Origin of the sequence: Amycolatopsis sp. WAC 01375 (genome assembly GCF_003947325.1) — a bacterium.
Classification (GTDB): domain Bacteria; phylum Actinomycetota; class Actinomycetes; order Mycobacteriales; family Pseudonocardiaceae; genus Amycolatopsis.
Window position 1 is genome coordinate 1 of sequence record NZ_QHHW01000019.1, and the last position, 85654, is coordinate 85654.

At 68.2% G+C, this 85654-nt stretch carries 72 protein-coding genes and 1 pseudogene; 46 read left to right on the forward strand and 27 right to left on the reverse strand.

The window, feature by feature from the left end:
- Positions 1 to 179: 179 nt before the first annotated feature.
- Both uvrA and DL991_RS09575 read right to left on the reverse strand, forming a co-directional pair.
- A complete protein-coding gene (gene uvrA / locus DL991_RS09570; protein ID WP_125783130.1) occupies positions 180 to 3035 on the reverse strand; it encodes an excinuclease ABC subunit UvrA in 2856 nt (951 codons plus the stop codon).
- 77 nt (positions 3036 to 3112) lie between these two features.
- Positions 3113 to 4336: an acyltransferase gene (locus DL991_RS09575; RefSeq protein WP_125783132.1), complete on the reverse strand. Its 1224-nt coding sequence runs from the start codon at positions 4334 to 4336 to the stop codon at positions 3113 to 3115.
- A 107-nt stretch (positions 4337 to 4443) separates the two neighbouring features.
- Between DL991_RS09575 and DL991_RS09580 the strand changes: the two genes are divergently transcribed.
- Positions 4444 to 5121 (forward strand): MBL fold metallo-hydrolase, encoded by a 678-nt coding sequence (locus DL991_RS09580; protein WP_125783134.1) that lies wholly within the window; start codon positions 4444 to 4446, stop codon positions 5119 to 5121.
- A gap of 3 nt (positions 5122 to 5124) precedes the next feature.
- Here DL991_RS09580 and DL991_RS09585 read toward each other — a convergent pair whose 3' ends face one another.
- A complete protein-coding gene (locus DL991_RS09585) occupies positions 5125 to 6282 on the reverse strand; it encodes a hypothetical protein (protein WP_125783136.1) in 1158 nt (385 codons plus the stop codon).
- A 260-nt stretch (positions 6283 to 6542) separates the two neighbouring features.
- On the opposite strand from DL991_RS09585, the gene DL991_RS09590 reads away from it, so the two are divergent.
- The 6 genes from DL991_RS09590 to DL991_RS09615 all read left to right on the forward strand — a co-directional run bounded on the left by DL991_RS09590 (position 6543) and on the right by DL991_RS09615 (position 13572).
- Positions 6543 to 7028 (forward strand): hypothetical protein, encoded by a 486-nt coding sequence (locus tag DL991_RS09590; RefSeq protein WP_125783138.1) that lies wholly within the window; start codon positions 6543 to 6545, stop codon positions 7026 to 7028.
- Between the two features lie 189 nt (positions 7029 to 7217).
- Positions 7218 to 7943: a HEAT repeat domain-containing protein gene (locus tag DL991_RS09595; RefSeq protein WP_125783140.1), complete on the forward strand. Its 726-nt coding sequence runs from the start codon at positions 7218 to 7220 to the stop codon at positions 7941 to 7943.
- A gap of 36 nt (positions 7944 to 7979) precedes the next feature.
- Complete coding sequence (locus DL991_RS09600) at positions 7980 to 8666, forward strand: hypothetical protein (RefSeq protein ID WP_125783142.1); 687 nt, start codon at positions 7980 to 7982, stop codon at positions 8664 to 8666.
- A gap of 157 nt (positions 8667 to 8823) precedes the next feature.
- Positions 8824 to 11730, forward strand: coding sequence for an alpha-L-fucosidase (locus DL991_RS09605; RefSeq protein ID WP_125783144.1), 2907 nt, complete (start codon positions 8824 to 8826; stop codon positions 11728 to 11730).
- A gap of 46 nt (positions 11731 to 11776) precedes the next feature.
- Positions 11777 to 12580 carry a MerR family transcriptional regulator gene (locus DL991_RS09610; RefSeq protein ID WP_125783146.1) on the forward strand — a complete coding sequence of 268 codons (804 nt, stop codon included), beginning with the start codon at positions 11777 to 11779 and terminating at the stop codon, positions 12578 to 12580.
- Complete coding sequence (locus tag DL991_RS09615) at positions 12577 to 13572, forward strand: BtrH N-terminal domain-containing protein (RefSeq protein ID WP_125783149.1); 996 nt, start codon at positions 12577 to 12579, stop codon at positions 13570 to 13572. Before DL991_RS09610 ends, DL991_RS09615 begins: the two co-directional genes overlap by 4 nt.
- Here the strand turns inward: DL991_RS09615 and DL991_RS09620 are convergent.
- Positions 13554 to 14351, reverse strand: a complete 798-nt coding sequence (locus DL991_RS09620) for a DUF1684 domain-containing protein (RefSeq protein ID WP_199753890.1) — start codon at positions 14349 to 14351, stop codon at positions 13554 to 13556. The two genes, DL991_RS09615 and DL991_RS09620, sit on opposite strands and share 19 nt — an antisense overlap.
- A gap of 245 nt (positions 14352 to 14596) precedes the next feature.
- The gene (locus tag DL991_RS09625) at positions 14597 to 14893 is read right to left on the reverse strand and encodes an antibiotic biosynthesis monooxygenase (RefSeq protein WP_125783151.1); all 297 of its coding nucleotides are present in this window, start codon (positions 14891 to 14893) and stop codon (positions 14597 to 14599) included.
- A 176-nt stretch (positions 14894 to 15069) separates the two neighbouring features.
- Here DL991_RS09625 and DL991_RS09630 point away from each other — a divergent pair, with 176 nt between their 5' ends.
- From DL991_RS09630 to DL991_RS09675, 10 genes are all read left to right on the forward strand, one after another.
- On the forward strand, positions 15070 to 16323 hold the full coding sequence (locus DL991_RS09630) for an HNH endonuclease signature motif containing protein (RefSeq protein ID WP_125783252.1): 1254 nt from the start codon (positions 15070 to 15072) through the stop codon (positions 16321 to 16323).
- 556 nt (positions 16324 to 16879) lie between these two features.
- Entirely contained in the window at positions 16880 to 17509 is a 630-nt protein-coding gene (locus DL991_RS09635) for a hypothetical protein (protein WP_233598756.1), read from the forward strand.
- A gap of 28 nt (positions 17510 to 17537) precedes the next feature.
- Positions 17538 to 17741: a helix-hairpin-helix domain-containing protein gene (locus DL991_RS09640; protein ID WP_125783153.1), complete on the forward strand. Its 204-nt coding sequence runs from the start codon at positions 17538 to 17540 to the stop codon at positions 17739 to 17741.
- A gap of 73 nt (positions 17742 to 17814) precedes the next feature.
- Positions 17815 to 18192 (forward strand): DUF1801 domain-containing protein, encoded by a 378-nt coding sequence (locus DL991_RS09645; protein ID WP_125783155.1) that lies wholly within the window; start codon positions 17815 to 17817, stop codon positions 18190 to 18192.
- A 19-nt stretch (positions 18193 to 18211) separates the two neighbouring features.
- On the forward strand, positions 18212 to 18598 hold the full coding sequence (locus DL991_RS09650; protein ID WP_125783256.1) for a YchJ family protein: 387 nt from the start codon (positions 18212 to 18214) through the stop codon (positions 18596 to 18598).
- A gap of 136 nt (positions 18599 to 18734) precedes the next feature.
- On the forward strand, positions 18735 to 21833 hold the full coding sequence (locus DL991_RS09655) for a CBM35 domain-containing protein (RefSeq protein WP_125783157.1): 3099 nt from the start codon (positions 18735 to 18737) through the stop codon (positions 21831 to 21833).
- A gap of 117 nt (positions 21834 to 21950) precedes the next feature.
- Positions 21951 to 22355 (forward strand): helix-turn-helix transcriptional regulator, encoded by a 405-nt coding sequence (locus DL991_RS09660; RefSeq protein ID WP_198941864.1) that lies wholly within the window; start codon positions 21951 to 21953, stop codon positions 22353 to 22355.
- A 5-nt stretch (positions 22356 to 22360) separates the two neighbouring features.
- Positions 22361 to 22756, forward strand: coding sequence for a VOC family protein (locus tag DL991_RS09665; protein ID WP_125783159.1), 396 nt, complete (start codon positions 22361 to 22363; stop codon positions 22754 to 22756).
- Between the two features lie 40 nt (positions 22757 to 22796).
- Positions 22797 to 24665: a Na+/H+ antiporter gene (locus DL991_RS09670; protein ID WP_199753894.1), complete on the forward strand. Its 1869-nt coding sequence runs from the start codon at positions 22797 to 22799 to the stop codon at positions 24663 to 24665.
- A gap of 19 nt (positions 24666 to 24684) precedes the next feature.
- Positions 24685 to 25371 (forward strand): histidine phosphatase family protein, encoded by a 687-nt coding sequence (locus tag DL991_RS09675; protein WP_125783161.1) that lies wholly within the window; start codon positions 24685 to 24687, stop codon positions 25369 to 25371.
- Here DL991_RS09675 and DL991_RS09680 read toward each other — a convergent pair.
- The 3 genes from DL991_RS09680 to DL991_RS09690 all read right to left on the reverse strand — a co-directional run bounded on the left by DL991_RS09680 (position 25334) and on the right by DL991_RS09690 (position 27222).
- Positions 25334 to 26101, reverse strand: coding sequence for an ABC transporter permease (locus DL991_RS09680; protein WP_125783163.1), 768 nt, complete (start codon positions 26099 to 26101; stop codon positions 25334 to 25336). The genes DL991_RS09675 and DL991_RS09680 overlap by 38 nt on opposite strands.
- 26 nt (positions 26102 to 26127) lie before the next feature.
- Positions 26128 to 26616, reverse strand: a complete 489-nt coding sequence (locus DL991_RS09685) for an MmpS family transport accessory protein (protein WP_125783165.1) — start codon at positions 26614 to 26616, stop codon at positions 26128 to 26130.
- Positions 26617 to 26817: 201 nt separating this feature from the next.
- The gene (locus DL991_RS09690) at positions 26818 to 27222 is read right to left on the reverse strand and encodes an NUDIX domain-containing protein (RefSeq protein ID WP_125783167.1); all 405 of its coding nucleotides are present in this window, start codon (positions 27220 to 27222) and stop codon (positions 26818 to 26820) included.
- 30 nt (positions 27223 to 27252) lie between these two features.
- Between DL991_RS09690 and DL991_RS09695 the strand changes: the two genes are divergently transcribed.
- A complete protein-coding gene (locus DL991_RS09695; RefSeq protein WP_233598757.1) occupies positions 27253 to 27945 on the forward strand; it encodes a helix-turn-helix domain-containing protein in 693 nt (230 codons plus the stop codon).
- Here the strand turns inward: DL991_RS09695 and DL991_RS09700 are convergent.
- Positions 27876 to 29399 carry an FGGY-family carbohydrate kinase gene (locus DL991_RS09700; RefSeq protein WP_125783169.1) on the reverse strand — a complete coding sequence of 508 codons (1524 nt, stop codon included), beginning with the start codon at positions 29397 to 29399 and terminating at the stop codon, positions 27876 to 27878. The genes DL991_RS09695 and DL991_RS09700 overlap by 70 nt on opposite strands.
- Positions 29400 to 29513: 114 nt before the next feature.
- Between DL991_RS09700 and DL991_RS09705 the strand changes: the two genes are divergently transcribed.
- The 3 genes from DL991_RS09705 to DL991_RS09715 all read left to right on the forward strand — a co-directional run bounded on the left by DL991_RS09705 (position 29514) and on the right by DL991_RS09715 (position 32260).
- Positions 29514 to 30494 carry a LacI family DNA-binding transcriptional regulator gene (locus DL991_RS09705; protein WP_125783171.1) on the forward strand — a complete coding sequence of 327 codons (981 nt, stop codon included), beginning with the start codon at positions 29514 to 29516 and terminating at the stop codon, positions 30492 to 30494.
- Between the two features lie 333 nt (positions 30495 to 30827).
- Positions 30828 to 31409 carry a DNA-binding protein gene (locus DL991_RS09710; protein ID WP_125783173.1) on the forward strand — a complete coding sequence of 194 codons (582 nt, stop codon included), beginning with the start codon at positions 30828 to 30830 and terminating at the stop codon, positions 31407 to 31409.
- A 194-nt stretch (positions 31410 to 31603) separates the two neighbouring features.
- Entirely contained in the window at positions 31604 to 32260 is a 657-nt protein-coding gene (locus DL991_RS09715; RefSeq protein ID WP_007028108.1) for an RES family NAD+ phosphorylase, read from the forward strand.
- Between the two features lie 79 nt (positions 32261 to 32339).
- Here the strand turns inward: DL991_RS09715 and DL991_RS09720 are convergent, their stop codons facing one another.
- The gene (locus DL991_RS09720; protein WP_125783175.1) at positions 32340 to 34301 is read right to left on the reverse strand and encodes a S9 family peptidase; all 1962 of its coding nucleotides are present in this window, start codon (positions 34299 to 34301) and stop codon (positions 32340 to 32342) included.
- 30 nt (positions 34302 to 34331) lie between these two features.
- Positions 34332 to 35306, reverse strand: coding sequence for a TerC family protein (locus DL991_RS09725; RefSeq protein ID WP_125783177.1), 975 nt, complete (start codon positions 35304 to 35306; stop codon positions 34332 to 34334).
- A 318-nt stretch (positions 35307 to 35624) separates the two neighbouring features.
- Here DL991_RS09725 and DL991_RS09730 point away from each other — a divergent pair, with 318 nt between their 5' ends.
- The 5 genes from DL991_RS09730 to DL991_RS09750 all read left to right on the forward strand — a co-directional run bounded on the left by DL991_RS09730 (position 35625) and on the right by DL991_RS09750 (position 42474).
- Complete coding sequence (locus DL991_RS09730) at positions 35625 to 38525, forward strand: alpha/beta fold hydrolase (protein ID WP_199753892.1); 2901 nt, start codon at positions 35625 to 35627, stop codon at positions 38523 to 38525.
- Positions 38518 to 39477: an ABC transporter permease gene (locus DL991_RS09735; RefSeq protein WP_199746595.1), complete on the forward strand. Its 960-nt coding sequence runs from the start codon at positions 38518 to 38520 to the stop codon at positions 39475 to 39477. The genes DL991_RS09730 and DL991_RS09735 overlap by 8 nt, the downstream gene beginning before the upstream one ends.
- Positions 39478 to 39734: 257 nt before the next feature.
- Positions 39735 to 40157 carry a hypothetical protein gene (locus DL991_RS09740; protein ID WP_125783180.1) on the forward strand — a complete coding sequence of 141 codons (423 nt, stop codon included), beginning with the start codon at positions 39735 to 39737 and terminating at the stop codon, positions 40155 to 40157.
- A 46-nt stretch (positions 40158 to 40203) separates the two neighbouring features.
- Complete coding sequence (locus DL991_RS09745; protein ID WP_125783182.1) at positions 40204 to 40974, forward strand: enoyl-CoA hydratase/isomerase family protein; 771 nt, start codon at positions 40204 to 40206, stop codon at positions 40972 to 40974.
- Between the two features lie 90 nt (positions 40975 to 41064).
- Positions 41065 to 42474, forward strand: a complete 1410-nt coding sequence (locus DL991_RS09750) for a S28 family serine protease (RefSeq protein ID WP_125783184.1) — start codon at positions 41065 to 41067, stop codon at positions 42472 to 42474.
- A gap of 261 nt (positions 42475 to 42735) precedes the next feature.
- Here the strand turns inward: DL991_RS09750 and uvrB are convergent, their stop codons facing one another.
- Both uvrB and DL991_RS09760 read right to left on the reverse strand, forming a co-directional pair.
- On the reverse strand, positions 42736 to 44892 hold the full coding sequence (gene uvrB / locus DL991_RS09755) for an excinuclease ABC subunit UvrB (RefSeq protein ID WP_125783186.1): 2157 nt from the start codon (positions 44890 to 44892) through the stop codon (positions 42736 to 42738).
- Positions 44893 to 44943: 51 nt separating this feature from the next.
- Complete coding sequence (locus DL991_RS09760; RefSeq protein WP_125783188.1) at positions 44944 to 46227, reverse strand: DUF5685 family protein; 1284 nt, start codon at positions 46225 to 46227, stop codon at positions 44944 to 44946.
- A 142-nt stretch (positions 46228 to 46369) separates the two neighbouring features.
- Here DL991_RS09760 and DL991_RS09765 point away from each other — a divergent pair, with 142 nt between their 5' ends.
- From DL991_RS09765 to DL991_RS09775, 3 genes are all read left to right on the forward strand, one after another.
- Positions 46370 to 46885, forward strand: a complete 516-nt coding sequence (locus DL991_RS09765) for a DUF402 domain-containing protein (RefSeq protein WP_125783191.1) — start codon at positions 46370 to 46372, stop codon at positions 46883 to 46885.
- A gap of 139 nt (positions 46886 to 47024) precedes the next feature.
- Entirely contained in the window at positions 47025 to 48557 is a 1533-nt protein-coding gene (locus DL991_RS09770) for a glycosyltransferase family 39 protein (protein ID WP_125783193.1), read from the forward strand.
- 89 nt (positions 48558 to 48646) lie between these two features.
- Entirely contained in the window at positions 48647 to 50167 is a 1521-nt protein-coding gene (locus DL991_RS09775; RefSeq protein ID WP_125783195.1) for a glycosyltransferase family 39 protein, read from the forward strand.
- Positions 50168 to 50174: 7 nt separating this feature from the next.
- Here the strand turns inward: DL991_RS09775 and coaE are convergent, their stop codons facing one another.
- On the reverse strand, positions 50175 to 51359 hold the full coding sequence (gene coaE / locus DL991_RS09780; protein WP_125783197.1) for a dephospho-CoA kinase: 1185 nt from the start codon (positions 51357 to 51359) through the stop codon (positions 50175 to 50177).
- A gap of 197 nt (positions 51360 to 51556) precedes the next feature.
- Here coaE and DL991_RS09785 point away from each other — a divergent pair, with 197 nt between their 5' ends.
- Entirely contained in the window at positions 51557 to 51781 is a 225-nt protein-coding gene (locus DL991_RS09785; protein ID WP_125783199.1) for a hypothetical protein, read from the forward strand.
- Between the two features lie 174 nt (positions 51782 to 51955).
- Here DL991_RS09785 and rpsA read toward each other — a convergent pair whose 3' ends face one another.
- Positions 51956 to 53464: a 30S ribosomal protein S1 gene (rpsA, locus tag DL991_RS09790; RefSeq protein ID WP_125783201.1), complete on the reverse strand. Its 1509-nt coding sequence runs from the start codon at positions 53462 to 53464 to the stop codon at positions 51956 to 51958.
- Positions 53465 to 53767: 303 nt separating this feature from the next.
- On the opposite strand from rpsA, the gene DL991_RS09795 reads away from it, so the two are divergent.
- From DL991_RS09795 to DL991_RS09820, 6 genes are all read left to right on the forward strand, one after another.
- Positions 53768 to 54619, forward strand: coding sequence for a class I SAM-dependent methyltransferase (locus tag DL991_RS09795; RefSeq protein WP_125783203.1), 852 nt, complete (start codon positions 53768 to 53770; stop codon positions 54617 to 54619).
- A complete protein-coding gene (locus DL991_RS09800; protein WP_125783205.1) occupies positions 54616 to 55518 on the forward strand; it encodes a GNAT family N-acetyltransferase in 903 nt (300 codons plus the stop codon). The genes DL991_RS09795 and DL991_RS09800 overlap by 4 nt, the downstream gene beginning before the upstream one ends.
- 32 nt (positions 55519 to 55550) lie before the next feature.
- Complete coding sequence (locus DL991_RS09805; protein ID WP_125783264.1) at positions 55551 to 56480, forward strand: GNAT family N-acetyltransferase; 930 nt, start codon at positions 55551 to 55553, stop codon at positions 56478 to 56480.
- 171 nt (positions 56481 to 56651) lie between these two features.
- Positions 56652 to 57347, forward strand: coding sequence for an ABC transporter ATP-binding protein (locus DL991_RS09810; protein WP_125783207.1), 696 nt, complete (start codon positions 56652 to 56654; stop codon positions 57345 to 57347).
- Positions 57344 to 59239: a YhgE/Pip domain-containing protein gene (locus DL991_RS09815; RefSeq protein ID WP_125783209.1), complete on the forward strand. Its 1896-nt coding sequence runs from the start codon at positions 57344 to 57346 to the stop codon at positions 59237 to 59239. The genes DL991_RS09810 and DL991_RS09815 overlap by 4 nt, the downstream gene beginning before the upstream one ends.
- Complete coding sequence (locus DL991_RS09820) at positions 59236 to 59814, forward strand: TetR/AcrR family transcriptional regulator (RefSeq protein ID WP_125783211.1); 579 nt, start codon at positions 59236 to 59238, stop codon at positions 59812 to 59814. The genes DL991_RS09815 and DL991_RS09820 overlap by 4 nt, the downstream gene beginning before the upstream one ends.
- A gap of 373 nt (positions 59815 to 60187) precedes the next feature.
- Here DL991_RS09820 and DL991_RS09825 read toward each other — a convergent pair whose 3' ends face one another.
- The 7 genes from DL991_RS09825 to polA all read right to left on the reverse strand — a co-directional run bounded on the left by DL991_RS09825 (position 60188) and on the right by polA (position 71014).
- Entirely contained in the window at positions 60188 to 60511 is a 324-nt protein-coding gene (locus DL991_RS09825; RefSeq protein WP_125783214.1) for a CU044_2847 family protein, read from the reverse strand.
- A gap of 10 nt (positions 60512 to 60521) precedes the next feature.
- Positions 60522 to 61811, reverse strand: a complete 1290-nt coding sequence (locus DL991_RS09830) for an ABC transporter substrate-binding protein (RefSeq protein ID WP_125783216.1) — start codon at positions 61809 to 61811, stop codon at positions 60522 to 60524.
- Positions 61808 to 62896: a hypothetical protein gene (locus tag DL991_RS09835; RefSeq protein ID WP_125783218.1), complete on the reverse strand. Its 1089-nt coding sequence runs from the start codon at positions 62894 to 62896 to the stop codon at positions 61808 to 61810. The genes DL991_RS09830 and DL991_RS09835 overlap by 4 nt, the downstream gene beginning before the upstream one ends.
- Positions 62893 to 64308, reverse strand: coding sequence for a VWA domain-containing protein (locus DL991_RS09840; protein ID WP_125783220.1), 1416 nt, complete (start codon positions 64306 to 64308; stop codon positions 62893 to 62895). The genes DL991_RS09835 and DL991_RS09840 overlap by 4 nt, the downstream gene beginning before the upstream one ends.
- 55 nt (positions 64309 to 64363) lie before the next feature.
- On the reverse strand, positions 64364 to 66607 hold the full coding sequence (locus tag DL991_RS09845) for a serine/threonine-protein kinase (RefSeq protein ID WP_125783222.1): 2244 nt from the start codon (positions 66605 to 66607) through the stop codon (positions 64364 to 64366).
- Positions 66604 to 68208, reverse strand: coding sequence for a serine protease (locus tag DL991_RS09850; protein ID WP_233598758.1), 1605 nt, complete (start codon positions 68206 to 68208; stop codon positions 66604 to 66606). Before DL991_RS09850 ends, DL991_RS09845 begins: the two co-directional genes overlap by 4 nt.
- A 64-nt stretch (positions 68209 to 68272) precedes the next feature.
- A complete protein-coding gene (gene polA, locus DL991_RS09855; protein ID WP_125783224.1) occupies positions 68273 to 71014 on the reverse strand; it encodes a DNA polymerase I in 2742 nt (913 codons plus the stop codon).
- Positions 71015 to 71198: 184 nt separating this feature from the next.
- Between polA and DL991_RS09860 the strand changes: the two genes are divergently transcribed.
- Both DL991_RS09860 and DL991_RS09865 read left to right on the forward strand, forming a co-directional pair.
- Complete coding sequence (locus DL991_RS09860; RefSeq protein WP_125795325.1) at positions 71199 to 71627, forward strand: PaaI family thioesterase; 429 nt, start codon at positions 71199 to 71201, stop codon at positions 71625 to 71627.
- A 156-nt stretch (positions 71628 to 71783) separates the two neighbouring features.
- Positions 71784 to 72752: a LysR family transcriptional regulator gene (locus DL991_RS09865; RefSeq protein ID WP_125783228.1), complete on the forward strand. Its 969-nt coding sequence runs from the start codon at positions 71784 to 71786 to the stop codon at positions 72750 to 72752.
- Here the strand turns inward: DL991_RS09865 and DL991_RS09870 are convergent.
- Complete coding sequence (locus tag DL991_RS09870) at positions 72718 to 73530, reverse strand: S9 family peptidase (RefSeq protein WP_125783230.1); 813 nt, start codon at positions 73528 to 73530, stop codon at positions 72718 to 72720. The genes DL991_RS09865 and DL991_RS09870 overlap by 35 nt on opposite strands.
- A gap of 464 nt (positions 73531 to 73994) precedes the next feature.
- Between DL991_RS09870 and DL991_RS09875 the strand changes: the two genes are divergently transcribed.
- The 5 genes from DL991_RS09875 (at position 73995) to DL991_RS09895 (ending at position 78844) form a co-directional block, all read left to right on the forward strand.
- Positions 73995 to 75149, forward strand: coding sequence for a branched-chain amino acid ABC transporter substrate-binding protein (locus tag DL991_RS09875; RefSeq protein ID WP_125783232.1), 1155 nt, complete (start codon positions 73995 to 73997; stop codon positions 75147 to 75149).
- Between the two features lie 114 nt (positions 75150 to 75263).
- Positions 75264 to 76235, forward strand: coding sequence for a branched-chain amino acid ABC transporter permease (locus tag DL991_RS09880; protein ID WP_125783234.1), 972 nt, complete (start codon positions 75264 to 75266; stop codon positions 76233 to 76235).
- The gene (locus tag DL991_RS09885) at positions 76232 to 77371 is read left to right on the forward strand and encodes a branched-chain amino acid ABC transporter permease (RefSeq protein ID WP_199746594.1); all 1140 of its coding nucleotides are present in this window, start codon (positions 76232 to 76234) and stop codon (positions 77369 to 77371) included. Before DL991_RS09880 ends, DL991_RS09885 begins: the two co-directional genes overlap by 4 nt.
- On the forward strand, positions 77368 to 78141 hold the full coding sequence (locus DL991_RS09890; protein WP_125783238.1) for an ABC transporter ATP-binding protein: 774 nt from the start codon (positions 77368 to 77370) through the stop codon (positions 78139 to 78141). The genes DL991_RS09885 and DL991_RS09890 overlap by 4 nt, the downstream gene beginning before the upstream one ends.
- Positions 78131 to 78844 carry an ABC transporter ATP-binding protein gene (locus DL991_RS09895; protein WP_125783240.1) on the forward strand — a complete coding sequence of 238 codons (714 nt, stop codon included), beginning with the start codon at positions 78131 to 78133 and terminating at the stop codon, positions 78842 to 78844. Before DL991_RS09890 ends, DL991_RS09895 begins: the two co-directional genes overlap by 11 nt.
- A gap of 166 nt (positions 78845 to 79010) precedes the next feature.
- Here DL991_RS09895 and DL991_RS09900 read toward each other — a convergent pair whose 3' ends face one another.
- On the reverse strand, positions 79011 to 79547 hold the full coding sequence (locus DL991_RS09900) for a DUF4352 domain-containing protein (RefSeq protein WP_233598759.1): 537 nt from the start codon (positions 79545 to 79547) through the stop codon (positions 79011 to 79013).
- A 38-nt stretch (positions 79548 to 79585) separates the two neighbouring features.
- On the opposite strand from DL991_RS09900, the gene DL991_RS09905 reads away from it, so the two are divergent.
- A complete protein-coding gene (locus DL991_RS09905) occupies positions 79586 to 80407 on the forward strand; it encodes a LysR family transcriptional regulator (RefSeq protein ID WP_125783242.1) in 822 nt (273 codons plus the stop codon).
- Positions 80408 to 80548: 141 nt separating this feature from the next.
- A complete protein-coding gene (locus DL991_RS09910; protein WP_125783244.1) occupies positions 80549 to 80851 on the forward strand; it encodes a DUF6506 family protein in 303 nt (100 codons plus the stop codon).
- On the opposite strand, the gene DL991_RS09915 is transcribed toward DL991_RS09910, so the two are convergent.
- Positions 80848 to 81327: a MarR family winged helix-turn-helix transcriptional regulator gene (locus tag DL991_RS09915; RefSeq protein ID WP_125783246.1), complete on the reverse strand. Its 480-nt coding sequence runs from the start codon at positions 81325 to 81327 to the stop codon at positions 80848 to 80850. The genes DL991_RS09910 and DL991_RS09915 overlap by 4 nt on opposite strands.
- A gap of 82 nt (positions 81328 to 81409) precedes the next feature.
- On the opposite strand from DL991_RS09915, the gene DL991_RS09920 reads away from it, so the two are divergent.
- A complete protein-coding gene (locus DL991_RS09920; protein ID WP_125783248.1) occupies positions 81410 to 82051 on the forward strand; it encodes an FMN-dependent NADH-azoreductase in 642 nt (213 codons plus the stop codon).
- Between the two features lie 182 nt (positions 82052 to 82233).
- Here DL991_RS09920 and DL991_RS09925 read toward each other — a convergent pair whose 3' ends face one another.
- Complete coding sequence (locus tag DL991_RS09925; RefSeq protein ID WP_233598760.1) at positions 82234 to 85368, reverse strand: TIM-barrel domain-containing protein; 3135 nt, start codon at positions 85366 to 85368, stop codon at positions 82234 to 82236.
- Between the two features lie 161 nt (positions 85369 to 85529).
- Positions 85530 to 85654: pseudogene (locus DL991_RS09930) on the reverse strand (IS481 family transposase); the annotation flags it as partial.

Here is an 85654-nt window from a genome sequence, read left to right on the forward strand (position 1 = left end):
TCACCCAAACCCACTGCGACGCCATCGCCCTACGCCTCAACACCCGACCACGCCCTACCCTCGACCTCCTCACACCAGCACAAGCACTCGACAAAGCACTACTTGCAACAACCAGTTGAAACCGCCGGTCCTTTCCTTGCAAATTTTGCAAGGAAAGGACCTTTCATAGCATTGGTGACTCAGGCGAGAACGGTCTTCAAGAACTGCCCGGTGTAGCTCTCCTCGACCGAAGCGACGTACTCCGGCGTGCCCTCCGCGATCACGGTGCCACCGCCGGAACCACCCTCGGGACCCATGTCGATGATCCAGTCCGAGGTCTTGATGACGTCGAGGTTGTGCTCGATGACGATCACCGTGTTGCCCTTGTCCACCAGGCCGTTGATCACGCCGATCAGCTTGCTGATGTCCTCGAAGTGCAGACCGGTGGTCGGCTCGTCGAGGATGTACACCGTCTTGCCGGTGGACCGCTTCTGCAGTTCGCTGGCGAGCTTGACGCGCTGCGCTTCACCGCCCGACAGCGTCGGCGCGGGCTGCCCGAGCCGGACGTAGCCGAGACCGACGTCGACGAGCGTGGCGAGGTGCCGGTGGATCGCCTTGATCGGCTCGAAGAACTCGGCCGCCTCCTCGATCGGCATGTTCAGCACGTCCGCGACGGTCTTGCCCTTGTAGTGCACCTCGAGGGTTTCGCGGTTGTACCGGTCGCCCTTGCAGACCTCGCACGGGACGTAGACGTCCGGCAGGAAGTTCATCTCGATCTTGATCGTGCCGTCACCGGCGCAGGCCTCGCACCGGCCGCCCTTGACGTTGAAGGAGAACCGGCCCTGCTGGTAACCGCGCACCTTCGCCTCGGTGGTCGCGGCGAACAGCTTGCGCACGTGGTCCCAGACGCCGGTGTACGTCGCCGGGTTGGACCGCGGGGTACGGCCGATCGGCGACTGGTCGACGCGGACCAGCTTGTCGACGCCCGCCAGCCCGTTCACCCGGGTGTGACGGCCCGGGACCTGACGCGCGCCGTTGAGCTTGTTCGCCAGCACGGTCGCGAGGATGTCGTTGACCAGCGTGGACTTCCCGGAACCCGAGACACCGGTGACCGACACGAGGCAGCCGAGCGGGAACGACACGTCGAGGCCGCGCAGGTTGTGCTCGCGCGCGCCGACGACGGTCAGCTGACGCTTCTTGTCGATCGGGCGCCGGATCGCCGGGACCTCGATCTTGCTGCGGCCCGAAAGGTACGCGCCGGTGATCGAGTCCTTGTTCCGCAGGAGCTTCTTGTACGGTCCACTGTGGACGATGTGACCGCCGTGCTCGCCGGCGCCGGGGCCGATGTCGACCACCCAGTCGCTGGAGCGGATGGTGTCCTCGTCGTGCTCGACGACGATCAGCGTGTTGCCGAGGTCACGCAGCCGGACCAGCGTCTCGATCAACCGGTGGTTGTCCCGCTGGTGCAGCCCGATCGACGGCTCGTCCAGCACGTACAGCACGCCGACCAGACCGGAACCGATCTGCGTGGCAAGCCGGATGCGCTGCGCCTCGCCGCCGGACAGTGTCCCGGAAGCGCGGTCGAGTGAGAGGTAGTTGAGCCCGACGTCGAGGAGGAAGCGCAGCCGCGCCTGGATCTCCTTCAGCACCGCGCCGGCGATCACCGTCTCGCGTTTGCCGAGCTCCAGCTCGTCGAGGAACTGCGACGCCTCCGCGATCGAGAGCGCGCAGACCTCGGCGATCGACCGGTCGCCCTGCGTCTTGTGCTCCAGGGTGACGGCGAGGATCTCCGGCTTGAGCCGCGTGCCCTGACAGGCCGGGCATGGCACCTCGCGCATGTAGCCCTCGTACCGCTCACGCATGTACTCGGACTCTGTCTGCTCCTGACGCCGCTCGAGGAACGGGATGACACCCTCGAAGGCCGCGTAGTACGAACGCTGGCGGCCGTAGCGGTTCTTGTAGCGGACGTGGACCTGCTCGTCGACGCCGTGCAGAACGGCTTTCTGCACCTTCGCCGGCAGCTTGCGCCACGGGGTGTCCATCCGGAAGCCGATGGTCTCCGAAAGCGATTCGAGCAGGCGGATGAAGTAGTCCGCGCTCTGACCGCCCGCCCACGGCGCGATGGCGCCCTCACCGAGGGACATCTCGTCGTCCGGGACCACGAGTTCCGGGTCGACCTCCTTGCGGACGCCGATACCGCTGCACTCGGGGCAGGCGCCGTAGGGCGCGTTGAAGGAGAACGACCGCGGCTCGAGGTCCTCGATCGCCAGCGGATGGCCGTTGGGGCAGGCCAGGTTCTCGGAGAACCCGCGCACGCGATGCGGGTCGTTCTCCGGCAGGTCGACGAAGTCGAGCTCGATCAGGCCGTCGGCCAGCCGCAGCGCCGTCTCGACCGAGTCGGTGAGCCGCTGCCGCGAGCTGGTCTTCACCGAGAGCCTGTCGATGATGACGGCGATCTGGTGCTTTTCCTGCTTCTTCAGCTTCGGCGGGTCGGTGAGCGGGTGGATCGTCCCGTCGACCACCACGCGTGCGTAGCCCTGCTGCTGCAGGTTCTCGAAGAGGTCGAGGTACTCCCCCTTGCGCCCGCGCACGACCGGTGCGAGCACCTGGAAGCGAGTCCCCTCCTCCATCGCGAGCACCTGGTCGACGATCTGCTGCGGGGTCTGCTTGCTGATCGCCTCGCCGCACTGCGGGCAATGCGCCTTGCCGGCACGGGCGTAGAGCAGACGCAGGTAGTCGTAGACCTCGGTGATGGTGCCGACGGTCGAACGCGGGTTACGCGAGGTGGACTTCTGGTCGATCGACACCGCGGGCGACAGGCCCTCGATGAAGTCGACGTCCGGCTTGTCCATCTGGCCGAGGAACTGGCGCGCGTACGCCGACAGCGACTCGACGTACCGGCGCTGCCCTTCGGCGAAAATGGTGTCGAAGGCGAGGCTCGACTTCCCGGACCCGGACAGACCGGTGAACACGATCAGGCTGTCGCGGGGCAGGTCGAGATCCACACCGCGGAGGTTGTGCTCGCGGGCGCCGCGAACAACGAGGCGATCAGCCACGCCAGGGTCCCTTCAGGTTTCATTCTCAGCTGCGGTCGCCGTCCCGGTCGATAGCTGCACGGGCGGCCGCCTCCATGCTACGAGGCACCACCGACAGAAACTGGTTCCGAGTCTTTGACCTGCGGTTTTCCAGGCTTATCGCGTCGATCCCGGCGAGCGGTGAGCCACCGGTGAACCGGTCGTTCCACGCCCGCGGTGATCGCCCAGCCCCCGAATACGGCGGCGGCCAGCACGATGGGGAGACGCAGCCAGCCGGGGACGCCGACGTTCAGCAGGGCACGGGCCAGGATGTAACCGAGTTCCTGGTGCACCAGATAAAGACCATACGAGATGCCCGCGAGCCAGGTGACAGCCGGGGCGATCCGGGACAGACCGGGGAACCGCCAGTCCGGCCCGCGCGCGGCCAGGCACACCAGCAGCAGCATGATCGCGAACCCGACGGCCGACGGCCAGCGCTCGGGATCGTTCGGCAGGGCCTGGTGGAACGGGAAGACCTGCAGATCCTGAGCCGCGCAGGCGGCGAGCACGAACAGCGCGAGATGCCAGTGCGCCAGCCGTCGTTTCGCCCACAGCCAGATCGCGATCCCGATCGCGAAGACATGCACACGATGCAGGCCGAGCCCGTAATAGAAGGTCTCGACGAGCTTCGGCGTGGAAACCGGGTCGAAAACGACGAACCGGAGGAACAACGGGACCAGGATCAGCGCCCACAGCAGCCCGACGGTGAGCCGGTGGGTGCGCCACCGGCGCGGCCACAGCAGCGCCGCGGCAGTGAACGCGACGAGCTGGACCGGCAGCGTCCAATAGGCGCCGTCGAGGTAGTAGAAGAGTTCGTACCGCCAGCCCCATTCCTGGACCATGCCCAGGTTGGCGAGCAGATCGGCGCCGGTGGGGACATACCAGGGCGACGGATCGGACGGCGGACCGTGCGGAACGCCGAACAGGAATCCGGTGAGGCCCGGCGGGAACGGCAGGCCGCTGAACCGGATCGTCGCGTACCGGGCGACGACGTAGGTGACGAGCACCGCCACCAGGTACGCGGGCACCAGCCGTGCGACCCGGTTCCACAGCCACCGCCCCGGGCGCCCCTTGCGGAGGCTCGCGCAGACGAAGAACGCGGAAATCACCAAAAGGATGGCCGCACCGAACTGAGCGGTTACCCGAAAGGGGTACCCCACCAGTTCCGGATGCAGAAGTGCCCCCTGATGGGTGACGTGCCCGAGCATGACCGCGAAGACTGCGACAACGCGCAGGACGTCCCAGCTGATCTTGCGCGGGGCGCGCGGCGAGGCGTCGGGCACGAGCGTCCTGTGGTTCGGCTGGCGGGGCGACGCGAGCCTACGTCCTGACCCTGTGCGCCACCTGTGCGGGTGGAACCGATTGCAGGCGAACGACTACCGTGTGCGGTGTGAACATCGTCGAGACCTACACCGGGCATGTCGACCCCGGCGGCGACGCCGCCCGCCGCACCCTGGACGCGCTCACCATCACGAAGCTGTCGGTCGGTCCGATGGACAACAACGCGTATCTGCTCGTCTGCCGCGCCGAGAACGAGGCGCTGCTGATCGACGCCGCGAACGACCCGGAACGGATCTCCGACCTCATCGGCCACGGCCCCGACCGGCCCGCGCTGAAGACCGTCGTGACCACCCACCAGCACCAGGACCACTGGCAGGCCCTCGGCGCCGTCGCCGGCGCGAACGGCGCGAACACCGCCGCCCACCCGCTGGACGCCGGGCCGCTGCCGATCCCGCCGGACTTCCTCGTCGAACACGGCGACACGGTCAAGGTCGGACAGGTCGCCCTCGAGGTGATCCACCTGCGCGGCCACACGCCGGGCTCCATCGCGCTGCTGTACCGCGACCCGGCCGGGCACCCGCACCTGTTCACCGGCGACTCGCTGTTCCCAGGCGGGGTGGGAAAGACGGGTTCGCCTTCGGATTTCACGTCGCTGCTGGACGACGTGGAGTCGCGGATCTTCGGTGAACTGCCGGACGAGACCTGGGTTTATCCCGGACATGGGGACGATACGACGGTGGGCGCTGAGCGGCCGAAGCTCACGGAGTGGCGCGAACGCGGCTGGTGAGCTTCAAGCTCGTGGCCAGTGAAACGCGATCCCGTACTCCCCTCGCGGACGACAGGGCTCCACGAAGGTGTGCTCGACGACGCCTCGTCTGATCTCCAGCAGATGCCGATCACCGGCGCGCGGCCGGACCACGCGCTCGCAGTCGGTCTGTTCCGCGTACCACCAGCAGGCCTCGGGGACGCAGTCGTCGAAGATGACACTGATGCTCAGGCCTCCGGTCACCTTGCCTTCGCCGTCGACCACGCGCGGCGCGATTCCGTGATGGTCGACTTCGACGTTGACCCACTGCCGCTCGGCGTCGAGGTCGTCATCGCAGGCGAGGGAAATGAACTCGTGACGATCGCCCTCGCGTAGCGGTTTCGGGAAGCGCAGGTCTACAGCGTCCGGCTCCCCCGGCCAAGTCTCGACACGGCAACCGAAGATCGCTTTGACGGGAATGGACGTCAGATCGCCGTCCCATCCGGTCAGGGCCCGCGCCGTGTAACCGTCGACGCCGTTCTCGCAGGCGACGATGTTCCTCACGGTCAGCCGGCGATGCGCGGTTCGGCGCCGCATTTCCACGGCTATCAGCTGACGTTCCACGAAAACGGGCTGTGCGCCGTTCGAGGGCGTCCGGCCGCCGGATGCCCGAGGCTCCGAGAACGAGGCCCTTGCGATTTCCACATAGGGCCGCCAGGCTTCGCCATCACCCGCGAGTGCCGCCAGCTTTCCCGACAGGACAGGGGAAAGCTTGTCACTCACCACACGCCGCCAGGTTCTGTGCATCGGCGTCGTCGTGGTCGGCGGCGGTACTTCGAACCCGCCCGGCAGGTTCCTCAACTGCCTGAACCGATCGTCGAGGGTCGACCGCCACTCCACCCCGCCGAGCCGGAACGCGGCGCTCAAAGTGTCACACCGGATGGCCGCTCCGATCCGGCCGATCTCGTCCAGGATCAATCCCCAGACCGCGAGGGCTCGCGTCTCCGGGGTCGCCCTCGTCATCGACGCGGTCGGCCGGATCAGGCAACCGAGCACGGTGCCCGATTCACCCCCAGGGTCTTCGATCGCGTGGTGCAGGAACCTCAGCGGACCGCCGTCCTTGCGGACCGCGAGCCAGCGCAACGCGGCTTCGACAGCCGCGGCGGAACAGGAAACGCGCTCACCAACCGACTGGATCGTCACGACGCCCTCCACGAGCAGTGGCGACACCCGGAGAGCCCCGCCCTACGGTGTACTAGTACACCACTCGGACGAGTTCGACAATGGTCAAGACGTTTCTGACAAAGAGTCGCGGGCGTGGGGCATGTGAAAAACCACTTTCCGAACGACTTCGAAATCGACCGACATGGATTCGACGATCAGTAACGATAACGCGAAGAATACAACCTCCTCCACGACCGGACGTCTTCAAGGAATCAACTCTCCGTCAGGAGGTCATCGCCATGACCATCACCCTACGACGCGCGATCGCCGCCACCGCACTGATGTTGACCGGCGCCCTCGCCGCGGTCGCACCCGTTTCGGCTGCGGCGCAACAGATCCCCACGATGACGAACATCCGCACCGGCCAGAACCCCGGGTTCGACCGGATCGTGCTCGACCTGACCGCGGGTCCGGCTCCCGCCGTCCGGTACGACCTCGTCGACGAGTTGGTCGCCGACGGATCGGGCGAAATCGTCTGGCTGACCGGGGAATACTTCATCGCGGTCACCGCGACTCCGGCGGCCGCGCACGACGACGCCGGGAATCCGACCTATCCCGGGCCGCAGAAGTTCCGGACCCGCGCCCTGCGCAATGTCATGGCGGTCGCGGTCACCGGCGACTACGAAGGCACCTTGTCGATCGGTCTCGGCGTCCGGTCGAGGACACCGGTCACGGTGTTCACCCTGACGTCGCCGAACCGGGTCGTCATCGACGTCCGCCATTGATCACGGGCGGGAATCCGTGAATGCTTTTCGCCGGGCGCATGCTTTCCGGTGATCAAAGTCCTTTTCGGATTCCCGCGGTGAAAAACCCGACCGCCCCAACGGGCGATTTTTCGGAAAATCAGGTATCTGGCGTCCGGTATCGCGTTCCTTCCTTCCGTCAGCATCAACGCCGCTGCGAAGGAGAACCTCATGCCGACCCCACGCAATCCCGATACCCCGTCCTTGGGTTCGGGTGGCGACAATCTCGAAGCGGGCCCGGGCAGTTCGGGCCTGGGAAGCTTCTCGAACAGCGAAATCGGCGAACTGGTCACCCAGGCCGCCGAAACCATGGCCGCGTCCGGTGAGGACGCCGAACGCAATTACCAGCGCAGCCTCGACAGGCTTCGCGAGCGGGCGGACGACGTCGTCCCCGCGCTCGGCGCGCAGTACGACGCCCTGTCCGAGGAGCAGTACCTGGAGCGCTGGGGCCTGGTCCAGTTGCTCACCGATCTGCGGCACACGGCCGCCGTGCCTGCCCTCGAAAACGTGCTGCGGCAGCCGATCCCGCCGGAGCGTTCCGACGACCCGGCACACGGGATCAGCACCGTCGGCGAAGAGGTGATCATCCGCACCACCGCCGTGGAAGCGTTGGCACGGCTGGCATCCGCCGGGGACGGCGCGGCCAAGGAGCTGCTGCTGCGGCAGGTCCGGCACGAGGTGTTCACGGTACGGCGCGCGGCGGTCCAAGCCATCGCCGAGACCGGTGACACCGACCTCACCGCCCGGGTGCGCGAGGCGCTCAGCGGCACCGAGGACGAGCGGTTGCTGAACATCCGGCGGGTCGACGTCCGCGGTGTCCCGCAGGCCGTCGGCGGACGGTACGTGAAGGACTCGCGGACCGACGACGTGCCACCGCCGGAGCCCCCGCGCTCCTGAATCGAACGAATTCCTTCTACGGACAGGTGATCTCCGATGGCCACTTGCAGTTACACCGTGCCAGACAAGAACGTGACCGGGGACAATTTCTACGGTGCCTCGATCTGCAATCAGACCTACATCGACTATTTCTGGAACACCTACGGCTTCGCGGGCAACAAGGACTACTGGGACGACGGCTTCGGCTGGGAAGACGCGTGCAACACCGACAAGCCGCTGGCCCGGACGTTCAACGCGTGCTACCTGCTGACCTATTCGGCACAGGACTACGCGAACGACGCCTATTCCGGGGCGATGCTGAACTGGGCGCGCCGCTACGTCCGCGACAACTGCGACGACCTCCGTTCGCTGTGCGGCGACGGCAGTGCCATCGCGCGCTCGTTCAGCGGGGCGTTCGTCGACGACCGGATCGAGGTGTACCTGGGTTTCTGGTACTCCAAGGACGTTCCCGGCCGGGCCGAGACGCTGATCCACGAATCGCGGCACCAGGGCGGGAAGCCGCACAACGCGAACTTCCCGGCCGGTTCGGTGTTCGGCGCCGGCAAGAGCGGCGCCGACTCCACCTGGGGTTACGAGGGCGCTTGGATGTACGGCGCGCTCTACCTGTGGTGGTTCTACGCCCAGGGCGCCCGCACGACGTCGGCACTGCGTGAACGGGCCCGCCAGCGCGGGAATCTCGTGATCGACAACGCCTTCGCGACCCACCCCGGCTTCAACATCTGAAGCATGACCGGCAGGCCCTCTCGTACTGCAGACGAGAGGGCCTGGTCGCACGATACCTCCGATGACTTGGACAGTGTCCCACTCAACGGGGCTTGACCACCGGCATATCTGACGCAATCATCGGATCTCTCGGTTACCACGCCCTGGATGAGAGCGGATGGTCATGAGAGTTCGAGCGCACCGCACCGCCTGGCTCGCCGTTGTCCTCACCCTGGTGGCGGGCCTGCTCACCACGACGGCCGCGAGCGCGGAGGTGCACCATCCCCGCCAGCAGTGGCTGCGCGAGGCCACCGCGGGACTCTTCCTCCACTGGGGCATGTTCACCGCGCCACGCCAGACCGACTGCGCCGCTTGGGAACGCGCCGTCACCGACGGCGGCTGGAGCGCGGACTACTGGGTGGACGAGGCCCGCAAGCTCGGCGCCTCCTACATCGTGCTCGCCACTTTCCACAGCAGGCTGGGCTACGCGCGGCCGTGGCCGTCGGCGATCCCCGGCAGCTGCGCCACGCGGCGCGACCTCCTCGGGGAGCTCGTCGAAGCCGGCAACGCCAAGGGTGTCCGGACGATCCTCTACATGACCGACGATCCGCAGTGGCACAAGGAAACCGGTGTCGAGTCGCTGGATTCCGCCGCGTACTCCGCCTACAAGGGCAAGCAGGTCGACCTGACCACCCGTCCCGGCTTCGGCGAATACAGCTACGACCTCTTCCACGAGGTCATGGACCGTTACGCGGACCTCTCCGGGTTCTGGATCGACAACGACAACGACTACTGGGAGAAGAACAAGCTCTACGAACAGATCCGGGAGAAACGGCCGTCCTGGTTGCTGAGCAACAACAACGAGGACACCCCGATCATGGACACGGTCAGCAACGAGCAGAAGACCGGCATCCCCCCGCCGTACGACTACCCGCAGGCGGCGTTCACCCCGATGCCACGGCTCACCGAAGCCGACTACAAACTGCCGACCAACGGCGCCTGGTGGTACGACGGCACCGATCAGGCCGTCGACTTCCGGCTGTCCACCGGACGCTACATCGCCAACGCGGGTTCGTCGATGAAGTCCTTGATGGCCGAAACCCCGATGGTGAACGGGAAGTTCCCGCCGCGGCAGGAGGCGTACAACAACTTCATGGCGAGCTGGGTGCCGCCGATCAAGTCGTCCCTGCAGGGTAAAGAGGGCGGCGGGTACATGTACGGCGGCATGCGGCCCGGGTTCTGGAACGACGGCGCGCACGGCGTCATCACCGTCGAGCCCGGCGCCCGCACGCAGTACCTCCACGTGATCACCCGGCCGAGCACCGACCTTCTCCGCTTGCGCGACAACGGCTACAAGGTGACCGGGGTGTCCGATGTACGCACGGGAAAACCTCTGCGCTTCAGCCAATCCGGCGGCTATCTGACCATTGTGGACATCAAGGACTGGGACACCTACGACACCGTGTTCAAGGTGGAAACGGCCGGGCAGCGGTACTTCCACGACTCCGGCACGATCAAGGCGACCGCTTCGTCTTCACGCGCCGGACATCCGGCGTCGAATCTCGTCGACGGGAACTTCGAAAACTATTGGGACGCCGACGGCAAGCAGCCGGTCTCGCTGACCTTGGACCTCGGCAGGCGGCGGTCGGCGACCTACCTCGCGGTGAATCAGCGTGAGATGTCGCCGACGCACGCTCGCGAATCGTTCGGCAGGCCGGAGGATTCGTCCCGGATCAAGGACTATCGCGTCTACGTCAGCGACGACGGGCGGAACTGGGGCGAGCCGGTCCGCACCGGCGCGATGCCGAGCGCCCGCGGCGTGCAGTTCATCGACTTCGGCGAACGGCAGACCCGGTTCATCAAACTCGAGGTGCTGAACACCTGGTCCGGGCCGCAGGCGAAACCCTTCTACCGGCAATTGGCGATCGACGAGATCAAGGTGGCCTACGGCTACCCGAATTCGGTCTTGGGCGCGCAGGTTCCGCTGGAGGCCGAGTCCTTCCGCAACGACCACGACGGCCGCGCCCGCCTCGGCCGGTGTTCGTCCTGCTCCGGATCGTTCCAGGTCACCGGACTCGGTGGCGGCGCGCGCGACTCGGTCACCTATCCGGGCGTGATGGTCGCGGAAGCCGGCGACTACCGGCTCCAGCTCGACACCACGGGCGGTCCCGCCACTTCGGCGGCGGTGAGCGTCAACGGCGGTGCTCCCGTCGAGACCGCGATCGATGCCGGCACACCGGGAGTCGTGACCTCGGCGGCGATCCCCGTCGCGCTGAAGGCCGGCGCCAACACCGTCAAGGTGTTCAGCAACGCCCCCTCGGGTCCGGGCCTCGACCGGATCGCGATCGCTCCCCTGCCTCCGCCGTCCTACACGCCGAAGACGACCCTGACCGTCGAACCCGGTGGTGTCCAATGGCTTGCACCGGGACGGCAGTCCCTGCGGGTGACCGCGAAATTGCGGCTGGACGCCGACGACACGATCGGGAAGGTCACCATGGCGCCGGTCGTCCCGGCGGGTTGGACCCTTCAAGGTGCTCCGGCCGCGGCGGCGTCCATGCGGGTCGGGGACGAGCTCGAAGCCTCGTGGACGCTGGTCTCTCCCGAAGGCGTCACCGCGGCCGACATCCCGGTCACCGCGTCGTTCGACCTGCTCGGGCGGGCGAAAACGGTGAGCAAGCCGGTGCGGGTGAGCCCACGGCCCGCGGACCGGGTCTTCATGCGGGAGGCCGAAGACTCGGCGAACGACGTCGGTGACGCGGGCGTCACGAACTGCGGGGTGTGCTCGGGCGGGCAGAAGGTCCGCAACATCGGCGGCGATCCGGACTCGTCCGTGCGGTTCGACGACGTCACCGTGCCCGAGACCAGGCGCTACACCCTGTACATCGACTTCACCGTCAACGGGCCGCGCTCGTACTTCGTCACGGTCAACGGCGGCACGCCGATCGAAGTGAAGGTCGACGGCGCGGGCAACAACACCCGGCTCACGACGTCGGTGCCGGTCGAACTGCGAGCGGGGGCGAACACGATCAAGCTGCACAACGACCACGCGTCCGCCCCGGATCTCGATCGGCTGTCACTGGGGTGAGGTACCGGCTTGACCCTCTCCCCGGGAGAGGGTTCAGGCTGGTCCCATGACGACCTTGATGCCGATCGGCGTGTTCGCGCACGCCACGAGGCTGTCGGTCCGCGCGCTGCGGAACTACGACCGGATCGGGCTGCTGGTGCCCGCGGAGATCGACCCCGGCACCGGGTACCGCCGGTATTCGCTCGGCCAATTCGCCCGCGCGGGCCTGATCCGGCGGCTGCGGGAGCTGGAGGTGCCGCTGGCCGAGATCGCCGAGATCCTCGACGCGGATACGCCGGACGAGGTGAAGGCCTCGATCAAACGGCATCACGACCGGGTGGCGGCGCGGGCCGCGGAGCTCGCGGCGATCAGCGGCAAGCTCGACTCCGTGCTCGCCGAACCGACACGGTGGCTGCATGTCTACGAACGCGTGCGCACGCCGCAGCCGATCGCCCGCCTGTCGATCCGGACGCCGCTGAGCGGCCTGGCCGAACTGATCGGCCCCGCGTACGGGCGGCTGTTCGCGGTGCTCGCCGCGCAAGGAGTCATGCCGTCCAGCCCGCCAGGGACCCGTTACCTCACAGATGATCCCGATGAGCTGACCGTCGAACTGTTCGTCCCGGTGGACGGGCCGGTGCGGGATGACGGCGAGATCGGCGCGGACGAGCTTCCCGGGGGCCTGCTCGTCGCGACGATCCACGAGGGTGACTACGACGACGTCGAGACCGCGTACCGATCGCTCGGCCGCTGGATCGCCGAACGCGACCTCGTCCCGGCCGGGCCCGCCGAGGAGCTGTACCTCGTGGCGCCCGGGCCGTCGGTCGCGCCCGAGTCCTACCGCACCGAGATCGCCTGGCCGGTGACCTCGTGATCCTCGACGGCGTCGACACCGCGGGCGGAGAGCACTGCGAGACCAGCACGCTCCACGTCCTCCTGCGGCACGCCGGGATCGAACTGTCCGAACCGATGCTGTTCGGACTCGGCGAAGGCCTCGGCTTCATCTACTGGGACGGGAAGAACCTGCCGTTCCCTTTCCTCGGAGGGCGCAGCAAACCCTTCGAGATCACCCGGAAGCTGACCGACCGTCTCGGCTTGACCTTGCGGGTCAAGGAAACGACGTCGGCGCGCACGGCGTGGCGGAACGTGGCCGAGGAGATCGACGCCGGTGCGCCGGTCGGCCTGCAACTCGACTCGTACCACCTGGAGTACTTCACGTCGAAAGTCCACTTCGGAGGGCACTTCGCCGCTCTATACGGCTACGACCAGGAAACCGCCTTCCTTGTCGACACGGCGCAGCAGGGTGGCTCCGTATCGACCTCACTGGAGAGCCTGGAACGCGCCCGCGGGGAGAAGGGCCCCATGACGGCGAAGAACCGCTCGTTCACTCTTCGCGCCGATGAGCCGCTTAAGCCGCTTTCGGACGTCCTCCGGGATGCTGTGCGGGCCAACGCGGCGGAGTTCCTCGCCCCGCCCATCGCGAACCTCGGGTACCGCGGGATCGGCAAAGCCGCCGTCCAGGTGCGGAAGTGGCTGGACCGCGGCAGCGATCCGGCACGCGACCTGCCGCAGGCCGCCGTCCTGATGGAACGGGCGGGGACCGGCGGCGCGCTCTTCCGCCGGATCTACCGCGACTTCCTCGAAGAATGCACTGCCTTCGTCGATGACGCCGGTCTCCGAACCGCGTATGAGAAGTACCGCGAGATCGCTCCACTGTGGACCGAAGTAGCGCACTTGTTCACCCGGGCAGGGGAAACCGGCGACGCCCGGCACCTGGCCGACGCGTCCGCCGTCCTGTCCGAGCTGGCTCAGCGCGAACGGGAGGCGATGACGGCGCTCGCGACGGTTCAGTGTGGGCGCTCGTAAGGCAGCTTCTCCCCCGCTTCCACCGCGAACGGCAGATCGTTGCCCGCCGGCGGCAACGGGCAGGTGGCGAAGTCGGTGAACGCGCACGGCAGATTCGTCGCGCGGGTGAAGTCGAGGACGACGGATCCATCCTCGGCGGGCGACGGCACCGCGAGCGACCGGTTCGCCGCGTAAGTGGTGACGCCGCTCGTGGCGTCGGTGAACAGGATGAGCAGGCCGTCCTTCTTGCCGTTGAACGCGGTGAGCGTGTGCTCCACGCCGTCGTGCTCGAAACGCACGACGCCCGGAGAGACATAGACGTGGCTGAGCCCTTCGACGACCGCGCCGACCGTGGTCGGCCGCGGCTCGTCGAAGGGCTCGAAGGTCCCGGACAGCACCCAGGCCGGGTCGGGCTCGTACGCCGGGACACCGCGGAAAGCGTTCAGCACCGGCGCCTTCGGGTCATGCGTCCGGATCAGGTACCCGCCGCGACGCGCCACCTCGATCTCGATGTCACCCGCGACGACCCGGGTGGTCGCACCACTGTTGACCAGCTCGAAGCGACGAACTCCGGCGACCCGTTCACCATCGTGCGAGAGATCCGCGCCCTGCGGATCGAGGTACGCCGCGTCGGCGTCCTGCCACCACACGCCGGGCAGCCCCTCGTACACGCGCGGCTTGTCCTCGAGCCAGTCGAGCGAGACCAGAGCGAGCCAGCCGAGCGGATCGGCGAGATCGCGCTCGCGCTCGGTCTTCCAGCCCTGCCAGTCCCGCGTGAACGTGTCCAGGCTTGTGCTCATCGCCGATCCCTTCCGTAACCTTGCTCGTTCTCCCAGGTCAACGGCTCGACGACGACGATATTTCCCGTCCCGGCATGTGGGCTAGGCCGTATCCTGTAAGTCATGTTCGCGGTCTTCGCGCCCAGGCGGTCCCTGACGGCACGGACGGACGCGGCCGAGTACGACCCGGTACGAGGCCGATCCGCCCGCACCGCCAGAAACCACCTGGATCACGAAGCCCATCGAACAGACTTACCGGACACGGCCTAGGCGTGATAGTCCCCGGTAGTGCCCTCCTCGGCGGAGACCAACTCGGCGATCGGCGCGAAGAAGGCTTTGATCCCCGGCAGATTCGCCCCCTTCTCCCGCGACACGGCGAAGTCCCCGGAGGAACGCCACCACACGACGTCGAGCCACGTCTCGTCGTCGACCCGGATCAGCTGAGCGTCGAGGAACCCCTCCCGGTCGGCCCGGAAGTCGGCGAGCATCGCGGGGCGGACCTGGAGCAGTTCGTCCGCGCGGTCGGCCGGGACCTTGAAGCGGGTCAGTTCCACTGTCGTCATGAGGCCGATGCTAGGTGACCGCCTTTGTCGGCTACTCGGGACGTCGGCGGGTTCGATTCGGTGACGCAGACGTGGGCTCATTATCGGCGCCGTCACTCTTCAGTGTTGTTCGTTCGATTTCGTTGTCGCCTAAAATTACGAACGCCTGTTCGATTGTTTTGCGGTATTCTTGTGGGGTGTCCGAGACCTTCCTTCCTGAATTGCCGCAGGAACTGTGGCGTGCCGGCAAGCTGGAGCTTGCCCATGGTGTGCAGCAGTCGTTGCAGGTGATCAGGATGGCCGCCGCCGGACTGGGGCGGTATTTGGCGGAGATCGAATCTCGTGGCGTCAAAGACTTGTACGGCTATGGCCGCACGGCCAACTGGTTCGCTGATGTGGCGGGGTTGTCGGTGGGTGAGGCGCGTGCGGTGGTGAATCGGGCGATCGCGTTGAACCCGACCCGCGCTTTGGACGGGACCGAAGTGCCCGCTGTCGCGCCCGACACCGCTGCTGTCGCCGCCGAGGGTTTGGTCGGGGATGAGCGGATCGATCAGATCCTGGAGATCTTGAAGAGGCTCCCGGCCGAGACTTCTGTTGAGGATCGGGTGAGTGCGGAGAAGATCCTCGCCACCCTCGCCCGCGACGCCGGACCTCGCCAGCTCGCCGACGCCGAAGCGAACCTGCTTGCGCTGCTGGACCCGGACGGCAATGAACCGAAGGATCCGGAACCCGCTCCGCCGCGCCGGGAAATCACTTTGGAGCGCCGCAAGGACGGGTTCTGGAAGCTGACTGGTCTCCTTGATGATGAGACGGGTGCTCGCACGGCGGCGGCTTTGGAGGCGTATGCGGCGCCGCGGCCGGTGGACGAGTTCGGTCAAGCGGATCTGCGGATGAAATGCGAGCGCATGGGCGACGCGTGGGTCGACATCCTGGATCTGGCGATCGCGTGCCCGGATCAGCCCGGGACCAGCGGCTACCGCACCCTGCTGCACGTCACGATCGGGCTCGACGAACTGAAGTCCGGTCTCGGGACCGCGTGCCTGGACTTCGTCGGGACCATGACCGCCCGCGAAGCACGCCTCGCCGCCTGCGACTGCCTCATGCTGCCGATCGTGATGAGTGCCGCTGGCGAGCCGCTGGATGTGGGGCGGCTGCGACGGTTCGTCACTCCCGGCCAGCGCCGCGCGTTGAACATCCGGGATGGCGGCTGCGCGTTCCCCGGCTGTCATCGGCGGCCCAAGAACTGCCACGCCCACCACATTCATCACTGGGCAGACGGAGGCCCCACCAACCTCCGGAACCTCGTGCTGCTCTGCGGATTCCACCACCGGCTGATCCACCACGGCGACTGGCAAGTCCGGATGGCGGGCGATGGGCTACCGGAGTTCATCCCACCCCAATACCGAGATCCGCTCCGAAAACCCCGACGCAACACCCTCCACCACGTCTGACCCCGAGGAGCCCGCCAGCCAGCCACACCGGCGACGGGCCCCTCGCCATGCCCACCGGACTTGAAGTACAGGAAGGACCCCTTCCTTGCGCCTAGGTACAGGAAGGGGTCCTTCATGTACCCGGGAGCGCGCGAAGGACCCCTTCACACGCTCAAATTGCGACTGCCGATGCCGCTGAGCCTCGCGGGGGTGGTCCCGTTCCGTGAAGGACTCCTTGAGAGACCCAGAGTCCCTCAAGGAGTCCTTCACGGAACGACAACCAGGAGCCAGCAGAAGGCCCCGACCGGACCGATCACGCACAACTGTGTGGATTTCGGGTCACCCAACGCACCAAAATCCACACAGCCGCCACTCACCACCCTTCGTTCGTTCAGGCAACGAGCCCACGGCAGCTGAGCCGAGAGCGAGAGACCCTCCCCTGAAAACTGTTCAGTACCGGCGGAATCCCGAAGATCTGCTACTCCGTTCGGGCGTATTGGCGAAAGAGTCCTCGATTCCTCGGCAAAACCCGGAGCAGGATCGGCCGTTCCGGACTTGGGAGGGGACGGAGTGCGTCATGGTGAATCAACCACGTGGCCCGGACGGTCGTTGGATCAAATACAAGTACGGTGCGGGCGCGCTGGCCACCGCGGGAGTGGTCGTGGCCGCCACCAGTGGAATAGGCGGAGGCACAGCGGCCTCCCTGGATTCCGCCGCGAGCCAGGCCCTCAAAGGCAAGAGCTCCAGCAAGAAGTCCGCACAAAAAGGCCGTCACTCCGAAGCATGGCAGCGCCTGGGCTGGCGCCAGCTCAAGAGAACCGCGAAACGGGAACTGAAATGCGGTCCGCATTCCTTCGGTGAGGTCCAGCGTTTCTTCCTGCGCCACCCTTGCGTCGACCTCGATCGCATGGCGATCACCGTCGATGACGGCGCCGGGAACACCATCATCGTGTCCGTCGCGTGGGTGAAGATGCCGGTGGCGAGCGAGGCGAGCGACCTGAAAAGGCTCGTCGACAGGGACGACACCGGCAACGTCGCGCTTTTCGGCGAGGTGCGGCACGGTAGCCGCTTCACCGGCGAGAACTACGACTCTCGTCTGGCCAAGAAGCTGGTCGTGATCGCCGAGTCCGCTCCCGAGGCCGGTCGGCCGGGCGAGGCGACGCTGGAGACCGCTGTCGAAGTGGCCGTCCAGTTTCCCGCACCTTGACCCCGCACCAGCGACCACAATGGATCCCATGGACGACCAGAGCGACCTGCCGCCCGGCATCGGCAAACCGGCGACACGGGCCTTCACCGGCGCAGGTTACACGCGCCTGGAGGACTTCACCCGCGCCACCGAGGCCGAACTCGCGAGCCTGCACGGCGTCGGTCCCAAAGCGCTCCGCATCATCCGCGAAGCCCTGGAAGCGCGAGGTCAGACATACAAACCCACCGACTAATTTTTTTGTCTTGACAACTTGAACCTTCGGACGGTTAGCTCAACGCAGCACACCGACCGAGGGAGATCCAGTCATGGCCAAGTTCGCGAATGTCGACGACTACATCGCCGTTCTGCCCGAGAACCTGCGGGAAGTCGCCACCACGCTGCGCCCGATCGTCAACGCCGCCCTGCCGGGTTCCGCGGAGGCGATGTACCACGCCTCCCCGACCTGGAGCGTGGGCGAAGCCGCCGGGAAGAACCTTGTCTGCCTGATGAAGGCGTACTCGTCGTACGTCACCTTCGCCCTCTGGAAGGGGCAGCTCGTCGACGACGAGTCCGGCAGGCTGGAGGCGAGCGCGCGGGAGATGGCGCACGTCAAGCTGCGCTCCGTCGAGGATATCGACGCCGACCTGTTCACCGGCTGGCTCAAGCAGGCGCGAGACCTCGAAGTCATCGCGACGGCGCGATGACACAATCGGCGGCGTGCCTGTGATCACCGACGAATCCCGCTGCCCGTGCGGCCTTGGCGAGCCGTATGGCGTTTGCTGCGGCCGCTTCCACCGGGGAGCCGCGACCGCGCCGACCGCCGAACTCCTGATGCGGTCGCGGTTCAGCGCGTTCGCCGTCGGCGACACCGCGTATCTCACGAAGACCTGGCACCCGAAGACCCTGCCTGAGGACCTCGAGCTCGATCCGGGACAGCGCTGGACGTTCCTGGAGATCCTCGGCAAGACCGGCGGCGGACTTCTGGAGAACGAGGGCACCGTGGAGTTCCGGGCCCATTACCGCCAGGATCGCCGGCCCGGCAGCATGCACGAGAACAGCCGCTTCGTCCGCGTCGACGGACAGTGGATCTACGTGGCGCCCGTCAGCTGAGCAAGCGCTGACGAACCCGGTGCAAGGGTCTGTTCCCGGCGCGGAGTGGAGGCTACTATCTCCCCCAACATTGTTAGGGAACTTTCTTAACGATTTCCGCCCAGGTCCGCCGCCGTGTGCCCAAGGAGGCGCGCTCGTGAGTTTTCGGCAGAAGAGAACACGGATCCCGTTACTGGCCTTGACCGTCACCGCGCTGGCCGCCGCGGTCTGCGGGGTGACCACCGCTCCCGCCGCCACCGGCGCGGAGGTGGCCGTGCCGCTGTCCGTCGGCGCCGCCGCGGGCAACGCCACCCCGATCCCCGGCTACGTGATCCAGTCCTCGGCACAGGTCAGCGACGACTCGGCGGTCTCGAAGCCGGGCTTCCCCACCACCGGCTGGTACCCGGTGTCGTCGCGCTCGACGGTCTACGCCGGATTGCTGCAGAACGGCAAGTACGCCGACCCGTTCTACTCGACGAACATGAAGAACGTCCCGACCGCGCAGTTCGCCGTGCCGTGGTGGTATCGCACGGACCTGAACGTCGAGGACACGTCGTCGCGCACCTACCTCGACTTCAGCGGTGTGCTCTCCAAGGCCGACGTCTGGGTCAACGGCACCAAGATCGCGACGAAGGACCAGGTCAACGGCGCCTACACCCGCCACGACCTGGACATCACCGCGCACGTGCGCCAGGGCGTCAACAGCGTCGCGTTCAAGGTCTACCCCAACGATCCCAACAACGACCTCTCGATGGGCTGGATCGACTGGGCGCAGACCCCGCCGGACCAGAACATGGGCATCGTGCGCGACGTCCTCGTCCGCCGCAGCGGGCCGGTCGCGCTGCGCAGCGCCCACGTGGTCCAGAAGCTGAACTCCTCGCTCGACCACGCCGACCTCACGGTGAAGGCCGACGTCCGCAACGACTCGGCGAACGCGGTGCAGGCCACCGTCGCCGGCACGGTCGCGGGCAAGCCGATCACCCAGACGGTCTCGCTGGCCGCCAAAGAACGCAAGACGGTCACCTTCGGCCTGGTCGGCCTCGACAAGCCGAATCTCTGGTGGCCCGCCGGGATGGGCGGCCAGCACCGGTACGAACTCGACCTGACCGCGAGTGTCGGCGGCACGCCGTCGGACACCTCGAAGTCGAAGTTCGGCGTCCGTGACGTCAAGGCGCCGCTGAACTCCAGTGGCGGACGGCAGTACAGCGTCAACGGCAAACCGTTGCTGATCCGCGGCGGCGGTTACACCCCGGACCTCTTCCTGCGCTGGAGCGAGACCGCGGCGGCCGACAAGCTCAAGTACGTCTTGAACCTCGGACTCAACACGGTCCGGTTGGAAGGCCACATCGAGCCGGACGAGTTCTTCGACATCGCCGACGACCTCGGCGTGCTGACCATGCCGGGCTGGGAATGCTGCGACAAATGGGAAGGGCACGTCAACGGCGAGGAGAAGGGCGAGCCATGGGTCGAGTCGGACTACCCGATCGCCAAGGCTTCGATGTTCTCGGAGGCCGAACGTCTGCGTGACCACCCGAGCGTCATCTCGTTCCACATCGGCAGCGACTTCGCGCCGGACAGGCGGATCGAGCAGGGTTACCTCGACGCGATGAAGGCCGCCGACTTCCAGCTCCCCGTGATCCCGTCGGCGTCGAAGAGGCCGTCCCCGATCACGGGCGCTTCCGGCATGAAGATGAACGGCCCGTACGACTACGTCCCGCCGGTCTACTGGTACGACAAGTCGCAGAAGGATCGCGGCGGCGCGTGGAACTTCAACTCGGAGACCAGCGCCGGCGTCGACATCCCGACGATGGACACGTTGAAGCGGATGATGTCGGCGAGCGAACTGGAAACGATGTGGAAGAACCCATCGGCACCCCAGTACCACCGCTCTTCGTCGACGACGTTCGCGGATCTGAAGCTGTTCGGCAACGCGCTCACCAAGCGCTACGGCGCGCCGGCCGACCTGAACGACTTCGTGCGGAAGGCGCAGCTCGCCCAGTACGAGAACGTCCGCGCGGAGTTCGAATCGCACTCACGCAACTACACCGACTCCACCAACCCGTCGACCGGGTTGATCTACTGGATGCTCAACAGCCCGTGGACTTCGCTGCACTGGCAGCTGTTCGACGCCTACATGGACCAGAACGGCGCCTACTACGGGGCGAAGAAGGCCAATGAGCCGCTGCACATCCAGTATTCGCACGACAATCGCTCGGTCGTGGTGATCAACCAGACGTCGAACGCGGCGAGCGGGCTGACGGCGACCACGAAGCTGTACAACCTCGACGGCACCGAGAAGTACAGCAACACCAAGACCGGCCTGTCGGTCGGCGCGCTGGGCGCCAAGGCCACCGCGGTCACCGTCCCGGCGGTGAGCGGGCTTTCGACGACCTACCTGGCGAAGCTGGTGCTCACCGACTCCTCCGGCAAGGAGGTCAGCCGGAACGTGTACTGGCTCTCCACCAAGGCCGACACGCTGAACTGGGCCGGCAGCGACTGGTACTACACGCCCCAGTCGGGCTACGCCGATCTGTCCGGGCTGAAGAACCTCGGGCAGTCCGCGGTCAGCGCGACGGCGAAGTCGGTCGCCGGTGGCGACGGCACCACCACGACCACCGTGACGCTGAAGAACACCTCGGGCGGCAAGCTCCCGGCGTTCTACGTCGACTCGAAGGTCGTGGACGCCGCGGGCAAGCCGGTGCTCCCGGTGGAGTGGAACGACAACGCGGTGAGCCTGTGGCCGGGTGAAACGACCACACTGACCGCGAAGTACCGCACCGCCGACCTCAAGGGCTCCAAGCCTTCGGTGCGGGTCTCGGGCTGGAACACCGGCACGCAGACCGTTCCGGCCGACGGGTCGGGCCCCGGTCCTGGCAACCCGGTCGACTACCAGGCGGAGGACGCCGCGATCGACCAGGGCGCGGTCGAGTCGAACCACGCCGGGTTCACCGGCACCGGGTTCGTCAACTACGACAACGTCGCGGGCAGCTCGGTCGAGTGGACGGTGAACGTGCCGGCCGCGGGCACCTACGACGTGGTCGTCCGCTACGCCAACGGGACGACGGCGAACCGGCCGCTCGACTTCTCGGTCAACGGCACGATCAGCGCGTCCGGTGTCGGCTTCGGCGGCACCGGGGCTTGGCCGAACTGGACGACCAGAACCGTCAAGGTGACACTGGCGGCGGGAGTGAACAAGATCAGGGCGGTCGCCACCACGGCGAACGGCGGCCCCAATATCGACAAGATCACCCTCTAGACCGGGAGTCGCCTGAGGCCCCCTTCGCCGCCTGGCGAAGGGGGCCTTTCCCGTACTCGCGTGGGTTACGCTTTCCGGGTGACCGGCAAACCCGACCCGCGCCTGCGGGACCTCGCGATGCTGCGCCGTGTCCGCGACCGGATCGATCGCGACTACGCGCAGCCCTTGGACGTCGAGGCGCTGGCCCGCGGCGTGCACGTCTCCGCTGGGCACCTGAGCCGCGAATTCCGGGCCGCGTACGGCGAATCGCCCTACAGCTACCTGATGACCCGCCGGATCGAGCGGGCCATGATGCTGCTGCGCCGCGGGGACATGTCAGTCACCGAAGTGTGCTTCGACGTCGGTTTCTCGTCGCTGGGCACCTTCAGCACGCGGTTCTCCGAACTGGTCGGCATCTCGCCGAGCGCGTACCGCAAACAGGCGGCGGAGGACGGCCGCGGCATGCCCGGCTGCGTCGTCAAACAGGTCATGCGACCGATCAGGAATCGAGAAGCGACCCCGCCGCGCGCCGACCTACCTTGAGTCGCATGACCCTCTCGATTCGAGCGTCCTACCTCCCCGCGGACGATCTCGAAGCTTCACTTTCCTTCTATCGCGACATCCTGGGCTTCGAAGTGCGTGCCGAAAGCCCGCTCCAGGCCACGGTCGGCCCGCCAGGGCAGCCGGAGACGTCGCTCGTGCTCCATCCCCCGGCCGACGGCCCGGAGATCACCGGCGAGGAACGCGCCGCGATCGCCGAACTGATGGCCAAGGGCGTCCACGGGATCGTCGTGCTGTCCACCCCGGATCTGATCGGGACCTTCGACCGGGTCCAGGCGGCGGGTGCGGACGTCGTCCAAGAACCGATGAAGCAGTCCTACGGCGCCTTCGACTGCTCTTTCCGTGACCCGGCGGGCAATCTGGTGCGGTTCGAGGAGCGGTAACCCGGGCTCGGTGCGCGCGCACCGAGGCTTCCGGGTGATGATGAGCGGCGTGGAGATCGCGGTAGAACTCGTGGCATTGGTCGTGGCCGTCCTCCTGGTCACCGCCGCGGCGCGGAAACTCGACTGGTCGGCGCCCCTGTGCCTGATCGCGGTCGGGGTCGTCGCCTCGTACGTGCCGGGCGTCCCGGAGTACGAACTGGATCCGGAGGTCGTGCTGCTGGGGCTGCTGCCCCCGCTGCTGTACGCCACCGCGATCCGCACCTCGCTGATCGACTTCCGCCGCAACCGCGGGCCGATCCTGCTGCTCTCGGTGGGGCTCGTCATCTTCACCACGGCCGCGGTCGGTGTCGTGGCGTGGCTGGTGATCCCCGGCCTGCCGCTGGCCGCCGGGCTCGCGATCGGCGCGGTGGTCGCGCCGCCCGACGCGGTCGCCGCCAGCGCCGTCGCCCGCAAGGTCGGGATGCCGCGCAAGCTGACCCGGCTCCTGGAGGGCGAGAGCCTGTTCAACGACGCGGCCGCGCTGGTCGCGTTGCGGACCGCCATCGCGGCCATCGCCGGTTCGGTGAGCCTGCTGCAGGTCGGCGGGGACTTCCTGCTCGCCGCCGGTGGCGGGCTGGTGATCGGGTTCGCCGTCGGCGCGCTCGCCGCGCTGATCCGCACCCGGCTCGAAGATCCGGTCACCGACACCGCGCTGTCGTTGGTGGTTCCGTTCGTCGCCTATCTGGCCGCCGAGGCGATCCACGGTTCCGGCGTGATCGCCGTGGTCGTCGCGGGGCTGATCCTCGGGCACAAGGCGCCGAGCATGCTATCGGGCCGCTCCCGGCTGGCCAGCAGGCTGAACTGGCAGACCATCCAGTTCCTGCTGGAGAACATCGTCTTCCTGCTGATCGGGCTCCAGGTCCGCCGGATCATGTCCGAGGTCGGCGACAGCGGGCTGACCGCGCTGGAACTGGTCCTGATCTGTGCCGCCACCCTCGCCGCGACCATCGTCACCCGGATCATCTGGATGGCGGGCATCGGCCTGGCACGGCGGCTGTTCGGCCGTCACGCCTGGCCGTGGCGGTACTCGGCGGTGATCGCGTGGGCGGGGATGCGCGGGGTCGTCACGCTCGCGGCGGCGTTCGTGCTGCCCGCGGACACCCCGCAGCGTGCCGTACTGGTGCTGGTCGCGTTCGTCGTCGTGGCGGGAACGCTGCTGCTGCACGGGACGACGCTGCCGGTGCTGGTCCGCCGCCTGAAACTGCCGCCGCCCGATCCGGCCGTGGACGCGCTGCAGGAGGCGGCCGTCCTCCACGACATGACCAGGGCCGCGCTCGAAGAGCTTGAGAAGATCCGGACTCCCGAAGACCCGGAAGACATCGTCGAACGCCTGCGCAGCCGTCTCCAGCACCGCTCGGACTCGGCTTGGGAGGAGCTCGGCAGGCAGAGCACGCTGACCGAAACCCCGAGCGACGCCTATCGGCGGCTGCGGTTGCGGCTGCTCGAGGTCGAACGGGAGAAGTTCCTGGAGGCGCGTGACTCCGGGATGGCCGATGATGATGTCCTGCGCCGGATCCTCGAACGCCTCGACATCGAGGAATCCATGCTGGACAGGGAGGAGGAGACCGTGCCGGACTCCGATCGGGAACTGCGCACCCCCGCCGCGACTGCGGGATCCTGCAAACATCTGACCAAGAGTTGGCCAGAAGTCCAGCCCAATGCGCCCGACGAATGCGCCGTCTGCGTCGAGAAGGGGATGACCTGGGTGCATCTGCGGGAATGCGTCAAATGCGGGAACGTCGCCTGCTGCGACTCCTCACCGGGCAAGCACGCGACCGAGCACTTCCACGACAGCCTGCACCCGGTGATGCGCAGCCACGAACCCGGCGAGACCTGGCGCTGGTGCTTCGTGGACAAACAGCTGGGGTGAATCGGTATCGTCGGCGGACATGAGCACCCCTGAGCAGGAAGTCGAATACCGCCAGCACCGGTTCTCACCCCCGCCCGGCGCGACCGAGATCTTCCTTGTCCGCCACGGAGAATCGGCCCCCGCGAAGGGCAGCACGCCGTTCGACCTCGTCGACGGGCAGGCCGATCCGGACCTCGCGCCGGAGGGCAGGGACCACGCCGAGCGGGTGGGCCGCCGTCTGGCGGACGAGCGGATCTCCGCGTTGTACGTGACGACACTGCGCCGGACGCCGCAGACCGCGGCACCGTTGGCGGCGAAGCTCGGGCTCACGCCGGAGGTCGAGCCGGACCTGAGGGAGATCCACCTCGGCGACTGGGAGAACGGGCTTTTCCGGCGCTACACCCACGAAGGCCACCCGATCGTCGAGCAGCTGTGGCGCGAGCAGCGCTGGGACGTCATCCCGGGCGCGGAGACGATGGAGTCGTTCGGCGGCCGGATCAGGGGCGCCATCGGCAGGCTCGCGGCGGCCAATCCGGACCGGAGGATCGCCGTGTTCACCCACGGCGGCGTCATCGGCGAGGTCTTCGCGCAGGCCAGCGCCGCGAAGGACCGATTCGCGTTCCTCGGCGCGGACAACGGCTCGATCTCCCATCTGGTGGTGTCGGGCGACGACTGGATGGTGCGCCGGTTCAACGACACGTCGCATCTTCAGTCGCCTTTCGGCTGATCCGGCCGGCCGCGACCAGGTGCACGACGACCAGCACCGCCACGGCCTCCGCGGCCAGTAGCCCGATGAGCACCAGCACCTGGGTCACCCCGGCCTGCACCGGCCCGGCGCCACCGAGGAGGACACCGACGTAGGCGCCGGGCAAGGTCACCAGGCCGACCGTCCGGGTCTGGTCGAGAGCGGGGATCAGCGCCTGCCCCGCCGAGGGGCGGCAGATCTCCAGCGCGGCCGGGCGGCGCAGGAATCCCAGCGCCAGCGCGGCTTCGTACTCGCCGTGCCGGGACACGAGTTCGTCCAGGGCACGCCGGGCCGCCTGGGAGGTCGCGGACATCGCGCCGCCGATGACGATGCCGGCGATCGGCACGACCGCGATGGGCCGCCACGGGACCACCCCGGTCGCGAGTACGAGCGTCAGCACCGGCACCACACCGGACGCGATGGCGAGCGCGACCCACGCCAGGTCCTTCGCCACCCCGATCCGGCGTGCGGAGGTGACCGCCGCGATCGCGAACATCAGCAGCACGAAACCGCCGGTCAACCAGCCCGATTCGAGGATCCCGACGATCACCAGCGACACGGCGGCGAGCTGCACGACGGCGCGCGCGGCCGCGAACAGCACCGCCTTGCCCTGTCCCAGCCGCCCGAACTGCACCACGGCCGCGCCGAAGATCGCCAGCACGGCCAGGACCACGGCGAGCACCGGGCCGAACGCGATCGCACCATCCGTCATGCGGATGATCCTGCCGCAGGGCCGGGTCAGGCCGTGCAGGTCACCGAAGCGCCCGCGGCGGGGGCGGTGCGGTCGCTGACGACCTCACCGTCGACGAGGATCCGGCATCGCAGCGCACCGCTGCCCGACCCCTGCGCGGAGACGCTGTAGAACTCGTCGCGGCCTTCTTGGCTCTCGCGCTCGAAGGTGGTGCTCCACGGCGCCGTCACCTCGGTCTTCTGCATGAGTTCCGAGCCCTGCGCGACGTAGGTGACGTTCTGGGCGCCCTTCGCGCCGGAAAGTTCGTAGACGACCGAGTGGAGCACGGTGCGCACGGCGGCCGCGGCCTGTTCGACCTGCGGCACGGGCGGGCTCTGCACCGGCCGCGACGAGGCCTTCGGCAGCACGTAACCGGTCAGCGTGACGGCGACGGCCATCACCCCCAGCACGACCACGACCGTCCCCAGCGGCTTCAGCCTGCCGGGGGCACCCTGCCCCGGCGCCGATGCCGGAGGGGTCACGGTGGGAACACCCATGGAGAGGTCTTCTCTCGTCCGAGCGCACTCCCGTCGAGTGCGTCGACTACTTCTCGTTCGAAGGTGACTCCGCGTTAGCCGTTATCGGGAAGAAACCCGATATTCACCCTATTGGGTGTCCTAGTGAGTGGACAGTGCCTGGTCATGGGGCGATCAGCGTAAACGCAGTGAGCCGAACAGCTCACTTTGAGTGATCCGGACTCAGTCGACGAGACCCGCGTCGGCGAGCAGACCGAGCACCCGCCTGCCCGCCGGCGGGCAGCGGTGCGCGTCGGCCGAGGACAGCCAGGCGGACTCCGCGATCTCGCGGCCGGGCGCGGGCTCCCCGCGATGGTCGGCGGTGTAACAGGTCATGCGGACGCGGCGGCCGTCCGCGTAGCCGTCGGCCTGCTCGTTCAGCACCGCGAAGAAGCGGAAGCTCCGCGGGTCGAGCTCGACGCCGAGTTCTTCCCTGATCTCCCGGCACAGCCCGGCGACGTCGCCCTCTCCCGGCTCACGTTTGCCTCCCGGCAGGTAGAACTTGGCCTTTCCCTCGGTCCGCACCGACAGCAGGCGGCGGTCGCGGACGTGGATCCAGGCCAGTGAATCGATCTCTCCCTCGGGCATGTCCTGATTCTGTCGTAGCCCGGGTGCATCATGGCAACCGTGTATCGGGAGACGACGGCACCCGGCGAGCTGGGCGGCGTTTTGCGCTGCCTGTGGGAAGACGCGGGCGAGGCGCCGAAGCGGATCGTGCCCGACGGCTGCGTGGACCTCGTGGAATGCGGCGGCGAGGTCTTCGTCGCCGGGCCGGACACCACGGCCTGGACCTGGGAGACGCCGCTAGGCGCCAAGGCTCGCGGCGTGCGGTTCGCGCCCGGCAGGGCGGGCGACGTCCTGGGGCTGGGCGCCGACGAACTGCGCGATCAGCGTGTTCCTCTCGGTGACCTGTGGGGCGGGGAAGGCGAACTGCTGGCCGAGCGAGTGCTCTCCGGCGCCGCTTCGCTGACCGACGTCGTCGGGGAACGCCGGGCGGGACGAGCCGACCGGGAGATCGCGGCGTTGATCGCCAGGCTGGACAGCGGCGTTCCCCGCGTTTCGGCCGCGCTGGAGCGCTTCACCACCGGGGAACGGCAGTTGCGGCGGCGGTTCACTCTCGCGGTCGGCTACGGCCCGGCGACGTACCTGCGCGTCAGCCGGTTCCAACGCGCCATCGGCCTCGCGGAAACGGCGCCGGATCTCGCCTCGCTGGCGTACTCGGCGGGCTACGCCGATCAAGCTCATTTGAGCCGGGATTGCCGGGAGTTCTCCGGAGTGAAGGCGAGCGAATTCTTCCGAGCCAGGAAGTGAGCGATGTCCACTGTGGACTGGTACAGGGCTCGGTAGTGCGGGTAGAACTCGTCGTAGACATCGGCGTCCGCGCTCGGGCGGACGATCTCGGCGACGGGGTTCCAGGCTTCGATATCCGGTTCGCGCCCGATGGCGAAGGACGCGAGGACGGCGTCACCGAACGCGGCGCCGATGGTCTCCGCGGGGATCTCCTGCTCGATCCGCGCGACGTCGCTGACGATCCGCGTCCACACGCCGCCCCGCGTCCCACCGCCGACGGCGACGAACCGGCGAGTCCCGCCACCGGCTTCCCGCATGGCTTCGAGGTTGTGCCGCACCCCGTACGCCGTGCCTTCCAGCGCCGCGCGATACAGATCGGCACGACCATGGGAAGTCGTGAGCCCGGCGATGATGCCCCTCGCGTCCGGATCCGGCACGGGTGTCCGTTCTCCCGCGAAATACGGCAGCAACAGCAAACCGCGGCTGCCCGCCGGGACCTCGCCCGCCGCCGCGGCCAGTTCCCCGAAGTCGCCGACGACGAGGTCCCGCAGCCAGTCGGTGATCGCGCCGGACGTGGCCATCCCCGCCGCGAGCGAATAGGTGCCGGGGAAAGCACCGCGGGTCGCCCACAACCCCGGCGCGGGACGGGGATCGGCGAGCGTCTGGATGAGGAACATCGTGGTGCCGTACATGAGCATCGTGTCCCCGGGCGCGGTGACACCGACGCTGGTCGCTTCGGCCCAGGCGTCCACCGTGCCCGCCGTCACCGGGATTCCTTGCGGCAGGCCGGTTTCCGCGGCCGCTTCGGCGGTGACCGAGCCGACCACCTCGGTCGGCCACGCGAGCCTTGGCAACTCGACGCCGGGGGCGATCGCGGCGACCCGGTCCGGCGCCCAGCGGGCCTCGCGCAGGTCGTACATCGGGTCGCATTGGCTCGCGGAATGATGGTCGAGGACGTATTCACCGGTCAGCCTCAGCACGAGGAACGAACTCGCCATCAGGAAGAGTTCCGCCCGTTCGAACACCTCCGGCTCGTTCTTGGCGAGCCAGCGCCATTTCGGCCCGACGGCCTGTGAGCCGAGTGCGCTCCCGCCGCGTTCCACAATGGATTCTTCGCCGAATTCCCGGTTCAGTTCGCGGATTTCGTCGAATGCGCGGGTGTCGACGCCGTAAAGGATCGCCGGGCGCAACGGTTTCCCGGAAGCGTCGGCAGGCAACAGCACCGGCCCGATCCCGCTGACCGACACTCCGATGATGGGATGATCCCCGGCGCCCGCGGAAAGTTCTCTTGTCAGCGCCAGGAAATCCTGCCACCACACGGTTTCGGCGTCGTGTTCGTACCAGCCTGGCCGGGGCCGGGAAGTGTCGTGTGATTTGGAAGCCCGCACCACCACGGTGCCCCGGGAATCGACGAGGACGCCTTTGGAACTCGAAGTGCCGATGTCGATGCCGAGCACCAGGCCCGGGTCCCCCACGGCACGTCCTCACTTTCGAGCGCGAGTAGCGCGATCAGCGGATGGTAACGATTGTCGGCCAAGCTATTCTTCCCGTGCGAAGGTGTCAAGACACCTGCAGAAGGGGAGGTCACGGTGGCCACCATCAACGACGTGGCGGCGAAGGCCGGGGTTTCGACGGCGACCGTGTCGAGAACACTCAACGGGAAGTCCACTGTGGACCCGGTACTCGCGGCACGGGTGCAGGCGGCCGCCGCGGAACTGGGCTATCACCCGAACGGGCTCGCGAGGAATCTGCGCCGTCAGGAGACCGCGGTGCTCGCGCTCATCATCTCCGACGTGGAGAACCCGTTCTTCACCGCGATCGCCCGCGGCGTGGAGGACATCGCGCAGACCGCGGGCTATTCGGTGGTGCTGTGCAACGCCGACGACAACGAGGAGAAGGAACGGCGCTACATCGACGTCGCCCTCCAAGAGCGGGTCGCCGGCGTGGTGCTCTCCCCCACCGGCCGGGCCACCAACGTCGACCGGCTGACCGAGCGCGGCACGCCCGTGGTCGCCGTCGACCGGCCGCTGCTGAAGTACACCGGCGACCAAGTGCTGGTCGACACCCGGCTCGCCGCCCGCGACGCCACGCGGCACCTGATCGACGGCGGGTACCGGCGCGTCGCCTGTGTCAGTGGGCCCGCCGGGGTGCGCACGGCCGAAGACCGGCTGGCGGGCTACACCGACGCCGTCGGCGAGGAGAACGCCCTCACCCGGCGGGCCGAATTCCGCGCCGAGGGCGGCAGGCTCGCCGCGCTCAGCCTGCTCGACGAATCCGAGCCGCCGGACGCGCTGCTGGTCGGCAACAGCACGATGGCGATCGGTGTTCTCGAGGCGTTGGCCGCACGCGGCCTGCGCTCGGGGCAGGACGTGGGGATCGTGTCGTTCGACGACGCGCCGTGGACGACACTGATCGACCCGCCACTGACGGTGGTCGCCCAGCCCGCGAACGAGGTGGGCAGGGTCGCCGCCGAACTGCTGCTCGCCCGGATCGGCGACAGCACGCGCAAAGCCACCACGACGACGCTGCAGGCGAAGCTGATCGTGCGCCGGAGTTCACGGCGCGACTGAAACCGGAGATCCCGGTGCACGACGTGCCTGGGCGACCGGTTCGCACCGGCCGCCCAGGAACGCCCCACCCCCTTGTTCCCCCAAGCCGGCCCCACGCCAGCCGGGTTCTCCGAAGCGGTGGGAAGAAATCGTTTACCTTCCGGACGGTAAATTCCTACTTACGACCTGTCAAGCCGAAGCCCTGGACAAGCTCGCCCGACCCCGGCAGACTATGGCGACATTGCCTACTGCGCGTGTTTGATTCCGTGCACTCTGTGTTCATCTCTGGTGAATTCACCCACGAAACCGAGATGAGACCGCACGAACCCGCACAGACGCGTTACCCTAGGCGCTATGTCGATAGCGCTCGAGAACGTTCTCGCCAAGGCGGGCCTCAAGGTCGACGCCAACGAGTTCCTGACCCTCGTCGAGGACGCGGCGCGGAGGCTGACCCCACCGAACCCCGATCCGTCGCATTATTTCTCGGCGGACCAGCGCGCCGCGCTCACCGACGTCGGCCTGGATCTCTCCCCGCGCGACGAGGACGAGCCGGACTTCCGTGCCCGCACGGTCGCCGCGCACGCCGTGCTCGCCGATTCGGCGCTGAGCGTGCTGGAAGCGGCGAAAGCACTGGGCGTGGACGACAGCCGCATCAGACACCGTCTGAAGGAGGGCAGGCTCACCGGCTGGAAGGACCAGGGCTGGCGCTTGCCCGCCTGGCAGTTCGCGGGCTCCGGGGTGCTGCCCGGCCTGGAGGTCGTGCTGCGCGCCGTCCCCGAGGACCAGCCCGCGCTCGTCGTCGCCGCGTTCATGAGCACCCCGCAGGCCGATCTGGTGATCAACGACCATCCCGCCACCCCGCGCCAATGGCTCCTCTCCGGTGGCGATCCCGAGCACGTCGCCAAGCTGGTGGCCATGCTCGGGTCCCCGTTCTGACGGCTTGTCAGCGCCATCGAGCGCGAGCGTGAGTGGTTTGACCAGGTAGCAGCCTGTCGACGCGATCGCGGACGCGGGTTCACCCCCAGACGCTAAGGTGTTCTGCCCGACGACGGAAAATTTCAGTCGGGGGTAGGCCGTAGGCTGACCCCACCGAGCAAGATCACCCGACAAGGACGGACGACTCCCGAGGTATGGCCCGGCTCCCCCTGCCGCCCGCACGCTCTGTCCTGGTCAAGGAGCTGCACCGCACCAACGACGTGGTGACGGTGCACCCCGGCACCAGGCTGGTCAGGATCTTCACCGCGCACGGCAACCACCCCCAGCAGTGGAACTCGTTCCGCTACAGCGGCCCGCTCCCGCACGGCCGCTTCGACCCGCAGACCCCCGGTCGCGGCGGTCGCCCGGTCACCGACCCCGGGAACGGCGTCCTGTACTTCGGCCTCACCGTGCGCACGAGCATCGCGGAGGTCTTCCAGACCACGTCGACGGTCGACCGCAAATCCCGCGGCCCGCGCCTGGTCGTCGTGCGACCGACGCGCACGCTGCGGCTGCTCGACCTCGCCGGCCTGTGGCCGACCCGCGTCGGCGCCTCGCAGGAGATCTCCAGCGGCCCGAAGAAGATCACCCAAGCTTGGGCACGCGCCATCCGCGCCGCCTTCGGCGACCTCGACGGTGTCTGGTACCGGTCGTCCATGGACTCCGGCGGCCCCGCGCTCGCGCTGTGGGACCCGCCTGCCGGGAACTCGTTGCCGGTCGCGCCGGACGTCCTGCTCCCGCTGGACCATCCGGGGCTCGACGTCCCGCTGGGCCGGGTGTGCGAAGAGCTGAACTACACGCTTCTCAGCTGACCTCTCGCGCAATGAAGGGGCCTTTGATAGCAAATTTTGCTATGAAAGGCCCCTTCATTGCGGCCCAGGGACCGAAAGATCAGAGGTGCCGCCCCCACCACTCCAGTACTGCGTCGAACCGCTGCACCCGGTGCCGCGGCAGCCCCGAACGCGTGAGTTCGTGCCCCTCGCCGGGGAACAGCAGGAACTCGGCCGGGACGCCGTTCTGCCGCAGTGCCACGTACATCCGCTGCGCCTGCTCCAGCGGGCATCGCCAGTCCTGTTCGGAGTGCGCGACCATGAACGGGATGTCGATCTTCCCCGCGTAGGTCAGCGGGCTGCGCTTGCGCTGCTCGTCGAGGTCGTCGCCGACGTAACCCCCGGCGAAGAACCAGCCGATGTCGGAACTGCCGACGAACGAGTCCCAGGCGTTGACCGCGCGCTCGCTCCAGGCGGCGCGGAACCGGCCGCCGTGGTGCGCGGCGAGCCAGCTGGTCATGAAACCGCCGTACGAGCCGCCCATGACGCCGACGCGATCACTGTCCAAATTGGACATCTTCAGCGCTTCGTCCAGCAGTGCCAGCAGATCGTCCGCGTCCACCGTGCCGAAGCCGTGGACGATGCTCCGGCCGTGACTTTCGCCGTAGCCCGCGGAACCGCGCGGGTTCCCCAGGATGACGGCGTAGCCCGCTTCCGCGAGCACCTGGGCCTCGTCGAAGACCTTCCATTCGTACGGCGCGAACGGTCCACCGTGGATCATCAAGACCACGGGATGCGGCCCATCGCCCTCGGGCCGGACGATCCAGCCGTGGACCGGGTAGCCGTCGGGCGCGGTCGTGTCCAGTTCCTCCAGCGGCAGGATCCCGTTGTCCCGCAACGTCTTCGAGTAGTCGGTGAGCACGTGGGGACTCTCGTCCGACAGCAGCACGACGTCACCGGAGCTCTCGGGCGTCCCGATCACCGCGGCGATCCGCGTGCCGTCGACGGCGAACGACTTCACCGCCGCGCGCTCGCCCGCCAGGTAGCGCAACGACTTCAGCTCGGCGAGCTCGGCGTCGAGGGGAACGGCGTGCAGTTCGGCGGCGCCGCGGGTGCGGACCACGACGAGGACCTCGTCGCCGAGGACGACCGGAGGGCTTGCCGCGCTGTCGCAGTCCACCGTTTCGACGTCGGTCAGCCGCCGCGCGGGCGAAGGCTCGTCACCGGAAGGCCACGGCGCGTGCCAGAGCCCGGTGTTGCGGGCGACGTCCTCCAGTCCGGGGAATTCGGCCCCGTAGAACAGGATCGAACCGTCCGGGGCGGCGACCGGCCGGTCCGCGGTACCCGGGGTCCGGACCAGCAGCCGGGGCTCGCCACCACCGGCGGGCACGGCGTAGACATCCGTACGAACGGTGTCTTCGGCGGCCCAGTCACGCGGCGCGGTGATCAGGACCTGCTCGCCGTCGACCGTCCACGAGGGATGGTCGACGTCGGCGCGGTCGTCGGTCAGCGGGGTGAGCTCGGCGGGCGCGTCCTCGTCCAGCGCGGCGACCGCGTCCACGACGAACAGACGCTGTGGACGGTCGTTGAGGAAGCCGGCGTCGTCGACCCGGTAGAAGAGATTCGTGATGTGCCGCGGCGCTTCTTCGCCCGGCTCCGGCGTTTCGCCGTCCGCGTTCTCCGTGCCGTAGCGGCCCGGCTCGGGCACGCGGGCCACGAAGGCGATCCGGCGGGAATCAGGGGCCCAGACCGGGGCGCCCGCGCCGAGGGGCAGGTCGGTGATCCGCTTCGTGTCACCCCCGGCCGCGGGGATCACGTGCACCTGTGGCTTGGCCGCGCGCCCGGACCCCTCCCCCGCGCGGAGGAAGGCGACCCACCTGCCGTCCGGGGAGATGGCGGGTGCGGAGTCCTTGGTCCCGTGGGTCCAAGGCCCTTCCCCGCCGCCGCCCTGGTCGACCCTGCGCAGGCCGCCGCGGTAGCTGTTCGTCTTCAGATCAGGCCTGCTCACCGCGGTGAGCAGCAGGTCGCCGCGCAACGCGGGGATGCCGGGGACCGTCAGGGCTTCGATGTCAACGGGACGCACGGCCCCGACGGTACCCGATCCTTAGCAGCTCTAACTACTGATTGAAGACTCCTGCTCAGCGGCTTCCAGCTTCTTCGCCTTGCGAAGGCTGGCAACCGTCGTCACCGTCAGGACCACGACGATGACACCCAGGGAGACCCAGTTGTTGATGTCCAGCCAGTCCGGCACCACGTGGTACTCGTGCAGCGCGTGCAGGAACAGCTTGGCGCCGATGAAGGCGAGGATCACCGCGAGGCCGTAGGACAGGTACACCAGCTTGGTGACCAGGCCACCGAGCAGGAAGTACAGCTGACGCAGGCCCATCAGCGCGAACGCGTTGGCAGTGAAGACCAGGAAGGCCTCCTGCGTGATACCGAAGATCGCGGGGATCGAGTCGACGGCGAACAGCAGGTCCGCGCTGCCGATCGCGACGATCACCAGGAACATCGGGGTGATCCAGCGCTTGCCGTCCTTCTTCACGAAGGACTTGTGGCCGTGCCACTCGTTGGTGACCGGGAAGAGCTTGCGCACCCAGCGGGTGAGCGCGTTCTCCTCGTATTCCTCTTCTTCGTCCTTGTTGCGGACCATGCTGATCGCGGTCCAGATGAGAACCGCGCCGAAGAGGAAGAAGACCCAGACGAACTGCGCGATCAGCGCGGCGCCCACGGCGATGAACACGCTGCGCATGGCGAGCGCGAGCAGGATGCCGATCAGCAGCACCCGGTGCTGATGGATCGCGGGCACCTTGAACGACGTCATGATGATCATGAAGATGAACAGGTTGTCGACGCTCAACGAGTACTCAGTGATGTACCCGGTGAAGAACTCGACTCCCGGGTCGTGTCCCCCGAAGACCCAGACGCCGATGCCGAACGCGACGGCCACGGCGACGTAGAAGATGACCCACCGGGCGGCTTCGCCGGTGGTGACCTCATGCGGCTTGCGATCGACGATGACCAGGTCCAGCGCGATGAGCGCGAGCAGGCCACCGACCGTGGCGATCCACAGCCACAGGGGAACAGACATGTATCCAACCCTCCGGATAGTGCACAGCAGCAACTAACCGGAGGTCTCTTCCGCCGGTGCGAAACCGGCCGACGGTGCCGGGGGCCTGCGAAGGCCACCGTGCTGACGACACCGCCGCGAAGGAATACTCCCCTCACAGCTGGTCCAGTTTGACCTGTCTGTACGCATGACGCCAGTTAAGGTTGCCCTTGTCACCAAGAAGATGGCGTAACTCCCGTCACACCCGCCTCTTCTCCCACGTCGGATACCCGTTCTGATGACGACCTAACGTCACGCTTGTGTGGTCCGTGTGTGCCGGGGAAGCGACTCTCAGGTTCGGTGAAATACGGTCATTCCGTGCCCCGAATCCCGCTCCCTCGTACGCGAGGCGCGAAGCTCATCGCGCTCGCCGCGGTCGTGGTGGTCCTGGCCGCCGCGGCCGTCGTGTGGACGAACAGCGAACCCGCCCCGTCCGCGGTCAAAACCCAGGAAGCGACCCTCGACCTGCCCGAAACCCCGGGTTCGTCCGAAGTCGTCAAGATCGACACGACCACGTACCTCCCCGAGCGGACACCCGCTCCCGCCGTCCTGCTCGCCCACGGTTTCGGCGGTGACAAGAACAGTGTCGCCACCGAGGCCCGCGAACTCGCCGAGAAGGGCTTCGTCGTGCTCGCCTGGTCCGCGCGCGGTTTCGGCCGCAGCACCGGGAAGATCGCGCTGAACGACCCCGACCGTGAAGTCGCCGACGCCAGGAAGCTGATCGACAGCCTGGCCGCGCGGCCCGAGGTCCTCAGCGAGAACGGCGACCCGAAGGTGGCCGTTTCCGGCGCTTCGTACGGCGGCGCGCTTTCGCTGCTGCTCGCCGGGACCGACAAGCGGGTCGACGCGATCGCGCCGGTGATCACCTACAACGATCTCGCGCAGGGACTCTTCCCGAACGCCGCCTCGGCCTCGCCGTCGGCCGCCACCACCCCGGCCGCCGGCGCGTTCACTGCCGACGGCGTCTTCAAGAGGTCGTGGGCGGGCATCTTCTTCTCCGCCGGTTCCGGCGCGGCGCAGAGCGGCTCCCCCGCGAACGACGCCCCGGAAGCCGGTGACGAGACGAGTGAATCCGGCGCGGCACAGGGCACGGGCGCGGCGGCGCAGCCCCTGCCGCTCGGCGGCCCGAACGGACAGCGGCCGCCGTCCGGCCCCGCCGACCCTTGTGGACGGTTCACCGCCGACGTCTGCCAGGCCTACACCGAGCTCGCCACCACCGGCAAAGCGAGCCAGAAGACCGTCGACCTGCTCCGCCGCGTCTCCCCCGCGTCCGTGACGGACAAGATCACCGTGCCGACCCTGCTGGTGCAGGGCGAAAGCGACACCTTGTTCGGGTTGGACCAGTCCGACGCGACCGCCCGGCAGATCAGCGCGGCGGGCGGCAAGGTCCGCACGATCTGGTACACCGGCGGCCACGACGGCGGGAAACCGGGACAGAAGCTGCGGGCGCAGATCGCCGACTTCCTCAAGTTTTCGCTCACCGGCCAGGGCACCGATCCCGGCACCGGGTTCAGCTACGACATCCAGGGGACGCTGCGGGCCAACGGCGCCCCTTCGGTCCGGACCGTCACTGCCCCGGCGTACCCGGGAGCCACCGGGGACGCCACCGAACGGCGGCCGTTCACGTTGGCGGGCCCGGCCCAGCCGGTCGTCCGGCCCGCCGGCGGGAATCCCGCGGCGGTCAGCGGGATCCCCGGACTGAACGGGGCGGTGGCCGGTTCGTCCCGGCTGTCCGGGCTGTTCAGTCTGGACCCGCCGGGGCAGGCCGCGCAGTTCGCGACGCCGCCGCTCGACGCGCAGACGATCGTGGCCGGTTCGTCCACGGTCCGGCTGCGGGTCTCCGCGGATCCGTCCGCCGCGGCACCGCAGAAGGAAGCCGTCCTGTTCGCGAAGCTCTACGACGTCAACTCGGAAGGTGTCCGCACGCTTCCGGCCAACGCCGTCGCACCCTTCCGCGTTTCCGGGCTGCCCGCCGACGGCGGTCCGGTCGAGGTGACGGTGACCCTGCCTGGCATCGTGCGGCCACTGGAGGCCGGGCATACGCTCCGGCTGGTCGTCGGCACGACGGACCAGGCGTTCTCGACACCGGTCGAGCCCGCGGTATTCCGTATCGAACTGGCGGACGGCGGGCAGCTCGGCGTCCCGGTCGTCCCCGGCAACTCGGTCGGCGCGGGCGCGCCCATCGCGCAGCTGCTCGGGATCGCCGGAACGCTGCTCGCGGGCATCGTGATCACGGTGATCGCCGCGTTCCGCCGCCGCCGTGCCCACGACGTCGACGAGAGCCTGGCGAAGACGCCGCTGGTGATCGAAGGTCTCCACAAGGCCTACGCGGGCGGTTTCGTCGCGGTGAAGGATCTGTCCTTCCGCGTCGAACCCGGTCAGGTGCTCGGCCTGCTCGGGCCGAACGGCGCGGGCAAGACGACGACCCTGCGCATGCTGATGGGCCTCATCACGCCGACCGCTGGCACCATCCGCGTCTTCGGCCACCTGATCGCGCCCGGCGCGCCGGTGCTGTCCCGGATCGGGTCCTTTGTGGAGGGTTCGGGTTTCTTGCCGCATCTGTCCGGCAAGGAGAACCTGGAGCTGTACTGGGCGAGCACGGGCAGGCCGAGGGAGAAGGCGCACTTCGCGGAGGCACTGGAGATCGCCGGGCTCGGCGACGCGGTGAACCGGCGGGTCCGCACCTACAGCCAGGGCATGCGGCAGCGGCTCGCGATCGCGCAGGCGATGCTCGGCCTGCCGGAGCTCATGGTGCTCGACGAACCGACCAACGGACTCGACCCGCCACAGATCCACCAGATGCGCGAGGTGCTCCAGCGCTATGCGGCGACCGGACGCACCGTGGTGGTCTCGAGCCACCTGCTGGCCGAGGTCGAGCAGACCTGTACGCACGTGGTCGTGATGCACCGCGGCATGCTGGTCGCCTCGGGTGAGGTCGGCGAACTGGCCGCGTCCAGCGGTGAAGCGACGTTCCGCGTCGACAAGCCCGCCGAAGCGGCCGAAGCGCTGCGGAACGTCGGCGGTGTTTCCGGCGTCGACGTCGACGGCGAACTCGTCCACGCGGATCTCGACGGTCTCGCGCGCGCCGAGGCGGTCGCCGCCCTGGTGCGGGCCGGGGTCGCGGTCGAGCAGGCCGGGCCGCGGCGCCGTCTGGAAGACGCGTTCCTGCAGCTGGTCGGAGAGGACTCGAAGGGTGAGTAAGACCAATGGTTCCGGCCCGGCGACCCGGGTGGATCACGGCGTGCACACCGATCCGGCGGCACTGCTGGAGCTGACCGAGGTCGCGTCGCACGAACCGACCGAGGTCGGCCCGGACGGGGCGGTGGCGGGTTACCGCGCCGATCGGACGCTGCGGCTCGGCGTCGAACTGAAACGTCAGCTCAAACGCCGCCGGACCCAGTTCATGCTCGGGTTCGTCGCGTTGCTGCCGTTCATCCTGGTGATCGCGTTCGAGATCGGGCAGGCCAACCCGAACCGCCGCAGCGGCGGCTTCGTCGACCTAGCCACCGCGAGCGCGCCGAACTTCGTGGTGCTCGCGCTGTTCGTCTCCGGGACGTTCCTGCTCCCGATGATCGTGGCGTTGTTCTACGGCGACACGATCGCGAGCGAGGCGTCGTGGTCGAGCCTGAAGTACCTGCTCGCGATGCCGGTCCCCCGGCATCGGGTGCTACGGCAGAAGGCGATCGTCTCCGGCATCCTCTCCGCGGTCGCGCTGATCCTGTTGCCGCTGGTGTCGCTGGTGGTCGGCGTCGTCTGGTACGGCGCGGGCGACGCGATCAGCCCGACCGGCGACGCGGTGTCGTTCGGCGACAGCCTCGTGGCCATGGGGCTGGCGACGATCTACATCATCCTGCAGCTGGCATGGGTGGCCGGGCTGGCGATGCTCCTCTCGGTCGCCACCGACGCCCCGCTGGGTGCCGTCGGCGGCGCGGTGATCGTCGCGATCGTCTCGCAGATCCTCGACCAGATCACCGCCCTCGAAGGGCTGCGGGACTATCTGCCGACGCATTTCGCGTTCTCGTGGATGGACCTGATCTCCACCGACATCGACTGGACGAACATGGCCAACGGCATGTTGTCGGCGGCGTTGTACGGCACGGTGTTCTTCCTACTGGCCGGTCGCCGGTTCGCGACCAAGGACATCACCAGCTGAGAGCGTTTTCGCACCGGAAAAGCACCGGGGTCCACCGGGAAGACGAAAACCTCTTCCCAGGTGGGCCCCGGTTTTCACTGGCCGTGGCGACCTTCACCCATTAGCGCCGGTAACCGGTGTTTCATGCGCATGAGAACATCGATTTTCCGATCATCGACTCATTGGGTGAAAACCTCGCTTTCATCTTCGGAGACCTCCGGGAAATCCTTATCTTCAGTGAAAGGTGCCGACGCGAGAAGAAAGCGGGGACTCACGCCATGACCCAGTCGATCGAGATCCCGGTCCAGGAATTCTCTCTTGATTGGACGATGAGCTCCGGCAAGGGTGGCCGGGTCGGCTTCGCCGTCTCGGGTCAGGTGACACTCCTCGACAACAAGCGGTTCTACAAGATCGACGGCGTCCTCTACATCTCCGAGGGCAGCGCCTACTGCCGCGACATCGGCAACCCGCATCTGTTCGTGCGCCGCAACGGCGTCGAGGAGAGCGGCAGGCAGTGGGGCTGGGAGACCATCTGCAACCGCAAGTCCAGCAGCAGGCTCTGCGCGATGGACGCGTACTTCGTCCGCACCGGCTACTGGGCGCCCGCCGACCGGGCCATCCAGCTGAGCATCGGCGCCGAGACCGGCTGGAACCGCAAGCGGTCCTACAGCCCGACGATCACCGTCCGCCTCGCGGACTGAGAACGGGTCCACTGTAGGTCTCCTCCTGCTCCGGTACGGTCGGCCCATGGCCACCTCCTCGATCCAAGTGGACGACGAAGGCGGGATCGCCGTCGTCACCCTGCGGCACGGCAAGGCGAACACCCTCGACACCGAGTTCTGCCAGGAACTGACCGTCCGGCTCGAAGACGTCCAGCTCGGCGGATATCGCGGTGTCGTCTTGACCGGTACCGGCGGCATCTTCTCGGCGGGGGTCGACCTGCGGCGAGTGCACGACGGCGGCGCGGGCTACCTCGAAGACTTCCTGCCCGCGCTGTCGGACGCGTTCCTCTCGGTGTTCGGCTTCCCCGGCCCGGTGGTCGCGGCCGTCAACGGCCACGCGATCGCCGGCGGGGCGGTACTCGCCGCCGCCTGCGACCGCCGGATCCTCGCCGACGGTCCGAGCCGGGTCGGGATCACCGAACTGCTCGTCGGTGTGCCGTTCCCGTTGGCGGCGCTGGAGATCCTGCGCTCCGGGTTCGGCGCGGACGTCCTCGCCGAACTCGCGTTCCTCGGCGAAACCCACCTTCCCGAAGACGCGCTCCGGCTCGGCCTGGTGAACGAGGTGACCACCCCCGAGAACGTCGTCGAGCGGGCGGTGGAGGTGGCCAAGAAGCTCGCCGAGATCCCCGCGGCCGCGTACGCGCACACGAAGGCGCAACTGCACCGGCCGTTCCACGAGCGGATCGCCGAACACCGCACCGGCGACGACGCCCACGTCCTCGAACTGTGGAGTTCCCCCGAGGCGCTCGCGGCCATCAAGGCCTACGTGGACCGGGTGCTCGGCGGCCGGGCCTGATCTTCAGGCTCGACCGGATAGGCGATTGCCCACCGGCGGCGACTCTGTGAGTATCCGACCGCTCAACAGGTCCCGATGGGGAGGGCATGGATGCGGAAGCTCACGGCCGCGTGGTCGGTTCTGGCGATCACCGTTCTCGCACTGGCCGGGCTCACCCCGGCCGCGCAGGCGGCACCCGAGGACGTCAGAGACGCGTTGGACCGGATCCCCGGCCTGACCGTCGTCTCGGAGAATCCGGCGCCGACCGGGTACCGGTTCTTCAAACTCACCTACACCCAGCCGGTCGACCACCGCAGGCCGGACCGCGGCAGCTTCCAGCAGCGATTCACCTTGCTGCACAAGGAATTCCGCTCGCCCACCGTGGTGTACACGAGCGGGTACAACGTCTCGCAATCGCCCAACCGCTCGGAGCCGACACAGCTCGTCGACGGCAACCAGCTGTCGATGGAATACCGCTTCTTCACCCCCTCGCGGCCGGAACATCCGGACTGGGGCAAGCAGCTGACGATCTGGCAGGCCGCCGCCGACCAGCACCGCGCCGTCGAGGCGTTCAAGCGGATCTATCCGGGCAAGTGGCTCGCCACCGGCGGCAGCAAGGGCGGCATGACGGCGACCTACTTCCGTAGGTTTTTCCCGGACGACGTCGACGCGACGATCCCGTACGTCGCGCCCAACGACGTCATCAACTCGCACGATCGCTACAACCGGTTCCTGGCAGGCGTCGGCGACGATCCGGCCTGCCGTTCGGCGCTGAAGGCGATCCAGCGCGACGTGCTGACGCGGCGTTCGGAGTTCGCGGCACTCGCCGCCGCCGACGCGGCCAAGAACGGCTACACGTTCAAGACCGTCGGCTCGGCCGATGTGTCGCTGGAGATCTCGGTGATCGACTCGTACTTCGCCTTCTGGCAGTACCAGAAGCAGGCGGACTGCGCGACGATCCCGAAGGCCGGATCTCCGGCGGCCGAGGTCTACGCCTGGTTCGAACGCGTCGAGAGTCTCAACACCTACTCCGACCAGAACCTCGAAATCTATGTCCCCTACTACTTCCAGGCTTCCTACCAGCTCGGCGCCCCCGAGTCCTATGAGGGCTATCTCCGGGATCTGCTGCGCTACCCGGGCGCCAACGTGTCGCGGACGTTCGTGCCGAAGTCCGTCGACATCCCGCGGTTCGACCACCTGGCGATGCCGGACATCGACTTCTGGGTGAAGTCGCAGGGGAAGCGGCTGATGTTCGTCTACGGCGGGAACGACCCGTGGGGCGCCGAACCGTTCCGGCTCGGCTTCGGCACGAAGGACTCCTACAGCTACACGGTGCAGGGCGGGAACCACGGCGCCCGGATCTCGCAGCTTCCCACGGCTCAGGCCGCCGAGGCGACGAACACCGTACGGCGCTGGGCCGGGCTGCCTCCGGTTTCGCCCGGCGTGACCACCCGTTCGGCGCCTGACGGCTTCCCGGACTTCGATGCCGACCTCACCATGCTGGAACGCCGCCGCCTCTGACCGGCCGTCGTGAGTGGCAAAGGCGGTTAGAGCCAAGGGTGGCTTAGGTACCTACGTGGTTCCGGCTGCGGTTGATGCCAGGCTCAGTCCGTGAAGGCCTCCGTCCCCAGTACATGAAGGACCCCTTCACTGCGCCAGGCGCAAGGAAGGGGTCCTTCATGTACCTCAAGCGGGACAAGAAAACTCCGGTACCGAGCCGGTCAAGTCTCGTGAGTGGCGATTCGGGTTAGAACCCGAATCGCCACTCACGAGGCCGTGCGGCTACTTGATGCCGGCCGCGTCCATTCCGCGCAGTTCCTTCTTGAGGTCGGAGACCTCGTCACGCAGCCGGGCCGCCAGTTCGAACTGCAGGTCGCGCGCGGCCTGCATCATCTGGTCGGTCATCTGCTGGATGAGGTCGGCCAGTTCGGCGCGCGGCATCCCGGCGACGTTCTTGTCGGCGAGCATCCCGGAGCTGCGCACGCGATCGCCCTGCTCGGGCTTCTTGCCGCGCGAGGAGTTCCGGCCCGAGCCGCCGACGGCGACGGATTCCGTGTCCTCGGCTTCGCTGTAGACGCGGTCCAGGATGTCGGCGATCTTCTTCCGCAGCGGCTGCGGATCGACACCGCGCTCCTCGTTGTAGGCGACCTGCTTGGCTCGGCGGCGATCGGTCTCGTCGATGGCGTGCCGCATCGAGTCGGTGATCTTGTCCGCGTACATGTGCACCTCGCCCGACACGTTTCGCGCCGCGCGGCCGATCGTCTGGATCAGCGACGTGCCACTGCGGAGGAAGCCCTCCTTGTCCGCGTCGAGGATCGCGACCAGCGAGACCTCGGGCAGGTCGAGACCCTCACGGAGCAGGTTGATGCCGACCAGTACGTCGTAATCGCCCGCGCGCAGCTGCCGCAGCAGCTCGATCCGGCGCAACGTGTCGACCTCGGAGTGCAGGTACCGCACCCGGATCCCCAGCTCGAGCAGGTAGTCGGTGAGGTCCTCGGACATCTTCTTGGTGAGCGTGGTGACCAGGACGCGCTCGTCCTTCTCCGCCCGGTCGCGGATCTCGTGCACCAGGTCGTCGATCTGGCCTTCGGTGGGCTTCACGACCACCTTCGGGTCGATCAGGCCGGTGGGCCGGATGACCTGCTCGACGAACTCGCCACCGGCCTGCCCCATCTCGTACGGCCCCGGCGTCGCCGACAGGTACACCGTCTGCCCGATCCGGTCGCTGAACTCCTCCCAGGTCAGCGGCCGGTTGTCGACCGCGCTGGGCAGCCGGAACCCGAACTCGACCAGGTTCCGCTTCCGCGACATGTCGCCTTCGTACATGCCGCCGATCTGCGGGACGGTCTGGTGCGACTCGTCGATGACCAGCAGGAAGTCGTCCGGGAAGTAGTCGATCAAGGTGGCGGGCGCGGTCCCCGCGCCGCGGCCGTCGATATGCCGCGAATAGTTCTCGATCCCGGAGCAGAAGCCGACCTGGCGCATCATCTCGATGTCGTACGCGGTGCGCATCCGCAGCCGCTGGGCCTCGAGCAGCTTGCCCTGCTTCTCCAGCTCGGCCAGCCGCTGCTCCAGCTCGGCTTCGATGCCGTGGATGGCCTTCTCCATCCGCTCCGGACCCGCGACGTAGTGCGTGGCCGGGAAGATGCGGACCTCGTCGACCTCTTTCACGATGTCGCCGGTGAGCGGGTGCAGGTAGTACAGCTTCTCGATCTCGTCGCCGAAGAACTCGACGCGGATCGCCAGCTCCTCGTACGCCGGGATGATCTCGACCGTGTCGCCGCGGGCGCGGAAGGTCCCGCGCGCGAAGGCGATGTCGTTGCGGGTGTACTGCACGTCCACCAGCGCGCGGAGGAAGACGTCCCGGTCGAGCTGCTCGCCGACCTTCAGCTTCGAAGACCGGTCCAGATACGACTGGGGCGTGCCGAGGCCGTAGATGCACGAGACACTCGCCACCACGATGACGTCGCGCCGCGACAACAGGTTCATCGTCGCCGAGTGCCGCAGCCGCTCGACGTCGTCGTTGATCGACGAGTCCTTCTCGATGTAGGTGTCCGTCTGCGCGATATACGCCTCGGGCTGGTAGTAGTCGTAATAGCTGACGAAGTATTCGACCGCGTTGTGCGGGAACAACTCCCTCAGCTCGTTCGCCAGCTGCGCGGCCAGCGTCTTGTTCGGCGCCATCACCAGCGTCGGACGCTGGACGCGCTCGATCAGCCAGGCCGTCGTCGCCGATTTGCCGGTACCCGTGGCGCCGAGCAGGACGATGTCCTTCTCGCCCGCGTTGACCCGGCGTTCGAGCTCGTCGATCGCCGCCGGCTGGTCACCGGCGGGCTTGTAGTCACTGACGACCTCGAACCGGCCACCGGTCCGGGGGATGTCGGTGACAGGCCGGTGGTCCGAGTGGGCGAGTACGGGGTGTTCGGTTGCGAAAGCCACGTCCTCAAGAGTAGGCGCTGGGTCCGACAGTTTCCGTTTCGCCTGGTCGGATCAGCAGGAACAGTCACAGCAGTTACAGCAGTCACAACCGTCACAGTTGTTGCACCAGGCCTCGTGTGGCTTCCCGCTCCACGCTCCGGGGAACGGGTCCCGGCAGCAGAACTGGCACGAACAGCACATGTAGGTCGCCACCGCGCAACCGAAGAAGAACCCCCTCGGCTGAGCGGGCACCCGGAACTTCGGCGTCCAGCAGCAACCGCCCTGACCGTCGGTCGGCGCGCCGCCGTGCTTCCGTTTCTTCTTCGGCGGTTCCTGCGGCGGGCCTCCGCCACCAGGAGCGCCCGGCGGCGGAGGCGGCGGCTGGTAGCCGCCCTGCGGGTACTGCTGCGGCGGGTAGGGCTGGTGTGGATGCTGCTGCGGCTGGGGGCCGGGCCCGATCCAGCCCGGCGGCGGCTGCTGCGGACCGTGGCCGTGGCCGGTGAGGTTGTGCCCGAAAGCGCGTCGCACCGCCTGCCGCAGTTCGTGGACCAGCAGCGCGTGCACCAGCTTGGGCTGATCGAACCTCACCTCGCGAAGGGCGAGTTCGACGCCGAGCACGGCGTCGTCGCAGAGCCGCCGCGCCTCGGCGAGCCCGGTCCCGGTGGCCGTCAGCGGGTTCCACGCGCCGGCGGCCTCGTCCTCGGCGAGGTCCTCGACGGCGTCGAGCAGATGCGCGGCCCTGCCGAACAGGCGTCCGGCCTCGGCCAGTGGCGCGGCGTTCTCCGGACGGCCCGCCAGCACGGCGGTGTGGGCGAACGCGGCGGCCGTCGCCAGTTCGGCGGGTTCGGTGGCGAGGACGGCCGAATCGCCGAGGCGGACGGCGTTTTCGATCTCGCCCTGCCGGTCGACGGCCTCGGTCAGGACCGCCGTGTCGAAACCGACCCGGATGCCCGTGCGGCTCCCCTGATCCGCCCATCGCGTCGCGACCCGCCTCGCGGCGAGAGCGACGGAACGCCGCGCGAAGGCACCGTCACGATCCTCGACGTGGTCACTGATCTTGGCCGACGCCAGCACCAGGGAGACCGCCGCCGCGAGCTGGGCTCCGCCGCCCTTCGCGACCGACGTCCCCTTCATCGCGCGAAGCGGGCAAGGGCCGGCGTCACGCCGTCCCTCCGCACGCGGCGACTGGGCTTCGACGAGCGCCGAGATGATCAAGCCGTCGTAATTCGTCACCATTCGGGCGAGTTGTCCGTGTTCGTCGCGCAGCGCCAGGCAAAGGCCGCACAGGTGGGCGAGCCAGTCCGCGTGCAGACCTGCGGAAAGCCGGTGGCGACACGGCCTGATGATCCCGAACATACTTTGACTCCCACTCACCCTTATGGCGGAACCAGCGCACCTTATCCGGCCGTGCGGCGCTACTCCCCCGGAACCGCGAAACCGTGATCGTCCACCCGGTTGGGCGGTGTTCGCGGGCGTCTGCGCCTTCCAAGATGGGCGCATGACCTCGCTGCACCCGCCCAAGGTCGAGTACTTCGACCCGGCCGCGAAGACCAACACCGATCCGAAGGGCGTCGTGAGGGACGTCGACGAATACCGCGAGGAGCCCTTCGGCCTTTACATGGCGCGGCCTGCCCCGGGGCGACGGCAGTTCCACTACATCGAGTCCTGGCTGCTGCCGGAACTCGGCCTCCGGATCACCGATTTCTGGTTCAACCCCGGCCACGAACGCGATCAGGACTTCTATCTCGACGTCGTCGACGTCCGCCGTGAGGACGGCGTCTGGGTCGCCACCGATCTCTATCTGGACCTCGTCCTGCGGGACAAGAAATCCGTCCAGGTGATCGACACCGACGAACTCCTCGCCGCGGTCACCGGCGGGCTGCTCTCCCCCGCCGACGGCGAACGCGCACTCGGGGTCAGTCACACGACGGTCGACGGGCTGGCCACCCACGGCCACGACCTGCGTGGCTGGCTGTCCACAAAGGACATCGCGCTCGGCTGGCGACGGCACTGACCGGCCGTCATCCATCGTTCGATTGATTCCGCCTCATCCCTTCGGTGAGCGGATCCCGACCGGCCGACGGATTCCCGGGAAGCCGCCCACACGGAACTCTCGATCACGGGTGAAACCGATCGAGAGGGGGCGGATACCCGTGGTCATCGAGACCGAGGGACTCCGGAAACGGTCCGGTGAGCGGGAACGCGCGGAAGTCGCGCCGTTCGCGAGGGCACCGGTGCTGGCGATCGCAGGGGCGATGGGGGTGGTACTCGCGGCGACGGCCGGTCGCTACGGCTACTTCGGCGACGAACTGTATTTCCTGGCGGCCGGCCGGCATCTGGACTGGGGGTATGCCGACCAGCCGCCGTTGTTGCCGCTCCTGGCGCGACTGATGGACACGTTCGGCGCCGATTCGCCGTTCGTCCTGCGGATCCCGGCGATGCTGGCGATGGTCGCCGGCGTCGTGCTCACCGCCTTGATCGCCAGGGAACTCGGCGGCGGCCGCAAGGCACAGATGATCGCGGCGGCGGCCTTCGCGGTGTCCCTCCAGATGCTCGGCACCGGGCACTACCTGGCGACCAGCACGATCGACCCGTTCCTGTGGACGCTGCTGCTCTGGCTGCTCGTCCGATGGGTACGGATCCGCGCGGACGGGCTCCTGATCTGGAGCGGCGTCGTGACCGGATTCGCGCTCAACACGAAGTTCCTCATCGGGGCGTTCTGGGTCGTCGTGCTGGTCGCCGCGGTGGCGTTCGGTCCCCGCGATCTCCTCCGCCGTCCGGCGCTCTGGCTCGGCGCGCTGATCGCCGCCGCGATGATCGCGCCCACCCTCGTCTGGCAGGCGGCCAACGGCTGGCCACAGCTGACGATGGGCGCGGCGATCTCCCGAGAGGTCTCGGCAGGCTGGGGCGGGCGGGCCACGTTCGTCCCGACCTTGGTGACGAGCGCGGGCGTGCCGATCGGGATGGTCCTGGTCTGCTACGGGCTGTGGAGGCTGCTGCGATCCGAACGCCTGCGGCCGTACCGGTTCCTGGGGTGGACGACGCTCGGCGTGCTCGCGGTGTTCCTGCTGGCGAACGGCCGTTACTACTACGCGGCGGGGATGTTCGCCCCGCTGTTCGCCGCCGCGGCGGTGGAGATCGAAGCGGGCCGGGCGTCGAAGTACTGGCGCTGGATCGCCACCTGGCCGGTGTATCTGGTGGCGGCGGTGATCGCGATCCCACAGGCGCTTCCGATCCTCCCGCGGTCGGCCATGGCGACCGCCCCGGAGTGGGTGCGGCCGATCTTCGCCGACGAGGAGATCGGCTGGCGGGAGATCACGGAGTCGGTGGCACAGGCGCACCGGGCCGTTCCCGATCCACCCCATACGGGCATCATCGCGGCGAGGTACTGGCAGGCCAGTGCGATCGACCACTATGGACCGGAGCTCGGGCTTCCGTCGCCGTCGAGTCCGAACCGCGGCTACGTGACGCTGCCGAGGCCGCCGGAATCGGCACGCGACATCCTGTTCGTCGGAAACGACCCTTCGGGACTTGTGCCGTACTTCACGCGAGTGCGCGAGGTCGGCGCGCTCGACAACCGGGCCGGGGTCCGGAACGTGAGTCAGGGCATGAAGATCTGGCTGGCCACCGGCCGGAACGGGCCCTGGGACACGGTATGGCCGAAGCTCGCGGACTGGGGCTTCTGAGCCTCGCCGGTCCTCTCACGACCGACGCGCCACGTGGTTGGCACGTAAGGTGCGAGAGGACCGGCACCCGAGGGATCTGCGAGGAATGGATGGAAGCCGCCCACGCGGCCGAAACACCGACCGTGTCCGGCGCGGCGTTCGCCCGGCTCCCGGTGGCGTTGCTCGCCGCCGCGGCCGCGGCGGCCCTGCTGGCGACGGCGTGGCGGTACGGCTACTTCGGCGACGAACTGTACTTCCTCTCCGCCGGCAAGAGGCTGGCCTGGGGATACGCCGACCAGCCGCCGGTGCTCCCGTTCCTGGCGCTGGCGATGGATTCGCTCGCACCGGGCAACGTCTTCGTCTTCCGGCTCCCCGCCGTCCTCGCGACAGCCGCCGGTGTGGTGTTCACCGGGCTCATCGCCTACGAGATGGGCGGGGACCGCCGGGCTCAGACCCGCGCCGCCGCCGCGTACGCGATCTGCGGACAGTTCCTCGGCAGCGGGCACTACCTGGCCACCTCGACGATCGACCCGGCCCTGTGGGCGCTCATCGTGTGGCTGCTCGTGCGGTGGATGCGGACGCGCGACGACAATTTGTTGCTGTGGCTGGGCGTGGCGACCGCCGTCGCGCTCAACGTCAAGCTCCTCGTCGCGACATTCTGGGTCGCCGCCGGGATCGCGATCCTGGTCTTCGGACCGCGGGATCTCTTGCGCAGGCCCAAACTCTGGATCGGGGCGGGTATCGCCGCGCTCTCCCTCGTGCCCACCCTCTGGTGGCAGGCCGCGAACGACTGGCCGCAACTGGAGATGGGCGACGTCATCGCCCACGAGACCACCGGCGGCTGGAGCGGCCGCGCCGGCTTCCTGCCCGCCCTGCTGACCGGCGCCGGGCTCGGCATCGGTGTCGTCGGCGTCCTTTATGGACTTTGGGTCCTGCTGTTCTCGGCGAGGATGCGCGAGTTCCGGTTCCTCGGCTGGACCGCCGTCGGCGTGATCGCGCTCTTCATCCTGTCCAACGGCCGGTACTACTACGCGGCGGGCATGTTCGGCGTCCTCTGGGCGGGTGCGGCCGTCCATTTCGGACAGTTGAAGCCGTCCCGATGGTTCCGCTGGGTCCCGACCTGGCCGGTGTTCCTGCTTTCCGCGCTGTACACCCTCCCCTACGCGTTGCCGGTGTGGCCCGCCGCCTGGCTCGCGGAAGGCCGGGACGTACCGCGCCCGGCGTACGCGCTGGAGGAGATCGGCTGGCCGGATCTCGCCCGTTCGGTCGCGGACGCCTATCACCGGCTCCCGCCGGAACAGCGGGAGCGCACCACACTCGTCACGGCCGGGTACTGGCAGGCCGGCGCGCTGGATAGATACGGCGCCGACTACGGGCTGCCCACCGTGTACAGCCCCAGCCGGGGTTTCTGGTACTTCGGGCACCCGCCGGAGACCGCGGACAGCGTCCTGTTCGTCGGGCCCGATCCGGCGCGGCTGCTGCGTTCGTTCACCGACGCCCGCATCGTCGCCCGTGTGGACAACGCGGCCGGCGTCCGCAACGTGAGCCGCGGGATGCCGATCTGGCTGGTCACCGGTCACACCGAAGCCTGGGCGACGGCGTGGCCGGGCCTGCGGGAATTCCGGGTCTGACCAGGCTTTACGGGGTCCAGCCGGTCGACTCGGCCCAGGCGTCGGCCCGAGTGAAGGCCGCGTCGACCCAGAACTGCTTCTCGTCGGTGTATTGCTCGACAGTGCCGTCGCCGGCGTGCTTCGCGGCCATGGCGTTCTTGACCGCGGCGTAGGCATCGCGCTCGTCCGGGTTCCGCCGCAGCCATTCCGGGAACAGCAGCGCGAGCCGCCAAGCCGGTGTCTCCTGGGAGCGGACGTGCAGGTTGACCGGGCGGCGCGGATCGCCGCCGAAGTGGAACCGCTTCGGCCAAGTCCCCTCTTCGCCGTGCGCGTCGTCGAACCATTCGCCTTCCGCACGCGGGAACCCGGCGTCGGACAGCCGTTCGGCCAGCTCGTCGGCCTTGTCCAAAGTGGACACCGTCAGCTGGAGGTCGAGGATGTCCTTGGCGGGCAGCCCCGGCACGGAGGTCGAACCGATGTGATCGACCCGCACGGCGTCGTCACCCGTCACCACGCGGATTCGCGCGAGCGCCCGCTCGGCCTGCACCGGCCAGGTCTCGTCGTACGGCGCGATCTTCGGCGACATCGGCGCACGCGGCTTGCGGAGCCGCACGTTCGCCTCGAACGGGGTCAGCCTGTCCGCCCACAACGCGTCGACGTCGGCGAGCACGATGTCGGGCGCTCCGCTGTTGTCGAACCAGACGTCGGCCACGGCCCGGCGCTGATCGGTCGTCGCCTGCGCCTTGATCCGGGCACGCGCGTCGGTCTCGGCCATTCCCCGCGCCTCGACCAGACGGCGGACGCGGACCTCCTCCGGCGCGTCGACCATGACGACGAGGTGGTACATCGGCGCGAGCCCGCCTTCGACCAGCAGCGGGATGTCGTGGACGATGATCGCGTCCGGCGCCGCGGCCGCCATCAACTCCGCGGTCCTGGCGCCGACCCTCGGATGGACGATCGAGTTCAGCCGCTTGCGGGACTCCTCGTCGGCGAACGCCTTGGCGGCGAGCGCTGCCCGATCCAGCGAACCGTCGGAGGCGAGGATGTCCTCCCCGAACGCCTCGACGAGCTCGGCCAGCCCCGGCGTCCCCGGCTCGACCACTTCCCTGGCGATCTTGTCGGAATCGATGAGGACGGCGCCGTGCTCGGAAAGCCGGTTCGCCACCGTCGATTTTCCGGCGCCGATCCCGCCGGTCAGGCCCACACGCAGCATGCCGGTCAGCCTAGTGGCGCGGTCGGGACCGACCGCTCAGGGTCACGGAACGGCCACACCGCGCACAGCCGGATGCAAAACGCAAGTTCATAGTGACGCGTTACACGACCTTTATGGGTGACACGCCGGGCGGTTACGCCGCTTCGGGAGCCTGATTGCGTACCGTGCGCGGCGAAGGTAGCCCACACGGAGGAAAGATGGCAGACGGCAAGCACGTCGGGCGGCACCGGCTCGGAACGCCTGGGCTGGTGCACTGTGTCCTCCATCGTCCCGTTGCCGAGGCCCTCGCCGAATATCGGCGCACGTGGCTGAGCGCGCTCCTCGTTCCTGCCAAGCACAGCTTCGCCGGACTCCGTCGCAGGGCTCGCGCCGCCGCGCTCGACCGCATCTGGGTGCCGGCCGTCCGGCCCGCCACCTCCTGATTTCCCTCGCGCAACCAGTCACCTACTTGCGCTGATCTTTTCCGCAATTCGGCACCTGGTTGCGATCCTTGCGCGCGCAAGGATCGCAACCAGGTGCCGAATTGCGTAAGACAGCGGCCCCGGTCCGTGGAGGACCGGGGCCGCTGTCTGTCAGCTACTGGCTGAGCGCCTGGATCAGGCAGCGCCGCCCGAGAGCTTCTCGCGGAGAGCCGCGAGCTGCTCGTCGCTGGCGAGCGTGCCACCGCTCTTGGCCTCGGCCGGAGCGGAGGTGTAGCTCTGCTCGCCCGAGTCGCTCGAGGAAGAGGTGACACCGGTCGCGGCATCCGCAGCGGCCTCGGCGTCGGCCTCGGCGGCCTTGACGACCTGCTTCATGTGAGCCTCGTAGCGGGTGTGAGCCTCGGCGTACTGACGCTCCCACTCCTCACGCTGCTTGTCGAAGCCTTCTTGCCACTCCTGGGTGTCCGGGTCGAAGCCTTCGGGGTAGATGTAGTTGCCCTCGGCGTCGTACTCGGCGGCCATGCCGTACTGAGTGGGGTCGAATTCGGTCTCCGGCGTGACGCCCTCGTTCGCCTGCTTCAGCGACAGCGAGATGCGACGACGCTCGAGGTCGATGTCGATGACCTTGACCATCACGTCGCCGTTGACCTGGACGACCTGCTCCGGGATCTCCACGTGGCGCTCGGCCAGCTCGGAGATGTGCACCAGGCCCTCGATGCCCTCTTCGACGCGCACGAACGCACCGAACGGAACGAGCTTGGTGACCTTGCCCGGCACGATCTGGCCGATCGCGTGGGTGCGGGCGAACTGGCGCCACGGGTCTTCCTGGGTCGCCTTCAGCGACAGCGAGACGCGCTCGCGGTCCATGTCGACGTCCAGAACCTCGACCGTGACCTCCTGGCCGACCTCGACGACCTCGGACGGGTGGTCGATGTGCTTCCAGGACAGCTCGGAGACGTGCACCAGGCCGTCGACGCCACCCAGGTCCACGAAGGCACCGAAGTTGACGATGGACGACACGACACCCTTGCGGACCTGGCCCTTGGCGAGCGCGTTGAGGAACTCGCTGCGCACCTCGGACTGGGTCTGCTCCAGGTAGGCGCGGCGGGACAGGACCACGTTGTTGCGGTTCTTGTCCAGCTCGATGATCTTCGCCTCGAGCTCGCGGCCGACGTACGGCTGCAGGTCGCGCACACGGCGCATTTCGACCAGCGACGCGGGCAGGAAGCCGCGCAGGCCGATGTCCAGGATGAGGCCGCCCTTGACGACCTCGATGACGGTGCCCTTGACGGGCTCGTCCTTCTCCTTGAGCTCCTCGATCGTGCCCCAGGCGCGCTCGTACTGCGCACGCTTCTTGGACAGGATCAGACGGCCTTCCTTGTCCTCCTTCTGGAGGACAAGGGCTTCGACCTCATCGCCGACGGTGACAACCTCAGCCGGGTCGACATCGTGCTTGATGGAGAGCTCGCGCGAGGGGATGACACCCTCGGTCTTGTAGCCGATGTCGAGCAGGACCTCGTCACGGTCAACCTTGACGATGGTTCCTTCGACGATGTCGCCATCGTTGAAGTACTTGATCGTCTTGTCGATCGCTGCGAGGAAATCTTCCTCCGACCCGATGTCGTTGATTGCGACCTGCGGGGCCCCAATGGGGGCGGTCGGGGCGGTGGCGGTGTCGGTCGTCATTAGGCGGGTTGCTCCGGTGGATGGGAAGTAGTGGGTTTGCGGTTAGTGCACCATGGGCTCTCCGGCATGAGGTGACCACACAAGCAAACGTCCACAGGGAACGACCGCGAGCATCACCGCATCCGGTGCGCGACCCCCTGACCCGGACGCTGAGCGAACCGGGGGAAAGAGTAGCGCGAACCCACTGCGCTAACAGGTATCCTACGCGGCCCCCTGTACACGGCACAATCAGGGTCGCCCCCACGATCACGGCGGGCGGATAAACTGTCCCGCGAAGCCCTGACCTGGGGAAAGGATATCGGTTTGAGCCAGCAGTCCGCCACCGAGCCCGAACGGCACGCAGAGGCCGAGGAGCGGCTCGGCACCGCGGGGGTCGCCTACCGGGCGGTTTCCGCTCCCGAGGCGACGGCCGCGAACCTGGCGTGGTGGGACGCCGACGCCGACGACTACCAGGCGACCCACGGCGGCTTCCTCGGCGACGCGGACTTCGTCTGGTGCCCGGAGGGCGTCCGCGAGGCCGACGTGGCACTTCTGGGTGAAGTCGGCGGCAAGCGGATCCTCGAGATCGGCTGCGGGCAGGCGGCGTGTTCGCGCTGGCTCGCCGCGCAGGGCGCCGAGGCGGTCGCGACCGATCTGTCGGCGGGCATGCTGCGGCACGCGAGGGAGGGCAACGAGCGCACCGGCACCCCCGTGCCGCTCGTGCAGGCGACGGCGGAGTCGCTCCCGTTCGCCGACGCGAGCTTCGACGCGGCCTGCTCGGCCTTCGGCGCGGTCCCGTTCGTGGCGTCGGTGGACGTCGTGTTCGCCGAAGTCCACCGGGTGCTCCGGCCGGGTACCCGCTGGGTGTTCTCGGTGACCCATCCGATGCGCTGGATCTTCCCCGACGACCCCGGACCGCAGGGCCTCACGGTCACGCAGCCGTATTTCGACCGCACGCCGTACGTCGAGGTCGACGAAGAGGGCGTCGCGACCTACGTCGAGTACCACCGCACCATCGGCGACTACGTCCGCGCGCTCGCCGACGCCGGTTTCGCGCTGACGGACCTCATCGAGCCCGCCTGGCCGGAGGGGCACTCCCGCACGTGGGGACAGTGGAGCCCGTTGCGCGGCAAGCTCTTCCCCGGCACCGCGATCTTCTGCACCCAGCGGGGATGAAGTCGGCGGCGGAGCGGCAACGGGCGCGGTTCGCCGCGCTCGACCCGCTGCTTCCGCCCCCGCCCCCGCTCCCGCCCGGCGAACCCCTGGAGGCCGGTGGTGCCATCGGGACGATCGCGCACGTACGGTTCGCCGCGGGTTCCTGGCAGCGGCTCTGGGGTCCGGCGCATCTCCAGATCCTGTCGGCGGTCCTCCCCGCCGACGCCGGCGCGGGAATGAGCGCACTGCTGTCCGCCTGGCGTGACCGGATCGCGCTCGCCGACGCCGAACCCGATTCGGCGTGCACGGTCACCTGGCCCAGCCGGGACGTCGCCGTCATGCGTGCTTTTCTCGACCACGGGCTCGCGCCGCAGCTGGCACTGGCCGTCCGCGCGCCCGCCAAGGGCGACGCGCATACCGTGCCCGGCGTGACCGTCCGGGAGTCCTCGGGCGGCGACCTGGAGGAGATCGTCGAGCTCCGGTTCGAAGAACTTCGCTACACCTCGTTCGTCGGCCACGGTGTCGTCCGGCCAGGGGCCAAGGCCCTGCTCGCGGAGGAGGTCCGGCGCGGCCTGCAGTTCGGCGGCCGCGTCTGGATCGCCGAGGAGGAAGGGGTCACGGTGGGGATGGTGACCAGCGGAAAGCGCTCCCCGATCCCCGGTGACGCGCTCGCCGGGCGGCTACCGCCGGGCGAGTGGGGCTATGTCGGGACGCTCGCGGTCACCGGCGCCGCGCGGGGCCGCGGCATCGGGCGCGCGCTGACCGCCGTCGCGCACGACGAGCTGTTCTCGCCGTCGCTGCGCGGTACCTTCGTCTCGTACAATCCGGCCAATCCGCTTTCCCCCGTGTTCTGGCACCGGCAGGGTTATCGTCCACTGTGGACGACGTGGGCGGCGGGCCCCGCGGCGGCCCTGCGGTAGCGGTGCCCGGCGCGGTCGACCCTGGGGACGGGATGGAAATCGAGAAGAAGTTGCTCGACGCGCACCGCACCCGGTTCGCGGCGATCGACGGGCTCCTGCCCGAAGCGGCTCCGCCCCCGGTCGTCGGCGAGCGCGTGGACGCCGCCACGGCGTCGGGCGTCCAGGTCACCGGCGTGGTGCAGCGGCAGTTGCACGGTCCGGACGACGTCCCCCTGCTCTGGTCGGCCGCCGACGTGCGGCAGCTGTTCCCGTTCATCGGCGGCGCCGGCACCGAGGGCATGGACGTGCTGTTGCGCGCGTGGCGGACGTGGATGGACGCCGAATCCCCCGGCGAGGATTCGTCGTGCGTGGTCAACTGGCCGAGCCGGGACGCCGAGGCGATCCGGGCCTTCCTCGACCACGGCCTGGTGCCGATGTCCGCGCTCGCCGTGCGCACCGGCCACCGCCGCGAAGACCCGGCCGTCGACGGGGTGACCGTCCGCCGGGCCCGGTACGAAGACTTCGACGACGTGCTCGCGATGGCCGTGTCGACCCACGACTACATCGGGCAGGTCGCCACCCGGCACCGCTCGAACGCCGCCGAGCTGCTCGCCCCCGCACTGGAACGCGCGCTCGACAAGGACGCCCCGCTGCTGTGGCTGGCCGAACGGGACGGCACGGTCGCCGCGTTCGCGCACGCCGCCTGGGTGATTTCGTCACCGGGGTCGGCCGAGGCCGAACTGCTCCCCCACGGCCGCTGGGGATACGTGAACAACGTCGTCACCGTGGCGGGCCTACGCGGGAGCGGGCTCGGCCGTGCCCTGATGTCCGTGGTGCACGGGGAGTTCGCAGGCGACGGCGCGGACGGCACGTACCTCTACTACAACCCGACCAACCCGCTCTCTTCGGTGTTCTGGCACCGGCAGGGTTATCGTCCACTTTGGACGTCCTGGGAGGTCCACCCGGCTTCGGCGCTGCGCTGATCGAAAAGCAGGGTTAGCCGAAAGGCTGCGCGAGTCGTCCGGTTTGCGGAGGTTTCGTCACTCTTGCGTGTGACATGGGCCCCCCACGGTTGTATCCCTCCCAGGTCAGGGCTAACTTTTGAACTGACCAGTCAGTTTAAGTTCCGCGAGTCACCGACCTGGGAGTTCTTCGTGCGGGTTCAAGCCGACAGGGTGTCCGTGACCGGACCCCACGGCACGTTGCTGTCGCCTACTTCGCTCACGGTTTCGGGCGGTGAGCTGGCGATCGTGCACGGCGAGCCAGGGGTCGGCGTCACCGCCTTCGGGCTGGCGCTCGCGGGCAGACTGAAGCCCGCCACCGGAACGGTGACCGTCGAGGGCGGCGACCCGCGGAAGGTCGTCGTGATCGTCGACTCCCCCGGCGTGAGCGACCCGGACGGCGCGTTGTCGCTGCAGATCGTCGTCGGCGAGGAACTCGAACTCGCGAAGCGCCCGGCGAACAAGGCCGCCGTCGCGAGCTGGCTGGCCGAGCACGACGCCGCCGCCTTCGCCACCACCCGGTTCGAGAACCTCGAAGCGGTGATGCGCACCCGGCTGCTCACCGCGCTGGCCGCCGGCCGCGAGGGCGTCGGCGTACTGGTGCTCGACACCCCGGACAGGCACACCAGCGACGTCGACAGCTGGGCGAAGCTCGCCCGCGAGCACGCCGAGCGCGGCCTCGCCGTGATCGTGCTGACCGCCACCACCCCGGTTTCGGCCCTGCCGGAGAAGCCCGCACGCTGCGGCGCTCTCGAGCAGCCCGACCCCGTGCGCTGCGCGCCCGCCGAGGCGGAGGCCGAGCCGGACGAAACCGAAGAGACCGCGAAGACTTCAGGAGACCAGGAATGAACCCCGTCCGGATCGCCGCCAACGAGCTGCGCCGGCTGAGCAGCGGCACCCTGCCGAAACTCGCCATGGCCGCGCTCGTCCTGGTGCCGCTGCTCTACGCGTCCTTCTACCTCTACGCGAACTTCGACCCGTACTCGCGCCTGGACAAGCTGCCCGCCGCCGTCTTCACCTCGGACGCCGGTTCGAAGGACTCCGCCGGTGCGGAGCGCAACGTCGGCCGCGAAGTGACCGACGAGCTCGTCAAGTCCGGCACGTTCCAGTGGCACGAGGTCTCCCCCGAGGAGGCCGCCAAGGGCGTCCGCGACGACAACTACTCGTTCGCCATCGGCATCCCGCGTGACTTCTCCGCGGCCTTGCTGTCCTCGGGCAACTTCCAGCCCCAGCAGGCGACCATCACGCTGACCACCAACGACGCCAACAACTACCTGTCGGGGACCATCGCGAAACAGGTGGCCGAGCAGGTCCGCAAGACGATCGCGGAGAAGGTCGGCAGCGAGGCGGCGGACAAGTTCCTGGTCGGTTTCTCCACGATCTACGGCAAGATCCAAGAAGCCTCGACAGGCGCTTCGCAGCTCGCGGACGGCGCGGGCAAGCTCAAATCGGGTCAGCAGCAGCTGGCCGACGGCGCCTCCCAGCTCGCCTCCGGCAGTTCCCAGCTGGCGACCGGGCTCGGCACCCTGAAATCCAGTACCGCCGAGCTCCCGGCCCAGACGAAGAAACTCGCGGACGGCGCCGGCCAGGTCGCCGACGGGAACCAGAAGGTCGCCGACGCGGCCTCGCTCGCGGCAACGGCCTCCGGGGACATCCAGGCCAAACTCGACGGCTACCGCACCCAGCTCGCGCAGGACCTGCGCGGCGCAGGCCTCCCCGAGACGAAGGTGCAGGAGATCCTCAGCCGCCTCGACACCCTCCGTTCGCCGGTCGACCAGGCGAACACGAAGATCCAGGGCGCGAACAGCCAGCTCATCCAGCTCGCCTCCGGCGCGCGGCAGGTGTCCGACGGCGCACACCAGCTGGCCTCCGCCACGCCGCAGCTCACCAGCGGCATCGCGCAGGCCGCCGACGCTTCGACGCAGATCCGGGACGGCGCCGCGAAGCTGAACGACGGCGAGAAGACCGCGGTCACCGGCACGAACCAGCTCGCCGACGGCGCCGTGCAACTGCGTGACGGACTCGCCGCCGGGCTCAAGGAGATCCCGAACCCCGACGACCCCACCCGCGCGGCGACGGCCAACACCATCGCCGACCCGGTGGCGGTCAACTCCTCCGGCGTCGCTTCGGCCGGGACCTACGGCGCCGGTCTCGCCCCGTTCTTCATCTCGCTCGCGACCTGGATCGGCGCGTTCGTACTGTTCCTGTTGCTGCGCCCGCTCTCGACCCGCGCGCTGACCGCCGGCGCGTCGCCGTTCAAGGTCGCGCTCGGCGGCTGGCTGTCCTCGGCGCTGCTGGGGATCGCGCAGGTGATCGTGCTCTTCGGCGCGGTGACCTGGCTGGTCGGCATCGACGTGGCACATCCGCTCGGCGCGATCGGGTTCGCCATCCTCGTCTCGCTCACCTTCACCTCCGTGGTGCACGCGCTGAACGCCTTCTTCGGTGCCGTCGGAAAGTTCCTCGGCCTGGTGCTGCTGGTGCTGCAACTGGTCAGCGCGGGCGGCACGTTCCCGTGGCAGACGATCCCGGACGCGTTGTACCCGTTGCACATCGTGCTGCCGATGGGTTACGCGATCGACGGGTTCCGGCACCTGCTCTACAGTGGCGCCTCGATGGAGATCCTCGGTGACATCGGTGTCCTGGTCGCGTATCTCGTCGGCGGGATCCTGGTTTCGACGCTGGCGGCGCGGAAACGGCGCACCTGGACGGTGTCGGCGCTGAAACCCGAGCTGGCGTTGTGAGTCCCCGGGGTGAGGCGACGAAGCAGAAGTTGTTCGAGGCGACGCTGAGGCTGTCCGCCAGCCGCGGCCTCGTCGGGCTGACGGTGGACGACATCGCGGCCGAGGCGAAGGTCGCCAAAGGCACCGTCTACTACAACTTCGGCAGCAAAGACGGTCTCGTCGACGCACTGCTGCGCTACGGCGTCGGCGTGCTCGCGAGCCGGCTGCGCGCGGCCACCGGCGACGGCGACCCGATGGACGTGATCGAGTCGCAAGTGGACAGTGCGCTGGAGTTCATCGCCGAATACCCCGGTTTCTCGCAGATCCTGGTGAGCGAGATGTGGCGCACGCCAGGGACCTGGCACGAGACACTGACGTTGCTGCGCGAGGAGATCATCTCGATCGTGCGCGACCAGCTCCACCGGCTGGACGCCGCCGGGCGGCTGCCCGACGGCGTCCAGATCCCGACGGCCGCGGCGGGCTTGTTCGGCACGATGCTGGTGGTCGCCCTCGACTGGCAGGTGTTCCAGCCGAAGCGGACGCGGGCGGACGTGCGGGAGTCGGTGATGGTGCTGGTCCGGGGCCTCGGGCGTTAGGGTCGTCTGTCCATTATGGATGGTGACCAATGGGCGGCAGAGGCGCGTGGCCGTTCGGTACAGGTGGTCGTGAGTGGCTCGGCCGTGCCGGGGGTGGCATGAGCTTGATCAACGGAGGATTGGGGACGTTGACTGTCCCCAATCCTCCGTTGATCAAGATCCGGGACCGGCAAGACGTCGTGACGATGTAGGAATCGGGAGACTGAACGTCCCGATTCCCACATCGTCAAGCTCTCGGGCTGCTGGTCCCGGTAAGCCAAACATGACGTATGGGTCGCGGCGGCCCCTGTACCGATACGACGGTTTCGCGTGACTGATTGGACGACACGCGCGGTCGTCCCTCCACACGACCAATTTGCTTACGAGCACACTTTCAGGCCTCGGTGTCCCGGGTCCATTTCAGCTTGACCTCGAAGTTGCCTTCCAGGCCCGTTTTCGCGATCACCGCACCCGCCTGAGCGGTCAGCTTGACGCCGAACTTGAGCTCGACCTCGTCCGGTCCCCTTGTCATCGACCGGAAGGTGTCCAGTGCCGCCGTGGCGGCCTCCTTCACGTTCGCCAGCGCCGCCTCGAACGACCCTTTGGCGTCCTCGACCAGGTCGTCGCGCCGGGAGACACGGGAGGTGCCGGGGACTGGGTCGATCTCGACGACCACCGAACCGCCGCCTTCGAGCGGGAACCGAGCCAGGTCGTTCACCGATGCTCCTTCACTGTCCACAGGGGATCTTCAACCATTCGCCCGGCTGGATGCTCTTCCGGACGTCTTCGAGTTGCTTCAGCAGGATGTCCAGCCGGTCGCGGTTGCTCAGGTACTCCAGGACGGCGCGGTGGAAGGCGCCGGTCATCGTCGCTGGCATCAGGTCCGAGGCGTCGAAGCACAGGGCGGACGCCGAGGTGATCCTGTCCGCGACCCGCCTGCTCACCTGATCCGGATAGACGTCAAGGCCGAGTTCCCGGTTGGCGGAGAACGCGTTCGCGCGGGGTATCGACGGCCAGATCCGCTGTGCCTTCTCCGAGGCCAGGAATTCGATCAGTTTCCGCGCCTGGGGCGTGTCCTGGAACATTCCGGCGAGGTCGGCGGCGACCTCTGAGACGTCGCGTCCAGGGAAGGACAGGAAGTCGAAATCGGTGCCCGGCTTGGGGAACGTCCCGTCCGCTCGCTTGAAGTTCTGGTAGCGGCTCATGATGAACGACGCCTGGTGTTCGAGCGCGCAGCCCGGCGGCTCGGTGAACATCGCCTTGCCCGCGTCGCCGAAGTCCGTCAGCAGCGCGGCCGCGGTGCCGCCGCGGATGGCGGCGGGCTCGAGCACGGAACCCCAGTCGCGCCACGCCTGTTCGACCTCCGGGGAGGTCCACGGCAAACCGCCGGACGCCCATTGCCGGTACTTGTCCGGTCCCGCCGAGTGCAGCAGGATGTCCTCGATCCAGTCGGTTCCCGGCCAGCCCGAGGCGGGCGGGGCGCCCATCCCGACGCACCAAGGGGTGCCACCGGCCGCGGTCAGTCCGGCGGAATACGTGCGAAGCCCCTCGAACGTCGTCGGGCGGATCCCGGTCAGCCGCGCCGGGTTGTACCAGATCAGGCTCTTCAGATCGGCCTTCACCGCGACGGCGTACAGCTTCTGGGTGCCGATCTGCTGCAGGGTGACCCATTGCGAGCTGAACGACCGCGTCACCGCGGCGGAGAGGGCGTCGTCGAGCGGCAGCAGATCGCCCGACTTCTGGTACTTCGCCAGCACCCCGGCGTTGGGCAGGACGGCCACGTCCGGCGGTGTACCGCGTTGGACGTCCGAAGCGAGCACCTGGTCGACCGCGCGGGTGCCTTCGTAGAGGTAATCGATCCCGGTGTCGGCCTTGAACGCGTCCAGCACCTGCCGGAACGCCTTCTCCTCCTCCCCTGTCCAGGACGCGAGGACGACGACCGGCCCGTCATCAGCCGACGCCGAACAGCCGCCCGCGACCAGTGAGAGCGCCATCAGCACGGCCAGCAGGCGGTTCACGGGCGGTACCGGTATTCGTCGATCCGGGCGTGCAGCCCGAGGAGGACCAGCGCGCCCGCGAGCAGGGTGCCCGCCGGGATCAGGAACTCCCGCCCGCCGGATTCGGCCGCGGCGGAGGCGTCGGCCGCCACCGCCTTCGCGCCCGCGGTGGCCACCCGGGTGTTGTCCGTCGCCACCGTGGTGACCTGCCGTGCCCGCGCCCGGAACTCGTCGACGGTCACTCCGCATCCCTGCTCCTCGTCGCAGTAGTCGGCCAGCAGGTCGGCGAGCCGTCGCTGGCCGGCGTCGTCGGCCGCCTTGATCTGCGCGGACCGCGCGGCGGCGACGCCGTCGAGCCGTTCCCCGACCGAGTCCAGCCGGTCGCGGCTGACCAGGGTGAACACCAGGGCGACCCCGATCGCGGCGATCAGCGCGGTCGCCACGAGCAACGGGACGTTCGCCACGCGGCGGAACCGTTTCCGCAGATACAGCTGGGTGAGGACCAGCAGCACCAGGAGGGCCAGCACCGGCAGCAGCCAGAGCGGAAGCATCGCGGGGCTCATCCCGGTGGCCGACAGTTGCCGGTTCAGCGCGTCGCGTTGTTTGCCCTGCAACGCTTCCAGCTCCTCCAGGACACCGCCCGCGGCGTGCAGGAGCCGTGAGGCGTGCCAGAGGTCGACGGCGCCCAGCACGGCGGCGTCCGGCTGACGGAAGTGCACGTCGGCCTGCCCGATGGAGCCCGAGTAGGCCGCGACCTGGCCTTCCACCACCTGCAGCGCGTTACCGCCCGCCTCACCCGCCTGGTTGAACTCCGCGACCCGCGCGAGGCTCTGGCTCGCCAGCGCCAGCTGATTCGAGTACTCCTGCCCCGGGCCGGCGAGTCTCGCCTCGCCGGAGGCGAAACTCGTGATCGCTGCGGCGTCGGCGGCCACCAGCGCGGCCCGCGCGGCGGTCACTTCGAGCACCGCCTGCGCGGTCCGGTCGCGGACGGTCTCGGCCGTGTCCTGGACGTTCTGGAACGCCCACAGCGAGACCACCAGGACCGCGAGGGTGAGCGCCAGCAGGGCGGTGCGGAGCCGGACCAGCCGTACACGAGTCGCCGTCACGAAACCGCCTCACCGAACGGTCTTCCGCAGCCGACGCAGAAGTTCGCCCCGGCGGGGGAAAGGGCGGGGCAGTCGGCACAGGCGACCGGTGACGCGTCGGGCATCGGCCGATCTTCCTGCGGAAGGGCGATTTCCGAAACCCTCGACGGGATGACGACGTGCAACGCGTGGCTGCGTGTCGCATCCGGGCGCAGGCGCACGACCCCTTTCTCCGCGTCCACGATCTCCACGACCCCCTCGAGACGGGTGAGCGTTTCTTCGTCGCCCGCGGCGGTGGCCAGCGCGACCGCCCTGCCCCACTCCCGTTCGGCCCCGGCCCGGTCACCCGCCGCGTAGGCGTCACCGCCCGCGGTCAGCGCCTCGCCGAGATCGGCCTGCGCCGCGTACTTCGAGACCATCGGGTGAATCAGCGTCGGCGGGATCGGGTCGTGGGTCCATCGCCCCGCGATGGCCAGCGCGTCCTCCGCGATCGTGGCGCCGGGAACGGGGACGAGTTCCGTCCACGCGAGCTGACGGTCCTGCCCGTGGCTGGGTTCGAGGTCCGGATCGAGATCGAGGATCAGCTGGTAATCCCGCGTCTCGTCGCTCGCGAACGAGCCGAGCGAGAGCTCCAGTTCGCGGACGGCGACCTCGTGGCACCGGTCGGTGAGGTCGTACTCGTCGGGGAACACCTGCTTGATCGACCGCAACCTGCTGAACGGCATGGTGCCGACGCGCAGCCGGACCTCGGGCAGCACCTTCGTCATCGCGTTCTCGACCAGCTGCCGGAAATCCTCCGCGAGCTTGTCGTCCTCGACGATGGAGTCGACGTTCCCGCGCAGGACCCGGCCGATCTGGGTGAGTTCGGCGGGTTCCCAGCCGTCGCCGATCCCCCTGGCATCGCAGACGAACCGGCCCTCGCAGCTGTTCAGCACGCTCATCAGGTCGGCCCTGGTCTGCGAATCGTTGCGGCCGTCGGTGAGCAGGATCGCGTGGCGGACGGCGTCGGGTACGCCTTCGAAAAGGTCGCGCGCCTTCGCGAGCCAGGCGCCCATCGCCGTGCCGCCGACGGCCGCCAGATGCTCGACCGCGGCGCGTGCCTCCGCCCGGGTCGCCGCGGACGCGGTCACCAGGCCGTCCTCGGCCGGGTAGATCACCTTCGCGCCGTCGGTGCCCTGGATGACGGCGAACCGCACGCCGTCGGGCAAGACGTCGATGGCCGCCACCGCTGCTCGTCGTGCCTCGCCGATCTTGGTGCTGGGGAAGCGCATCGAACTGGAGCAGTCGATCATCAGGACTTCGGCGGCCGTCCTGGCCACGGCCGCCTCACCGCCGCGGGAGACCACCCGGACGATCGCCGTCATCGCCCGGTCCCGCTCGGCCAGGAACTTGTTCTGGTGCACCTCTAGACCCAGACTCGGCTCCCCGCTCATCAGTCCCCTTTCTTCCCAGGTGAACCCGCGACCGCGATCGACCTCGGCAAGGCGCTCACACCAGCGTCACCGGTCTCACCGAGTTGGCAAGGTCTATCAGCACGTCGTGCGCTTCCGGCGCGGGCGCGTGATGGGCGAGCCGCCGGTACGACTTGTCCAGCACGGTGCGGGCGCCCGTCTCGTCGGCCCGCAGGATCTCGCCGCCGGTGATCCCGCCCTGCCCGAGGAGCACGGCCGCCAGTCCCGTCTCGCGCACGGCCGTCACCAGCCGGTCGAGGGAGTCTCCGTCGAGGTCCAACGCGGCCAGCCGGACCACGGCGTCGTCGAGTTCGGCCGACGCCGGGAGGTCCCCCGTGCCGGGCATCGGCGCGGACAGCACCCGCACCCCGGCGATCCGCGCGGCCTCGTCGTAGCGAGAGAACTCCGGGACCTGGTCGAGGATTTCGACGGCGGCGGCCCGATCACCCCGCTGCAACCGGACCCGCGCGAGCCCGAACGCCGCGCTGACCTGGGACCGGTCCCGCACCCACAGGGCGTCGTAGTACCGCTCGGCGGCGGCCGCGCCGTTGAGGTGCTCTTCGCAGAGGCCCAGCGCGAGTTTCGGCGGCTCCTCGCCGGGGATGTCGCGGTACACGGCGGTGAACCTCTCCTTGGCCGCGGCGAAATCGCCCGCGCCGAGCGCGAGCAGACCCCGATGCCACGCCACCCGCCAGTCATGGGCGGCGCGCTCGCCGAGCAGCCGTTCGGCCTCCGCCACCGCCAGTGCGCCCTCGACGGTCGCGCCGAGTTCCAGCTGTGCCCGGCACCGGCGGAAGCCGACCTCCACCGAGCCCGGCACCTTGTCGAGTTTCTTCAGCAGCCGCGCCGCGTCGGGGGCACGGACGGCACGGAGGAAGTTCGCCTGCGGATCGTCCGGATCCTCACGCGGCACCGGCAGGCCGAGGGCGATCTCCACGGCGGTCGGGCGCGCGCCGAGCGAGACCGGTGTCCCCCGCGTCCAGTGCTCCAGCGGCGGCGCCTGGCCGAGTCCCGCGTCGAGCAGTACCGCCCCTTCGGCGAACAGCGTCGATCCGGCGGGCCGGGATTGCTTGTCCCGCAAGGAAAGGATTTCGCTGAGCACGCCGTCGAGCTGGGCCAGCAGCTCACGTGCGGTCGCGAACCGCTGCTCGAACGGCGCGGTCGCCCGGTCGAGGACGCGGATGAACGATTCGATGCCGAACCGGACGCCGCGCGCGTCGGTGGTGACCGACCAGCCGTCGCTGGCCTGGAAGAGCTCCCGCAACGTCACGCCGACGGTGTGGATGTCGGACCGGACGGTGAGGCCGTGTTTAGCCCGTTCGCGCGGGGTTACCTGATAGTGCTCGGTCCCGACGGTCGGGCTCTCGTCGTCGGAGATCTTGCGGATGGCGCCGAAATCGATGAGCTTGATCCGCTTCTCGCCGTGGATCACGTTGTCCGGCTTCATGTCGCAGTACAGCAGGCCCTCGCCGTGCAGGTAGTCGAGCGCGGTCAGGATCTCACGCCCGTACGCCACGACGTGCTCGACCAGCAGCCGCCCCTCACTGGAATCCAGCCCGGCCCGGCCGCGGTTCTTGATCTCCCGCAAGGAAAGCCCGTCGACGAACTCCATGACGATGTAGCGGAACTCCTCGTGCTCGACCACGTCGAGGATCCGGACGACGTTCGGATGGTCCAGCGCGGTGAGCACCTGACTTTCGGTCTCCGCGATCCGCACGGCGGCGGTGTTGTTCGTGTTGATCAGGCCCTTGAGCGCGACGTACCGATCGCCGAGCCCGGAATCCGTTGCCAGGTAGACGAAACCGAGTCCGCCGCGCGCGACGCAGCCGAGTACGTGGTAGCGGCCGTCGACCACGTCACCCGCCGCGAGCTTCGGTGAGAAGGAGAACGGCGTCCGGCAGACCGGGCAGAATCCCTCGGTGGGCGCGGGACCGCCGCCGATCGAGCGGCCGACCGGGGTGGCCGTGCACCCGTGCCTGCCGCAGAACCGTTCCTCTTCCGGGACATGTGGTTCGGTCAGCAGGCGGCCCGCGAGGTCGGGCAGTTCGACGATCGGCAGCGGGACCCGGTCGTCCGCGGTCGCGTGGCCCGCGATCTGCTGGGAGCGGGTGACCACCGTGCTGGTGATCCGAGTCGATGCCTCACCAGGACCTGGGATCACCAGGGTCGGCTTCTCCCGCGGCGCGGGCTCTTCGGGTGTTCCGGGCGGCAACCCGCAGATCTTGCAGAAGCCGGTCTTGCCGAGCATGCCAGGGCAGCCGTCGTGTCCGCAGGCCGTCATCCGTCGATCCGTTTCCGTACGGTGTCCGCGTATCGCTCGACGGCGGCCGCCGCGGCCGCGAGGTCGCACGGTCCTTCGAAGAGCGTCCGCCAAGCGGGGGCGTAGGCGGCATCCAGTTCGACGTCTTCGACGAAGCCACTGTTGCGGGCCATTTCCCCGTATGCGTCGAGCCGGGCACGCAATTCCGCACGCCTGACGAGGTTCTCGTCGAGAAGGCGGCGGAAGTCGCGGGCGCGGTCGATGGTCTTGGCGACGGCTCGCTCGCAGACCGGAAGCTGCCGATTCACCCACTCGGAGTCGCCGTCCTGCTCCGCCGACCGCAGTTGTGTCAACGCGCCTGTCAGCCGTCGTGCCTTGGCATGGACTTGCGGGACCTCGGTGAAGCGGGGCGCGTCGCCCAGATTGTCCTTCTCCAGCCGGGCGAGTTCACCCAACCGGATTTCCAGCAGGGCGAGACGGCCCTCGATGTCGTCGTCGCCGTCGGGCAGGACGTCGGTGCTCGACCGGACCACACTCACCCCCGGCGAGGTCTCCTCGCGGAAGGCCAGCGCGAGCCGCAGCCCGAGTTCGTGCGCGCGCTGGGCCAGCGGCACGAGCACGTCACCGACGAGTTCGTCGGGTTCGGCCGCTTCGTCGATCCCGTAGACGACGACTGTGCGGCCGGACCCGTGACGGCCGGCGGGCGAGTCCGCGGCGACGTCGAGCCGGTCGGAGATGCGGCGCCGGACCTCGTCCGCGGTCTTGCCGACCGCGTCGACGGCGAGCACGACACTGCCCACGGGCGGCACCGTCGGCCCGGTCACGCTCCGGCCTGCCCCGTGTTCGCGGTCGGCGAGGACGACCGCGCGCCGCAACGAGGCGGCGACGGCGGAATCGTCCTCGCCCATGATGATCACCCGGACGTCCGCCTGGCCGTGGCCGCCGAGCCAGCGGGCGAATTCTCGCGCGAACAGCACGTCCATCGCGGGCGGCTCCGGGTACTGGACGAAACCGGGGTCGATCGCGGGACTGCCCTCGGCCCAGCGGCGCAGTTCCGGCAGGTAACCGAGCATGGTCTCGACCGGGATCATCCAGGAGACGCGGGCGGCCTCGGTCGCGTACCGGGTCGCGACCATGCCGACGACGTGCCCGGTCTTGTCGGCGATCACCGCGGAACCGCTGAATCCGTGGGTGATCGGCTCGGTGTCGGGCGTGCGGTGCAGCTGGACCCGTTCGAGACCGTGACCGCCGTCGCCGACGACGGTCGCCAGCGACCACATGCCGTCCGAACCGGACGGGAAGCCGAACGCGCGGACTCGCTGGCCGTCCTCGAGTGCGGTCCGGTGAAGCGGGACGCCGGTGATCTGCTCTTCGGAGTCACGCAATCGGAGCAGCGCGATGTCCCCGCCGTCGTCGCCGATGGGCGCCGCCTGCGCGACGATCGTGGCGATTCCCGGCTCCACACCGGGGAGCGCCACGAAATCCACCGCGACGCCGTCGTGGCCTTCGATCACATGAGCGCAGGTGAGGAGGTGTTCACCGTCGAGCATGGTCCCGGCGCCCAGGATCCGCCCACGATGATCGCGCAGCCGCACCCGCCAGCGTCTGCGCTCGGAAGTCACGCGGAAGACCCTACCGATCGTGAGTGGTAATGACGGTTCTGACCGTCATTACCACTCACGAGGCCTAATGCGCGGCGTCGTTCCAGGACCGTCCGTACCCGACCGAGACCTCCAGCGGCACGGCCAGTTCGTAGGCGGAGCCCATTCCCTGGCGCACCAACGCTTCCAGCTGCTCGCGCTCGCCATCGGCGACTTCGAGGACGAGTTCGTCGTGGACCTGCAGCAGCACGCGGCTCTTCAGCTTCGCCTCGGTCAGCGCCTTGTGCACGTTGAGCATGGCGACCTTGATGATGTCGGCCGCGCTGCCCTGGATGGGGGCGTTGAGCGCCATCCGCTCGGCCATCTCGCGGCGCTGCCGGTTGTCGCTGTTGAGGTCCGGCAGATAACGACGGCGACCGAAGATCGTCTCGGTGTAGCCGACCTTCGCCGCGTCACCCACGACAGAGTGAAGGTAATCGCGTACGCCGCCGAAGCGGGAGAAGTACGCCTCCATCTGTTCCTTGGCGTCTTCGGTCGAGATCCGCAGCTGCTGCGAAAGCCCATACGCCGAAAGCCCGTACGCCAGGCCGTACGACATCGCCTTGACCCGGAACCGCAGTTCCGGGGTGATCTCCTCCGGCGGCAGCGAGAACGCGCGCGACGCCACGAACGTGTGCAGGTCCTCACCGCTGTTGAAGGCCTGGATCAGGCCCTCGTCCTGCGAGAGGTGCGCCATGATCCGCATTTCGATCTGGCTGTAGTCCGCCGTCATCAGTTCGGCGTATCCGTCGCCGACGATGAAAGCGTCGCGGATGCGGCGGCCTTCCTCGGTGCGGATCGGGATGTTCTGCAGGTTCGGGTCGACCGACGAGAGCCGTCCGGTGGCGGCGATCGTCTGCAAAAGCGTCGTGTGGATGCGGCCGTCGTCGGCGACCGACTTGATCAGGCCCTCGACGGTGGTGCGCAGCCGGGTCGCGTCCCGGTGCTCCAGCAGATGCTGCAGGAACGGGTGCTCGGTCTTCTCGAACAGGCTCTGCAGCGCCTCGGCGTCGGTGGTGTAGCCGGTCTTGGTGCGCTTGGTCTTGGGCATGCCGAGCTCGTCGAAAAGGATGACCTGGAGCTGCTTCGGCGAACCGAGGTTGACCTGCTTGCCGATGACCGCGTACGCCTCGTCCGCGGCCTGCGTGACCCGGTTCAGGTAATGCGCTTCCAGATCGGTCAGATGCTCGATGTCGACCGCGATCCCCGCCGCTTCGAGCCCGGTGATCACCTGCAGCAGCGGCAGTTCGAGCTCGGCGAGCAGCTGCGCGCCACCGAGTTCTTCGAGTTCCTTGGTCAGCGCGCCCGCGAGCTCGGCGACCGCGCGGGCCTTGACCAGCTCGGCCTGGATCTCCTTCTGCTCCATGTCCTCGGCGCCGCCGTCGAGCAGCGAAAGCTGCCCGTCCCCGGTGTCGGCCTCGGAACGCAGCTCGCGGTGCAGGTACCGCAGGGCCAGGTCGTCGAGCTCGAAGGTGCGCTGACCCGGGCGGACCAGGTACGCCGCGAGCGCGGTGTCCATGACGAGCCCGGCGAACGTCCAGCCCCGCGCCCGGACGGCGTGCAGCGGGACCTTGAGCTCGTGGCCGATCTTCTGGATCTTCTCGTCGGCGAGCCAGGCCGTGAGCGCCTTGTCGTCCTCGGCGTCCATCGCTGTGACGTCGACATACGCGCCTTCACCGTCCGCGGCCGCGAAGGAGATGGCCTTCAGATCGGCGCGGACCGAGGCCCCCGTGGTGCGGAACGCCAGGCCGACCGGCTGGTCCTGGCCGGTGTGCGAAGACAGCCATTCCGTCAGCGCGCCCGGGGCGAGCTTCGAGCCGCTGACCTCGAAGCCCTCTTCGGCCTCGGGCTCGGCGCTCTGCAGAGTGGCGAAGAGACGGTCTCGCAGGACACGGAACTCAAGCTCGTCGAACAGCGCGTGCACGGCCTCGCGGTCCCACGGGCGCAGTTCGAGCATGGTCGGGCCGAGCTCCAGCTCGACGTCGCGGATCAGCTCGGTGAGCTGGCGGTTCAGCATGACCGCGCCGAGATGCTCGCGCAGCGCGTCGCCGACCTTGCCCTTGACCTCGTCGACCCTGTCGATCAGCTCGTTGAAGGAGCCGAACTGCCTGATCCACTTCGCGGCCGTCTTCTCGCCGACGCCCGGGATGCTGGGCAGGTTGTCCGAGGGGTCGCCACGCAACGCGGCGAAGTCCGGGTACTGCGCCGGGGTGAGGCCGTACTTCTCCTCGACCGCCTCCGGGGTGAACCGGGTCATCTCCGACACGCCGCGCTTCGGGTACAGCACGGTGACCTGGTCGGTCACCAGCTGGAGCGCGTCACGGTCGCCCGTACAGATGAGGACGTCGAAGCCTTCGGCGGTCGCCTGTGTCGTGAGCGTGGCGATGATGTCGTCGGCTTCGTAGTTCTCCTTGGTCAGCGCCGGGATGCCGAGGACCTTCAGCACGTCCTCGACCAGCCCGACCTGGCCCTTGAACTCGTCCGGCGTGGCGCTGCGGTTGGCCTTGTAGTCCTTGAAGGTTTCCGAGCGGAACGTCTTGCGAGAGAGGTCGAACGCCACGGCGAGGTGGGTCGGCGCCTCGTCGCGCAGCAGGTTGATGAGCATCGAGGTGAACCCGAATACCGCGTTCGTCGTCTGCCCGGTCTTCGTCTTGAAGTTCTCCGCGGGCAGCGCGAAGAACGCGCGATACGCCATCGAATGGCCGTCGATCAGCAGCAGTTTGGGCCGCTCGGCCTGTGCGGTGACGGGTGTGGCGTTGGCAACGGTCGTGTTCTCACTCGGGCTCACGGGAGCGAGTCTAGGGTGAGGGTCTGACAGTTCTCCTGTCGTGTCGGTTGCGGGCTGTCGGCGACGCTGCTCCGCCCTCTCGGCACAGGAAACTCGCCAGGCCGGAGGCAGGACGTGAGAAAAACTCGATGACGTGTGCCCAGTCGACGCGGTCGCGGGTTCACGAATGTTTAAGGAGCGCTGCGTGACCGAACAAGCCCTCGAATCCTTCGCCGGGATCGACCCGGCCTTCGCCGGACAGCAGCTCAACGACAAGCTCGGGCTCGAAATCAGCGAGTTCGGTCCCGAACGCGTCGTGGGCAGCATCCCGGTCGAGGGCAACCTCCAGCCGTACGGCCTCCTCCACGGCGGGGCGAACGCCGTCGTCGCCGAGGCGCTCGGCTCGATGGTGTGCGCGCTCAACGCCGGCACCGACAAGGCGACGATGGGCCTCGAACTCTCCTGCACCCATCACCGGGCGGTCCGATCCGGGCGGGTGACCGGTGTCGCGACGCCGGTACACGTCGGCCGCGGGACCGTCACCGCCGAGATCGTGCTGACCGACGACCAGGGGCGCCGGTCCTGCACGGCGCGGCTGACGTGCGTGGTGCGGGAACGGCCGCCGGGCGTCTGAGCCTGACCGGCTCTCGGCTGCCTGCTGGAAGTCCATGAAGGCCTCCTTCACTACCTTGAGGGTAGGCAAGGAGGCCTTCACTACGTCCGGAAGTGCATGAAGGCCTCCTTCACTGCGCCTAGGTACATGAAGGGGGCCTTCACGTACTTTGAGGGCGTGGATCTCGACACGGCTCAGGTGCGGGCGTTCGCCGCCGCCGCCGATCACGGCCATTTCGGTCGCGCGGCAGAATCTCTGTTCCTCACCCAGCAGGCGCTGTCGAAGCGGATCCGGAAGCTCGAGGACGCCCTGTCGGTCCAGCTCTTCCGGCGCACCAACCGGTCCGTCGAACTGACCTCCGACGGCGACCGCTTCCTCCCGCACGCGCGCGAGCTGATCCGGGCCGCGGACGCCGCCGTCGCCGCGATGGGCCTGCAGGACCGCCCGCCACGCCTCGACGTCATCGACCCGCGACTGTCCCCCTTGTTCATGCTGCGGCGCATCGCCGAGCGCGACCCGGCCCTGGCGGTCGAACGCGTCGCCGGGCGCGGGCTGGCCAACGCCCTCGACCCGCTGGTCCGCGGCGAGATCGACCTCGCGTTCGGCCGGGTCGCGGACCTCGGCCGCGAGGTGCCCGCGGAACTCGAGCACCGGCTCGTCCGGCTCGAACCGCTGGTAGCCCTTCTCGCCCCGGAACATCCGCTGGCGAGCAACGAAACGCTGAAACTGTCGGATCTGCGGAACGACGGCATCTGGATTCCGCAATTGGGCGGGCCGATCGAATGGCTTTCTTATTTGCAACGCCTATGCAAAGAATTCGACGTCCCGATCGACGACTCCGGGGTCAGTTACGACCTTCGACACACACTGGAACAGACCCGTTACGGGAAGCAGCGGGTGACCCTCGCCGGCGCCGACATGGACCTCGCCTCCGACCTCAATCTGCGCGTCCTGCCCTTCGAGCCGTCGCCGCTGTTCCCGTGGTCGGTGGTGTGGCGGCGCGGCGAAGGCCCGGCCCTGCGGCGCCTGCTGGCGCTCGCCGGCCGGACCAGCCACGAAGAAGGTTGGTGCGCCTACGATCCCGCGTGGTCGTGGCTGCCGGACGACGACCTCAGACAGCTAGGTGCCGGGCGAACCAGCGCGTGAGCTCGGCGTCGACCAGCTTCGCGTGTTCCGTCTGCGGAGCGGGTTCGAGGCCGGGCGCCTCGGCGAACCCATGCGCCATCCCGGGGATGGTGACGAGTTCGGATCGCCGCTCCCCCAACGCCTTGTGCAGGGCTTCGGCCGGTTCGGTGATCGAGACGTCGTCCTCCTCGCCGATGACGAGCAGGATCGGCGCGGTCAGTTCGTCCGCCCGCCGCACGTAGTCGTACTCGTTCGCGACCGCGCGGGACCGGTCCGACCAGTGGTAGGTGACGTCGTAGACCCGTTCGTTCGCCGCGATCACCGGCGCCAGCTGCGTCACCGGGTTCACCAGCGCGGCCGCCGCCACCTCGATCTCGGCGTGGGTCAGCATCTGCAGCGCGACCGCGCCACCTTGCGAACCGCCGGCCAGCCCGACCGGACCGTCCTCAATGGACAAGCGCGAGCGCAGCTCCGCCACCGCCGCCGGGAACTCCGCCTCGACCTGCCTGGTGAGCGGTTCGACGACGTTGAGCACGTTGTCCTCGCTCGCGAGGCGGAAGAACCCCTCGAAACCGCCTTCGGGAAACCGTTTCCCGGTCAGTGGCAACCCGAGGTGCACCCGCCACGCGCGCAGTCCCCGCATGGGCAGCGCCGCGGCCATGGCCGCCTCGCTGAACGGCGCGCCCAGCAAATGCCAGGTCAGCACCAACGGCGCCGGGCGCTCCCGGTCCGACGGCGGCAACGCCACGAACGGAACTCCCGCGGCCACGCCTTCGATCGCTTCGACGCTCATCGTCATGTTCTCCCCTGTCCTCGTTTTCGGCTCTGAGGACAGCTAATCGCGAGGTCAGGGCCGAGATCCAACAGCCGTTCGGACCGCGACGACAACCGTCGGTTGTCATGCGCAAGAGAAGCGGGGGCACGGTTGACGCCCTTTGGGGCAGCATTGCTACGACGAACGGCCGCCCACGAAGGAGCTGAAAATGGGCAAGATAGGCGGCCGAAACATGATCATTACCCACGAGCATGATCGGCGTGGTACCGGTGAATCCCGAGCGTGACCAGGGAAGACTCGTCAACCGGCAACATTCGCCTTTTCGTGCAATTCGTTCTGGTTTCGACCGTCACGATGTGGACACAGAGTGATGGGCGTCTGGGCAGATCATGGCGTAGGGGGATATCTTCCTGCCCTAACCTAGCCCCTGTGTCGGGGGCAACGCCTACCGGCGGCTGGTTGGTCATGGGAGGTAGTCGGTGTCAGGAGTGCGTTTTGGACGGGTTTTCGCCGTCGCGGCGGCTGCGTCGCTGGCGCTGGCGGGCTGTGCAGGCGGCAGCAGCTCGTCCGGCAGCGGTGACAGCAGCACGCTGAAGATCGGGTTCATGGGTGACCTCACCGGTGAGAACTCCGGGATCGTGATCCCGCCCCGCAACGGCGCGAAGCTCGCTATCGACGAGTACAACAAGACGAACCCGGCGACGAAGCTGGAGCTCAAGGAATACGACAGCCAGGGCAAGCCCGAGCAGGCGACGTCGCTGATCGCGACCGCCGTCGGCCAGGACAAGATCACCGCGCTGATCGGCCCGGCCTTCTCCGGTGAGTCGAAGGCGATCGGCGGTCAGCTGGAGCAGAACAAGATCCCGAGCGTCTCGCCATCGGCCACCAACGCGGGCCTGTCCTCGAACGGGTGGAAGTACTGGCACCGCGTCGTCGCGAGTGACGCCAGCCAGGGCCCGGCCATCGCCAACTTCCTCATCACGGCGAAGTCGCCCAAGAAGGCCTACATCATCTCGGACGACCAGGAATACAGTGTCGGCCTGGCGGACAACTTCGAGAAGACCTTGAAGGAGAAGAACGTCCCGTCCGAGCGCGACAAGTTCGCCAAGGACGCGTCGGACTACTCCTCGACCGTGCAGAAGGTCAAGGCCGCGAACCCGGACATCATCCTCTTCGGTGGCTACTACGCCCAGGGTGGCCGTCTGCTCAAGCAGCTGCGTGACGGCGGCGTGACCGCCACCTTCGCCACTGGCGACGGTTCGCTCGACGCCCAGCTCGTGAGCGGTGCGGGTGCCGCGGCCGCCGAGAAGGCCGTCGTCGGCTGCCCCTGCAACATCCCGGACGCCGGCTCCACCGACGAGTTCAGCACCAAGTACAAGGCCGCGTACAAGGTCGACCCGGCGATCTACTCGAGCGAGGGTTACGACGCCGCGACCGCCATCATCAACGCGGTCAAGGCGGGGGCCACCACCTCGGAGAAGATCAACGAGGCCCTCAAGACGATCGACTTCAAGGGCGTCTCGAAGCAGATCAAGTTCAAGGAGAACGGCGAACCGTCGACGGACGCGATCAACGTCTACCAGGTCACCGGTGGTGTCCTGAAGAACCTCGGCGTCTCGACCGAAGCCAAGCTCAACGGCTGACGGAGCAGATAGGAACACCTAACGGAAGCGGGGGCGCTGTGCGGAAACAGCACCCCCGCTTCCCGCAAATGTGGCGAAAGAAATCCTCGCCCCGTCCCGTAAGGCATCCACGTCATGCTTCAAGATCTGCAAGCCCAGTTCCTCGGTAGCACCATCGGCGGACTGGTCGCCGGAAGCATCTACGCCCTCATCGCCCTCGGCTACACAATGGTCTACGGCGTGCTCCGGCTCATCAACTTCGCACATTCCGAGATCTTCATGATCGGGACGGTCACGTCCCTGTTCGTCCTCATCACCATCGCGGGTGGCACCGCCCCGATCACGCTCGGCCTGTTCGGGATGATCGCGGTACTGCTGCTGATCATCATCGCGTCGGCCGCCGTGTCCGGCGGTGCGGCGGTCCTGCTGGAGCAAGTGGCCTACCGGCCGCTCCGCAAGAAGGGCGCGACCCGGCTCGCCGCCCTGATCTCCGCCATCGGCGCCTCGCTGTTCCTCCAGGAGCTGTTCGGCCTCGAGATCATCGAATGGATCACCGACAAATCCGGCCGTGTGCAACAGAACGCGCCGCGGTTCATCCCGCACGAGGAGCTTTTCCACATCGGCAACGGTGTCGTGCGCACGGACCACGTCTTCGTCATCGTCGGTGCCGTGATCATGATGGTCGTCCTCGACCAGCTGGTGAGCCGCACCCGCATCGGTCGCGGTATCCGTGCCACGGCACAGGATCCCGAGGCCGCCGTGCTGATGGGTGTCAGCATCGACAAGATCGTGCGCCTCACGTTCCTGCTCGGTGGCGCGATGGCCGGTGTGGCCGCCGCGCTGTACGTCATGGAGTACGAGAACACCGATTACCGCATCGGCTTCCTCCTCGGTATCAAGGCGTTCACCGCGGCCGTGCTGGGAGGTATCGGCAACCTGCGCGGCGCTCTGCTCGGTGGCATCGTGCTCGGCCTGGTGGAGAACTGGAGTTCCATCTTCTTCGGTTCGGCTTGGAAGGACGTCACCGCCTTCGTGGTATTGGTGCTGGTCCTGATGTTCCGACCCACCGGCATCCTCGGTGAATCGCTGCAGCGGGCACGCGCATGAAGGGCAACGAAGAAGTGGCTGAAAAGTCCCCAGAGAACGGCAAGGCCGGGCGCGCCGGCTTTCACCCCGTGGACGGCATGCGGGATTGGTGGGCACGCGCTCCGCATTGGCAGCGTTACGGCGTGTACCTCGCCCTGATCATCTTCGCGCTGATCCTGCCCGCACCGGCGATCGGTTCGTTCATGTCCCCGGACTCGGACTGGACGAACGTCCTGATCTTCCCGATCGGGATCTACATCCTGCTGGCGATCGGCCTCAACATCGTGGTCGGCCACGCGGGAATGCTGGACCTCGGTTTCGTCGCGTTCTTCGCGATCGGCGCCTACACCCTGGCCACGATGGGCACGAACTATGGCTGGTTCGTCTGGCCCACGTTCCTGGTCGGCATCGTCCTCGCGGCGATTTCCGGTGTCATCCTCGGTGCGCCGACTCTCCGGCTTCGCGGTGACTACCTGGCGATCGTCACCCTCGGCTTCGGTGAGATCGTCCGGATCACCGCGAACAACACCGACGCCATCGGCGGAGCTCGCGGCATCACCAACATCCCGCACCCGGAGCCGCTGCTCGGCACGGAGTTCCTCCTGGACGCGGCGCCTTACTACTACCTGATCCTGGCTGCGATCGTGATCGCGATCATCTTCTCGGTGCGGCTGCAGAAGAGCCGCGTCGGCCGGGCCTGGGCCGCGATTCGCGAGGATGAGGACGCCGCCGAACTCATGGGCGTCCCGACGTTCAAGTTCAAGCTGCTGGCGTTCGCCATCGGCGCCATGATCGGCGGGCTCGCGGGCGGTGTCCACGCCAGCAAGGCCGTGTTCATCGCGCCGGAGAACTTCCCGTTCATCTTGTCGGCGACCATCCTCGCGGCCGTCGTGCTCGGCGGAGCGGGAAACCTGCCCGGCGTGATCCTGGGTGCGTTCCTGGTCGCCTGGCTCCCGGAACGGTTCCGTGACTTCGCCGAGTACCGGATCCTGGTCTTCGGTGGCGTGCTCGTGCTGATGATGGCGCTCAAGCCGGAGGGTCTGCTGCCGTCGCGGCAACGCAAGGCGGAACTAAGAGAAGGAACGGGCGGGATGGGTGCCATGGGCGCCGAAGTCGCGGGTCCGGATTCCGAAGCTTCGGCGGAGGTCACGAAATGAGCGCGTTGCTCGAATTCGACAACGTGACGATGCGCTTCGGCGGTGTCACGGCCTTGAAGGAAGTCAACCTCTCCATCAACCAGGGCGAGATCTTCGCCCTGATCGGGCCGAACGGCGCGGGCAAGACCACGGTGTTCAACGTGGTCACCGGCGTTTACCAGCCGACCGAAGGCCAGGTGCGCTTCAACGGCAGCCAGGTCGACGGGATGAAGCGCTTCAAGGTCAACAAGGCCGGGATCGCCCGCACGTTCCAGAACATCCGGCTGTTCCACAACATGTCGGCGCTGGAGAACGTGATGGTGGGTGCCGACTCACAGCACAAGACCGGGGCGATCACCGCGACGCTGGGCCTGCCCAGGCACCGTAAGGAAGAAAAGCGCGGCCGCGAGCTGGCGAGGGAACTGCTGGACTTCGTCGGCATCGGCCGGGTCGAGCACAACACCGCGAAGAACCTCTCCTACGGCGACCAGCGCCGTCTGGAGATCGCGCGTGCGCTCGCGACCGGCCCGAAGCTGCTGCTGCTCGACGAGCCCGCCGCCGGGATGAACCCGGCGGAGAAGAACTCGCTGCAGCAACTGATCCGCAAGATCCGTGATGACGGCCGTACCGTGCTGCTCATCGAGCACGACATGGGCTTGGTCATGCAGATCGCCGACCGGCTGGCCGTGCTCGACTTCGGCCAGAAGATCGCAGAAGGGCTCCCCCAAGAGGTGCAGAACAACCAGAAGGTGATCGAGGCTTACCTGGGGGTGGCGGAAGATGCTTCTTGAGGTTCAGGACATCAACGTCCACTACGGGAAGATCGCCGCGCTCAAGGGAATGACCATCGAGGTCGGCGAGGGCGAGATCGTTTCGCTCATCGGGGCCAACGGCGCCGGCAAGACCACGACGCTGAAGACGATCTCGGGGCTGCGTCCGCTCACCAGCGGCCGGATCCTCTTCGACGGCAAGGACATCTCGAAGACCCCCGGTCACAAACGGGTCGAACTCGGGATCGGCCAGTCACCGGAAGGCCGGGGTGTGTTCCCCGGTATGACGGTGCAGGAGAACCTCCTGATGGGTGCCTACACCCGCAAGGACGACCTGAAGGCCGACCTCGACGAGGTCTACGAGCTGTTCCCGCGGCTCAACGAACGCAAGACCCAGTTCGGCGGCACGATGTCCGGTGGCGAGCAGCAGATGATCGCCATCGGCCGCGCGCTGATGACCAAACCCAAGGTGCTGCTCCTCGACGAGCCGTCCATGGGCCTGGCGCCGATGCTGATCGCACAGATCTTCGACATCATCCGCGAGATCAACAAGCGCGGGACCACGGTCCTGCTGGTGGAGCAGAACGCGCAGCAGGCGCTGAAGCTCTCCGACCGCGCGTACGTGCTGGAGACCGGTCAAGTGGTCAAGAGCGCCCGCGGTGCCGAGCTGCTGGACGACCCGCAGGTGCGGGCCGCCTACCTCGGCGGCGACCTGGGCGTCTGACGCCTTTCGAAAGGGCCCCGTCGCTTTCGCGGCGGGGCCCTTTGTCTTATAAGAGCTAGGCACAGCGGGCGCGTGAAGGGTGGCTCGTTCGGTGCTCCCAGTGTGGCATTGGGGACGTCGAGCGACCCCAATGCCACACTGGGGGCACCCTGGCCCGGTAACGCAGCTATGTCAGCTTGATGTCGGTTCCGGTGACGTTCTTCATGTCGGTCAGCGTCGGGCCGCCGAAAGCCCGCAGCACCACGGGTTTCGCCTCCTTCGGAAGGTCGAAGTAGAGGTCGAACTCGACCCGCACGCCACGACCCAGCTCGAACTTGTCCGGCTGCCGTTTGATCGTCATCGCCTGGTTGTCGACCGCGATCACGGCACCGGAATCGGTCACCAGCTGCTGGCGCCGGGTGTCGAAGAGGATCCCGGACACGCCTTTCCCGGTGACCACCAGCCGGACCCGGACGAACTGTCCTTTGGCGTCGAACTCGGCATGGCTACCGGCGAGGCTGGGGAGCCCGGCGGCCAGGCCGATCACCGAGAACTCGGTCTCCCCGTTCGTCGCCGGTGTCAGGTGCAGGGCGGTCTCGTCCGGGCGGACCTCGCGGGCGGGGAGGTCGTAGACGGGTTTGGCGGGCGGCTGTTCTTGCTCGGCGGAGCACCCGGCGAGCAGGAGGACGGCCGCCGCGAGACCCCGAACGATTCCGATACGCACTCCATCGATTCTGCCTGGTCCGGAGCTACTCTGCGGCTGTGGAGTTACGACGTCTTCGATATCTGTGCGCCGTCGCCGAGGAAGGGCATCTCACCCGCGCGGCGGAGCGCCTCGGCATCCGGGCGTCGTCGCTCAGCCAGCAGATCATCGCGCTGGAACGGGAGCTGGACGCGACCCTGTTCGTGCGCACCCAGGCCGGGATGACGCCCACCGCCGCCGCGCTGGCGTTGCTGCCCCACGCCCACCGGATGCTGGAGGAGGCCGACCTCGGCGCGCGAGCCGTCCGCGACACCGTGGGCCGGCCGCTCCGCATCGGCGTGACACCGGGCGCGCCACCGTCCGTGCTCCCCGCCCTGTACGCGGACGGGGCGGAGATCAACGACGTCTCCGCCACGCGACAGCTCGAACTCCTCCGCCGAGGTGCGCTCGACGCCGGTCTGCTCGCCCTGCCGGAAGACGTGGACGGCCTCCGGGTCGTCGTCGTGAGCGAGAGGCCGTTGGGGGTGCTCGTCTCCGACGCTCATCCACTGGCGCGACTCGAGGACGTGGGCTGGGACGACCTCGCCGGCCTGGACCTCCTTCTGTACGAACGAAAGCTGGCTCCCGGTTACCACGACCGGCTGCTCGCGGGCTGCGCCGCGGCGGGCTGGCGGCCGGCTCACGTACGCGCCGGACCTCCTCGGCGGTCGTTGTTCGTCGCCGGGTTGCGGCACGGCGGTGACGTCGTCGCCTTGCGTCCCCGGGAGGAACCGGCCGGAGGCCTGCGCTGGCTCGCGTTGCGGGAGGCGCCTGTCGTCCGGCACGCGCTCGTCTGGGATCCGGCGCACGAGTCTTCGGATCGGATCGCGGCATTGGTATGACAGCGCCCACTTCGGTGCTACGCGCCGCCCGCTGGACATCGCCTCTCAGGTGATCCCGAACGGCCGTTCGGATCCGCCTCGTGGACAGCGTCCTCCGACTCACGGTTACCTCGGGGCGCCCGTCAACGGAGGAGGAATGTCATGCGACAGTGGGGTTTCGTGTACTTGGCCGATGGCTGCGACCCGGCACGCGACGTGTCCCGTGTGGACAGTGGGAAATGCCTGACGGTACTGATCGGGGTCGGCCGCGTGGACCAGGTCGTCGCCGCTGCCCAGCGGCTGGTCGACGAAGGGGCGCAGCTGATCGAGCTGTGCGGCGCGTTCGGTCCGGTGTGGACGGCGCGGGTGATCGACGCGGTGGGAAGCGAGGTCCCGGTCGGGAGCGTCATGTACGGCGCCGAGGCCACCGAACAGCTTCACGACCTGTTCGGCCTCGGCGGCTAGCAGTTTTCGAGGTGCGCGGCGTCGACGCAGGCGGCTGGCTCGGTCCGGCTGGTCGCCTGGTACAGCAGGGTGTACAGGGTCTCGCGCTGATCTTTGTCGAGCGCGCCGAGCACCTCGTCCTCGACCGCGGCGAGGGCGAACTCGGCCTTGGCGAGCTGCTTGGCGCCGACGTCGGTGAGTTCGACGATGTGACGACGCCGGTCCTCCGGCGACCGCCTGCGTTCGATCAGGTTCGCGGACTCGAGGTCGTTCAACAGGCCGACGACGTTCGTGCTGTCCATCTCCAGCGTCTTCGCGAGGTCCTGCTGGGAGCTGCCCCGCAAGTCGCGCAGCACGGTCAGCGCGACGAGATGCCGGGGCCGGAGGCCGAGCGGGGTCAGGACGGACTCACTGCGCAGCCGGATCCGGCGGGTGACGTGGTCGAGCAGCGCGCCGCAACGATGCGGGGGCTGGTTCACGACCGGGAGTTCGGGCACTCGTCAAGTGTACGTGCCCCATGATGACCGCCACAGCATCAATGGTTTGCGTTACACAAACTATCTATGCAAGATAGTAGGTATGACGAACCTGCTGCACATCGACTCGAGCATCACGGGCGAGCACTCGACCAGCCGCCGCCTCACCGCCCGGGCGGCGGCCGCCTGGCGCGCCGCGCATCCGGAGGGCACCGTCACCTACCGCGACCTGGGCGCCGACCCGCTGCCACATCTGGGCGCGGCGGCCAACACCGCCAAGTTCGTGCCGCCGGAGCAGCACACTCCGGCACAGGGCGAGGCATGGCGGCTCATCACGGACCTGGTCGACGAGGTGAGGTCGGCCGACACGATCCTGCTGGGCCTGCCGCTGTACAACTTCGGCGCGCCGAGCACGGTCAAGGCCTGGGTCGACCACCTGATCGTGCCCGGGCTGACGCTCGACGCCGAGACCAGGGAAGGCCTGCTCGGCGACCGCGACTTCATCGTCGTGGTCTCACGAGGCGGCGGTTACGGCGAAGGCACCCCGCGCGAAGGCTGGGACCACGCACAGTCGTGGATCCCGCACGGCGTCTCGCTGACCGGCCTCGCACCGCGGTTCGTCACCGCCGAGCTGACCATGGCGAAGACCAACCCGGCGATGGCGGACCTCATCCCCTTGGCCGAGGCCAGCCAGGCCGAGGCCGAACGCGTCATCGACGCTTTGTGGGCACCTGTCGCGGCCTGACTCGGCACCGGTGACCTTGCCTCCCGAGCGGGCGGCTCCTTCAGTGCTTCCGATGGGCCGGCGTCGAACTCTTATGTCGTGAAGGGCACCTTTGAGACCTTCATCGTCTCAAAGGTGCCCTTCAGGACAACCCCACGACCGAGGCCCCTGGGTCCCTAACCGTTCTTACCACTCACGAGAGCTCAGCCGATGCCGGCGGCGAAGACGTGCATCGCGGTGTTCGACGGAAGCGTCACCGCGACGACCTCCTTCCCCGCGGTCAGCGGGACGGAGTTCGCGAACACCCGGTACGGCGTGGTCGGATACGCCGCCCCGGCGCGGGTGTTCTTGCCCAGCACGGTCGCCACCGTGGTCGCGCCGTACTGGGCGGGATCGGCGCAGCACCAGTTGGGGAACCCGAGTTCGGCCTGACTGGTACTACCGTCGGCATAGCGGACGACGACAGTGCCCTTCGCCGTGCCCGTACCGGTTCCCGCCAACACCAGCTTGGCGCCCGTCCCCCGCACCGCGACGGTCTGGCCGGAGGCGAGGACGTTGTCCTTCTGCCCGGTACCGGTTTGCGGCCAGGTCAGCTGAGCACCGAGCGCGGAGAAGCCGGCACCGGGTTTGAGACCGGCTTCGGCGAGCCCTTCCGCGCGGAAGCTGCTGCCACCGCCGTCGATGTCCCCCACCGCGACGTGGGCCGCGTCGGTGACGCCGACATTGCCGTAGGCCGCGACCAGCGAAGCGTGCGGCACGGTGACCGTCACCGAGTCGGTGACCCGGTTCTCCCCGAGCCGCGCCTGGTACGACGCCGACGCGGTGAGCTGGTAGTCGTCCGGCTTGATTCCCGCGTCCGGCGTCACCTTCACCGGGACCCGTACCGTCTCGCCGGGCATCACCAGTCGCGGCCCGGCCGGTACCTCGGCGCGGAAGCCGTTTGCGGGCAGGGAGAACTTGACGTTCCGGACCGGCAGCGGCGTGCCGTTGGTGAAGCTCAGCGTGCCTGTCGCGGTCTGCCCGGGGCCGGCGACCGCCGGTACGGAGAGGGCGACCGAGCCGCTGCGGTCCTCGGGGAAGATCCCGCCGACCGCGCTCGTGCCGAACAGCCGGACGTCCTGCCGGTCGCCGGCGCCCACCTTGCCGGTCTTGACCCGCGCGACCCCGCCGGCAGCCGGGTCGAACCACCAGCCCGAGGCCGCCGCGTCCAGCTCGGCCTTGCTGCCGTACTGCCGCAGGATCGAGGTCCCGGCCAGTACGGTCGCGGGCTTGCTTCCCGTGTGGACGGTCAGCTGGTAGTTCCGCGACGCCGGTTTCCCGGCGTAGGAACCGGAACTGGCGCCGATCCCGACCGTCACCGTGCCCGGACCCGACGTCGGCGCGTCGACGGTGAACGTCTGCCTCGCCTGGTCGCCGTTCTTGTAGGCACGAGTCACGCCGTCGTCCTCGGTGAGTGTGAACGAGCCCTTGCCCTGCGGGTAGACGTCGAGATCGAGCACACCCTTGTCCCTGGTCTGCCATGACTTCGTGCCCTCGGCCCACATCGGCACCACGGCCCCGGCGCGGACGAACAGCGGCAGCGTGTCGAGCGGCGCGTCGTAACCGTCCACAGTGGTCGGTCCGGTGTAGGTTTTGCCGCTCCAGTAGTCGACCCAGGTGCCCTTCGGCAGGTAGATGCCGTTGCGCACGGTCGAGTTCTCGTACACCGGGGCGACCAGGAAGTCCTTGCCGGACAGGAACTCGTACTTCGCTTTCTCGCCCCAGACGTTCGGGTCGTCCGGGTATTCGAGCGCCAGCGGGCGGACCTGGCCGACGCCGGTCTGGTGCGCCTCCACCGAATGGCTGTAGGTGTAAGGCAGCAGCCGCTCCTTGAGCAGCAGGTACTTGCGGTTGATCGAGGTGTACGGCTCGCCGTATCGCCACGGCTGCTTGTCCGACGCCGCCCAGCCGTCCATCGTCATCGAGACCGGCAGGAACGCCTTCCACTGCAGGTCGCGGGCGTAGGTCTGCGGGCTGCCGCCGAAGATGCCGTCGATGTCGCCGGTGTTGTACGCGATCCCCGACGTCGTGGCGCCGGCGTAGGTCGGGATCTGCCATTTGATGTAGTCGTAGGAACCGGCCTGGTCGCCGCTCCACAGCACGCCGCAGCGCTGCGCGCCCGCCCAGCTGACCGGTGTCCAGACGAAACCGCGCGCGTCGCTGTTGTCCTCGATGCCCTTGTACGCGGTGTCGCAGGCGTTCAGCGCGAACTCGTAGCCCGGGCCGACCCACGCGACGTCGAGTTTGCGGACCCGGACCCCGGCCTTGACCTCCTCGACCTGGTTGGGCACGCCGTTCTCGGTCCACAGCCCGAGCTGCATGTTGTTCTTGCGCAGACCTTCGCCCGTCTGCTGGAGGTTTTCGTATCCGCAGCCGTAGCCGTCGTTGACGAGCATCCAGCCGTTGGGCATCCCGTGCTCGGTGTATCCCTCCGCGACCTTCACCGCGTCCAGGGTGTGGCGCTCGCCGCGGTTGGCGTTGTGCAGGTAGCAGTCGGCGTCGCCGTGTTCGAGACCGTAGAGCGGTGGCAGGAAAGGCTTCCCGACGAGATCGGTGTAGCCGGTGATGACGTCCTTGAGCCCGTCGCCGACGACATACGTCGCGTCGAAACGGCGCTCGTCGTGCGTGGTGCGCACCGGTTCGGTGAAGGCGTAGGTGCCTTGCGCGAAGGTGTTGCGCAGGACGCCGTATCCCGCCGTGGAGGCGTAGAACGGTTGCGAATTCGGGGCCCCGCCGTCGTTCCAGTTGTAGTCGGCGAAGATCCGGATCGTCTGGTCACGGTGGCTGAACCGGCCGTTCTGCTCACCGCCGCCGACGAACTGCTCCGCCGCGGTTCGTGCCAGGGTCTGCGTGGTCTGCTTGCCGGTCCAGGACAGCGGCGCCGACTCCTCCCAGAGCCGCTTGCGGTCCGCGCCGTCGTACAACGCGAGCCGCAACGGGTGTTTGTACGCCCGCAGTGTGGCCTTTGCCGTGGAAACCGCCCAGTAGTCCCCCTTGTCGGTCCTCTTCGGCGTCACCGGGTCGCCGGTGCGCGGCAGCACGATCTTGCTCCCGGCCGGATCGGTGAACGTGCCGTCCGGCGCCAGCCAGACCCGGACGGCACCTTCGGCCGGGAAGCTGACGCGCACCGCGGCGCTTCCCGAATTCAGGGTGACCGTGGCGCCGTCGCCGGAGATCCCGGTCAGATCGCCCAGCTTGCCGGACGCCGCCGCGGCCGGATCGGCGTGGGCGGTGACCGGGGAAAGCCCGAGTAAGGCCACTGCGGCCAAACAACTCAGGGATTGCGCAACTCTGCTCATTCGAGACACCTTTCGCGCATGAATACGCAAGATGGTCTCTGTATAGCGCACGGTTCGCGCAAAGTCATCCGCCGAAGCGGTGCTGCCGACTTTCGTCGGGTCGCACGAAGATCCTTATGCGGCAACAGGTGCCCAAGTACATGAAGGCCCCCTTCCGGTACCTAGGTGTAGTGACCTGGGAGGTTGGGGACGCGGCTGGTGGGTGGTTTGCCGGCGAGTGCGGTGTGGCCGCGGTGGTGATTGTAGGTGTGGAGCCAGTGTGGGTAGGCGTCTCGTCGTTCGCGTT

Bases quoted from the DNA above. Each gene is read 5' to 3' on its own strand.
- DL991_RS09590 (WP_125783138.1), top strand. From the start codon at position 6,543: ATGACCATCACCCTACGACGCGCGATCGCCGCCACCGCACTGATGTTG.
- DL991_RS09595 (WP_125783140.1), top strand. From the start codon at position 7,218: ATGCCGACCCCACGCAATCCCGATACCCCGTCCTTGGGTTCGGGTGGC.
- DL991_RS09600 (WP_125783142.1), top strand. From the start codon at position 7,980: ATGGCCACTTGCAGTTACACCGTGCCAGACAAGAACGTGACCGGGGAC.
- DL991_RS09605 (WP_125783144.1), top strand. From the start codon at position 8,824: ATGGTCATGAGAGTTCGAGCGCACCGCACCGCCTGGCTCGCCGTTGTC.
- DL991_RS09610 (WP_125783146.1), top strand. From the start codon at position 11,777: ATGACGACCTTGATGCCGATCGGCGTGTTCGCGCACGCCACGAGGCTG.
- DL991_RS09620 (WP_199753890.1), bottom strand. From the start codon at position 14,351: ATGAGCACAAGCCTGGACACGTTCACGCGGGACTGGCAGGGCTGGAAG.
- DL991_RS09625 (WP_125783151.1), bottom strand. From the start codon at position 14,893: ATGACGACAGTGGAACTGACCCGCTTCAAGGTCCCGGCCGACCGCGCG.
- DL991_RS09635 (WP_233598756.1), top strand. From the start codon at position 16,880: ATGGTGAATCAACCACGTGGCCCGGACGGTCGTTGGATCAAATACAAG.
- DL991_RS09640 (WP_125783153.1), top strand. From the start codon at position 17,538: ATGGACGACCAGAGCGACCTGCCGCCCGGCATCGGCAAACCGGCGACA.
- DL991_RS09645 (WP_125783155.1), top strand. From the start codon at position 17,815: ATGGCCAAGTTCGCGAATGTCGACGACTACATCGCCGTTCTGCCCGAG.
- DL991_RS09660 (WP_198941864.1), top strand. From the start codon at position 21,951: ATGCTGCGCCGTGTCCGCGACCGGATCGATCGCGACTACGCGCAGCCC.
- DL991_RS09665 (WP_125783159.1), top strand. From the start codon at position 22,361: ATGACCCTCTCGATTCGAGCGTCCTACCTCCCCGCGGACGATCTCGAA.
- DL991_RS09670 (WP_199753894.1), top strand. From the start codon at position 22,797: ATGAGCGGCGTGGAGATCGCGGTAGAACTCGTGGCATTGGTCGTGGCC.
- DL991_RS09675 (WP_125783161.1), top strand. From the start codon at position 24,685: ATGAGCACCCCTGAGCAGGAAGTCGAATACCGCCAGCACCGGTTCTCA.
- DL991_RS09680 (WP_125783163.1), bottom strand. From the start codon at position 26,101: ATGACGGATGGTGCGATCGCGTTCGGCCCGGTGCTCGCCGTGGTCCTG.
- DL991_RS09685 (WP_125783165.1), bottom strand. From the start codon at position 26,616: ATGGGTGTTCCCACCGTGACCCCTCCGGCATCGGCGCCGGGGCAGGGT.
- DL991_RS09690 (WP_125783167.1), bottom strand. From the start codon at position 27,222: ATGCCCGAGGGAGAGATCGATTCACTGGCCTGGATCCACGTCCGCGAC.
- DL991_RS09695 (WP_233598757.1), top strand. From the start codon at position 27,253: ATGGCAACCGTGTATCGGGAGACGACGGCACCCGGCGAGCTGGGCGGC.
- DL991_RS09710 (WP_125783173.1), top strand. From the start codon at position 30,828: ATGTCGATAGCGCTCGAGAACGTTCTCGCCAAGGCGGGCCTCAAGGTC.
- DL991_RS09715 (WP_007028108.1), top strand. From the start codon at position 31,604: ATGGCCCGGCTCCCCCTGCCGCCCGCACGCTCTGTCCTGGTCAAGGAG.
- DL991_RS09725 (WP_125783177.1), bottom strand. From the start codon at position 35,306: ATGTCTGTTCCCCTGTGGCTGTGGATCGCCACGGTCGGTGGCCTGCTC.
- DL991_RS09740 (WP_125783180.1), top strand. From the start codon at position 39,735: ATGACCCAGTCGATCGAGATCCCGGTCCAGGAATTCTCTCTTGATTGG.
- DL991_RS09745 (WP_125783182.1), top strand. From the start codon at position 40,204: ATGGCCACCTCCTCGATCCAAGTGGACGACGAAGGCGGGATCGCCGTC.
- DL991_RS09750 (WP_125783184.1), top strand. From the start codon at position 41,065: ATGCGGAAGCTCACGGCCGCGTGGTCGGTTCTGGCGATCACCGTTCTC.
- DL991_RS09760 (WP_125783188.1), bottom strand. From the start codon at position 46,227: ATGTTCGGGATCATCAGGCCGTGTCGCCACCGGCTTTCCGCAGGTCTG.
- DL991_RS09765 (WP_125783191.1), top strand. From the start codon at position 46,370: ATGACCTCGCTGCACCCGCCCAAGGTCGAGTACTTCGACCCGGCCGCG.
- DL991_RS09775 (WP_125783195.1), top strand. From the start codon at position 48,647: ATGGAAGCCGCCCACGCGGCCGAAACACCGACCGTGTCCGGCGCGGCG.
- coaE (WP_125783197.1), bottom strand. From the start codon at position 51,359: ATGCTGCGTGTGGGCCTGACCGGCGGGATCGGCGCCGGAAAATCGACG.
- DL991_RS09785 (WP_125783199.1), top strand. From the start codon at position 51,557: ATGGCAGACGGCAAGCACGTCGGGCGGCACCGGCTCGGAACGCCTGGG.
- rpsA (WP_125783201.1), bottom strand. From the start codon at position 53,464: ATGACGACCGACACCGCCACCGCCCCGACCGCCCCCATTGGGGCCCCG.
- DL991_RS09800 (WP_125783205.1), top strand. From the start codon at position 54,616: ATGAAGTCGGCGGCGGAGCGGCAACGGGCGCGGTTCGCCGCGCTCGAC.
- DL991_RS09805 (WP_125783264.1), top strand. From the start codon at position 55,551: ATGGAAATCGAGAAGAAGTTGCTCGACGCGCACCGCACCCGGTTCGCG.
- DL991_RS09815 (WP_125783209.1), top strand. From the start codon at position 57,344: ATGAACCCCGTCCGGATCGCCGCCAACGAGCTGCGCCGGCTGAGCAGC.
- DL991_RS09840 (WP_125783220.1), bottom strand. From the start codon at position 64,308: ATGAGCGGGGAGCCGAGTCTGGGTCTAGAGGTGCACCAGAACAAGTTC.
- DL991_RS09845 (WP_125783222.1), bottom strand. From the start codon at position 66,607: ATGACGGCCTGCGGACACGACGGCTGCCCTGGCATGCTCGGCAAGACC.
- DL991_RS09870 (WP_125783230.1), bottom strand. From the start codon at position 73,530: ATGACGATGAGCGTCGAAGCGATCGAAGGCGTGGCCGCGGGAGTTCCG.
- DL991_RS09880 (WP_125783234.1), top strand. From the start codon at position 75,264: ATGCTTCAAGATCTGCAAGCCCAGTTCCTCGGTAGCACCATCGGCGGA.
- DL991_RS09885 (WP_199746594.1), top strand. From the start codon at position 76,232: ATGAAGGGCAACGAAGAAGTGGCTGAAAAGTCCCCAGAGAACGGCAAG.
- DL991_RS09890 (WP_125783238.1), top strand. From the start codon at position 77,368: ATGAGCGCGTTGCTCGAATTCGACAACGTGACGATGCGCTTCGGCGGT.
- DL991_RS09895 (WP_125783240.1), top strand. From the start codon at position 78,131: ATGCTTCTTGAGGTTCAGGACATCAACGTCCACTACGGGAAGATCGCC.
- DL991_RS09910 (WP_125783244.1), top strand. From the start codon at position 80,549: ATGCGACAGTGGGGTTTCGTGTACTTGGCCGATGGCTGCGACCCGGCA.
- DL991_RS09920 (WP_125783248.1), top strand. From the start codon at position 81,410: ATGACGAACCTGCTGCACATCGACTCGAGCATCACGGGCGAGCACTCG.
- DL991_RS09925 (WP_233598760.1), bottom strand. From the start codon at position 85,368: ATGAGCAGAGTTGCGCAATCCCTGAGTTGTTTGGCCGCAGTGGCCTTA.